Source organism: Pseudomonas paeninsulae, from assembly GCF_035621475.1.
Taxonomy (GTDB): Bacteria; Pseudomonadota; Gammaproteobacteria; order Pseudomonadales; family Pseudomonadaceae; genus Aquipseudomonas; species Aquipseudomonas paeninsulae.
The window spans coordinates 2634346-2749688 of the sequence record NZ_CP141799.1 but is presented as its reverse complement, the minus strand read 5'-3'; the positions used below and the strand labels follow the sequence as shown (position 1 = coordinate 2749688).

102 protein-coding genes, 3 tRNA genes and 4 pseudogenes (2 of these 109 only partly in view) are annotated in these 115343 nt (G+C 61.1%); 37 read left to right on the top strand and 72 right to left on the bottom strand.

Annotated elements, in window-relative coordinates:
* A protein-coding gene (locus VCJ09_RS12710; RefSeq protein WP_324730561.1) for a LysR family transcriptional regulator crosses the window boundary here: on the bottom strand, positions 1–545 show its 5' portion. 412 nt of this gene lie to the left of the window's left edge; only the first 545 of its 957 coding nucleotides appear in the window; the start codon lies at positions 543–545; its stop codon lies off the left edge, out of view.
* Positions 546–649: 104 nt separating this feature from the next.
* Between VCJ09_RS12710 and VCJ09_RS12705 the strand changes: the two genes are divergently transcribed.
* Complete coding sequence (locus tag VCJ09_RS12705; RefSeq protein WP_324730560.1) at positions 650–1405, top strand: sulfite exporter TauE/SafE family protein; 756 nt, start codon at positions 650–652, stop codon at positions 1403–1405.
* Here VCJ09_RS12705 and VCJ09_RS12700 read toward each other — a convergent pair.
* Complete coding sequence (locus VCJ09_RS12700) at positions 1395–2249, bottom strand: LysR substrate-binding domain-containing protein (RefSeq protein WP_324730559.1); 855 nt, start codon at positions 2247–2249, stop codon at positions 1395–1397. The two genes, VCJ09_RS12705 and VCJ09_RS12700, sit on opposite strands and share 11 nt — an antisense overlap.
* Between VCJ09_RS12700 and VCJ09_RS24965 the strand changes: the two are divergent.
* The 5 genes and pseudogenes from VCJ09_RS24965 to queF form a co-directional block, all read left to right on the top strand.
* Positions 2216–2296: pseudogene (locus VCJ09_RS24965) on the top strand (hypothetical protein); the annotation flags it as partial. The gene VCJ09_RS12700 and the pseudogene VCJ09_RS24965 overlap by 34 nt on opposite strands.
* Positions 2297–2345: 49 nt before the next feature.
* Positions 2346–2606: a DUF1127 domain-containing protein gene (locus VCJ09_RS12695; protein ID WP_079202109.1), complete on the top strand. Its 261-nt coding sequence runs from the start codon at positions 2346–2348 to the stop codon at positions 2604–2606.
* A 1-nt stretch (position 2607) separates the two neighbouring features.
* Positions 2608–3486: a PhzF family phenazine biosynthesis protein gene (locus VCJ09_RS12690; protein WP_324730558.1), complete on the top strand. Its 879-nt coding sequence runs from the start codon at positions 2608–2610 to the stop codon at positions 3484–3486.
* 164 nt (positions 3487–3650) lie between these two features.
* Positions 3651–4349 carry an orotidine-5'-phosphate decarboxylase gene (gene pyrF / locus VCJ09_RS12685; RefSeq protein WP_324730557.1) on the top strand — a complete coding sequence of 233 codons (699 nt, stop codon included), beginning with the start codon at positions 3651–3653 and terminating at the stop codon, positions 4347–4349.
* 102 nt (positions 4350–4451) lie between these two features.
* On the top strand, positions 4452–5282 hold the full coding sequence (gene queF / locus VCJ09_RS12680) for an NADPH-dependent 7-cyano-7-deazaguanine reductase QueF (protein WP_324730556.1): 831 nt from the start codon (positions 4452–4454) through the stop codon (positions 5280–5282).
* Between the two features lie 73 nt (positions 5283–5355).
* On the opposite strand, the gene VCJ09_RS12675 is transcribed toward queF, so the two are convergent.
* Both VCJ09_RS12675 and VCJ09_RS12670 read right to left on the bottom strand, forming a co-directional pair.
* Complete coding sequence (locus VCJ09_RS12675) at positions 5356–5622, bottom strand: DUF4404 family protein (RefSeq protein WP_324730555.1); 267 nt, start codon at positions 5620–5622, stop codon at positions 5356–5358.
* A gap of 232 nt (positions 5623–5854) precedes the next feature.
* Entirely contained in the window at positions 5855–6577 is a 723-nt protein-coding gene (locus tag VCJ09_RS12670; protein ID WP_324730554.1) for an HAD family phosphatase, read from the bottom strand.
* A 303-nt stretch (positions 6578–6880) separates the two neighbouring features.
* On the opposite strand from VCJ09_RS12670, the gene VCJ09_RS12665 reads away from it, so the two are divergent.
* Positions 6881–7582 carry an MlaA family lipoprotein gene (locus VCJ09_RS12665; protein ID WP_324730553.1) on the top strand — a complete coding sequence of 234 codons (702 nt, stop codon included), beginning with the start codon at positions 6881–6883 and terminating at the stop codon, positions 7580–7582.
* Between the two features lie 76 nt (positions 7583–7658).
* Here VCJ09_RS12665 and VCJ09_RS12660 read toward each other — a convergent pair whose 3' ends face one another.
* Positions 7659–7958, bottom strand: coding sequence for a PilZ domain-containing protein (locus VCJ09_RS12660; RefSeq protein WP_079202103.1), 300 nt, complete (start codon positions 7956–7958; stop codon positions 7659–7661).
* A 217-nt stretch (positions 7959–8175) separates the two neighbouring features.
* On the opposite strand from VCJ09_RS12660, the gene rssB reads away from it, so the two are divergent.
* Positions 8176–9360 carry a two-component system response regulator RssB gene (gene rssB / locus VCJ09_RS12655; RefSeq protein WP_324730552.1) on the top strand — a complete coding sequence of 395 codons (1185 nt, stop codon included), beginning with the start codon at positions 8176–8178 and terminating at the stop codon, positions 9358–9360.
* Positions 9361–9368: 8 nt separating this feature from the next.
* Entirely contained in the window at positions 9369–9851 is a 483-nt protein-coding gene (rssC, locus tag VCJ09_RS12650) for an anti-sigma factor antagonist RssC (RefSeq protein WP_324734657.1), read from the top strand.
* Between the two features lie 60 nt (positions 9852–9911).
* Here the strand turns inward: rssC and tal are convergent, their stop codons facing one another.
* The 3 genes from tal to VCJ09_RS12635 all read right to left on the bottom strand — a co-directional run bounded on the left by tal (position 9912) and on the right by VCJ09_RS12635 (position 13549).
* Entirely contained in the window at positions 9912–10838 is a 927-nt protein-coding gene (gene tal, locus VCJ09_RS12645) for a transaldolase (protein WP_324730551.1), read from the bottom strand.
* Positions 10839–10879: 41 nt separating this feature from the next.
* Positions 10880–11884: a tRNA dihydrouridine(20/20a) synthase DusA gene (dusA, locus tag VCJ09_RS12640; protein WP_324730550.1), complete on the bottom strand. Its 1005-nt coding sequence runs from the start codon at positions 11882–11884 to the stop codon at positions 10880–10882.
* Positions 11885–12592: 708 nt separating this feature from the next.
* On the bottom strand, positions 12593–13549 hold the full coding sequence (locus VCJ09_RS12635; protein ID WP_324730549.1) for a LysR family transcriptional regulator: 957 nt from the start codon (positions 13547–13549) through the stop codon (positions 12593–12595).
* A 151-nt stretch (positions 13550–13700) separates the two neighbouring features.
* Between VCJ09_RS12635 and VCJ09_RS12630 the strand changes: the two genes are divergently transcribed.
* The 9 genes from VCJ09_RS12630 to VCJ09_RS12590 all read left to right on the top strand — a co-directional run bounded on the left by VCJ09_RS12630 (position 13701) and on the right by VCJ09_RS12590 (position 21185).
* Positions 13701–14264 (top strand): TRAP transporter small permease, encoded by a 564-nt coding sequence (locus tag VCJ09_RS12630; protein WP_324730548.1) that lies wholly within the window; start codon positions 13701–13703, stop codon positions 14262–14264.
* Positions 14257–15555: a TRAP transporter large permease gene (locus tag VCJ09_RS12625; protein ID WP_079202097.1), complete on the top strand. Its 1299-nt coding sequence runs from the start codon at positions 14257–14259 to the stop codon at positions 15553–15555. The genes VCJ09_RS12630 and VCJ09_RS12625 overlap by 8 nt, the downstream gene beginning before the upstream one ends.
* A 44-nt stretch (positions 15556–15599) precedes the next feature.
* Positions 15600–16601 carry a TRAP transporter substrate-binding protein DctP gene (dctP, locus tag VCJ09_RS12620; protein ID WP_324730547.1) on the top strand — a complete coding sequence of 334 codons (1002 nt, stop codon included), beginning with the start codon at positions 15600–15602 and terminating at the stop codon, positions 16599–16601.
* A gap of 108 nt (positions 16602–16709) precedes the next feature.
* A complete protein-coding gene (locus VCJ09_RS12615) occupies positions 16710–17834 on the top strand; it encodes an NAD(P)/FAD-dependent oxidoreductase (protein WP_324730546.1) in 1125 nt (374 codons plus the stop codon).
* Complete coding sequence (locus VCJ09_RS12610; protein ID WP_324730545.1) at positions 17812–18144, top strand: (2Fe-2S)-binding protein; 333 nt, start codon at positions 17812–17814, stop codon at positions 18142–18144. The genes VCJ09_RS12615 and VCJ09_RS12610 overlap by 23 nt, the downstream gene beginning before the upstream one ends.
* On the top strand, positions 18141–19544 hold the full coding sequence (locus VCJ09_RS12605; protein WP_324730544.1) for an FAD/NAD(P)-dependent oxidoreductase: 1404 nt from the start codon (positions 18141–18143) through the stop codon (positions 19542–19544). The genes VCJ09_RS12610 and VCJ09_RS12605 overlap by 4 nt, the downstream gene beginning before the upstream one ends.
* A gap of 37 nt (positions 19545–19581) precedes the next feature.
* Entirely contained in the window at positions 19582–19932 is a 351-nt protein-coding gene (locus VCJ09_RS12600) for a RidA family protein (RefSeq protein ID WP_324730543.1), read from the top strand.
* Positions 19933–20224: 292 nt separating this feature from the next.
* Entirely contained in the window at positions 20225–20539 is a 315-nt protein-coding gene (locus VCJ09_RS12595) for a MerR family DNA-binding protein (protein ID WP_324730542.1), read from the top strand.
* A 67-nt stretch (positions 20540–20606) separates the two neighbouring features.
* Positions 20607–21185 (top strand): NAD(P)H-dependent oxidoreductase, encoded by a 579-nt coding sequence (locus VCJ09_RS12590; protein ID WP_324730541.1) that lies wholly within the window; start codon positions 20607–20609, stop codon positions 21183–21185.
* 228 nt (positions 21186–21413) lie between these two features.
* Here the strand turns inward: VCJ09_RS12590 and VCJ09_RS12585 are convergent.
* A pseudogene (locus VCJ09_RS12585) lies at positions 21414–22288 on the bottom strand (integrase core domain-containing protein); the annotation flags it as partial.
* 162 nt (positions 22289–22450) lie between these two features.
* Here VCJ09_RS12585 and pqqF point away from each other — a divergent pair.
* From pqqF to nahK, 4 genes are all read left to right on the top strand, one after another.
* Positions 22451–25009 carry a pyrroloquinoline quinone biosynthesis protein PqqF gene (gene pqqF, locus VCJ09_RS12580; protein ID WP_324730540.1) on the top strand — a complete coding sequence of 853 codons (2559 nt, stop codon included), beginning with the start codon at positions 22451–22453 and terminating at the stop codon, positions 25007–25009.
* A gap of 269 nt (positions 25010–25278) precedes the next feature.
* A complete protein-coding gene (locus VCJ09_RS12575; RefSeq protein ID WP_324730539.1) occupies positions 25279–26460 on the top strand; it encodes a porin in 1182 nt (393 codons plus the stop codon).
* A gap of 480 nt (positions 26461–26940) precedes the next feature.
* On the top strand, positions 26941–28095 hold the full coding sequence (nosP, locus tag VCJ09_RS12570; protein WP_324730538.1) for a nitric oxide-sensing protein NosP: 1155 nt from the start codon (positions 26941–26943) through the stop codon (positions 28093–28095).
* Positions 28034–30673: a hybrid sensor histidine kinase/response regulator NahK/ErcS' gene (gene nahK, locus VCJ09_RS12565; protein ID WP_324730537.1), complete on the top strand. Its 2640-nt coding sequence runs from the start codon at positions 28034–28036 to the stop codon at positions 30671–30673. Before nosP ends, nahK begins: the two co-directional genes overlap by 62 nt.
* Before the next feature lie 242 nt (positions 30674–30915).
* Here nahK and VCJ09_RS12560 read toward each other — a convergent pair whose 3' ends face one another.
* The 6 genes and pseudogenes from VCJ09_RS12560 to VCJ09_RS12540 form a co-directional block, all read right to left on the bottom strand.
* Entirely contained in the window at positions 30916–31581 is a 666-nt protein-coding gene (locus tag VCJ09_RS12560; RefSeq protein WP_079202085.1) for a response regulator transcription factor, read from the bottom strand.
* Between the two features lie 113 nt (positions 31582–31694).
* Positions 31695–32062, bottom strand: a pseudogene (locus tag VCJ09_RS24800) (hypothetical protein).
* 215 nt (positions 32063–32277) lie between these two features.
* The gene (locus VCJ09_RS12555; protein WP_324730536.1) at positions 32278–33069 is read right to left on the bottom strand and encodes an ABC transporter permease; all 792 of its coding nucleotides are present in this window, start codon (positions 33067–33069) and stop codon (positions 32278–32280) included.
* A 280-nt stretch (positions 33070–33349) separates the two neighbouring features.
* Positions 33350–34078, bottom strand: a complete 729-nt coding sequence (locus VCJ09_RS12550; RefSeq protein ID WP_324730535.1) for an ABC transporter ATP-binding protein — start codon at positions 34076–34078, stop codon at positions 33350–33352.
* On the bottom strand, positions 34075–35040 hold the full coding sequence (locus VCJ09_RS12545) for a YVTN family beta-propeller repeat protein (RefSeq protein ID WP_324730534.1): 966 nt from the start codon (positions 35038–35040) through the stop codon (positions 34075–34077). The genes VCJ09_RS12550 and VCJ09_RS12545 overlap by 4 nt, the downstream gene beginning before the upstream one ends.
* Before the next feature lie 19 nt (positions 35041–35059).
* Entirely contained in the window at positions 35060–36187 is a 1128-nt protein-coding gene (locus VCJ09_RS12540; RefSeq protein WP_407693041.1) for an ABC transporter substrate-binding protein, read from the bottom strand.
* Positions 36188–36404: 217 nt separating this feature from the next.
* Between VCJ09_RS12540 and VCJ09_RS12535 the strand changes: the two genes are divergently transcribed.
* From VCJ09_RS12535 to VCJ09_RS12515, 5 genes are all read left to right on the top strand, one after another.
* Entirely contained in the window at positions 36405–36842 is a 438-nt protein-coding gene (locus tag VCJ09_RS12535) for a cupredoxin domain-containing protein (protein WP_079202081.1), read from the top strand.
* Positions 36843–37238: 396 nt separating this feature from the next.
* Positions 37239–37658 (top strand): cytochrome c-550 PedF, encoded by a 420-nt coding sequence (gene pedF / locus VCJ09_RS12530; RefSeq protein WP_324730532.1) that lies wholly within the window; start codon positions 37239–37241, stop codon positions 37656–37658.
* Positions 37659–37663: 5 nt separating this feature from the next.
* Positions 37664–38566 (top strand): substrate-binding periplasmic protein, encoded by a 903-nt coding sequence (locus tag VCJ09_RS12525; RefSeq protein ID WP_324730531.1) that lies wholly within the window; start codon positions 37664–37666, stop codon positions 38564–38566.
* Positions 38567–38606: 40 nt separating this feature from the next.
* On the top strand, positions 38607–38996 hold the full coding sequence (locus tag VCJ09_RS12520; protein ID WP_324730530.1) for a hypothetical protein: 390 nt from the start codon (positions 38607–38609) through the stop codon (positions 38994–38996).
* 113 nt (positions 38997–39109) lie between these two features.
* A complete protein-coding gene (locus tag VCJ09_RS12515) occupies positions 39110–39427 on the top strand; it encodes an EthD family reductase (protein ID WP_324730528.1) in 318 nt (105 codons plus the stop codon).
* Positions 39428–39709: 282 nt separating this feature from the next.
* Here the strand turns inward: VCJ09_RS12515 and VCJ09_RS12510 are convergent, their stop codons facing one another.
* Complete coding sequence (locus tag VCJ09_RS12510; RefSeq protein WP_324730527.1) at positions 39710–40948, bottom strand: ABC transporter substrate-binding protein; 1239 nt, start codon at positions 40946–40948, stop codon at positions 39710–39712.
* 171 nt (positions 40949–41119) lie between these two features.
* A complete protein-coding gene (locus VCJ09_RS12505; protein ID WP_324730526.1) occupies positions 41120–42493 on the bottom strand; it encodes an IS1182 family transposase in 1374 nt (457 codons plus the stop codon).
* A gap of 403 nt (positions 42494–42896) precedes the next feature.
* Here VCJ09_RS12505 and VCJ09_RS12500 point away from each other — a divergent pair, with 403 nt between their 5' ends.
* The gene (locus VCJ09_RS12500; RefSeq protein WP_324730525.1) at positions 42897–44672 is read left to right on the top strand and encodes a methanol/ethanol family PQQ-dependent dehydrogenase; all 1776 of its coding nucleotides are present in this window, start codon (positions 42897–42899) and stop codon (positions 44670–44672) included.
* A 179-nt stretch (positions 44673–44851) separates the two neighbouring features.
* Here VCJ09_RS12500 and VCJ09_RS12495 read toward each other — a convergent pair whose 3' ends face one another.
* The 6 genes from VCJ09_RS12495 to pqqA all read right to left on the bottom strand — a co-directional run bounded on the left by VCJ09_RS12495 (position 44852) and on the right by pqqA (position 48927).
* Positions 44852–45706, bottom strand: coding sequence for a phosphoserine aminotransferase (locus VCJ09_RS12495; RefSeq protein ID WP_324730524.1), 855 nt, complete (start codon positions 45704–45706; stop codon positions 44852–44854).
* Complete coding sequence (gene serC / locus VCJ09_RS12490; protein ID WP_324730523.1) at positions 45699–46820, bottom strand: 3-phosphoserine/phosphohydroxythreonine transaminase; 1122 nt, start codon at positions 46818–46820, stop codon at positions 45699–45701. Before serC ends, VCJ09_RS12495 begins: the two co-directional genes overlap by 8 nt.
* Positions 46798–47298, bottom strand: coding sequence for a urate hydroxylase PuuD (locus VCJ09_RS12485; protein ID WP_324730522.1), 501 nt, complete (start codon positions 47296–47298; stop codon positions 46798–46800). The genes serC and VCJ09_RS12485 overlap by 23 nt, the downstream gene beginning before the upstream one ends.
* Before the next feature lie 88 nt (positions 47299–47386).
* The gene (pqqE, locus tag VCJ09_RS12480; RefSeq protein ID WP_456107303.1) at positions 47387–48562 is read right to left on the bottom strand and encodes a pyrroloquinoline quinone biosynthesis protein PqqE; all 1176 of its coding nucleotides are present in this window, start codon (positions 48560–48562) and stop codon (positions 47387–47389) included.
* Positions 48501–48794 carry a pyrroloquinoline quinone biosynthesis peptide chaperone PqqD gene (pqqD, locus tag VCJ09_RS12475; protein WP_324730520.1) on the bottom strand — a complete coding sequence of 98 codons (294 nt, stop codon included), beginning with the start codon at positions 48792–48794 and terminating at the stop codon, positions 48501–48503. The genes pqqE and pqqD overlap by 62 nt, the downstream gene beginning before the upstream one ends.
* A gap of 58 nt (positions 48795–48852) precedes the next feature.
* Positions 48853–48927, bottom strand: coding sequence for a pyrroloquinoline quinone precursor peptide PqqA (gene pqqA / locus VCJ09_RS24795; RefSeq protein ID WP_003282509.1), 75 nt, complete (start codon positions 48925–48927; stop codon positions 48853–48855).
* A gap of 926 nt (positions 48928–49853) precedes the next feature.
* On the opposite strand from pqqA, the gene exaC reads away from it, so the two are divergent.
* A complete protein-coding gene (gene exaC, locus VCJ09_RS12470; protein ID WP_324730519.1) occupies positions 49854–51374 on the top strand; it encodes an acetaldehyde dehydrogenase ExaC in 1521 nt (506 codons plus the stop codon).
* 263 nt (positions 51375–51637) lie between these two features.
* Here the strand turns inward: exaC and VCJ09_RS12465 are convergent.
* The 5 genes and pseudogenes from VCJ09_RS12465 to VCJ09_RS12445 all read right to left on the bottom strand — a co-directional run bounded on the left by VCJ09_RS12465 (position 51638) and on the right by VCJ09_RS12445 (position 58553).
* Positions 51638–54609 (bottom strand): annotated as a pseudogene (locus VCJ09_RS12465) (Tn3 family transposase).
* 3 nt (positions 54610–54612) lie between these two features.
* Positions 54613–55173, bottom strand: coding sequence for a recombinase family protein (locus tag VCJ09_RS12460; RefSeq protein WP_324730518.1), 561 nt, complete (start codon positions 55171–55173; stop codon positions 54613–54615).
* Positions 55174–55387: 214 nt separating this feature from the next.
* Entirely contained in the window at positions 55388–55990 is a 603-nt protein-coding gene (locus VCJ09_RS12455) for a LysE family translocator (protein WP_324730517.1), read from the bottom strand.
* A gap of 127 nt (positions 55991–56117) precedes the next feature.
* Positions 56118–57670 (bottom strand): IS3 family transposase gene (locus tag VCJ09_RS12450; protein WP_324730516.1). Its coding sequence is split into 2 segments (ribosomal slippage): positions 56118–57208 and positions 57208–57670, totalling 1554 coding nucleotides; the frame shifts between segments, so codons are not numbered across the junction.
* A 25-nt stretch (positions 57671–57695) separates the two neighbouring features.
* Positions 57696–58553 (bottom strand): TauD/TfdA family dioxygenase, encoded by an 858-nt coding sequence (locus VCJ09_RS12445; protein ID WP_324730515.1) that lies wholly within the window; start codon positions 58551–58553, stop codon positions 57696–57698.
* 178 nt (positions 58554–58731) lie between these two features.
* Between VCJ09_RS12445 and VCJ09_RS12440 the strand changes: the two genes are divergently transcribed.
* Entirely contained in the window at positions 58732–59652 is a 921-nt protein-coding gene (locus tag VCJ09_RS12440) for a LysR substrate-binding domain-containing protein (RefSeq protein WP_324730514.1), read from the top strand.
* Between the two features lie 300 nt (positions 59653–59952).
* Here VCJ09_RS12440 and VCJ09_RS12435 read toward each other — a convergent pair whose 3' ends face one another.
* From VCJ09_RS12435 to VCJ09_RS12425, 3 genes are all read right to left on the bottom strand, one after another.
* Complete coding sequence (locus tag VCJ09_RS12435) at positions 59953–61326, bottom strand: IS1182 family transposase (protein WP_324730513.1); 1374 nt, start codon at positions 61324–61326, stop codon at positions 59953–59955.
* 223 nt (positions 61327–61549) lie between these two features.
* Complete coding sequence (locus VCJ09_RS12430) at positions 61550–62047, bottom strand: DUF934 domain-containing protein (protein ID WP_324730512.1); 498 nt, start codon at positions 62045–62047, stop codon at positions 61550–61552.
* Positions 62031–63689 carry a nitrite/sulfite reductase gene (locus VCJ09_RS12425; protein ID WP_324730511.1) on the bottom strand — a complete coding sequence of 553 codons (1659 nt, stop codon included), beginning with the start codon at positions 63687–63689 and terminating at the stop codon, positions 62031–62033. The genes VCJ09_RS12430 and VCJ09_RS12425 overlap by 17 nt, the downstream gene beginning before the upstream one ends.
* A 758-nt stretch (positions 63690–64447) precedes the next feature.
* On the opposite strand from VCJ09_RS12425, the gene VCJ09_RS12420 reads away from it, so the two are divergent.
* Positions 64448–65554 (top strand): ABC transporter substrate-binding protein, encoded by a 1107-nt coding sequence (locus VCJ09_RS12420; RefSeq protein ID WP_324730510.1) that lies wholly within the window; start codon positions 64448–64450, stop codon positions 65552–65554.
* A 1-nt stretch (position 65555) separates the two neighbouring features.
* Here the strand turns inward: VCJ09_RS12420 and VCJ09_RS12415 are convergent, their stop codons facing one another.
* The 3 genes from VCJ09_RS12415 to VCJ09_RS12405 all read right to left on the bottom strand — a co-directional run bounded on the left by VCJ09_RS12415 (position 65556) and on the right by VCJ09_RS12405 (position 68553).
* Positions 65556–65780 carry a DUF2970 domain-containing protein gene (locus VCJ09_RS12415; RefSeq protein ID WP_079202073.1) on the bottom strand — a complete coding sequence of 75 codons (225 nt, stop codon included), beginning with the start codon at positions 65778–65780 and terminating at the stop codon, positions 65556–65558.
* A gap of 54 nt (positions 65781–65834) precedes the next feature.
* Positions 65835–67160, bottom strand: coding sequence for an MATE family efflux transporter (locus tag VCJ09_RS12410; RefSeq protein ID WP_324730509.1), 1326 nt, complete (start codon positions 67158–67160; stop codon positions 65835–65837).
* A 346-nt stretch (positions 67161–67506) separates the two neighbouring features.
* Positions 67507–68553, bottom strand: a complete 1047-nt coding sequence (locus VCJ09_RS12405) for an RNA methyltransferase (protein WP_324730508.1) — start codon at positions 68551–68553, stop codon at positions 67507–67509.
* Between the two features lie 153 nt (positions 68554–68706).
* Between VCJ09_RS12405 and VCJ09_RS12400 the strand changes: the two genes are divergently transcribed.
* Positions 68707–69009: a DUF1883 domain-containing protein gene (locus VCJ09_RS12400; protein ID WP_079202071.1), complete on the top strand. Its 303-nt coding sequence runs from the start codon at positions 68707–68709 to the stop codon at positions 69007–69009.
* A 407-nt stretch (positions 69010–69416) separates the two neighbouring features.
* On the opposite strand, the gene VCJ09_RS12395 is transcribed toward VCJ09_RS12400, so the two are convergent.
* Genes VCJ09_RS12395 through gorA form a run of 3 tightly spaced genes read right to left on the bottom strand, consistent with a single transcriptional unit; the run spans position 69417 to position 71600 of the window.
* On the bottom strand, positions 69417–69605 hold the full coding sequence (locus VCJ09_RS12395; protein WP_324730507.1) for a hypothetical protein: 189 nt from the start codon (positions 69603–69605) through the stop codon (positions 69417–69419).
* A gap of 2 nt (positions 69606–69607) precedes the next feature.
* Positions 69608–70231 carry a trimeric intracellular cation channel family protein gene (locus VCJ09_RS12390; protein WP_324730505.1) on the bottom strand — a complete coding sequence of 208 codons (624 nt, stop codon included), beginning with the start codon at positions 70229–70231 and terminating at the stop codon, positions 69608–69610.
* A 7-nt stretch (positions 70232–70238) separates the two neighbouring features.
* Positions 70239–71600 (bottom strand): glutathione-disulfide reductase, encoded by a 1362-nt coding sequence (gene gorA / locus VCJ09_RS12385; protein ID WP_324730504.1) that lies wholly within the window; start codon positions 71598–71600, stop codon positions 70239–70241.
* 94 nt (positions 71601–71694) lie between these two features.
* On the opposite strand from gorA, the gene VCJ09_RS12380 reads away from it, so the two are divergent.
* Positions 71695–72117 carry a VOC family protein gene (locus tag VCJ09_RS12380; protein ID WP_324730503.1) on the top strand — a complete coding sequence of 141 codons (423 nt, stop codon included), beginning with the start codon at positions 71695–71697 and terminating at the stop codon, positions 72115–72117.
* A gap of 55 nt (positions 72118–72172) precedes the next feature.
* On the opposite strand, the gene galU is transcribed toward VCJ09_RS12380, so the two are convergent.
* The 28 genes from galU to VCJ09_RS12240 form a co-directional block, all read right to left on the bottom strand.
* On the bottom strand, positions 72173–73012 hold the full coding sequence (galU, locus tag VCJ09_RS12375; RefSeq protein WP_079202066.1) for a UTP--glucose-1-phosphate uridylyltransferase GalU: 840 nt from the start codon (positions 73010–73012) through the stop codon (positions 72173–72175).
* Positions 73013–73290: 278 nt separating this feature from the next.
* Entirely contained in the window at positions 73291–76218 is a 2928-nt protein-coding gene (locus tag VCJ09_RS12370) for a sensor domain-containing protein (protein ID WP_324730502.1), read from the bottom strand.
* Positions 76219–76517: 299 nt separating this feature from the next.
* Positions 76518–76721: a hypothetical protein gene (locus VCJ09_RS12365; protein WP_324734566.1), complete on the bottom strand. Its 204-nt coding sequence runs from the start codon at positions 76719–76721 to the stop codon at positions 76518–76520.
* A gap of 168 nt (positions 76722–76889) precedes the next feature.
* Positions 76890–76976 (bottom strand) — tRNA-Leu (locus VCJ09_RS12360).
* A gap of 113 nt (positions 76977–77089) precedes the next feature.
* Positions 77090–77163 (bottom strand) — tRNA-Cys (locus tag VCJ09_RS12355).
* Between the two features lie 225 nt (positions 77164–77388).
* Positions 77389–78018 (bottom strand): RraA family protein, encoded by a 630-nt coding sequence (locus VCJ09_RS12350; RefSeq protein ID WP_324734656.1) that lies wholly within the window; start codon positions 78016–78018, stop codon positions 77389–77391.
* Positions 78015–78797, bottom strand: a complete 783-nt coding sequence (locus tag VCJ09_RS12345) for an IucA/IucC family C-terminal-domain containing protein (protein ID WP_324734565.1) — start codon at positions 78795–78797, stop codon at positions 78015–78017. Before VCJ09_RS12345 ends, VCJ09_RS12350 begins: the two co-directional genes overlap by 4 nt.
* Positions 78794–79585: an ABC transporter ATP-binding protein gene (locus VCJ09_RS12340; RefSeq protein WP_324734564.1), complete on the bottom strand. Its 792-nt coding sequence runs from the start codon at positions 79583–79585 to the stop codon at positions 78794–78796. The genes VCJ09_RS12345 and VCJ09_RS12340 overlap by 4 nt, the downstream gene beginning before the upstream one ends.
* Before the next feature lie 12 nt (positions 79586–79597).
* The gene (locus tag VCJ09_RS12335) at positions 79598–80629 is read right to left on the bottom strand and encodes a FecCD family ABC transporter permease (protein WP_324734563.1); all 1032 of its coding nucleotides are present in this window, start codon (positions 80627–80629) and stop codon (positions 79598–79600) included.
* The gene (locus VCJ09_RS12330) at positions 80622–81611 is read right to left on the bottom strand and encodes a FecCD family ABC transporter permease (RefSeq protein WP_324734562.1); all 990 of its coding nucleotides are present in this window, start codon (positions 81609–81611) and stop codon (positions 80622–80624) included. Before VCJ09_RS12330 ends, VCJ09_RS12335 begins: the two co-directional genes overlap by 8 nt.
* The gene (locus VCJ09_RS12325; RefSeq protein ID WP_324734561.1) at positions 81608–82531 is read right to left on the bottom strand and encodes an ABC transporter substrate-binding protein; all 924 of its coding nucleotides are present in this window, start codon (positions 82529–82531) and stop codon (positions 81608–81610) included. The genes VCJ09_RS12330 and VCJ09_RS12325 overlap by 4 nt, the downstream gene beginning before the upstream one ends.
* Entirely contained in the window at positions 82521–84389 is a 1869-nt protein-coding gene (locus VCJ09_RS12320; protein ID WP_324734560.1) for an IucA/IucC family protein, read from the bottom strand. The genes VCJ09_RS12325 and VCJ09_RS12320 overlap by 11 nt, the downstream gene beginning before the upstream one ends.
* Before the next feature lie 4 nt (positions 84390–84393).
* Positions 84394–85167, bottom strand: coding sequence for an HpcH/HpaI aldolase family protein (locus tag VCJ09_RS12315; protein WP_324734559.1), 774 nt, complete (start codon positions 85165–85167; stop codon positions 84394–84396).
* Entirely contained in the window at positions 85161–87011 is a 1851-nt protein-coding gene (locus VCJ09_RS12310) for an IucA/IucC family protein (protein WP_324734558.1), read from the bottom strand. The genes VCJ09_RS12315 and VCJ09_RS12310 overlap by 7 nt, the downstream gene beginning before the upstream one ends.
* 24 nt (positions 87012–87035) lie before the next feature.
* Complete coding sequence (locus VCJ09_RS12305; RefSeq protein WP_324734655.1) at positions 87036–88451, bottom strand: DHA2 family efflux MFS transporter permease subunit; 1416 nt, start codon at positions 88449–88451, stop codon at positions 87036–87038.
* On the bottom strand, positions 88448–89671 hold the full coding sequence (locus VCJ09_RS12300) for a type III PLP-dependent enzyme (protein ID WP_324734557.1): 1224 nt from the start codon (positions 89669–89671) through the stop codon (positions 88448–88450). The genes VCJ09_RS12305 and VCJ09_RS12300 overlap by 4 nt, the downstream gene beginning before the upstream one ends.
* Positions 89664–91448: an IucA/IucC family protein gene (locus tag VCJ09_RS12295; RefSeq protein WP_324734556.1), complete on the bottom strand. Its 1785-nt coding sequence runs from the start codon at positions 91446–91448 to the stop codon at positions 89664–89666. Before VCJ09_RS12295 ends, VCJ09_RS12300 begins: the two co-directional genes overlap by 8 nt.
* A gap of 289 nt (positions 91449–91737) precedes the next feature.
* The gene (locus VCJ09_RS12290; protein ID WP_407693028.1) at positions 91738–93096 is read right to left on the bottom strand and encodes a diaminobutyrate--2-oxoglutarate transaminase; all 1359 of its coding nucleotides are present in this window, start codon (positions 93094–93096) and stop codon (positions 91738–91740) included.
* A gap of 370 nt (positions 93097–93466) precedes the next feature.
* A complete protein-coding gene (locus VCJ09_RS12285; protein ID WP_324734554.1) occupies positions 93467–95881 on the bottom strand; it encodes a TonB-dependent receptor in 2415 nt (804 codons plus the stop codon).
* A gap of 66 nt (positions 95882–95947) precedes the next feature.
* On the bottom strand, positions 95948–96895 hold the full coding sequence (locus VCJ09_RS12280; RefSeq protein WP_324734553.1) for a FecR domain-containing protein: 948 nt from the start codon (positions 96893–96895) through the stop codon (positions 95948–95950).
* The gene (locus tag VCJ09_RS12275) at positions 96895–97404 is read right to left on the bottom strand and encodes a sigma-70 family RNA polymerase sigma factor (RefSeq protein ID WP_324734552.1); all 510 of its coding nucleotides are present in this window, start codon (positions 97402–97404) and stop codon (positions 96895–96897) included. The genes VCJ09_RS12280 and VCJ09_RS12275 overlap by 1 nt, the downstream gene beginning before the upstream one ends.
* Before the next feature lie 368 nt (positions 97405–97772).
* Positions 97773–97848 (bottom strand) — tRNA-Gly (locus tag VCJ09_RS12270).
* A gap of 67 nt (positions 97849–97915) precedes the next feature.
* Entirely contained in the window at positions 97916–98476 is a 561-nt protein-coding gene (gene pgsA / locus VCJ09_RS12265) for a CDP-diacylglycerol--glycerol-3-phosphate 3-phosphatidyltransferase (RefSeq protein WP_324734551.1), read from the bottom strand.
* Positions 98477–98508: 32 nt separating this feature from the next.
* Positions 98509–100332, bottom strand: coding sequence for an excinuclease ABC subunit UvrC (gene uvrC / locus VCJ09_RS12260; RefSeq protein ID WP_324734654.1), 1824 nt, complete (start codon positions 100330–100332; stop codon positions 98509–98511).
* 16 nt (positions 100333–100348) lie between these two features.
* Positions 100349–100993 (bottom strand): response regulator transcription factor GacA, encoded by a 645-nt coding sequence (gene gacA / locus VCJ09_RS12255; protein ID WP_324734550.1) that lies wholly within the window; start codon positions 100991–100993, stop codon positions 100349–100351.
* A gap of 544 nt (positions 100994–101537) precedes the next feature.
* Complete coding sequence (locus tag VCJ09_RS12250) at positions 101538–103460, bottom strand: multicopper oxidase family protein (protein WP_324734549.1); 1923 nt, start codon at positions 103458–103460, stop codon at positions 101538–101540.
* 223 nt (positions 103461–103683) lie between these two features.
* The gene (locus VCJ09_RS12245; protein ID WP_324734548.1) at positions 103684–104367 is read right to left on the bottom strand and encodes an SCO family protein; all 684 of its coding nucleotides are present in this window, start codon (positions 104365–104367) and stop codon (positions 103684–103686) included.
* A 23-nt stretch (positions 104368–104390) separates the two neighbouring features.
* Positions 104391–106298, bottom strand: coding sequence for a multicopper oxidase family protein (locus VCJ09_RS12240; protein ID WP_324734547.1), 1908 nt, complete (start codon positions 106296–106298; stop codon positions 104391–104393).
* Positions 106299–107643: 1345 nt separating this feature from the next.
* Between VCJ09_RS12240 and grxC the strand changes: the two genes are divergently transcribed.
* From grxC to VCJ09_RS12220, 4 genes are all read left to right on the top strand, one after another.
* Entirely contained in the window at positions 107644–107904 is a 261-nt protein-coding gene (grxC, locus tag VCJ09_RS12235) for a glutaredoxin 3 (RefSeq protein ID WP_324734546.1), read from the top strand.
* Between the two features lie 22 nt (positions 107905–107926).
* Positions 107927–108961: a DUF3179 domain-containing protein gene (locus VCJ09_RS12230; protein ID WP_324734545.1), complete on the top strand. Its 1035-nt coding sequence runs from the start codon at positions 107927–107929 to the stop codon at positions 108959–108961.
* Positions 108942–109472 carry a hypothetical protein gene (locus tag VCJ09_RS12225; RefSeq protein ID WP_324734544.1) on the top strand — a complete coding sequence of 177 codons (531 nt, stop codon included), beginning with the start codon at positions 108942–108944 and terminating at the stop codon, positions 109470–109472. The genes VCJ09_RS12230 and VCJ09_RS12225 overlap by 20 nt, the downstream gene beginning before the upstream one ends.
* A 122-nt stretch (positions 109473–109594) precedes the next feature.
* Positions 109595–109888 carry a hypothetical protein gene (locus tag VCJ09_RS12220; RefSeq protein WP_079202052.1) on the top strand — a complete coding sequence of 98 codons (294 nt, stop codon included), beginning with the start codon at positions 109595–109597 and terminating at the stop codon, positions 109886–109888.
* A 404-nt stretch (positions 109889–110292) separates the two neighbouring features.
* Here the strand turns inward: VCJ09_RS12220 and VCJ09_RS12215 are convergent, their stop codons facing one another.
* The 7 genes from VCJ09_RS12215 to merF form a co-directional block, all read right to left on the bottom strand.
* Positions 110293–111276, bottom strand: a complete 984-nt coding sequence (locus VCJ09_RS12215; RefSeq protein ID WP_324734543.1) for an NHL repeat-containing protein — start codon at positions 111274–111276, stop codon at positions 110293–110295.
* 11 nt (positions 111277–111287) lie between these two features.
* Positions 111288–112169 carry a transporter gene (locus VCJ09_RS12210; protein ID WP_324734542.1) on the bottom strand — a complete coding sequence of 294 codons (882 nt, stop codon included), beginning with the start codon at positions 112167–112169 and terminating at the stop codon, positions 111288–111290.
* Positions 112170–112177: 8 nt separating this feature from the next.
* Positions 112178–112519 carry a heavy-metal-associated domain-containing protein gene (locus VCJ09_RS12205; protein WP_324734541.1) on the bottom strand — a complete coding sequence of 114 codons (342 nt, stop codon included), beginning with the start codon at positions 112517–112519 and terminating at the stop codon, positions 112178–112180.
* A gap of 117 nt (positions 112520–112636) precedes the next feature.
* The gene (locus VCJ09_RS12200) at positions 112637–112900 is read right to left on the bottom strand and encodes a thioredoxin family protein (protein ID WP_324734540.1); all 264 of its coding nucleotides are present in this window, start codon (positions 112898–112900) and stop codon (positions 112637–112639) included.
* A 99-nt stretch (positions 112901–112999) separates the two neighbouring features.
* The gene (locus VCJ09_RS12195) at positions 113000–113506 is read right to left on the bottom strand and encodes a hypothetical protein (protein ID WP_324734539.1); all 507 of its coding nucleotides are present in this window, start codon (positions 113504–113506) and stop codon (positions 113000–113002) included.
* Between the two features lie 63 nt (positions 113507–113569).
* Positions 113570–115249: a mercury(II) reductase gene (merA, locus tag VCJ09_RS12190; protein ID WP_324734538.1), complete on the bottom strand. Its 1680-nt coding sequence runs from the start codon at positions 115247–115249 to the stop codon at positions 113570–113572.
* Positions 115246–115343, bottom strand: the final stretch of a protein-coding gene (gene merF, locus VCJ09_RS12185) for a mercury resistance system transport protein MerF (protein WP_324734537.1). The gene runs 151 nt beyond the window's last position; the window shows 98 of its 249 coding nt (coding positions 152–249); its start codon lies beyond the right edge, outside the window; the stop codon is at positions 115246–115248. The genes merA and merF overlap by 4 nt, the downstream gene beginning before the upstream one ends.

Sequence of the window (115343 nt, the reverse complement as noted above, 5' to 3'; positions counted from 1 at the left end):
CCGTGTCGTGCCAGGTAATCCGGGCTGGCGCAGACCACTCGCACCAGTGGCGAGAGGGCGGTTGCGACCAGGCGGGTGTCGGCCAGCGGGCCGATGCGCAGCACCAGATCGACTTCGCCGAGGTGCGCGCCGTGCAGGTCGATGAAGCTGTCGATCAGGCGCAGTTGCACATCCAGCCCCGGATAGGCGACGAGAAACTCGGCAATCGCCGGTGCCAGGTGGCGCCGGCCAAAGGGCGCTGGCGCGTCGATGCGGATCAGGCCCTCCGGCGCGCTGCTCAGCGATACGGCTTCCGCGCGGGCCTGGTGCAGTTCCGCGAGGATGCGCCTGGCGCGCTCGGCAAAGGCCAGTCCCGCCGGAGTGGCGCGTACCGCATGAGTGCTACGGCTGAACAGGCTGCTACCGAGCGAGCGTTCCAGCGTATCAATGCGCCGGGCCACGGCGGAGGGGGTGAGCGGATGGCGCCTGGCGGCGGCGGAGAAGCTGCCAGTTTCCAGCACGTCGAGAAACAGGCTGAGTTGGTCGGTAAGGGCGTCGGGATTCATGTGTGGCTCGCTTATGCGTAATCAGCACAGCGATTGTGCGCTGCTGTGCGTTTCCGGGCCAGTACTGGCTGGCTAGCATGCGCAGGACGCCAATGGAGCCACTGATGAACCTGATCGACTTTGCCCTGAATCTGCTCCTCGGTGTGCTGCTGGGTACGCTAGGCGGCCTGTTCGGCATCGGCGGTGGTTTGATCGCGATCCCCGCTTTGGGCGTGCTGTTCAGCCTGGATCAACAGTTGGCCCAGGGCACTGCCCTGGTGATGGTGGTGCCAAATGTGCTGCTGGCGCTGTGGCGCTATCACCAGCGCAACCGCATCGACCTGCGTCATGCGCTGACCCTGGCACTCAGCGGCTTCTTGTGTGCCTTGCTCGGGGCGGGTTGGGCGGTGACGCTGGATGCCGAGCGCATGCGCCTGGTCTTCGTCGGTTTTCTGTTGGCGCTGGCGCTCTACAACCTGTCGCGGGTGTATTGGCGCCCTGCCGCGGGCAACAGCGAGCTACGCCAGCCCTGGCCCTGGCTGGCGGTGCTGGGCAGTGGCGCCGGTTTGCTCGGCGGCCTGTTTGGGGTCGGTGGCGCGGTGTTGGCCACGCCGGTATTGACCAGCGTATTCGGCACCACTCAGGTCGTCGCCCAGGGTCTGGCATTGGCGCTGGCGGCGCCCAGTACCGGAGTGACCTTGGTGACCTATGCGTTGCACGACCATGTCGACTGGGCGCTGGCGCTTCCCCTGGCAATTGGCGGACTGCTCAGCATCAGTTGGGGAGTGAGGCTTGCCCACGCCTTGCCCGAACGGCTGTTGCGCGCGCTGTTCGCCGCTTTCCTGCTGCTCTGTGCGCTGCTGCTCGGTCTTAGAGCCTGAAGCCTTCGACGATGTGCTCGGCCAGGGTTTCGGTTACTGGCGACTGGCTGTGCGAGTTACGCAGCAGCACGATGCTGGCCGAGGGCATGACCGGTAGACCTTCCGCCTCACCGATGATGCGCATATCCGGGGTGATCAGGCTCTGCAACTGCGCGGTAATTGCCAGGCCGGCGCTGACTACCGCCATGATCGCCGAGAGGCTGGGGCTGGTATAGGCGATGCGGTATGGGCGCTCCATGGCGTCCAGCGCATTGCAGGCCCAGGAGCGGCAGAAGCACTGGGCATTGAACATCGCCAGCGGCAGCGGCTCCAGTTCGTGCGGGCTGAAACCCTGAGCCTCGGCCCAGACCACGCGCTCCTGGCGTAACAGTTGGCCGATTTCGGTGCCAGGCTCGCGGGTGACTATGGTCAGATCCAGATCCTGGCGTTGCAGCAACTGGAACGACGGTTCGCAGTGCAACTCCACCTGCACCAGCGGGTAAGCCTGGGCGAAGCGCGAGAGAATCCCCGGCATAAAGCGCATCACATAGTCATCCGGGGTGCCGATGCGCACCGAGCCGACCATATGTGGCTCGCGCAGGGTGTTCATCACTTCGCCGTGCAGTTTGAGGATGCGCCGGGCGTAGCCGAGCAGCACCTGGCCTTCGGCGGTCAGGCTGAGCTGGCGTCCGTCGCGCTGGAACAGCGGACGCTGCACCACGTCCTCCTCCAGGCGTTTCATCTGCATGCTGACCGCAGACTGGGTACGGTTGACCATCTCGGCTGCTCGGGTAAAGCCGCCGTTGTCGGCGATGGCGACGAAGGTACGTAGCAGCTCGCTGTCGATGCTCGGGTAGCTGGCCATTCATCAATCTCCGAGATGGAAGGCATAAGAAACATTCGTTGGATTGATCATAAGCCCAGCGCGAGACTGTCGCCAACCCCACAGGAGGGCGACGAGATGAAAGGTCAAAAAGGTTATGCGCTAGTTAATCGGGTGCCTCGCAGTGGCATCAGTCTGAGTGCTCTTGCCCGAGCTGCATGGCTGCAGCTCATGCGTTGGCAGCAATTGGCAAAACAACGTCGGCAGTTGGCTACGCTTAACGATGCGGCGCTCAAGGATATGGGGCTCAATCGCGGCGATGTGTTTCGCGAGACCGAGCGGCCGTTCTGGGATGATCCATTAGCGAAAGCAGCGGGTTGCGATAAGTCGGAGTATTGAGATGCAAGTAAAGGTGCGGATCGTCAACGCTTTTGTCGATGGCGCAACAGGCGGCAATCCTGCCGGCGTGGTGCTGCAGGCCGACGCATTGGATAGCCGGCACAAGCAGGCGATCGCTGCTCAGGTGGGGCTGTCGGAAACCGCCTTCGTTTCCAGCTCAACGAGTGCGGCGTTCAAACTGGAGTTCTTCACCCCCGCCCTGCAGATCGCGCATTGTGGCCACGCGACGGTGGCCACGTTTTCTCTGCTGCGCCAGTTGGGCATGGTCGCAGAGGGCTGGACCAGCAAGGAAACCATCGACGGCAACCGCGACATCCTGATCCAGGCGGACATGGCGTTCATGGAGCAGCGCGCGCCGGACTACCTCGACCTGAGCGATGACCCGGCCCTGCTCGCCGAGGTGCTGGCAGCCTTGGGTAGCGATCCCGCGCAGCTGCTGCCTGGCGTTTGGCCGGCGCGAGTGAGTACCGGTGGTGCTTTTGTTGTCATTGCGCTGGTGGATGAGGCGCAGGTGCATGCCCTGCATCCCGATCAGGCGGCATTGACGCGACTCAGCGAGCGACTCGATCTTATCGGCTTCTATGCCTTCTCCCGACAGACGCAGCATCCGGGCCGGGCGGCGGGTGCGCGCATGTTCGCGCCGCGCTACGGCATCGACGAAGAGTCTGCCACTGGCATGGCGGCAGGGCCGTTGGCCTGTTTCCTCCATGACCGTATGCAGCTGCCGGGGTCACGCCTGCTGATCGAGCAGGGTTACCTGATGCAACCGCCATCGCCCAGTGTGATCACCGTCGACCTGCAATTGGCGCAGGGGCGCATTGAGCGGCTGCTGGCTGGCGGCAAGGCGCAGACGATGCATGAGTTGACCCTCGAGCTATGACTTGGGGGCATTGTCCGCCGAGATGACAATGCATGGCGTCTGTGTTCATTGCGCCGCGAGTCGCGATGTACTGGGTTTAGCGAGGGTAGTGGATCGGCGGATCGGCAACCGGCTGTGGGTTCCGCTACAATGCGCGCCGAATTCGATTGCCTGAGAGCCTGCCCATGTCCGCTTGCCAGACCCCGATCATCGTTGCCTTGGATTTCCCGACCCGTGATGCCGCCCTGGCGCTGGCCGAACGGCTCGATCCCAAGCAGTGCCGGGTCAAGGTCGGCAAGGAGCTGTTCACCCGTTGTGGTCCGGAGATCGTCACGGCCCTGGGCGACAAGGGTTTCGAGGTGTTCCTCGACCTGAAATTCCACGATATTCCCAACACCACGGCGATGGCGGTCAAGGCAGCCGCCGAGCTGGGCGTGTGGATGGTCAACGTGCACTGCTCGGGTGGCCTACGCATGATGGCGGCCTGCCGTGAAACCCTGGATGCCCTGAGCGGCGCCAAGCCGCTGTTGATCGGCGTAACCGTGCTGACCAGCATGGAGCGCGAGGATCTGGCCGGCATTGGCCTGGATATCGAACCCCAGGCGCAAGTCCTGCGTCTGGCGGGTCTGGCCGCGCAAGCCGGGATGGATGGCCTGGTGTGTTCCGCCCAGGAAGCCCAAGCGCTCAAGGCTGCTTATCCGGGATTGCAGCTGGTCACGCCCGGCATTCGTCCGGCGGGCAGCGCCCAAGACGATCAACGGCGTATTCTGACTCCGCGCCAGGCGCTGGATGTCGGTTCCGATTATTTGGTCATCGGCCGGCCGATCAGTCAGGCCATCGACCCTGCGCAGGCCTTGGCTGCGGTCGTGGCCGAGCTGACCTGAGCGCGTGTGAAATAGCCCGCTTGCGGCGCTCGATATTTTCACAACCACTCAGCGCCGCCATACGCTTATGCACTGTTCTTTTTGACTAACCAGGTTTTTGCCATGCCAGCCGCCGCCGAAGATTCGCCACTGGGTAAATCCAGCGAATACATCGCAACCTACACGCCATCGTTGCTGTTCCCGATTGCGCGCGCCGCCAAGTGGGCCGAACTGGGCCTGACGGCCGAGACGCTGCCTTACCAGGGTGTGGACTTCTGGAACTGCTTCGAATTGTCCTGGCTGTTACCTTCCGGTAAGCCGGTGGTGGCCATTGGTGAGTTCGCCATACCGGCGGACTCACCGAATATCATCGAGTCGAAATCCTTCAAGCTGTACCTCAATTCGCTGAATCAGACGGTTTTCAATGATCTGAGCGAATTGCTCGCGCTGCTGCAGCAGGATTTGTCAGCTGCGGCCGGCAAGCCAGTAGGTGTGCGCGTGCGCAGTTTGGCCGAGGTGACTGCCGAAGGTGTGGCGACGTTGCCAGGGCCGTGCATCGATGAGCTGGATGTGCTCATCAGCAACTATGCGCAGCCGCAGCCGGAGTTGCTGCGTTGCGAGCCGCAGCGGCTAGTCGAGGAAAGCCTGCACAGCCATCTATTGAAATCCAACTGCCCGGTCACTGGCCAGCCGGATTGGGGTAGCGTGGTGGTGCAGTACCGCGGTGCGGCGCTGGATCACGCCAGTTTGCTGGCCTATCTGGTGAGCTTTCGCCAGCATGCAGATTTCCACGAGCAGTGCGTGGAGCGCATTTTTCTCGACTTGCAACACCTGCTCCAACCCGAGTACCTGACGGTGTATGCCCGTTACGTACGTCGCGGCGGACTGGACATCAATCCCTATCGCAGTACGGCCGCAATAGCGCCGGACAACCGGCGGTTGGTGCGGCAGTAAGCGGGGAAGGGCGGCAAGCTGGGAGGCGTCAAATAAGAGTTTTTAACGCATCAGGGCAGCTTGCCACAGTCGCTTAGATCCCCATGTTGGCCAGGCTCTGCACGATGTTGCGCAAGGTGCCGGCCAGGGTCGGATGACTGGCTTCGAAGCGTTCCACGGCCAGGTTGACGCCATCGACCAGGGTCGCATCTGGTGCCGCCGCCGCTTGGCGGGCCAGTTGGAGCTCGATTTCCTGGGTCAGGACAAATAGCGACGCCCGTTCTTCTTCAGTCAGTGGCGGATCCTGAGCCAACTGATCGCGCAGCTCTTGCAACTGTTGCTGCAGGCGGTTTGCAGGCATAAAACTCTCCCTTTATTAATAGGCAAAACATTGGCCACGCGCCTTCGCGAAGGCCCTTGCATGCTTGCTAGGGTAATCCAAGCGGCGCTGCTTTGCTTGCCCGGGATCAAATCTTCAGCGGCTGTGCGAGAGCGATCGCCAGTTCAGTTCGCGGCATTTCGCTTCGATAGATAGTCCGCCACTGACGCCTGGGCGCGCTCTGCGGACAGAAACGAGTGTTTATACCGACCACTCAGGGTTTTTCGCCTTTGTGTCGACGTGAGCCGAGCTCAGTCAGGCAGGGGCCAAGTTCGCTCAATTGATCGATTACCGCATGCACGCCGAGGCGATACAGGGTCAAGGTCGCCTGGGTGCGCAGGCGGTCGCGCTCGGCTGCTGCGAGGGCTTGCCAGTCTGCGGGCGCCTGGCTACAGAGTGGTCCGCAGGCCGCCAGGCCGATGGTCCACAGCCCGGCATTGAGGCCGGCCTGGAGCAGGCGCGGTTCGCCGCTGATCAGCACGCAGCCATCGAGTTGCGCGACCTGCAAGTCCACCAGCGCCTGCCAGCAGGCGTCCGGCGCAGGCCAGGCGCGGCCGACTCGGCTCGGGGCGGCGGGAAGCCAGTCGGGCAGTGGGGTTGCCAGGGCGATGCTGGCATCGCGCGGCAGTTCATCGAGCCAGGCACAGGGCACATTCTGCAGATGCAGTTGTTGCAACTGCTCCAGGGCGCCCGGAGTGAGTTCGGCATGCTCGCCGGCTGCTTCGCTCAACGCCTGCTCGAAGGTCTGTCGCTCGCCGGCGTTGGGCGTGCGGCCAAGCCGTTGCTCCAGGGCCGTATGGGCAGCGTTGTACTGTTCGTCGCCATGTCGTGGATACAAACGCTGCATGGCCGTGGGTAATGTGCGTGCACCAAAGTCCACCAGACAACCGGATAAACCGAAGAGCACCGCACTGAAGGCGGGTGGGGCGGTTGGCATACGGGTCATCCTTGAATTGATAAAGTCCAGTCTGCAGGCTGTTTGTGACGATGAGATGAAACTGTTGTGACGGTCACCGCCAGCGGCGCCCGATTCCTATGGCGGGTATTTGCGACCTGATAAACGGCGGCCATGACGATTATCCATGTCTCGCCTAACAAGGCTGTGAGCACTCTCGAGTAAGTGTTTTTCCTGCGCTTTGCGGGCTCCCTGCTGCCTATTTGGTTGCGTCAGGCTTTATACTGCCGACCTCAATGGCTGCCTTGGGCCGCCCTACAACTTTTTCTCAAGGAGAGACCCCTAATGCCTGTATTCGGTGCGAATTGGATCGATCGTCTGGGCCGATTGTTTGCCTGTGCCAGCCTGGTGCTGCTGCCATTGGTGGCTCAGGCCGCCGAAGAGGATCCTTGGGAAGGCGTCAATCGGGTGATCTTCCGCTTCAACGACACCCTCGATACCTATGCGCTGAAGCCTTTGGCGCAGGGCTATCAGGCTGTAACCCCGCAGTTCCTCGAGGACGGCGTGCATAACGTCTTCGGCAATATCGGTGACGTCGGCAACCTGGCCAACAACGTGCTGCAAGGCAAGCTGCACGATGCCGGTGTGGACACCAGTCGGGTGATCTTCAACACTACTTTTGGCGTGCTGGGCTTTTTCGATGTGGCCAAGAAAATGGGCCTGCAACGCAGCGACGAAGACTTCGGTCAGACGTTCGGCGCCTGGGGACTGGGCAGTGGACCCTATGTAGTGCTGCCGCTACTCGGCCCGAGTACGGTGCGTGATACTTTCAGCAAAGCGCCGGACAGCCTGCTCCAGCCATACCGCTATATGGGCCATGTGCCGACCCGTAACCTCACGCGCGGCGTGGATGTCATCGATACCCGCGCCAGTCTGCTGTCGGCTGAGCGGCTGATCAGTGGCGACAAGTACATCTTCATCCGCAACGCCTACCTGCAGAACCGTGAGTTCAAGGTGCGCGACGGTGATGTCGAGGACGACTTCTAACATTCTTGCTTTCACGCTCATGTAAAAAAGGCGGCCAACTCGGGCCGCCTTTTTTGCGTCTTGAGTCCTGCGGATTTCAACTCATCGACAGAATCGCCAGACCCAGGGTCTGGCGGCCATTGTCCAGGTCGCTGACGCGGACCACCTCGGCCTCGGCAATCAGCCCTTTGAGTTGGTTATGGTCGGAGGCGATATGCACCTTGATCTTGTCGCCCATCTTCAGCGCGCACTCGACTTCGAGCTGCATGCCGGTACTCGACAAGTCGAGGCACAGTGCGGGAATTTCCTTTCCGGCATGTTGCAGGGTGACTGGTGCTTCCAGTCGCATACGGATGTAATCGCGTTTTTCACTGTAATCGTGATTACTTTGGCTCATGGACGCTATCCTCTTTAGTTGTAGGGTTCTCCTGTGGTCCTTATAACCTTCGCCGATTTGAGGTGTAAAGTCGCGTAGTGATGGCCGGTGCGTGCTTGAATCGAGGTGCGTATGGGAGTACCGTCAGCGCCTTGAGATGAACCGAGTATGCGCGCGCAGGCTGACGGCCTGGTGCTTACGCCTAGCCTTGCCCCGGCGCAGTTTGCCTGGATACCCAATGCACAAAACCAGTGCCACGCTGCTGATTATCGATGACGACGAAGTGGTGCGTGCGAGTCTCGCGGCCTACTTGGAAGACAGCGGATTCACCGTTCTGCAAGCCTGCAATGGCCTGGAAGGCTTCGACCTCTTCCAGCGTGAACAGCCGGATGTAGTGATTTGCGATCTGCGTATGCCGCAGGTCGATGGTCTCGAGCTGATTCGCCGGATCAACCAACTGCAGGTAGAAGCCCCGGTTATCGTGGTGTCGGGCGCCGGTGTGATGAGTGACGCGGTCGAAGCCTTGCGCCTGGGTGCCGCCGATTACCTGATCAAACCCCTAGAAGATCTCGCGGTGCTCGAGCATTCGGTGCGCCGTGTGTTGGATCGTGCGCATCTGCGTCTGGAGAACCAACGCTATCGGGAACAACTGGAAGCAGCCAACCGCGAGCTGCAAGCCAGCCTGCATCTGTTGCAGGAAGACCAGAACGCCGGTCGGCAGGTACAGATGAACATGCTGCCGGTCACGCCCTGGCAAGCCGATGGCCTGCAGTTCGCCCACCAGATCATTCCGTCGCTCTACCTGTCCGGGGATTTCGTCGACTACTTCCGCGTCGATGAGCGCCGCATCGCCTTTTACCTAGCGGATGTGTCCGGGCATGGCGCTTCCTCGGCATTCGTCACTGTGCTGCTGAAGTTCATGACCACTCGTTTGCTCTATGAGTTGCGGCGCAATGGTAGCTTCCCCGAGTTCAAGCCTTCGGAAGTCCTCGGTCATATCAATCGCGGCTTGATCAATTGCAAACTGGGCAAGCATGTGACCATGCTCGGTGGGGTCATCGATGAGCAGTTGGGTCAGCTGACTTACAGCATCGGTGGTCATCTGCCGCTGCCTGTGCTGTACAGCGAAGGCGAGGCGCATTACCTGACGGGTCGTGGTTTACCGGTTGGCTTGTTCGATGAAGCGGAGTACACGGATCATGTGCTGAAGTTGCCCGAGTCGTTCAGTTTGACGCTGCTGTCCGACGGTATTCTCGACCTGCTGCCAGGCGATACCTTGCAGGAAAAAGAGCTCGCGCTACCGCAGTTAGTCAGCTCGGCAGGCGGAACCCTGGATGGGTTGCGTCAAGTACTGGGCCTGGCCAATCTGGCGGATATGCCGGATGATATTGCCTTGCTGGTGTTAAGCAGGAACCTTGCATGAATCCTGGGATGAGCCCCGGTAGAATCCAGTTCGCCGAACAAGACGGTACCTTCGTACTGAAGTTTGTCGGTGAAGTGCGCCTGACCCTGTGTTCGGCGCTGGATTCCACCATTGAAAAAATTTTTACTGCGCTGAATTTCTCTGCCATCGTCATCGACCTGACCGAGACGCGCAGCATCGACAGCACCACCTTGGGCCTGCTGGCTAAGTTGTCGATTCTCTCGCGGCAGAAGATTGGTCTGCTGCCAACCGTAGTGACCACCCACCCCGACATCACCCGATTGTTGCAGTCGATGGGCTTCGATCAGGTGTTCAACATCGTCGATACGCCGATTCCCTGTCCAGGGTGTCTGGACGATCTGCCATCGCAGGATCAATCGGAAGAAGTGGTACGGGCCAAGGTGCTGGAAGCTCACCGCATTTTGATGGACCTGAACGACTCCAATCGCGAAGCCTTCCATGACCTGGTCAGTGCGCTAGAGCATTACTGATAGATTACTGTGTTTCACACGTGCGGGGCGTTCGATGAAAATCGGCGCCCCGCATTGCATTCAGGTGATGTCGGCGAGCAGCTTTTCCAGCTTTTCCTGATCGCGAGCGAATTGACGAATGCCTTCGGCAAGTTTCTCCGTGGCCATCGGATCCTCGTTCATCGCCCAGCGGAACTGGCTTTGCTCGAGGTTTTGCCGTGCTTCGGCGGGCTGGCCGCTGCTCAGCTTGCGCTCGAGCGGGGACCGGTCATCGGCCAGTTGCTGCAACAGATCCGGGCTGATGGTCAGGCGGTCGCAACCGGCCAACTGCTCGATCTGGCCAATATTGCGGAAGCTGGCGCCCATCACTACGGTCGCGTAGCCATTGGCCTTGTAGTAGTTGTAGATGCGCGTCACCGACTGCACACCCGGATCCTCTGCGCCAACGAAATCACGCCCTTCGGCCTTCTTGTACCAGTCATAGATCCTGCCCACGAACGGTGAGATCAGGAACGCCCCGGCATCGGCGCAGGCCTGGGCCTGGGCGAAGGAGAACAGCAGCGTGAGGTTGCACTGGACACCGACTTTTTCCAGTTGCTCGGCGGCGCGGATGCCTTCCCAGGTCGCGGCTATCTTGATCAGTACCCGCTCGCGGCCAATGCCAGCCTGGTCATACAGCTCGATCAGGCGTTCGGCGCGGCGCAAGGTGGCCTGAGTATCGAAGGACAGGCGCGCATCGACTTCGGTGGAAATACGCCCCGGGATGATCTTGAGAATTTCCTGACCGACCGTCACGCCGAAGCGGTCGCAGGCCAGGCCCAGGTCACCCTGGCAGGCGCTGACTGCATTTTTCAGCAATTGAGCGTAGCCCGGCATGGCGGCGGCTTTAAGCAGCAGTGACGGATTGGTGGTGGCGTCGACCGGTTGCATGCGGGCGATGGCATCGAGGTCGCCGGTATCGGCGACCACAGTGGTGAACTGTTTGAGTTGATCCAGCTTAGAAGTCATGGCACGGCCTTGTCGTTACTGATGCCGTGACCTTACCCGAGTCAGCGCCCTTGCAGCAATTGCGCCGCCTGGTCGAATAGCGCCAGGGGCTCGGCAGTCTTGTGAATATCCACTGACAAGAGCTGGCGGAAGCGCCGGGCGCCGTTGAAGCCCTGGGCCAGGCCAAGCATGTGGCGGGTGATGTGGTGCATGCTGCCGCCATCGGCCAGGTGCTCGGCGATATAGCCACGCATCGATTGCATCGCTTCGAAGCGACTGAGTACCGCTGCCGTCGAGCCGAAAAGCTGTTGATCGACCTGGGCCAGCAGGTAGGGATTGTGGTACGCCTCGCGGCCGAGCATCACGCCATCGAAGCTCTGCAGGTGCGTCTGGCATTCCTCCAGGGTCTTGATGCCGCCGTTGAGGATGATCTGCAGATCCGGGAAGTCGCGTTTGACCAGCGCCGCCAGGTCATAGCGCAGCGGCGGAATTTCGCGGTTTTCCTTGGGTGACAGCCCGGAAAGAATGGCAATACGCGCATGCACGGTGAAGCTCTGGCAGCCGGCATCGCGCACCTGACCGATGAAATCGCACAGCTCTGCGTAGCTGTCGCGGCCGTCGATGCCGATACGGTGCTTGACCGTCACTGGAATGCTCACCGCATCGCGCATGGCCTTGACGCACTCGGCGACCAGCGCCGGGTGGGCCATCAGGCAGGCGCCGATCATATTGTTCTGCACCCGGTCGCTGGGGCAGCCCACATTCAGGTTGACCTCGGCGTAGCCCGACGCTTCAGCCAACTTGGCGCAGGCCGCCAGCTCGGCCGGCACGCTGCCGCCTAACTGCAGGGCCAGCGGGTATTCCGCTGCGCTGTGACGCAGAAAGCGCGCGCTATCGCCATGCAGCAGGGCGCCGGTAGTGACCATCTCGGTATAGAGCAGTGCCTGCCGCGACAGTTGACGCAGGAAATAACGGCAGTGCCTGTCCGTCCAATCCATCATGGGCGCAACGGAGAAGCGGCGGGACACTGTAGGCAGCGTAGTTACTGGGCTTAAGGCTTCTAGCATGGGGCTCTCTGGTGTGCGCGTTTGCAACGTATTCCGGGGCTTGCAGGGCATTTTAAAAACTTGGTTGGTACGCTGTACCACCCCAAAGCCCGCTTCTACCACCCCGTTTGAGGGTGTATCAGCATGGCAACGATCAGACCGCGAAAGAAGGCTGACGGCTCGGTTAGTTACACGGCGCCGCTTCGAATCAAAAAAGATGGGGTGCAAGTTTACACTGAGAGGCAAACCTTCGCGCAGCCAGAAGGCTGCGGAGGCCTGGGCCAAGCGTCGTGAGAACGAGCTGAGTGAGCCAGGTGCAATCGAGCGAGCGCAAAAGGATGGGTTACTGCTTAAAGACCTGATCGACCAATACCTGCAGGAAGTAGCCCATGCCACCCCCTGGGTAAAACCAATGAGGCCACCCTTGAAGCCATTTCACGCTGCTAGCTGGGCGAGTTAGGTGCACATGAACTCACCAGCTAGGTGCTGGTCGACTACACCCTGCGGCGCATGAGTGCGGAGGGCGGCAACGGACAGCCGTAATGATCTAGCGCACTTCGGGGCCATGCTGGGCGTGGCCAGGCCGCCTGGGGGTATGACGTGTGGTGCCACCTGCCAGATTACCTCGCGCCTCTCATTATCGAAGCGTTCTAACCTGCGTCAGCGAAGACTGCGCTCTCCTCGCATGCAGCAGCTTGTCGACCCGAGTCACGTCGAATCGAGTGACGCTCAAGTACGCTCAGCGTGGTCGTGTGACGGCGCTTCAAAATCCAATAAGCCGGACGAAGACACTGCCAATTGCGCCAGCTTGCGGCGCAGCGTGTCGGTAAATTCAAGGGTCAGTCGCGATTTGGTGCGTTGGGCCGGATAGAGGATGTTGTAGACGAAACTGATCCTCGGTTCGAATCGTTTCACCACCAGCCCTTGCGGCGCGAAGTGCAAGGCCGTCAGCGGGTCGACCAGGGTGACGCCGCTACCGGCCAGCACGAATGAACAGGCTACATAGCACAGCTGCGTATCGACGATCAGCTGGCGGCTGACGCCCGCCCGCTCGAAGACCTCGTCGACCTTATAGCGCACGCTCTGCTCGGTGCCGAGGGAGATAAACGACTCGCCCTTGAGATCCTCGGGCGTGATCACCGGCTTATTTGCCAGCGGATGGCCGGCAGGCAAGACACAGACCATGCGGCTGTCGGCCAACGGCTGGACATCGATGGCCGGGTCGGAGACGTTGGTGGCGACAATGCCAACATCGTAGTGCTGAGTGGCAATCCAGTCGGCGACCTGCTGCGAGCTTCTGACCTGCAAGGTCACGGAGACGCCGCGATGATCGCTGATGAAGTCCTGTACCACATTTGGCAGGAAACCGATGGACACCGCAGGCATGGTTGCGATCCGCAGCGTGCCGCGGTGATAGCCGCGCAACTCATCCGCGGTTCTGGCCAGTTTCTCGATGCCGACAAAGGATTTTTCTACCTCCTCGAACAAGATCAAGGCCTCGGGCGTCGGCGTCAGACGTTTCTTGTGACGCTCGAACAGCCTGAGTTGAACGGCATCCTCGAAGTCCGCCAGCAGTCGGCTCACTGCAGGTTGCGACACGCAGAGAATCTCCGCAGCGCCGGTAATGGTGCCGGCAATCATCACCGCACGGAAGGCCTCGGCCTGCCGATGACTTAGTTTCGCCACATGCCCTCCAGCTGGCCCTAGGCCGCAAAAATACAATGGGTGCAGAGCAAGGTCATAACATTTGGTTATCTAATGCTAACAATAAACGATTTGATGTTATCAAGTGCGCCGAGCAAAATCTGCCCCATAAACGTCAAACAAGAGAGAAAAAATGGAGACGTTCTTCAGGTATACGCTGGCTTTGTTGATCAGCATCGTGGCGGGCTTTCAGTTCGTTCAAGTGATCACTCGCTATGTCTTCGAGACCCCGGTAATGGGCCTGGAAGAGGTGTCGATCATCCCCATCATGTGGCTGTACATCCTCGGCAGCGTCAATGCGTCGCGGGAAGACACGCAGATCCGCGCCAACGTATTGGAAATTTTCCTCAGCACCGAAAAAGCCCAGCGCCTGCTGATGGTGGTCTCGGAGTCGCTCAGCATCATTATTTCGGTCTGGCTTACCTGGTGGGCATGGGACTACTTCAAGTACGCCCTAAAGGTGTGGAAGGAAACCCCGACCCTCTATCTGCCCACCTTCATCTATGAGTGCTCGCTGTTCCTCGGCCTGTCGGTGATGACGCTCTACGTCTGCTGGCACCTCTACAAAAACCTCTGCGTGCTGTTCAAGGGCGGCGCCGCGCTGAGCGCGCCCCTCGACCATGACTTTCCGGAAACGACTGAAGTCGCCGAATTCCAAGTGCTTACAGAAAAACAACAAGGAAAATCCCATGATTGAAGTCGCGCTGATGGGCTTTGCGCTGCTGATAGTCTTGCTGAGCATCGGCGTGCCGCTGCCGTACTGCTTCGGGGCCGGGCTAATGGTCATGGTGCTCGTCGGCGATGCCACCATGAAGGGCACCATGCTCTGGGGCTTCAGCCAATTGACCAACCCCATATTGCTGGCCATTCCGTTATTCGTGTTCGCCGGCACCATCATGAGTGTCAGCGGCATTGCCGCCAGCCTGCTGAAATTCGTCAACATCTTCGTTGGCCGCATTCGTGGTGGCCTGGGCGTGGTCGCCACTGTCAGCTGCGCGATTATCGGCGCGATATCCGGCAGCGGTCTCACCGGTATTGCCGCGATCGGCCCGTTGCTGATCCCGGAGATGGAGCGCAAAGGATATCCACGTGCCTATGCCACCGCCCTGATTGCCAACTCGTCGGTCCTCGGCCTGCTGATTCCGCCCAGCGTCACCATGATCGTCTACGGCTGGGTCACCGAGACCTCGATCCTCGCCAGCTTTCTGGCCACGCTGGGTCCAGGCCTGCTGATTATGTTCAATATTGCTGCGGTCAACCTGGTGATGTCGCGCAAGTTCCCATTGGTGCTGGATGAGACGCTGTCCATGCCCGAACTGTTGAAAGAGGGCATGTCACGCACGGTGAATGCCCTGCCGGCGCTGATCATGCCGGTCATCATCCTCGGCGGTATCTACGGCGGCATCATGACCCCAACCGAAGCGGCGGCCGTGGCGGTGATCTACGCCTTGCCGGTCGGCTTCATGATCTACAAGGGGCTGACCTGGCGCACCTTCCTGGAGTCGGGCAAAGAATCGGCCACCGCCGTGGGCTCGATCATGATCATGATCCTGTTCAGCCTGATGCTCAGCCAGATCTACGTAATGGAAGACATTCCCCAGGCGCTGGTGGCGGCGATTTTCGAGATCACCTCGGACAAGACTACGTTGCTGATTCTGGTGACCTTGTTCCTGTTCGTTATCGGCATGGTGGTTAACGACATCACCGCGATCATTCTGACCGCGCCCTTACTCTTGCCATTGATGTCCGCACTGGGTGTCAGCCCCATCCAATTCGCCGCAATTGTAGGTGTGAACACGGCGATGGGAGGGGTCACGCCCCCGTATGCCAGCATCCTTTATTTGGGCGCGCGCATTGGCAAGGTCAAATTCACCGAAGTCGTCAAACCGGCCATGTTGATTTTAGTGTTCGGCTACTTACCGGCAGTGGTTCTGGTGGCCGCATGGCCCGACCTCTCCGAATACATCCCGAATCTGTTCGGCTACTGATTCAACCCCCACTCTTGCCTCCAACAACAACAAGGAAACGTGCAATGAATCTGTCATTTTCCAAGCAAGCCGCCCTGGGGCTGGCCCTCGCACTCTCGACTGCCGGCTTGGCGCAAGCCGAGACCCTCAAGCTGTCCCACGTCCGCCCACAAGGCACGGCCATCGACAATGACGTTAAGTGGTTCGCCGAGCATGTGCAGAGCGCGACCGACGACAAGCTCAAGGTCAAGATCTATGCCGCCAACGCCCTGGGCGACTACACCGTGGTGCAGGAGCGCGTCGGCCTGGGCGCCATCGACATGGCCGTGCAACCGCCGGCCTCCGGCGCCGATAAACGTTTCCAGATCATCTACATGCCCTACATGGTGAAAAACTGGCAAGAGGCGCAGCGGGTGTTTGGCCCAGGCACGCCCCTGCGTAGCACCGTCGCCGGGTTGTACCAGGAGCAAGGCATCAAGGTATTGGCGGCCTGGCCAGTGTATTTCGGTGGCATCGCGCTGAATAAAGAAGTGCAGGGCGCTGGCAACCCCGATGTCGCCAAAGGCATCAAACTACGGGTACCGCCGATCAAGACCTTCCAACTGCTGGCCGATCAGATTGGCTACATCGCCTCGCCGCTGCCGTTCTCCGAAGCCTTTACCGCTGTGCAGACCGGTGTGGTCGACGGGGTCATGGGGTCAGGCGCCGAGGGTTACTACTCCTCCTTCCGCGACGTCACCAAGTTCTATGTGCCGTCCAACACTCACTTCGAGGTGTGGTACCTGCTGCTCAATCAGGAGCGCTACGACGAGCTGGAGCCTGAGCAACAAGCGGCGCTGGACACGGTTGCGCTGGAGTTCGAGAACCGTCGCTGGAAAACCGCCCAGGCTGACCAGGCCGCCAATGAGCAGCTGCTGGCCAAGGCTGGCGCCACTATCGTCGCAGTTTCCGACGCCGATATAGAAGCCACCGCGCAGAAAGTCCGTGCCAATGTCTGGCCGGAAATCATCGACGACATCGGTAAGGAGTGGGCCGAGCAGGTGCTCAAGTCCGCCTTCAAAGACTGACCCCGGACGAGTAGGGCGCCCCGGAGCGTTCGCCTCCAGGGCGGCCTTGCCGCTTTCGAATAGCAGGCGCTAAGCCTGTGTCCCGATCATTTTTAAAAGGAGTAGGCCATGTCGGTTCGCTTACGGGCAGGCTGTCGCCAGACGGATGTCACCGTGATCGGCGGCGGGCTGGTCGGCCTGGCCATTGCGTTAGGCCTTATGCGCAATGGCCTGAAGGTCACCGTCCTGGATGAGGGCGACATTGCCCTGCGCGCCTCGCGGGGTAACTTCGGCCTGGTCTGGGTGCAGGGCAAGGGTGATACCTGCCCCGAGTACGCCCAGTTATCGCGCCTGTCGGCGCGCTTGTGGGGCGACTTTGCTCAGCAGCTGCAATCGAGCACCGGCATCGATGTCCAACTCGCCCAACGAGGCGGCCTGTTTGTCTGCCTGGAGGACGCCGAACTGGAACAGCGTCAACGGCTGCTCACCAACATGCGCGAGCAGGCCGGAGGCGATTACCCGTTCGAAGTCCTCGACCATGCACAACTCAAAGCCCTGGTGCCCGAGATCGGTTCGCGAGTGGCCGGCGCCACCCTGGGCCTCGAAGATGGTCACCTGAATCCGTTGCTGCTGTTACGGGCCTTGGTCGAGGCCTTTGTCGCCCAGGGTGGTCAGTTGATCAGCAATGCCTCCATCGGCGAGATCCGCCAGCGGGACGGCGGCTTCGGCGTGGTTGCCGGCCATGACACCTGGATCTCTGCAAAGCTGGTACTGGCTGCCGGCCTCGGCAATAAGACACTGGCCCCCCAGCTGGGACTGTCGGCACCGGTTCAACCCAATCGCGGCCAGGTGTTGATTACCGAGCGCGTGCAGCCGTTTCTCCACTACCCCACCGGCCATGTGCGCCAGACCGGGGACGGCACCTTGCAGTTGGGCGACTCCAAAGAGGACGTGGGCTTCGACAGCGGCACCACCACCGAGGTGATGGCGCAGATCGCACAACGGGCGATCCGCATGTTTCCGCTGCTGGAGCACGTGCGCATGGTCCGCGCCTGGGGTGCATTGCGAGTGATGACCCCGGATGGCTACCCGATTTATGAAGAGTCCAGCGTATGCCCTGGGGCATTTCTAGTGACCTGCCACAGTGGCGTCACCCTGGGGGCCGCCCATTCGGGGCCGATTGCCGACTGGATTGCAGGGAAACCACAAGCCTTTTCTTTGGAGGTGTTTCGTGCCGCACGATTCGATGTTTAAACGCCTGGCGAGCGAAGACCGAGGGACAGTACTGGTGGAAATCGACGGCGCTGCATTCCATGCCCGAACGGGCGAGACCGTGGCCGCCGCCGTGCTAGCCGCAGGCATGATTCCGTCACGTAGCACTCCGCTGTCCGGCAGTCCGCGCGCGCCCTACTGCATGATGGGGGCCTGCTTCGAATGCCTGGTTGAGATCGATGGCGTGCCTAACGTGCAGGGCTGCATGACCCTGGTGGCGCAAGGCATGAAGATCCTCCCGCAGCTTGGCGCCAGGGCTGTCCCTACAGCTGAGCAGGAGTCGTACTCGTGAGCGAGCGGATCTATGACCTGATAGTGGTCGGCGCCGGTCCCGCCGGTATGGCCGCCGCGACTACGGCGTGCCAGCATGGCCTGGATGTCGCCTTGCTGGACGAGCAAGCCGCCCCGGGTGGGCAAATCTACCGTAGCGTGAGCAACCCGGCACCGGCGGATAGGCAAATACTGGGGCCCGACTACTACTACGGGCGCACGCTGGTAGATGCGCTGGAGCATTCGCGGGTCGATTACTTCCATTCGGCCACGGTGTGGGATATCAGCCCAGAGCGCGTACTCAGTGTGTCCGTTGGTGGGCAGAGTCGCACCCTGCGCGCAGCCAAAATACTGCTAGCGACCGGCGCGCAGGAGCGGCCAGTGCCTTTCCCTGGCTGGACCCTACCTGGGGTGATGACCTGCGGCGCGGCGCAGATCCTGTTGAAGAGTAGCGGTCTGACCCCTTCGGGCCCGCTGGTGCTGGCCGGCAGTGGCCCGCTGCTACTGCTGATTGCCTGGCAGCTACATAAGGCCGGTGTGCCGATCAGTGCGGTGCTGGATACCACTCCGCCAGGCAACTACTGCAAGGCACTGCGCCATGGGCTCGGCGCGCTGCGCGGTTGGCGCATGCTGCTCAAGGGGCTGGGCTATCTGGTCTCATTGCGCAAAGCCGGCATCAAGATGCTCGGCGGGGTGACGCAACTGCGCGCCGATGCTGCCAGCAACGGTTGTCTGGCACAGCTGCATTTTCAGCACAAAGGCCATGACCGCGTGATCGACTGCCAGACACTCCTGGTGCATCAGGGCGTCGTGCCTAATGTGCAGTTGACCCGCGCCCTGGATGCCCGGCATTTATGGCACGAGCAACAGCAGTGCTGGCATCCGCAGACCGATGCCTGGGGCGAAACGTCGATCGACGGTTTCTTCGTCGCTGGCGACTCCGCAGGGATAGGTGGTGCGCTAGCCGCGGAGCACTTCGGCCGTCTGACGGCCTGGCAAGTAGCCTGCCAGCAGGGCCGCATCGACAGCACTGCACGGGACCGGCTGGCACGGCCGGCGCATCAGGCCCTGGACCGGCTGATGGTTATCCGGCCGTTTCTGGATGTGCTCTACCAACCGGCTGCCGAGTTCCTGCTGCCGGTCGATGAAACCATCGTCTGTCGTTGCGAGGAGGTCAGCGCCGGTGATATCCGCCGCTTCGTAGGACTTGGCTGTAGCGGTCCGAATCAAGCCAAAGCCTTTAGTCGCGCTGGTATGGGCCCCTGCCAGGGCCGCATGTGCGGTCTCACCGTGGCGCAAATCATCGCCGCCGAGCGCAATGTCGCCATCGACCAGGTGGGTTATTACACCATCCGCGCGCCGATCAAGCCGCTTTCCCTGGGTGAACTGGCTTCGCTGGTGAGCCGCGGGGAAAAGCACTAGCCAGTCATTTCAACATGGAACTCCAAAAGGAAAAGCGATGAGCATTAGCCGATATGAAACCGCTGCGCGGATGAGCCGAGTTGTGGTGCATAACCAGACCGCCTATTTGTGCGGGCAGGTGGCAGAAGACCGTAGTGCGGGCATTCAGGAGCAAACCCGCACCATGCTGGCCAAGGTCGATACGCTGCTGGCGTCGGTTGGCAGCAACCGTGAACAGCTGCTGTCCGCCACTATCTACCTGAAGGATATGAGCCTGTTTGCCGAGATGAACGGTGTATGGGACAGCTGGGTTCCGCCAGGCTTCGCCCCTGCGCGAGCCTGTGTCGAGGCCAAGATGGCCAGCCCCGAGCTGCTGGTAGAAATCTCGGTGATTGCTGCCACTTCTTAGTAGTTTAATTTGCTGCGCACAGGCTCTTATTCAGTCTCTGGCCTGCTCAACTTTCAGAGTAAGGCAAGCGGCGAACAAAAGTAGAAGCACTGCTTAGCCGTAGACGAGGCGAAGCAGTGCTCCGAGTCCGCGCCTGTTTGTGTAGACAATTTCGAATGCCTACTCCGGGCCGGTACCTGCCTGTCGTCATAGGCAGCTTCGGGTCGGCAGCCGCCGGTCACGAACGTCCAGACCCGAGCCAGAGCCGACGCTGGTAACCGCCTACGAAACTAGGGGCGGTTCAGTGCCGCGCTTGGGTTCGTATAGAGTTTATGCGGCCAATGAGCTGTTGCTGATTCAGTTGATTAAGCGGACGCAAGGCCTGGGCTTTCGCTTGGCCGAACTTGCGCCGCTATTGGCCGGGCGCTCGGGTGAGCCGGACTGGCGAGCGTTCGCCGCGGCGATCGACGCTAAGCGGTTGAGTGTGAGTGCCGAGATTGCGCGCTTGCAGGCGCTGGATGGCAGATTGCAGCAGGTCGCTGGTGAGATTGTCAGTTGTTTGGCCGCTGCCGACGCAGCGCAGTCGTTAACTCAGCAGTGCGCTGTAGTGCCGGTGAGTGCCCGCTAAAGTCTGCTTGACTCTGCCATTAGGGGCAGACTTTACACTCGGGACTTGTGTTTTTGGAGTGAGCGAGATGGCTAAGCAAGTACTGGTGATTTTAGGTCATTCGGCAGCCAGCAGTTTGTGTGCAGGACTGAGTGACAGCTATGCGGCAGCGGCCACTGCAGCTGGGCATAAAGTGCGCATCTTGCGGTTAGCAGACGTGGCCTTCGAGCCAATCCTGCATGAGGGTTATCAACGTATTCAGGAGTTGGAGCCAGATTTACTGGCTGCGCAGGAGTCGATCCTGTGGGCCGAGCACTTGGTAGTGGTTTATCCGATTTGGTGGGGCAGTGTGCCGGCTCTATTGAAGGGCTTTCTCGATCGCATCCTGTTACCTGGCTTTGCGTTTAAATACCGCGCCGGTTCAGCCTTCCCTGACAAACTGCTAGTGGGCCGCACGGCGCAGTTGCTTGTCACGATGGACACGCCTCCTTGGTATTTTCGCTGGGTCTATCGGATGCCCGGTATTGTGCAAATGAAGAAGACCACATTGGAATTTTGCGGTATTAGCCCGGTTAAGGTCGCCACTTTTGGTCCGGTGATTGGTTCGACAGCGGCCGAGCAGCAACGCTGGCTGAGCAGTGCCGCCAGATTGGCGACGGCGCTTTGAAGGATGCTAGTTAGCCTGCTGTGCGCTGCGCTGCACCGGGGCACATGGCTAAAGCGAAGCCGGTCGAGCAGCAGCTAAAATGTTGGCTAGGCCTGCAGGAAAATGCGGCCTGATTTATTCCTCATGCATCTCGAAAGGCTACTGTGGATCGATTTTGTGGAAAAGTCGGCGTTGTCTTACTTGGCCTGTGCGGCGTTTTACAAGGTGGTTGTCGCGTCAGCCGTGCTTTTAAGCCGCTATTCTCAGTGCCGGTTGCAGCCGCTCTGGGTTGAGTGTGACAGCGCCGATAGGCTGCCAGTTTCGAGTGTTGCCTGACCCGCGATGCGGGTGTTGGTTACGGGCTTGCTGGTACAGCGCATGACTCTTGGTCAGCACCTCTTGATCCTCGCCGCGATGACGCGGCGCCGGGGTCACAAAGCGAATGCGACTGTGGCGATGTTCGTGGTTGTACCCGCGGATAAAATCGCGCCCCCAGCTGCGTGCTGCGTCCAAATCTGCAAAGCCGTCCCTGGGCCATTGCGGGCAGTATTTCAGGGTTCGAAACAGCGATTCCGAGTAGGGATTGTCGTTGCTTACTCGGGGTCGTCCATGCGATGGAGTGATGCCTAGGTCGTATAACTTGCTCAGCAGCGTCACCGGTTTGATTGGCGCGCCGTTGTCCGAGTGCAGCACCAAGGTGCTGACCCACGCAGTGCTAGGCCAGCCTTGGCACGATCTGGCTGGGTGGCAAGCTGGCAAAAGGCGCAAGATGGCACGGCGCTCGTCCTCACTCAGGGCATTGAGCGGTCGTGGGCGTAGCGTGGTGGTGCGCTCATTGGCTTGTATGGTCGGCGTTATTGCCCAGCGTTGCAGGCTGCGCAGCGACAGCCCGATCTCTGCGCCGGCCACCGCCTTGCGCGCACCAGAAGCGACAGCATGGTTAAGCCATTCAACAAATTGTTGCCGTTCTGGCAGCGCGGTCAAACGTCTTCGTTGTCGTTTCCCCAGAAAGCATTCATCCTTTTTCGCAGCACCAAGGTCGCAGCGGTTTCCGCCAGTGCCTTGTCTTTGCGCCGCAGCTGGCGCTCAAGTTTTGCTATGTGCTTCTTGTCGACACGCGCCTCCCATAGATCCATTCGGTGCCTGACAATTTGGCCAATCGTTGAGTTCGCGAGGTAATTCGCTTGGACTTTGTCCGGATACAGCTACTTCCAAAGCACTATTGCCCTTCAGTTAGCTAGTGTTTGATGCTGAAGTGCCGAAACCTGCCAGAGTCGAGTCTCGCTATGCCTGCCGTCTGTAACTTGCCGTCGCTCAATGTTGTCCCGCCGGAGTGTCGGCAATTGGCTAACGGGCTGCAGGTGGCCATGCTCAGTCTGCCGGGTACGGCCAAGACGGCGATCAGCGTGCGGGTTGCGGTGGGCAGCCATGATGAGCCGGCGGATTACCCCGGCATGGCGCATTTTCTCGAGCACCTGCTGTTTCTCGGCAGCAGTGCTTATGCCGTCGAGCAGAGTCTGATGGCATTCGTGCAGGCCTGCGGCGGGCAGGTCAATGCCTCGACCCAGGCGCGTCACACCGATTATTTCTGCGAGGTGCCGGCGGATCGACTCGACGAGGCCTTGGCCCGCTTGCTCGATATGCTGGCCCATCCGCTGCTGGATCAGGCGGCGCAGTTGCGCGAGCGTGAGGTGGTGCATGCCGAGTTCCTCGCCCGCGGCCAAGATCCCGACACCCTGGTGGCGGTGGCGCTGGGTCAGGCGTTGCCGGTTGGACATCGGTTCGCGGCTTTCCAGGCCGGCAACCGTGACAGCTTGGCCGTCGAACAGGCCGCCTTCCAGCAGTCGTTGCAGGCGTTTCACCAGCGTTTCTACCAGGCCGGACAACTGTCGCTGATGGTGGTTGGCCCGCAGACATTCGATGAGTTGGATGAACTGGTTCAGCGCCACGCTGCAGCCTTGCCGGGTCGGGGCCGCCAGCGGCAATCGTCCCCGGCACCGTTATTACCGCTGTGCGTGCAGCAGATGTGCATGACCCTGCCTGGCGGTGCGCCATCCCTGCAGTTGGGCTTCGTCCTCGAGTGGACAGAGCCAGACTTGGATCAAGCTCTGGATTATCTGCAGACCTGGCTGCGCTCAGAGGCGCCGGCGGGCTTGCTCGCTGGCTTGCGCGAGGCGCAACTGTGCCAAGGGCTGCAGGTTCGGCTGGTGTATCGCTACGCCGATCAGGCCATGTTGCTGCTGAGCTTTGTTGGCGTCGATGAGGCAGCCGCAACCCAGGCCGCGATTGTGGCCGCCGTGCTGGGCTGGTTGAGCTTCTTTGCCGGTGCCGATCAGCGTGGGGTTTTGTACGAGCGCTATCAGGCGATCCAGGGCCAGCGCCTGCACAGCATGCAGGCGCTGGCCCTGGCGCGTCATTGGCAGGATTGTCTGGCGGCAGGTTGGACCCCGGACGCTGGCTTGAGCGCGGCAGGGCAGGCCGCGCTGGCGGGGCTGTTGGCGCAGATGCAGGACGCCCGGCGTCTACTGCAACTGTTCGCCAGCACCCGGCCAATGCCCAGTTGGCCGGCTCCTGGCTTTGCCTTGCGGATGCAGGAAACGCCGCCGGTCAGCGCAGCGCCTTGCACCTGGCTATGGCAGTTGCCGCCGGCCAATCCATTTCTCGAACCTGCAGCTGTGGCAATGCCTGCCCTTGGCATCGCGCTCCAGATGCGCTGGTTTCCAGTTCCCGCCACGGGGGAGGGCGCACCGGGTGTTGCTGGCCAAGCCAGGCTCTATTGGTGCTGCTGGCTGGCCGAGCGGGTCGATGCCGACGAGTTGCAGGCGCTGTTGCGGGTGGCATTGCGAACCCTCGCAGCCGATGCGGCGGAGGTCGGGGTCGCAGTGCAATTGACCGCTCGGGACGATGGCTGGCAACTGTCGCTGCAGGGATCTGCCGGGTTGTTGCCTGCGGTCGTGCAGCAGGTGCTGGTAGCGCTGCTTTGTCCTGCGCCCGCTGCCTGGCAGCAAGGGCCGCGCGAGGCCCGGCAGGCTGTCATTCAGGCGCAAGCCGAGATGCCATTTAGGCAACTGCTCGGACGTTTGCCCGAGTTGTTCGCTGCGCCCAGGCGCGAGTGCACCGCGTTGACCCCGCAACGCCTGCAAGAGTGCTACCGACAGGCGCGGTTTGACGGTCTGGGCGTGGGGATGGATGCTGTCGGCCAAGCCGCGATCGAACGATTGTTCAGCTCGGTAGCGCCGCTGAGCACGCCAGAACCCTCAGCAATGGGTCCCGTTGGGCGTTACTGGCAAGACGCGGCCATCGACTGCAGTGACGCGGCGTTGCTGCTGTTCTGCCCGTTGCCGGCCCCGGATGCAGCGACCGAGGCCGCGTGGCGATTGCTCGCGCAGTTCTGCCAGGGCGCGTTTTACCAGCGTCTACGTAGCGAGTTGCAACTGGGCTATGCGGTGTACTGCGGATTCCGTCAGGTGCAGGCGCATCGCGGCATTGTGTTTGTCGTGCAGTCGCCACATGCGTCGGCTGAGCAAATCATCGGGTATATCGAGGCGTTTCTCCAGGTCCAGGGCGAGCGCCTGGCCGCCCTGGAGGATCAGGCGCTGGCGCTGACGGCCGCCGAGCTTCGTCGGCAGGCGCCCAGTAGTCCGCAGGATCTGGCCGAACAGCATTGGCAAGCGCACCTGGCCGGTTTTTCCACGGCGCACGAGACGGCCGTGTTGCAGGCCCTGGCCACGCTCGAACGGCCGCAGTTACTGGCAGCGCATCGTCAACTGAGCCAGGCCCAGGGCAGTTGGCGAGTGCTGGCCACCGCCGCCAAACCGGCGGCCGGCTGGTCATCGCCTAGCTGATCAATTGCGCCGCCTGTCCCTTCACTTCGCCACTATCAGGCCGGTCGTCGATCCGCCGGCAGGTCCGCGCGCGCCGCGGCGTAAAGGCCTACGACCTTTGGCTTGCTCCGTGGTCTGGCCAGGTCTTACGTCTAATTGTGTGCGCCGCTGCGCCCGGCCAAAGCAGCAGTTATTCAGCGCCATAGCAGCGTATGGCCGAGCGCCATGCTTTTCGATAATCGCCTCCGACACGATTGACCTCGCGGTCATCCCCCCAAGCGGAGAGCGTTATGCACAACAAGAAGATCGCCAACACCCGATTCCTGCCTCTGGCTCTGACTGCCGCCGTCGCCCTGGCAACAGCCCAGCAAGCGGCCGCGGAAATCGTCCTGTATGACCAGGACGGCACCACCTTCTCCACTGACGGTTACGTCAACGCCTTCTATGTGAACAGCGATGTCGATCGCGATGGTGAGCAGTTCGACCGCCGCCAGGCGCGGGTGAAGATGGGCTTCCTGCCTAACTGGATCGGCTTCAACTTCGGCAAGCAGATCGACGACCTCAAGCTCGGTGGCCGTTCTTCGTTCTGGGTGACGATCAACGACAGTGAAACCAATGGCACCGCCACCGCCATCGACGTACGCCAGTTCTACGGTACCGTCGCCAGTCCTGAGTGGGGCGAAGTGCTGGTGGGTAAAGACTTCGGTCTGTTCTCACGTTCGAACATCTTCCGCGACGAGATGCTGGCGGGTTACGGCAACGTCAGCGATACCCTGGGCCTGGTCGATGGCGGCGGCGTATCGTTCGGCAATATCGGCACCGGCTACCCGTACCCGTTCCCGACCGCGCAGATCACCTACCGCAACAACGGTCTGGCCGAAGGTCTGAATCTTGCCGTTGGCATCATGGACCCGGTGGATACCAGTGACGATGGCGCCGGCAAGTCCTATCAGGATCAGCCACGCTTCGAGTCGGAAGTCAGCTACCAGTTCGATCTTGCCGGCGCGACCATTTATTCCTGGCTCAACGGTGCCTACCAGTCCTCGGAAAGCACCGACAACAGCGTCGATACCGTGACTTCACAGGGCGTCGGCTACGGCATGCAGGCCAAGATGGGCGGCGTCTCCCTGACCGCTTCGGGCTTCCAGGCCGAAGGCATGAACCCCTTCTTCACCAATAACGCCGGTGAGCCGACCCTGCGTGAAATCGACAGCGACGGCTACTTGCTGCAGGGCTCCTACACCTTCGGCAAGAACCGCGTGGCGCTGTCCTATGGCAAGACCGAGGATGACGGCAACGGTCTGGGTACTGCGGCCGACTACGAAACCCGTGGCGTCGCCTACTTTCGCACCATCAATGACAACCTCATGTTGGTCGCCGAGTACAACCAGTACCAGATCGATGCCGCCACCGGCAGCGGTCTGAATGAAGACACCGACACCTTAGCCGTCGGTGCCGTGCTGAACTGGTAAGACCTGGGGACGAGCCGGGCAGGGGAGACCCTGCCCGGCTTTTTTATGGAGGTGTGCACGCTCATCTACAGCCTGGAACTGTTGCTGATCCTGCTGATCGTGACCGCGTTGTTCTTGGTGCTGCCGGTCATTCTCAGGCGCTGTATCTAGAACGCGGACCGAGCATCGTTCGCAGGCATGAGGCGTTCTCCGTCCGTAGGAGCGGGCCATGCCCGCGATGGACTATCTGTCGGACGATTTTTCCCGGACACCGCTTGCAGCGGTTCGCGGGCACGGCCCGCTCCTACGAAGGCAGCGAACGTGAGCGACGTGATCGTCACGCCTGCGATGACTTGACTGTCGAACGACTTCCCGGCACCCGTGCGCTGGGATGGACCGCTACTTTGGAAGTAGGTCGGCGCGACTCAAGTTGCATGGGGCTAAACCTGAGAGCTTCGTAGAATAACCCAATGCCAGGTGGGTTTTTTATTGGGGCAAGCTATGCAGCAGGAACGGACTGAAGGCGTCGTCACCGCTACCTCGAGTGCCACCGATGTGGAACTGGTGGCGCAGGAACTGGCACGTCAGCTGATTCACCCGCACCTGGGCTTCGTGCTGTTCTTCTGTTCGGCGCAATACGACCTGGCAAGCCTCGGTGAGGCGCTGGATCAGTACTTCGGCGGCATCAACCTGATCGGCTGCACCAGCGCCGGGGAAATCACCCCGCATGGCTACGGCCGTGGCTGTGTTAGTGCGGTCGGTTTCGATCACCGCAGCTTCTCGATTGCCAGTGCGTTGATCGACGAAATGGAGCGTTTCAGCCTGATCGACGCCCAGCAGTTGGTCGAACGTCTGGCCAAGGATTGTCGCAACAACGAGCTGGCTTCGATCAAGGGCCACAGCTTCGCCCTGACCCTGCTCGATGGTTTGTCCAGCCGCGAGGAGGTGGTGCTCGGCGCACTCAGTGCGGCGTTCGGCAGCATCCCGCATTTCGGCGGTTCGGCCGGCGACGACAACCACCTGACCCATACCCACGTCTACTACGGCGGTCAGTTCCACACCGGTGCGGCGGTGGTGGTGCTGTTCAACACCTGGCTGGATTTTGAGGTGTTCAGCACCCATCACATCCAACCCTGCGCCGAGAAACTGGTGGTGACCCGGGCCGACAGCGCCAGCCGGCGCGTATTCGAGCTGAACGCGGCGCCGGCCGCGCAGGAATACGCCGAGTTGATCGGCGTGCCGCTGGAGGCCCTCGATCACCGGGTGTTCGCCGCCAATCCCCTGGCCGTGCGCATCAGCGACCAGTACTACGTGCGCTCGATCCAGCGGGTCAATGAAGACCTCAGCTTGAGTTTCTATTGTGCGGTGGAGAACGGCATCGTCCTTACCGCCATGCGTCCCGGGCCACTATTGCCCAACCTGGAAAGCCTGTTCGACGGTCTGCGCGAGCGCCTCGGCCCCTTGCTGCTGACCATCGGCTGCGACTGTTTTCTGCGGCGCCTGGAGATCGAGGACGACGGCGGTGTCGAGCCGGTCTCGGCGTTCCTGCGCAGCCAGCAAGTCATAGGGTTCAATACCTACGGGGAGCAGTTCAATGGCATGCACATCAACCAAACCTTCACCGGAGTCGCCATTGGCCGTCCCGGTCGAGGTTGATGTCGCCGAGCTGCAAGCCCGCTGTGCGGCGCTGGAACGGGATAACCACAAGCTCAAGCGGATCAACAGCGCGCTGATCGAGCGGGTCGAGTCGGTCCATTCGCGCGGCGACGATGCCTATGCGGCCTTCCAGCACTCGGTGGTACTGGCCGAACAGGTGCGCGAGCGCACCGATGCGCTGAATCAGGCCATGGCCGAGCTGAAGTCCAGTAATCATCTGCTCAGCGATGCGCGTTTGCGTGCGGAAACTGCCCACCAGCACCTGATCGATGCCATCGAGAGTATTTCCGATGCCTTCGTGCTGTTCGACAGCGAACAACGCATCGTCCTGTTCAACAGCCGCTTCAAATCGTTATGGGCGCACAGCCGTGCGCGCATCGGTGCCGGTACCCGGTTGGCGGAGATCAAGCGCCTGAGCAAGAGTACTGGCCTGGTGGTCGAGGAGCAGCGCGGCAACCGCGACGAGCACATGCTCTACCGCCTGCGCGACGGACGCTGGGTGCAGGTCAGTGAACGGCCGACCCGTGAGGGCGGCCTGGTGATCCTCTACACCGACATTACCGAGGTCAAACTCAACGAAACCCTGCGCCGCGAGCAGGCCCTGGCGCAGAAATCGCGGCTGCTGCAGCGTGTCATGGACAACCTGTCGCAAGGCATGGCCATGGTTAATGCCGAGGGTCAGCTGGAACTGTGGAATCACCGCTTTCTCGACCTCTGCGGTCTGGCACCGATCAACGCCCATCGGCCCTTCGCCGAGGTGATGGCCGACAGCGAGTTGCAACTGCTGAGCCCCGACAGTCGCGATGCCAACGGCAAGCCTATCGAGGAACTGGAGCTGCGCCTGTACGACGGGCGCATGCTCGAGGTGCGCACCCATCCTCTGCCCACCGGCGGCTTCGTCAACACCTTCACCGACATCACCGAGCGCTATCGGCATGCCGAAGCCCTTAGCGAAAGCGAACGCTGGATCCGCCTGATCACCGACCATGTGCCGGCGCTGATTGCCTACCTTAACGCCGATCTGGTCTACGACTTCACCAACAAGGTCTACGAGGAATGGTACTGCTGGCCGCGTGGCGCGATGCTCGGCCAGAGCCTGCGCGAGGTACACAACGAAGAACATTGTCGGCGCCTGGAACCCTATATCGAGCGGGCGCTGTCCGGCGAGAGCGTGACCTTCGAAGTGGCGGAAACCAACCACCAGGGCCAGGAGCGCTACATGCTGCGCTCCTATGTGCCGAACCGCCAGGCCAGCGGCGAGGTGACCGGGATCTTCGTGTTGATCCGCGACATTACCGAGCGCCGCCGCACCGCCGAGGCGTTGCATCAGGCCTACCAGCACCTGGAGCAGCGCGTACGCGAACGCACCGCCGAACTCACCGATCTGAATGCCCAGCTACGCAGCGAAATTGACGAGCGTACGCAGATGGAAGCGCGCCTGCGCGAAGCCAAGGGCGAGGCCGAACAGGCCAACCTGTCGAAAACCAAATTCCTCGCCGCGGTCAGCCACGACCTGCTGCAACCCTTGAACGCCGCCAGGCTGTTCACCAGCGCGTTGCTGGAAAAACGCGAGCTGGTCGAAAGCGCTGCGCTGGTGCGCAACGTCAGCAACTCCCTGGAAGATGTGGAAAGCCTGCTCGGCACCCTGGTGGATATCTCCAAGCTGGATGCCGGGGTGATCAAGCCGGATATCGCCCCGTTCGCCGTCAGCGAACTGCTGGAAAACCTCGCCGCCGAATACCACCAGATTGCCGGCAGCGAAGGTCTGCGCCTGGATTTCATCGCCAGCTCGGCGCTGGTGCGCAGCGACATCCAGTTGCTTGCGCGGATCCTGCGCAACCTGCTCAGCAACGCCATCCGCTACACCACCAGCGGGCGTATTCTGCTCGGCTGCCGCCGGCACCGGCAGAGCCTGTCCATCGAAGTCTGGGACACCGGCATCGGTATCGCCGAGGACAAACTCGGCGAGATTTTCCAGGAATTCAAGCGCGGTGACGTTAGCCACCGCAAACAGGATCGCGGCCTCGGCCTGGGTCTGGCCATCGTCGACAAGATCGCGGGCATGCTCGGCCACCGTATCCGTGTGTCCTCGCAATTGGGCAAGGGCTCGATGTTCGCCATCGAAGTCCCGCTGACCACCCTCGCGCCCAGGGCTCGGGTGATGCATGACGCACCTGATCTGCTGATCGAGCGCCTGAGCGGTTCGCGCATCTGGGTGCTGGATAACGACGCGGCGATCTGCGCCGGCATGCGCACCCTGCTGGAAGCCTGGGGCTGCCAGGTGGTCACCGCGCTCTGCGAAGAAGACCTGGCGCGCCAGGTCGACAACTACCACGCCGAGGCCGACCTGCTGATCGCCGACTACCACCTCGACGACGGCCACAACGGCGTCGACGCCGTGGCCCTGATCAACTCCAGGCGCAGCACGCCGTTACCGGCGCTGATGATCACGGCCAACTACAGCAACGAGCTCAAACTGCAGATGCGCGAACTCGGCCACACCCTGATGCACAAGCCGGTACGGCCGATGAAGCTGAAGACCGCGATGAGTCATTTGCTGGAGCGCGGAGCGGGTTGACGTTTGCGTTTGCCGGCTGTGATGGCTATCGCTGCGCTCATCCTACAGGAGCCTCCGTAGTCCAACCGTAGGATGGCGTTGAGCGGAGCGATACCCATCGAACGATTTACGCCTGTACTCGATTGTCGTGGCTGACATCCATGATGGGTTACGGCGCGGTTATTCTGCTGGCAGCAGGCCAACTTGCGCGCGCCTAACCTACGCGGCCCGACCCATCCTACGGGACTCGCCTAGATCCGGGCTCAACGGCGCAGATAGGCGGCAAAATCAATATCACCGGCCGACAGGATCGCCTGCACCCGGTTGTGCACATTGAGTTTGCGCAGGATGGCGGAGACGTGAGCTTTGACCGTGGTTTCGGCGATATCCAGGTTGTAGGCGATCTGTTTGTTCGACTCGCCTTTGGTCATGCGCTCCAGCACCAGCAGTTGTTTGCGGGTCAGGGCTTGCAGCAGCTCCTGGGGGAAGCCGTGGTGGTCCGAGAACGTGCGGTGGGAGGTGGTTTTTTGCGAGCGGATGATGTCCGGCGGCAGGTAGACATTACCGTTGAGAATCTGCTGGATGGCCTCGGTCATCTGTGCGCGCGGCGAGGACTTGGTGATGAAGCCGACCGCACCATAGGTGATGGCCTGGAGCACGATCTGCTTGTCCTGCTCGGCGGATACGATCACCACCGGGATGGTCGGCGCTTCGTTGCGCAGGTTGATCAAACCGTTCAGGCCGTGCATGCCGGGCATGTTCAGGTCGAGCAGGATCAGGTCGAGGTCGTCGTTTTCCAGGGTCATGGCCAGGGCGCTGTCGAGGTCAGCGGTTTCCATGATTTCGCATCCAGGAAAGCCGTCACTGATGACGTTGTGAATGGCTTCGCGAAACAGCGGATGGTCGTCGGCAATCAGAATCTTGTACATGGCCTTTCACCTCATTGTTTTGATTATGGTGCGGCTACAGCCTTAGGGAAATGCTTGCACGGTTACGGCAGGACCAGCGGTTGGGCCGGGATCAAGGACAGGTCGGCCTGCTGTCAGCCATCGATGTCGTCGCGGTAGAGGTTGTGGTAACCCGGGGTGTGGGCGCGCTTGAGCGCGATCCAGCCAAGCCAGCAGTCGGAGCGGCAGTAGAACACCAGCCACCAGCCTTTGTCGCCAGGACTGTCAGCTCGCGGTTGCCGGTGTTGGCCAGCCACTGGTGCCGGTATACGTCGATCAACGGCGTCTGCGGGGACTCGTCGAGGGCGCGTGCGTGCTCAGTGTGTGCCGGTGTAGGGCAGCGGTGATGGCTGAGACGACAGCCTTCGGCAGCAACCCGCGCCGTAGCCGCCTGGCGCGGGGCGGCCAGCGGCAGGCTTGCGATCAGTGAAGGACCTGTGGATAAGGTTAGGCAGTGCTTCATCGCCTTAAGTCTCGGTTCTTTTTGTATGTGTATTACAGAGCAATACCCCTGCTTTGGGAATTCTACATTGGAGAGGGAAAGCAGTACCAAAGTAGTAGAAGGCTGATCGTAAGTGGTTGTTTTATCGAGGCGCAGGTGGTTGACGATGGAGTTCGCCCAAGTGCGTGTATTGGGGCGACCGGGCGGCGCTGCGCTTCAGTCGCGAGCGGGCGGGGTTAGTTGGCCCGGCGCAGGGCGGCGTGTTGCGGGTTGAAGGTGACTACGGCGAGCACGGCAAACAGCGCGGTCAGGCCCAGGCAGATCAGCAGGGCACTGAGGCTCAGGCGCTGGTAGAGGGCGAAGCGCACCAGTTCGACCGCGTGAGTGAAGGGGTTGAGCGCGCAGAGCCAGTACAGCCATTCGTTGGCTTCGCGCATCTTCCATAGCGGGTAGAGCGCCGATGAGAGAAAGAACAGCGGAAAGATCACAAAATTCATCACCCCGGCGAAGTTCTCCAGTTGACGAATGCCGTTGGACAGCAGCAAGCCCAGGGCGCTAAGCAACAGCGCCACCAGCAGCAGGGCGGGTAGGGCGCTGAGCAGGCCCCAGATGGGTGGCTGTACGCCATACAGCCAGGCGATGGCGAGGAAGGCATAGACCTGCAGCAATGAGATCAGGGCGATGGCCAGCAGTTTGCTGGCGAGCAGGAAGGCGCGCGGCAACGGACTGGTCAGCAGCACACGCATGCTGCCCATCTCCCGGTCGTAAACCATCGACAGCGAGCCCTGCATGCCGTTGAACAGCAGGACCATGCAGGCCAGCCCCGGCACGATATAGGTCTCGTAGGTGATGTAGGTGTCATAGGGGGCGATGATGGCGATGCCCAGGGCAGCACGAAAGCCGGCGGCGAAAACCAGCAGCCACAGCAGTGGGCGCACCAGGGCGCTGAAGAAGCGCGAACGCTGCAGCACAAAGCGCAGCCATTCGCGTTGCACGATACCTTGCAGGCAGTACCAGTAGGCATTCATGGGTGCGGCTCCGTTAGGTGACGAGTGTGGCGAGGGTGCGCCATGCGTACCAGGAATGCAGATGCCAGCTGGGGCTCTTGGTATGAGCAATGGAAGCGCGACGCGGTAGAGATCGCTGCCGCGTTGCGAGGCGTTTGTAGGAGCGGCCCATGGCCGCGATCCGTCCGACTATTCGATGCCCATTCGCGGGCATGGCCCGCTCCTACGTGATTGCGCTTGACCCGTGGGAGCGCTTGGGCGGCACTCCGTCGGGCGGCGCTGTGCATTGGCGGCAAAGTGTTCATGCTCCCGCCTCGCTGGTGGTCAGGCGGGCGAAAGTGACGGCCAGGCTGGCGTCGTCGGCGCCGATCTGGCTGGCCAGGCCCTGGGCGACCAGGCGCCCGCAGTTGAGGATCAGCAGCTCGTCGCTCGCTTGCACTTCATCGAGCAGGTGGGTGGTCCACAGCACTGCCAGTCCGTCGTCACGGCAGAGCTGGCGAACATACTGGTTAAGCGCCAGGCGGCTGGCCGGGTCGAGGCCGGCGCTGGCTTCGTCAAGCAACAGCAGGCGCGGCCGGTGTAGCAGGGCGCGAGCGATTTCCACGCGGCGTCGGTGGCCGCCGTTGAGGTCGCGGACCTTTTCATGACGCCGTTCAGCAAGCTGCTGGCGGGCCAGTTCCTCGTCGATCCGCGCGCACGCCAATGGCTTGGCCAGGCCATGCAGGGCGGCGTGGTAGCGCAGATTCTGCTCGACGCTAAGATCCAGATCCAGGGTGCTCTGCTGGAACACCACGCCGAGTTGGCGCAGGGCCTGACGTGGCTGCTGGCGCAGGCTGCAGGCCATCACCTGGATATCGCCCTGCTGCAGGTCATAGAGTCGGGTGAGCAGGGCGATCAGGGTCGACTTACCGGCACCGTTCGGCCCCAGCAACGCGGCGAAGGTGCCGGGCGCAACACTGAAGCCGATGCCCTGCAAGGCTTGGCGTGCGCCGTAGGCGAAGCCTAGCGCGCTGACTTCCAAGGCGTTCATGGGGTGACCACCACGCCCCAGGGATAGCGGCCGACTTTGATCGACTTGGTCACCTTGAGGGTTTTCATGTCGATTACCGAAACGTCGCCGCTGACGCCGTTGGTGGTCAGCAGTTGTTGCTGGTCCGGGGTGAATGCCATGTGCCAGACACGCCGGCCGACCAGCAGGTAATCGAGCACTGCATAGGTGTTGGCGTCGACCACTGCCACATGGTTGGCCGGGCCGAGGGCAACGAAGGCTAGTTTGCCGTCGGCGCTGAGGCGAACCCCGACTGGCTGCACCTTGTCCGGATGCACTCCCTTGATCTTGAAAGTCAGGACTTTCTCGATTTTTCGGCTGGCAACATCGATCACGCTGACCGTGCCGCCGATTTCCGCCGAAGCCCACAGGCGTTTGCCTTGCGGGTCGAATTCGACATGCCGCGGGCGCTGGTCGACCAGGGTGTTATCCACCAACTGCTGGGTGCTGGTGTCGATCCAGTGCAGCATGTTGGTGGTTTCGCTGGTATTGACCGCCCATTTGCCATCCGGGCTGACGGCCATGCCCTCGGGTTCGACGCCGACATCAATCTGCGCCAGCACTTGATCGCTTTGCACATCGACCACGGTGACCAGCGCATCGTCTTCGTTGGAGATATATAGCCAGCGGTCGTTGGGGTGCAGGGCGAACTGCTCGGGGTCGGCGCCGGAGGGCAGTTGCTTGATGATCTTACGCGTCGCCAGGTCCATCACCTGGACTCGGTCGGAGTCGCTGGCGCAGATGTACAGCAGCGTGTTGTCGCTGGACAGCAGCAGGCCACGCGGGCGCATGCCGACGTCCAGGGTGGCGCTGACCTCCATGCTGTCGAGGTCGATCACGCTGATACTGTCGTCTTTCTCGTTGGACACATAGGCGGTGGCGGCGAGGCTCGAGGTGCTGGCCAGGGCCAGGCTGATGCTCGCGGCGAGCAAGGCGAAACGCATGGGATTATTCCTCTTGTTGTCAGTTGGCGGTCAGCGTGCAGCTGACTTCGGGTGTGTCGTAGCCGAGGCTGTCCAGCTCGCTGGTGGGGTGCAGGAAGCCCTCCTGTGGCGAGTTGCTGACCAGGGCGCGGGGATGCACCAGGGGGATGGGTTGGCGCAGTTGGCCGTTCCAGCTGCGGAAACTCAGCTTGCGGCCCTTGAAGCCGTCCAGCGGTAGTTGATCGCTCAGGGCCAGCGTGCGGATCGCACGGGCGTCGGCCTGGCCCAGTTTGCTCACCGCGCTGGCGATGCTGCGCACGGCGATCCAGGCGGCGTAGTCGCGCTCGTTCATCCAGCGCTTGGCGTGGGCCTCGAAGCGCTTCTGCAATTGCGCGGCGCCGTAGGTCTCCACCGTCTTGTGCCAGCCAGTGGGGGTCAGGCCCTGAGTGCCGGCGACCGGGCGCGGGTACCAGGTCTGGTAGGGCAGGTATTCGCCGAAGTCGCCGCGTTCGTCCGCGACCAGCACCACGTCGTATTCCTTGGTCTGGGTGAACAACGGCATCTCGGCCTGGGCGCTGCGGCGCTGGTCGTTGTCGAAGTTCCAGGCCTTCTCTGCGACTATCTGCAGGCCGAAGCGCTTGGCCGCCCGGCGCAGGGCCGCAGCATAGGCCTGATCGTCCTCGGTGGGGCCGCTGATCAGCAGCCAGCGCGACCATTTGCGCACCGCCAGAAACTGCGCCAGGGCGTCGGCGAGCATGGCCCGGCTGGGCAGGGTGTGCAGCACGTTAGGCAAACACTCGCTCTGACGCAGGCTGTCGTCGCGGCTGCCGGCATTGATCAGCAAGCTGTCGGCGAGAATTTGGCTGAGCTTGCGCAGGGTCGCCGCAGGGGCGTTGACCACGAACAGCCGTACGCCTTGGCCATGCAGCGCGCTGGCGGCCTCGAGCAGGCTTGCGCTGTCGTCATGCTCGGCGACGTCGAGGCTATAGGCGTGCTTGAGAAAGCGCCCGGTACTGTTGCTGTCGGCAATCGCCAGTTCGGCGCCGCGCAGGCCGGCGTCCGCAGGTTCGCCAATTACATTGGACAGTAGCGGTCCGGTTGCCGGGGTGTAGGCCAGGTAGCCGATGCGCACCTGCAGCTCGGCTGCCGGGCTGTCGGCTTGGCTCATGGCCGCATAAGCGAGAGTGACGGCGACACAGAGCAAGAGATGACGACTGATCTGACGCATGGGCAACTCCTGAGTAGGTGTTGCCAGCATAGGAACAGTGAACGGCTGGGGAAATATGCACAAAGTACCAGGCGGCCTGTACCAAGGTAGTAAACCGGTCCGGGGCAAGGGGTTTTAGCATGGCTGCATCGACCCATAACAATAATCGGTGATGTCCATGCGTATTCTCAAAGCGCTGTTTCTCCCCGTGCTACTGATTTGCAGCCTGATCGGTTTCGACACTATCTATGCCGCCGGCGACCTGACCCGTCGCGGCACCGCGCTGGCGGACTTGCGCCTGGGCAGCGAAGAGAGCGACTACAGCATGTCGCAGAGGGAGTACCAACTGGAAACAGGCAAGGCCTACCAGTTGAAAATCATCGCCAGCGGGCAGAAGGAGTACGCGTTCCAGGCGCCGGAATTCGCCACTTCGATCTTTCTGCGCAAGGTCGAAGCCGGTGGCGTGGAGATCAAGGCGATCACCCTTACCGAACTCGAGTTCGAGGACGCCGGCGAGGCGGAAATCTTCTTCGTGCCGATCAAACCCGGCAAATTCCGCTTCTTCGCCAAGGGGCTGGAAGGCAAGGGCATGCTCGGCTACTTCGTGGTCAAGTAAGGCCGCGCGCAAATAGGCGGTCGCGGTTCAGGTTCGCCGCTCCTGGGCGTTGACGCTTTACCGGCGGACAGCGAGTTCAACCGACGGTGCTCGCGCAACGTTGTTTGCTTGGCAGCTACACCATGCGACTGGCCGGCTCCTGCACACAGCAATGCCCGGGGCTCGGTCAGGTGTTGCACGACGCCGCGCTGAAGCCCAGCTGTTTGCCGCCAGATAGCCGTCGATACCCGCAGCCTTGCTGCGCAAGCCCTGCCTGACGGCCGCCACAAGCCCTACTACCAAGGGACTAGGCACGGGCCACCAAAGCAGCATTCGGTGCGCGCCCAGGTCTTTCTAAGATGGTTACAAGCAAGCTCAATAACGCCTGTCCTGCGTGTATTCGAAGAGGTCTCGATCATGAAAATCAAACAAAAAACCGGTGCCGCCCTGCTGCTGTTGGCTTTCTCGGCCACTCTCTGGGCGCATGGCGATGTGGTGCCGCAAGACGTCAAGACCCCCGGACTGGAACCGCTGGGTGAAGAGTGGCTGGAAGAGAACCCCTACCGCGACAACCCCAAAGCGATTGAAATTGGCGCCTCGGCATACAACCAGAATTGCGCGGCCTGCCACGGCCTGGAAGCCAAGTCTGGCGGCATCGCCCCGGATCTGCGCCTGCTCGAAGTCGGCGCCATGGGCGATGAGTGGTTCAAGGAGCGGGTGATCAACGGTGCGGTGCGTGACGGCCGGGTGTATATGCCGAAGATGGCCGATTATCTTAGCCAGGAAGCACTGTGGGCTGTACGCAGCTACCTGGAGAGCGTGCACGTCGAGGAGTAATGGCCATGCGCCTGACTGTCCTGCTGTTGAGTGCGTTGCTCTGTACGTTGGGTCTGGTGGCTGCACCGGCCCAAGCCCAGGCGCCAATACGCAGCTATGACTCGATCATCGAGTCCGGTGTGCTCAAGGTCGCCCTCTATAAGGATTTCCCGCCTTACAGCTTCCAGCAGGATGGTCAGCCGCGCGGCGTCGATTACGAGTTAGCCCAGGCTTTGGCCACGGGCCTGGGGCTCAAGCTGCAGCTGATCTGGGCGCCACCGGGGGAAAAGCTCGACGACGATCTGCGTGACTATATCTGGCGCGGGCATTACCTGCGCCCGGATGTGCTGGCCGACGTGATGCTGCGCGTGCCTTACGATCGCGAGTTTTCCAACATGAGCAACGAGTTCGGCGAACTGGTCAACGAACAGGTGGTGATGTTCGGCCCCTATCAGCGCGAGCGCTGGCAGGTCGCCTACGACCAGCGCCGGCTCAAGTCTGTGCCCAGCGTGGCGGTGTTCCAGCAACACCCGATTGGCGTCGAGGTCGACAGCGTACCGTCTTTCTACCTGTCCTCGGTGTTCGACGGCATGCTCAGTGGCAAGACCCATCACTTCAGCAATCCCCAGGCCGCCTTTGCCGGGATGAAGAAGGGCGAGGTCGATGCGGTGATGGCCATGCGCGGCGAGATCGACTGGCAGGTAAAGCAGGCCGCAGACAGTCATCTCGCCTTGGCCGAGAACGCCTACCCCAAGATGGGCAAGCAGGTCTGGGATATCGGCATGGCGGTGCACGAAAGCAACCGGCAGCTGGCCTACGCCCTGGAGGAAAAGCTCGAAGAGCTGATTCTCGATGGCCAGGTGAAGGCCCTCTACGGGCAGTACGGCCTGCAATACGAGTTGCCGGGGTTGTATCAGGACGTCGACTAACGCATTGCTCGCGGTTGCGGGTCATGACGGGAGGTGGGTGATGGCGCAGGACTGGCGTTCGTTCGGGCTGTTGGCGTTGTCCACCCTGGGTCTTCGAGCAGCGGGTCAGGCTGCTCACGCTGCCTTCGTCAAGGATGCCCGACAGCTGCCGATCCAGGTCGATGCCAGTGTCTTCGACGGCCAGGTGGTGCAGATTCTCGCCTGGGCCGAGCTCAACCCGCTTCCGCGTCTCTTCGATTTTACCCCGGCGAGTAGGTGCTGCCGCCAGCCCTTGCAGATCGCGCACCCGATGGACTACGGGCCGGTCGGCGGCATCCCCGAATTCTTCCCCAGCCAGACCGAGCTGTGCGATACCAGCGCTGCGCTACCGGTCCGGCTCGAACGGTTTTACGCTCTCGACCCTCAGCCGGACCGAACTGTGGCTGCGTGACAACAACGGTAATGAGTTCAAGGCGGCGCTGTAGAGCACTTGGGTGCGTTTTGCGCCATTCTGTAGCAGCGGCCGCAGCCGCAAATGGGTCTATCACCACAAGGACAACCAGCATGATCAAAGTCAGTGTGCTCTACCCCAACAACCCCGGCGTGCATTTCGACTTCGGCTACTACTGCAGCCAGCACATGGACATAGTGCGCAAGTGCCTGGGCGATGCCTGTAAGGAAATCACCGTGGACCAGGGCTTGAGCAGCGCCGGGCCCAATACCCCGGCACCTTTCGTCGCCATGGGCCATCTGTATTTCGACAGTGTGGAGAGCTTCCAGAAGAGCTTTGCACCTCATGCAGAGCGGATCATGGCCGATCTGTCTAACTTCACCGATAGCCAGCCAATGATCCAGATCAGCGAGGTCAAGTTGGCACCCTGAGCCCTCACGCAGCACGCCTTGCCACGAACGCCTGGAGATGATCTCGCGAAGGCGTTCGCTGTTTTCACAGCCGCGGAGCCCTGCTACTGGCGTTACGAGCCTGCGTGTTGATGACGTGGGCCAACTTCGCCGAAGGCTTGCCCTTCAAGGCCTGGATCAGCCGCTAACAGGCACCGCGTTCAGCCAGGGGTAGCAAATATATCCGCCAGCAACACTTCGATGGAGTGTCGCTCTGCTTGTGCCAGCCGCAGGGGGAGGCGTCCACCGGCCTGGGCAATGCTGCTACTGCAGCTCCAGCTCTTCTCCGCGTTCCTGCTGCCAGTCGTCGTGATTTAGTGCGGCGGCCTCGCCGGACATCTGGTGGATGATCTCGAAGTAATCCTGTTTGAGCGGATCCTGCATGATCTGATCGCGGCTCTTGACCCTGACGGCATAGATGCTCTGCACATTCTGGTGGTCGAAGGCGCGCCATTGTTGTGGGCCTTTGAGCAGGCTGTAGCGGTGGTCTTCAAGGGCACGGATCAACTTTTCGTTATTCAGGCTAGCGCTGCGACGCACGGCATCGGCCCATTGCTGGACGATGCCGTAGGCCGAGGCGGCGGCGCTGTCGGGATATTCCTGATACAGGCGAATGTAGTCGTCGACGAACGCTTGCCCAGCCGGACTGTCCTCCTGGGTAGGTACTTTCCAGGTCCAGGACTCGGTGCCGATCACCCCTTGCATGACCTTGGGGCCGGCCTGTTGCACGATGCTCTTGCTCAGGTGCGGGACGATGATCTGCATGCGTTTATGCAGTCCCAGGCTGTGCGCCAGACGCATGCTATGCAGCAGGTCTTCACCGAGTAAGGCCAGTACCAGAATCTCGGCATCGCTGGCGGCGGCCTTGTTCAGAGCCTCCAGATAATGTCGACGCAATGCGACCGGTGAGGGTAGGGCGCTGCGCCCGTGGCGGGCACGATCCTGGCTGCCGGTGGTGACGCGCAATTCGCTCTCAATGCTGCGGCCCCAGGTGTCGTCGACAATGATGTAGTGGTAGCGCTGGCGCGGCATGTTCCAGCCGAGGTATTCGCCGAGTACGCGGGCGCTCATCAAGGCGCTGTTGGACTCGCGAAACAGGTAGCGATGGCCCTCACGACCAGTCACTTCGTTGGCATAGCTGAGCGTGGCGAAATACACCAGGCCGAGTTCCCGGGCGCGTTTGCCGGAGGCGATAGCCTCTTCGCTGGTGGCGCCGCCGAAGACCATCTGTGCGTCCTGACGGGCGAAGCGTTCGATATTGCTCCGCGCGGTCTGCGCACGCGAGGCACTGTTGCGTGTCAGTAGCTGCACGGGGCGTCCGAGCAGGCCGCCGCTGTTGTTGATGGCCGCTACCGCCATCAAGGCGCCGCGATGCAACTCCAGGCCTTCGGCTTTGTAGTTGCCAGTGCGTGGGTAGCTGAGGCCAATTTTGATCGGTTCGGCCAGCAGGCTGTTGCCCAGGCAGTTGAGTAACAGACAGCACAATGCGATGACGCGGCCCATGGGGCTTTCTCCTTGCGTGGGGGTGTCACTTTCTAAACGCTAGCAGCCTGTCGGACTTGAGTTCATGAACGGGGATATCAATAGTGAGGCGAAGCGACTCGCCCCACTATTGAGGTATTTCCAGGCTTTTTTGCCCCGAATTTCCTGAGAACGAGCGGGTTTAGTTCATTTCTACCCACACTGGACGGATTTGTGGCGCAAAACGGCCATGCGTTTCAAATTCCAGGCCAGACATACCAGGCGCCATTCGCCGCTCACCTTGTCCTTGCCTCGCAGCAGAAACTGGCGAAAACCCATGACCGACTTGATGATGCCGAACACCGGTTCCACCGTCTGTTTGCGCAGCGCATAGAGGCGGCGCCCCGGCTGGCTCTTGAGTTTGTGCGCCATGCGTTGTTGCACTGTGGCATCAGCGTCGAGCGCTGCCAGCTCCTCGAAGCGCGCCTTCCAGTGCGGGTGATGATCTTCGCGTGCCACCGCCAGGTAGGGCTCGATTCCCGCCGCCTCGCAGGCGGCGATGTTGCTTTCGCTGTTGTAGCCACAGTCCCCGAGCACCACGTTCACCTGACCCAATGACTCCGGTAGCGCCTTAAGCTCGGCCAGCATGGGGACGACTTGTTGCTTGTCGTTGCCCGCCTGAGTGAGGCCTGGCGCCACCACCAACAGGGTGTCGGTATCCACTGCGGCCTGGGCGTTGTAGCACTGTTCGAAGCCGCCGCCAGCCACCCGCATGATGCGCGAGTCTTCGTCGGTGAGGTTGATTTGGTCGTGTTCGGTAGGCCCTTCCACTGGGGCTTTGGGCGGCTTGCCGCCGGGCTTCTTGCCCGTTTCTGCCGTGCGCGCCGCACGCTTGACAAGCTTCTCTTGGTAGGCGGCCTGATCCTGCTCGAAACGCGCACGGGCGCGCACCTCGATCTTGGCCTTCGCCGCGTCCATGGCGAGCAAGCGATCTTGCCGGCGTTTGATCTCGTCCGGCAGATCGATGCCGACGGGGAGCTCTGCCTGGTCGGCCCGTTCAGCCAGCGCCAGGAGCTCCTGCACTTCGGCCTTGAGCTGGCGTTCGAGTGTCTGGATATGGCCATAGGACAGTGCACTGTGGCGTGAGGCGTTGGCATGCAGCTTGGTGCCGTCGAGGCTGATGGTGCCGAGCTTGAGCAGCTTCATCTCGCCCGCCAGCTCCAGCACCTGAAGGAAGATGCCGGCCAACTCGTCGAGGAAGCGGCGGCGGAAGCTGGCCAGGGTGTCGTGATCGGGGTGACTGCCTGAGGCCAGGTAGCGAAAGGCGAGCGAGTCGTAAGTGGCGCGTTCGATCATACGGCTGGAAAAGGTGCCGGTGGCATAGCCATAGACCAGCAGACTAAGCAGCACCTCGGGGTGATAGGCGGCGCTGCCGCGTCCGCCATAACGCCGGGTGAGCGCACTCAAGTCGAGCCGTTCGATGGCTTCGAGAATGAAACGGGCCAGGTGGGCTTCTGGCAGCCAGTCATCCATCGATGGCGGGAGCAGGTAGTCAGTCTTGCGGTCGATCGGACGAAAGCGGCTCATGCGGAGGCATCGGCTGGGCGGTGTCGGGATTATCCTGGAATCCAGTGATTAAGTCCGACAGGCTGCTAGGAGGCGTGCTGGGTATGCTCTTTTTAGGGGGTCAGGGTGGCACTTAAGTCGGGTTAGCGAGTGGTTTCGGCGGTTGTAGCGGCGTTGAATGCGATCGCTGTGTTGCCGGCAACCAGATCGGTGCGCTTAAAACGGATCACTTGCGGCTGGAATCTTGGACTGACGGGCACCGCTAGAGCGATGGTTGTGGCCGGGTGGTCGGCGAGTATTGCTACCAAGGGAGTAGTTAAATCGGTACTGCGTGCAATTGTTGTGTGAGGCCCTGCGGCGAAGAATTAGCGGCAGACCGGGAAAACATCCCGGGGATAACAATTAACCCGCAGAGGTAACCGCAATGAAACACTCCGGTCTACGCAAGCCCTTCGTGCTGAGTGCACTGTGCGCCGCCATGCTCCTCCCCGCCGTGTCGGCGTGGGCGGTCACCGATCAGGAAATTCTCGACGATGTGAATTCCACTAACCAGATCGTCACCAACGGCATGGGCCTGCAAGGCCAGCGCTACAGCACCCTGGATATCCTCAATACCGACAATATCAAGGACCTGCGTCCAGTCTGGGCGATGTCCTTCGGTGGTGAAAAGCAGCGCGGCCAGCAAGCCCAGCCGATGATCAAGGACGGCGTGATGTACGTCACTGCCTCCTACTCGCGGGTGTTTGCGGTGGATGCGCGCACCGGCAAGGAACTCTGGCAATACGATGCGCGCCTGCCGGATGACATCCGTCCGTGCTGCGACGTGATCAACCGGGGTGTGGCGTTGTATGGCGATCTGGTGATCTTCGGCACCCTGGACGCCAAGCTGGTGGCCTTGAACAAGGACACCGGCAAAGTGGTGTGGCGCAAGAGCGTCGCCGATCACAAGGCCGGGTACTCGATCACCGCGGCGCCGCTGGTAATCAATGGCAAGCTGATTACCGGCGTGTCCGGTGGCGAATTCGGCATCGTCGGCAAGATCGAAGCCTATGACCCGAAAAACGGCGAACTGTTGTGGACCCGGCCGACCGTCGAAGGTCACATGGGCTACATCTACAAGGACGGCAAGAAGATCGAGAACGGCATCTCCGGCGGCGAAGCCGGCAAGACCTGGCCGGGCGACCTGTGGAAAACCGGCGGCGCGGCGCCTTGGCTAGGCGGCCTGTACGACCCGGAAACCAACCTGTTGCTGTTCGGTACCGGTAACCCGGCGCCGTGGAACTCGCACCTGCGTCCTGGCGACAACCTCTATTCGTCCTCGCGTCTGGCCCTGAACCCGGACGACGGCACCATCAAGTGGCACTTCCAGACCACCCCGCACGACGGCTGGGACTTCGATGGGGTCAACGAGCTGGTGTCCTTCAACTACCAGGAAGGCGGCAAGACCGTCCAAGCCGCGGCTACCGCCGACCGTAACGGCTTCTTCTACGTGCTCGATCGCACCAATGGCAAGTTCATCCGCGGCTTCCCCTTCGTCGACAAGATCACCTGGGCCAAGGGTCTGGACAAGAACGGCCGGCCGATTTATGACGACAGCAACCGTCCAGGCGCACCGGGCAGTGCCGACAAGGGCAGCAGCGTGTTCTCCGTACCGGCCTTCCTCGGCGCGAAGAACTGGATGCCAATGGCCTACAGCAAGGACACCGGGCTGTTCTACGTGCCGTCCAACGAGTGGGGCATGGATATCTGGAACGAGGAGATCGCCTACAAGAAGGGCGCGGCTTACCTCGGCGCCGGTTTCACCATCCGTCCGCTGAACGAGGATTACATCGGCGTGCTGCGCGCCATCGACCCAAAAACCGGCAAGGAAGTCTGGCGCCAGGAGAACTACGCGCCACTGTGGGGCGGGGTGATGACCACCAAGGGCAACCTGGTGTTTACCGGCACGCCTGAAGGCTTCCTCAAGGCCTTCAACGCCAAGACCGGCGAGAATGTCTGGGAATTCCAGACCGGTTCCGGCGTGCTTGGCTCCCCGGTTACCTGGGAAATGGATGGTGAGCAATATGTCTCCGTACTCTCCGGTTGGGGTGGCGCGGTGCCGCTGTGGGGCGGCGAAGTGGCCAAGCGGGTGAAGAACTTCAACCAGGGCGGCATGCTCTGGACCTTCAAGCTGCCGAAGGACTTGGTGGCCAAGCACTGATGGTTTATCGCTGAGGCACAAATGAGGCACAAGGCCGGCGTATTAGTCGGCCTTGTGCTTTCTGACGTTCAGGTTTTCGCGCTTGCGTTGCCCTGATGAAATTCTGGTGCCGATCTGCAGAGTTCCCCGGATTGCATCAAGGCTACGCGCTGCGCCACGGGGAGGGTGCGGCTCGGCGGTTACGCAGGCCTGCCGCCAGTGAGCAGGCGCTGCACATTCCAGGGCCAGCCATGCAGCAGGACGCTGTGCACCTGCACCAGTTCGGCTCCGGCGGCGAGCCGGGCCTGGAGGTGGTCGGCGGTCTGGATACCGCCGACCGACATCAGGGCGAGTTGTCCGCCGCCCAAGCGCCGCAATTGCTCGATCTGCGCGCAGGCCTGCGCCTGACGGACGTCGTTCTGCCAGGCGTGGTAGCGCTGGCGGGTAGCCGGTGGGCCGGGATCATGGGCGACGAGCAGGCCGTCGTAACCCAATTCCAACAGCAGTTCGGCCAGCTCCAGCGGCACCTCGCCGGGCAGGCAGCGCAGTTTGACCACCAGCGGCACGCGGCGCGTGGGCCGGTCCAGACGCTGCTGCTCGGTGCGCGCCGCCGCCAGCAGCTGGCGCAGCAGCGGGCGCTGCTCGATGCCGAGCAGCGCCGCACTGCTCGGACCGATCAGGTTGAGCGTCAGGTAGTCGGCCAGCGGCCAGGCGCGGGCCAGGCTGGCACGTAGCGTCGTGAGGGTAATGTCCGGGGCCAGGCTGAGGTTGATCCCCAGTCGCGCGGTTCCACGCGTGAGCGCCCGCGCCGACAGCCGGGCCGTCGCGGCGAGATCAAGGCTGCCGATTTCATTGAAGCCGAAACCCAATGCTCCGGCTTGGCGGGCGAGCCGGCCAAAGCGGTCGAAGCCGGCGGCAATGCCCAACGGTGCCGCGAAATGCAGGCCCATCACCTCGACGGGGCGCTCGAAGGCGGGCGCCGTCAGGCAGCGGGCGCTGAGGCAGGCCAGATGCAGGGCCAGCTTGTGGGCGATGCGCTGCGTGGCATCAGCCATGACGGCGCTCGAAGTCGCCCATGAATGCCAGCAGGTGCTCGACGCCCGCCAACGGCATGGCGTTATACAGACTGGCTCGTACGCCACCGACGGCCGCGTGGCCCTGCAGGTTGAGCAGGCCTGCCAGTTCGGCCTCCCTGAGAAAAACCGGCAGCAGGCGTTCATCATGCAAATGGAAGCAGGCATTGATCGCTGAGCGATCCGCCGGTCGCTGGCGGCAGTGGTAGAGGTCGCTGGCGTCGATGTGCTGATAGAGCAACCGGCTCTTGTGCAGACTGGCGCGGGCCATGGCCTTGAGTCCGCCCTGCTGGCCGGTCCAGCGCAGCATCAAGGCGGCGCAGTAGAGGGCGAAGGTCGGCGGGGTGCACAGGCGACTCTGTTGTTCGGCCTGCAGGGCGTAGCTGAACGGCGACGGCAGCCCGGCGCGTGGCGCCTTGAGCAGGTCGTCGCGCACGATCAGCAAACACAGGCCGGCCACGCCGAGGTTCTTCTGCGCGCTGGCATAGATCAGGCCGAAGCGCTCGATCGGCAGCGGGCGGGTGAGGAAGTCCGAGCTCATGTCCGCCACCAGCGGTACCGATAATTCGGGGAAGTGCTGCAGTTGCAGGCCGTTGGCGGTCTCGTTGCTGGTGATGTGGCAGTAGCCGGCCTGTGGGTCGAGGCGCCATTGCTCGAGTGGCGGAGTCGCGCGGAAGCCGTGCCCGGCACCGCTGGCGACTATATTCAGCGGTGCATGGCGGCGGGCTTCGGCGATCGCCTTGGTTGCCCAATAACCGCTTTCCAGATAATCGGCCGACTGGCCGGGAGCGAGCAGGTTCAACGGCAGCAGGCCGAATTGGCAGGTGGCGCCGCCATGCATGAACAGCACGCGGTAATTCGGCGGGATCCCCAGCAGTTCACGCAAGCCCTGTTCGGCCTGGTGCATCAAACCTTTGAAGGGCGAGCCGGTGAACGGCTGTTCCAGCACGGACAGGCCGCTGGCTTGCCAGTCCGGCAGCTCTTCGCGGATCTGCGCGAGCACCGCTGACGGCAACATTGCCGGCCCGGCGGCGAAGTTGTAGCGCTCGCCGCTGCAGGCCGCGGCCGCGCCGTCAGGAAAACAGCTGGAGGCCATGACCACCAGCCGCCATCAGGAACAACAGGGGCATCGACAGAATGGTGTTGCTGCGCGAGGACAGGAAGGTGATCCGCGAGCAGCGCACCCGCTCCTCCAGGCTGGCCGGGACGAAACCCAGTAGCTTCTGCTGCTGCGGCCAGAGCACCAGCCACAGATTGAGCAGCATCAGGGTGCCGATCCAGGCGCCGAGGCCGATCACCGCCAGCGGGCCTTGCAGCAGCAGGGCGTCTGCCAGCCAGCCGCGCTGCCAGAGCATCAGCAGGCCGGAGAGCCAGACCACCAGTGAGGCGTAGCGGAAGATCCCGTGCTCGCGCTTCATCCGTTGTTCCAGGTCGCGATTCAGGGTCAGGGTGTCGATGCCGTTCTGCAGCGCCACGAACCTGGGGTTTTGGATGAAGCTGGCATAATTGTGGCCGACCCAGACCAGGGCGAACAGCAGGTGGGCGTAGCGAGCCAGCAGGTCGATAACGGTCATGGGTAGTTCCTATATCAGCCAGAACCTGAGCAGCAGATAACAGCCCAGGGTCAGCGCGAGGCCGGCGCCGAGGGTGCCGGCGAAGGAATCATGGGGCAGTTTCAAGGTTCACCCCCTGGCTGGCGTGGCGCGCAATTAGCGGGCCCGCAGGGCGCGGAGCCTGCTGCGCCAGGGCCACCGCCTGACGCACCAGGTGGTGATACGGCGACTTGCTGCACGCCGGATCGGTATTGGCGCCGGAGCCGGTGAGCAACAGCGCCTGGCAGCGGCAGCCGCCGAAGTCCTGTTCCTTCTCGTCGCAGCTGCGGCACGGCTGCGGCATCCAGGCATCGCCGCGGTACAGGTTGAACACTGGCGAGTCGTGCCAGATTTCGCCCAGGCGCTGCTGGCGCACGTTGGGAAAATCCAGGTGTTTGAAGCTGCTGGCCTGGGAGCAGGGCAGCACGTCGCCGTTAGGCGCGATGGTCAGGTGGATGGCGCCCCAGCCGTTCATGCAGGCCTTGGGTCGGCCTTCGTGATAATCGGGGATGACGAAGAAGATGGTCAGGCGATCACCCAGACGCTCGCGGGCCTCTTGCACCTGGGCTTCGGCGCGTTGCAGCTCCTCACGGGTCGGCATTAACTGCTCTCGATTGAGCAGTGCCCAGTTGTAGTACTGCACGTTGGCCAGTTCCATGTAGTCCACCCCGAGCTCGGCGGCGAAGTCGATGATTTCTGGGATCTGGCTGATGTTCTGCCGGGTGATGGGCACGTTGAGCACCATCGAGAAACCATGGGCCTTGATGGCGCGGGCCATGCCGAGCTTGCGCTCCAGACAATCGACGCCGGCCAGTTGTTGCGCCGTAGCCCGGTCGGTGGACTGGAAGCCGAGCTGGATATGCCGCAGGCCGGCGTCCTTGAGTGCTCGCAGGCGGGCCTCGGTGAGGCCGATGCCGGAGGTGATCAGGTTGGTGTAGTAGCCCAGGCGATCGGCTTCGGCCACCAGGGTTTCCAGATCCTTGCGTAGCGTCGGTTCACCGCCGGAGAAACCGATCTGCATGGCGCCGAGCGCGCGGGCCTGGCGCATCACGTCGATCCACGCGGCCGTGCTCAACTCATTGCGGCGATAATCGGCAAAGTTGCGCGGATTACTGCAGAACACGCACTGCAACGGGCACTGGTAGGTTAATTCAAGTAACAACCAGACCGGATTGCCATTGCCATCAAGTCTTAATTCGGATCCAACCTTTGCCACGGGACACCTCCAGAAAACGCAGGACGCCATTGCTGATTACATTCGCGTCGGCTACTTCATACAGTGCGCCAAGTTTCTCGATCAATTCGGCTACGTTAGTCTGGCCATCGCAGCAGTTGAGAATATCGCCGCCAGTTTTATTCAATTTGACGATGCCTTCCGGATACAGAAGAACATGGGCGTGTTGCGAGTGTTCCCAGCGGAACATGAAGGGTGGGCGGATTTCGAAACGGTCTGCCGGGTCTATCGGAACAGTTGTCATGGCGCCTCGCGGCTGGTGCGGCGAGGCGCCATCGCAGGCGCTCCGCCGGGTTAACGGCTTAGCGCACGTAAACGTACGCGGTGACTTCGAAGCCCAGACGCAGGTCGCAAAAGTCCGGATCTATCCACTGCATGGCCTATCTCCTGTTATGGGGTAAGTTCACTGTTTGCGGTGTTGCAAATCGAGGCTACAGGCAAGTACTGGCGAATATTAATAAGACTTTGGAATTAACTGCCCGGTTAATTGGTAGTAAATTTGCTACGTGTTTTGAATAGTTACAGTAAGCTGCCCTGTTGTTGATTTTAATCAATGGTGAATGCGTAGTTGGCCAGTAAGGTAAGTGCCTTTTGTCTCTCGGGTGATGTGTCTGATTGCCATCCGAATGAAAATTGAAACTTGGTTGGCAAGTTTTCTGCTGATGTGAACTCTTCGCCGAACATAAGCTGTCGGCTCTGCCGAGGCTCAGAGGTTCTGAGCCTAGCGAGCGCCGTCGCGAGGCAGTCTCCTACGTGCGCAGCAGGGCGCAGCAACGTACAGCGCAGCATTTCGCTCGGAGCGCAGCGATATCTCGGCTGATTTGTGTCGTACCTGTGATCAATGGTGCACTGCCTGCGGCGAGTGACACCCTGCGAATCGCGGATCGCACGAAGTAATTGTTCGGGGCGTAGGGCGTTTGCAGGCTACCGCAGTAGGTGAGAGTTGTTCCCAAGCTCTCAGGCGCAGCGGGGTAGAGCATCCATGCCGGATCGAACCTTATGCAGCTTTGGCTGCCAACTCCATACAGGTGTGTATTGCCGCTCTTGCTTGGCGCGCCTCTGCATCTGCTTTGCCCGGATGTCGACGGCATGCGCTAGCAGAAGCAGCTACGCTGAATTTTCCAGCGGCAGTGCCGACTGGGCGGGCAAACGCTTGGCATAGACAACCTGCGCATCTACTACCAAATGAGGAGAGGTTCTGTGCCATGGACGCATACCGGCCGAGCCGGCGACTTTCTAATATCGAACCATGACCTGTTTCACGTCCACGGACAGGCTCCGACAAACAAGAGAGGGCACCACCATGATTTACGCTAAACCCGGAACACCAGGCGCAGTTATCAACCTCAAGCCGCGCTACGGCAACTTCATCGGTGGCGAGTTTGTCGCACCGCTCAAGGGGCAGTACTTCAACAACACCAGCCCGGTCGATGCCTCACTGATCGGTGAGTTCCCCCGCTCCAGCGCCGAAGATATCGAGCTGGCCCTGGACGCCGCCCATGCCGCCGCCGATGCCTGGGGCAAGACCTCAGTGCAGAACCGTTCGCTGGTGTTGCTGAAAATCGCCGACCGCATCGAAGCCAACCTCGAACTGCTGGCCGTGGCCGAAACCTGGGACAACGGCAAGGCCGTGCGCGAAACCCTCAACGCCGACGTACCGCTGGCCGCTGACCACTTCCGCTACTACGCCGGTTGCATCCGTGCCCAGGAAGGCAGCGCCGCCGAAATCGACGAACACACCGCCGCCTATCACTTCCACGAGCCGCTGGGCGTGGTCGGGCAGATCATCCCGTGGAACTTTCCGCTGCTGATGGCCGCCTGGAAACTCGCTCCGGCCCTGGCTGCCGGCAACTGCGTGATCTTGAAGCCAGCCGAGCAGACGCCGCTGTCGATCACCGTGCTAATGGAGCTGATCGGCGACCTGCTGCCGCCGGGCGTGCTCAACGTGGTCCAGGGCTTTGGCCGCGAAGCCGGTGAGGCCCTGGCCACCAGCAAGCGCATCGCCAAGATCGCCTTCACCGGCTCCACCCCGGTCGGTTCGCACATTCTCAAGTGCGCCGCCGAGAACATCATTCCGAGCACCGTGGAGCTGGGCGGCAAGTCGCCGAACATCTTCTTCGAAGACATCATGAACGCCGAGCCGGCCTTTATCGAAAAAGCCGCCGAAGGTCTGGTGTTGGCGTTCTTCAACCAGGGCGAGGTGTGCACCTGCCCATCCCGCGCGCTGGTGCAGGAGTCGATCTACGACGCCTTCATGGTCGAGGTGATGAAGAAGATCAAGCTGATCAAGCGGGGCGACCCGCTGGACACCGAGACCATGGTCGGCGCCCAGGCCTCCGAGCAGCAGTACGACAAGATCCTCAGCTACCTGCAGATCGCCCAGGAAGAAGGCGCCGAGCTGCTCACCGGCGGCGCGGCCGAGCGCCTGGAAGGCGACCTGGCCAGCGGTTACTACATTCAGCCGACCCTGCTCAAGGGCAACAACAAGATGCGCGTGTTCCAGGAAGAGATCTTCGGCCCGGTGGTGGGCATCACCACCTTCAAGGACGAAGCCGAAGCCCTGGCGATTGCCAACGACACCGAGTTCGGCCTGGGCGCCGGTCTGTGGACCCGCGATATCAACCGCGCCTACCGCATGGGTCGGGCGATCAAAGCCGGTCGCGTATGGACCAACTGCTACCACCTGTACCCGGCGCACGCCGCGTTCGGTGGCTACAAGAAGTCCGGCGTCGGCCGCGAGACCCACAAGATGATGCTCGACCACTATCAGCAGACCAAGAACCTGCTGATCAGCTACGACATCAACCCGCTGGGCTTCTTCTGAGCCTGATGTTGCTCCCCGGCGCACGTGCTCCCGTGCGCCGGGTTACCCTGCGATATGCCTTCGGGCGAGATTTGCAACAGGCTGCAGCGGCCTGATATTGACGGCAGCAAATCACTCTCGCAACGCGGCCTCGGCCGCGTTTTTTCATGGGGGCGTCAGACATGGCGCGTTGCTCGTAGGCGCCCCCAGATACGCCTGGAGTTAGACGCGGTGCGCGCCTGGATATCAGTGGGGAGCTCGCAGAATTCGGAAAAAATCGTATGCTAAGGTTTTCCGGGCATCCGTAGCGGCCGGAACTTCCCGTCTTCCAGTTTGCGGCTTTGCCGCCAGACGTAATCGCCGGTCAGGTTGATGTGTTCCCAGCCCAACGGCGAAAGGTATTGCAGCAGCTCGCTGTTCACCGGCTTGCCAGTTCCGCCCATCGCCTGAGTGGCACGCTCCAGGTACACCGTGTTCCACAGTACGATGGCTGCGGTCACCAGGTTGAGGCCGCTGGCCCGGTAGCGCTGCTGCTCGAAACTCCGATCCCTGATTTCGCCGAGGCGGTTGAAAAACACCGCCCTGGCCAGAGAGTTGCGCGCCTCGCCCTTGTTCAGCCCGGCATGGACGCGGCGGCGCAGTTCAACGCTTTGCAGCCAGTCCAGGATGAACAGCGTGCGCTCGATCCGGCCCAGCTCGCGCAGGGCCACGGCCAAGCCATTCTGGCGCGGGTAGCTGCCAAGCTTGCGCAGCATCAGCGAAGCGGTGACGGTGCCCTGCTTGATCGAGCTGGCCAAGCGCAAGATGTCGTCCCAGTGGGCGCGGACATGCTTGATGTTCAGCGTGCCACCGATCATCGGACGAAGGACTGGGTAGTCTTGGACGCTGTTCGGCACATACAGCCTGGTTTCGCCCAGGTCGCGGATGCGCGGCGCGAAGCGGAAACCCAGCAGGTGCATCAGGGCGAAAACGTGATCGGTGAAGCCGGCCGTGTCGGTGTAGTGCTCTTCGATCCGCAAGTCGGATTCGTGGTACAGCAGGCCGTCGAGCACGTAGGTGGAGTCGCGCACGCCGACATTCACCACGCGGGTACTGAAGGGCGCGTACTGGTCAGAGATGTGGGTGTAGAACAGCCGGCCGGGCTCGGTGCCGTACTTGGGATTGACGTGGCCGGTGCTCTCGCCCCTGCCGCCTGCACGGAAGCGTTGGCCATCGGAAGATGAAGTGGTGCCGTCGCCCCAGTTGGCGGCGAAGGCATGGCGGAACTGACTATTAACCAACTCGGCCAGGGCCGCCGAATAGGTTTCGTCGCGGATATGCCAGGCTTGCAGCCAAGACAGCTTGGCATAGGTCAGGCCAGGGCTCGACTCGGCCATCTTGGTCAGGCCGAGGTTGATCGCATCGCCCAGGATCGCCGACAGCAGTAACGTCCGGTCTTTGGCTTGGGCACCGTCCTTCAGGTGGACGAAGTGGCGGGTGAAGCCTGTCCAGTCGTCCACGTCCATCAGCAGTTCGGTGATCTTGATGCGCGGCAGCAGTTGGCTTGTTTGGTCGATTAGCGCTTGTGCCGTGTCGGGCACTGCGGAATCCAGCGGGGTGATTTTCAGCCCAGACTCGGTGAGGATGGCGTCGGGCAGTTCGTTGTCCTTGGCCAGCCGGGTGACGGTGGCCAGCTGCTCGTCCAGCAGCTGCAAGCGCTCTTCCAGGTACTGGTCGCTGTTCGGGTTGATCGCCAGCGGCAACGCATGGTTCTGCTTGAGAGCGGCGAACTTTTCAGCCGGCAGCAGGTAGTCGTCGAAGTCGCGGAACTGCCGGGAACCCTTGACCCAGATGTCGCCGGAGCGCAGCGCATTCTTCAGCTCGGACAGCGCGCAGATTTCGTAGAAACGCCGGTCGATGCCTTCAGGGGTAATCACGAGCGGTTTCCAGCGTGGCTTGATAAAGGCGGTCGGCGCATCGGCTGGAACCTTGCGCAGGTTGTCGGCGTTCATTTCGCGCAGGGTCTGGACGGCATCCATGACACCTTGCGCTGCCGGTGCGGCACGGAGCTGAAGCACCTCCAGGAAGGCCGGGGTGTAGCGGCGCAGGGTGCTGTAATTCTCGCTGACCAGGTGAAGGTGGTCGAAGCCATTCGGGCGGGCCAACAGCTCGGCTTCGCTGACGCTTTGGGTGAACTCGTCCCAGGAAATCACCGCCTCGATGGCGGCGAACGGATCGCTGCCGGTTTCTTTTGCGTCCAGCAGGGCCTGGCCGATCTTCGAGTACAGGCGCACCTTGTCGTTGATTGCCTTGCCTTGCCCTGCTTCTGGAACTGCTGCTGATGCTTGTGCTTTGCGCTGCTGAATAGCTTGATCATGATGCGGTCGTGCAGATCGACCAGTTCGTCGGTCACGGTCGCCGTGCTTTCCAGCACCATGGCAACCATGGTCGCATAGCGCCGCTCCGGCTCGAACTTGCCAAGGTCTTGGGCCGTCATCTGCCCGCCCTCGCGGGCCAGCTTGAGCAGCCGGTTCTGGTGGATATGCCGGTCGAGTCCTTCGGGCAGAGCCACCAACTGGAATATCTTCAAGCGCTCGATGTGTTCCATCATGTGCCGCGAATTCGGTTTCAGCGGCGATTGTCGCAACCAGGTCAACCAGGTGTTGTTGCTGCCTTTCTTGATAGTGAGCAGTACATCGAGCTTGTTTCGATGCTCCTGGCTCAGCGGCTCGATCAGTGCTCGATAGACCCTGCGGTTGGCTCGCGCAATGGCTTCTGCGCAGGCCCGATCAATCACGCTCAGGGTCGGCAGTATCCGCCGTTGACGACGCAGGCTTTCGAGGGCCTGCCCGGCCAGCAGCAAACCCTTGTCGGTCTGCTGGGCCAGGTCGGTCAACTCGCGCACCAGGGCGCGAAAGTCGGAAAGCCCGAATGGCGATATGCCGAGGTAGGTGCGCAGTTCCTGTGCATGCTCGCGGCGGGTAACGTCACGCTCGCCGTACTTCGCCCATGCCTCTGGCTCTGTCTGGACTTGTCGGGCTACCCATTGAATGACCGGCTCGGACAGCACGGTGTCGCTGCACAGCGCGTAACCGGGATAGCGCAGCAGGCAGAGTTGCACAGCGAAGCCGAGGCGGTTGGGGTCGCCCCGGCGCTGACGGATCAGCGACAGGTCGGATTCATTGAAGGTGTAGTAGCGGATGAGGTCATCCTGGCTGTCCGGCAGCGCAAGCAGTGTGTCCCGTTCCGTAGCCGAGAGGATCGAGCGACGCGGCATATATCAGTCGTCCGTGCGAAGGTACTGGTAGAGGGTTTCCCGGCTGATATTGAACTCGCGGGCGAGTTGCGCTTTCGCCTCGCCGGCAGCGGCTCGCTGCCGCAGCGTGATGGCTTGTTCGTCGGACAAGGCTTTCTTACGCCCACGGTAAGCGCCGCGCTGCTTGGCCAGGGCAATGCCCTCGCGCTGCCGCTCGCGGATCAGGGCGCGCTCGAACTCAGCGAAGGCCCCCATCACCGACAGCATGAGGTTAGCCATCGGCGAGTCCTCGCCGGTGAAGACCAGTCCCTCCTTCAAGAACTCGATGCGCACGCCGCGCTGGGTCAGCGTCTGCACTAGGCGGCGCAGGTCGTCGAGGTTGCGCGCCAGGCGATCCATGCTGTGCACCACCACTGTGTCACCCTCACGAATAAAGCCGAGCATGGCTTCCAGCTGGGGACGCTGGGTGTCCTTGCCCGAGGCCTTGTCGGTGAACAACTTGCTCACCTCGGTCTGTTCCAGCTGCCGTTCCGGGTTCTGGTCGAAACTGCTCACCCGGACATAGCCGATACGGTGTCCCTGCAAGATGCCTCCATGAACGAAATCGGTGGAAAGGCCTAAGTGCACTTTCTGTTCCAGTGCTCCCTAAACCCTGAATCTGTCAGGGTGGAATCTATGACCTTGGCAAGCAGGTGTCAAAAAATGCTAAACATGACTCTATTCTGACGGAGTGGCGCGGACTTGCCTGACATCCGGTTAGGGTATAGCTCAATCTGATGCTGTCCCGGTCAGCCCTCAATTACCACGGCAGAATGCGACCAAGTCCAAGCGTGAACGAAAGTAAACCGATGGCTAACAGGAAGTACCCAGGGGCCAAATCTAGTAGCCGTTGTGCCTTCCTGATGGTCACCATTCGCCTCGACAACAGGCTGTAAGTGATCAGGATCGAAATGTCGATCACGGCCCAAATCACGATCAAGGCCACTGCCTGTGGAGTGAAAGGCTCGGAAGGTAAAATAAAGCCAGGAAGGAATGCCAGGAAGAACAGAATGTCCTTGGGGTTTGACAGGCCTACGCCCATGGCTCGCCAGAAGCAGTGAGCATCGCGAGGTGGGACAGCTCTCGATTCAGAGCTGCTGCCAAGAGTCTTAACGCCCAGCCAGGCAAGGTACATCCCACCCAGGACCTGCCCCCAGTCTAGGACGGCGGGGTTGATGTCCAGCGTCAGATAGATAGCGATTAACGCCGATACCAGCAACAGCTGAGCGGAGATGACACCTCCAACGATCGTCCACGCAGGCCAAGCTCGTCTGGCATCGGCGATCACCAGGGCCACGATTGGACCAGGTGACGCAATCAATAGGACTACCGCGACCGCAAAGGAAAGATAAGTGGCACTCATAGCTCCGCCACCAAGTCGAAAACACGCACCTTCTTACCCAATTTTTCGGTGTAGTAGCGATGATTGGATATGGCGAACGCCCGCTGTATCGGCGTTTTGCAAGGTAGTTGTCGCGTCAGCCGTGTTTTTAAGCTGCTATTTTCAGTGCCGGTTGCTCTCTGTCTGGATTGAGTGTGACAGCGCCGATAGGTTGCCAATTTCGAGTCGCGCCCGACCAGCGATGCGGGTGTTGATTGCGAGCATGCTGGTACAGCGCATGACGCTTGGCCAGCACCTCTTGATCCTCGCCACGATGCCGCTGCGCCGGGGTCACGAAGCGGATGCGGCTATGCCGGTGTTCGTGGTTGTACCAGCGCATAAAGTCGCGCACCCAGCTGCGTGCTGCGTCCAGATCGGCAAAACCATCCTGCGGCCATTGCGGGCAGTATTTCAGGGTTCTAAACAGCGACTCTGAGTACGGATTGTCGTTGCTCACCCGCGGCCTCCCGCGCGATGGGGTGATGCCTAAATCGTACAATTTGCTCAGCAGCGTCACTGATTTCATCGGCGCGCCGTTATCCGAGTGCAACACCAAGGGCCGGCCGGCGCAGCGCTCAGTCAGTACGGTGCGCTGCATCAGTTCGGCCGCCAGTTCGCCGCTTTCTTGTTCGTAGACTTCCCAGCCCACGCCCTTGCGGCTGTAGATATCCTCGATCAAATACAGGTAGTAATACTTCCCGCGCACCTTTGAAGCCAGGTAGGTGATGTCCCACGACCAGACCTGGTTGGCCTTCGTAGCGTTGTGCGTGGTCGGCGCGGCATGCTTGTGCGGTGTATGACTGCGGCCACGTCGATGCTGCTGATCGGCTGCTTTAAGGACGCGATAAAAGGTCGCCTCCGAGGCCAGGTAGCGGCCTTGATCGGCCAACCTTGGCACGACCTGGCTGGGCGGCAGGCTGGCGAATTCCGGGCTGTTGCAGGCAGCCAAGATCGCGCTGCGCTCGCACTCACTCAGGGCGTTCAACGGTCGTGGGCGTAGCGTGGTGGTACGCACATCAGCCTGCACCACCGGCGTAGACGCCCAGCGTTGCAGGCTGCGTAGCGACAGCCCGATCTCAGCGCAGGCAACCGCCTTGCGCGCACCCGAAACCACCGCATGGTTAAAACGCTCAACGAGTTGTTGCCGTTCTGGCAACGAGGTCAGACGTCCTCGCTGTCGTTTCCCCAGAAGGCATTCATCTTTTTTCGTAGCACCAAGATGGCGGCGGTTTCTGCCAGCGCCTTGTCCTTGCGCCGCAGTTCGCGCTCTAGCTCTGCGATGCGCTTCTTGTCGGCACGCGCTTGTTCGCGCTCGGCTTGACGCTGAGCCTGGGCCGACTGCTGGCCGCTGATGCACGCTTGGCGCCATGCGCTGATTTGCTCAGGGTACAAACCCTTGCTGCGGCAGTACTCACTGAGCTCAATCTCACTCAAGGACGCCGCGTGCAGCACCGCTGCAAACTTGGCTTCAGCCGGCCAATTATCGGTTTGTTTCTTGTCTCCAGGCACCACCGCACCTCCTGCTTTGAGCTTGGTGCGCCAAGCATACAGCGTCGCTTCGGGGATGCCTTCTTGGCGCGACAACGCCGCCACAGACATGTTTTGTGGCGGGAGTAATTTGTTCAGCAGGGCAGCTTTACGTTCAGGTGAATAACTCGACATATCAGCTCTCTTTGACGCCCCCGATCTACCGTTTTGATAAATCAGCCGAAGCGACAACTAGCCTGACACCGGGGGGTATCCAGCGGTCACTACCATCAAAAAGGGCTGTAAACTGGCTGCGGGCATGTGCGGTTTTGCGATTATCGATGATCAACAGATCTCCAGCTTGGAGCGTTACCGAATGCTTAACCTCCCAGGCGATCTCGCGTAACCGCTGCAGCTGGGCTTGAGCCAGGTGGCTGCGTGCGACCATGAAGTGCGGGTCGAAGCGGAAAAGGGGAGTCCTGACGTCCCCATAAAACACCGTCTGCTTTTTCCCAATGTCGATGCGGCAATTTTTTTCGCTGAAACAGTAGTCTGAAAGAAAGTTGTAGGGTTCCGTAAAGAAGAACGAAATATCTTCGCTGCTTAGGTGATCAAGAATCGCGTCAATCGATGTCACGTAGGTGACCGCTTCCGCCAGAGGGTCTTGTCTCAAGCAAAGCAAAATCAGGAAGTCAGGCTGGATGGCGTGGAAAGCATTTTCTGTGTGTAAATCTAGCTCGGTATCGTAGCTGTCTGACGTAGTCGCACGAGAAAGCGACTGATGTGGAAAGAAATTATTAATAATGCTGCCGTTCGATTCTTGTGCATAGCCGATCGGCTCACCCAGTATCGCTGTCGCCTGCAGAAGACATTTTTCGCTGACATCGTCCGGCTTGTTCAGGGTATTTCTACTCGCCGGGGTCAAGGGTACGTTTCCGATCGGCATGTTTTCCAAGCGTAGGAAACCTAACTTGTTTCCAAAAAGCCTAAAACTAAGAATTTGTACCATTTGCTCTTGGCTCAATCCGCCACCGCCAATGCTGGCGACCAAGAGTTCGTCGATTTTGCTATTGGGCATTTCCGTATTTCCCCTAGTTCTGTTCTGGAAGCTCGGAGGCATTACGCCGACCAGTCATGTTTTGGCTGGCTGACGGTGACCTCTTGAAGGGGCGCAGTATTTGTCCAATCGGTACGGGTTTTAAAATGGAAAAAATGGTTAGGCAGCATGAGTAATACTCATAGGATGGAGAGGTAACATGACCCTGCAGCTACCCCCGCTATACGCATTGCGGGCATTTGAAGTGGCGGCTCGGCATGGGTCGTTCACCCTTGCGGCACAAACCTTGTGCATTACGCAAAGTGCCATCAGTCGTCACGTGAAGACCCTGGAAGAGCGACTTGGCTGTCAGCTATTCGAGCGCAAGGGCTCAAAGCTAATGCTCACGGATACGGGCCGCTTGTTGGCCCAAGAGCTTGAACGCAGTTTCAGTGCGATCGAGAACGCCTGTGCAGCAGTCAATCGCCAGAAGGGAGCGCTTCGGCTAAAAGCGCCTACCACATTGACGATGCGTTGGCTCATGCAAGCCTTGGAAGGCTTTCAGGCCAGTGATCCGCGCAACAGAGTTCAGTTGACCAGCGCTTGGATGGATCTGGATACCGTTGATTTTCGAAACGAGCCTTTCGATTGCGCTGTACTGCTCGGCCGGGGGGACTTTCCGGGAGATTGGCATTCCATCAAATTGTTTGACGAATGGCTTGTTCCCGTATGCTCGCCGGCAGTGTACGGCGATATGCCTTGGACGATAGACAACCTGGAGAGCGTCGAGCTGGTTCACCCATCTCGCGATTGTAGGGATTGGCGGCGCTGGCTTGAGCGCCAAGGTCTGGCCGACACTATTCCGTGGCGCGACGGAAAGCGCTTCGATACGTTGGAGTTAGGTATCTCGGCTGCAACCCAAGGGCATGGTGTGTCGATCGGCGATCTCGCCCTGGTGGATGCAGAGTTGCAGAAGGGGTCATTGGCAATACCGATCAACACCGCTGTGAGGTCGGGCGACAGCTATTATCTGGTCTGGCCAGAGCGTGGTGTTGAGCAAAGTCTGCTGAGCCGCATGAAAGATTACCTCATGAAAAACTTGCCCGTCATAAACGTGCGAGGCGTTCTATTGCTCGATTGAGGGGCGCGACTTGACATTGATACCGTCATGGCTGCCTTCGGAATGGCCATAGCTACCGTAGCCTCTCAGGCTTAGCGTACGATTTTTTCCGAATTCTGTGGGCTCCCCTCAGTGGTCAGTGGTCGAGATCCATGCTGGCACTCGGGGCATGCCAGATGAATCAGGCCACTAGCAGCCTGTCGGACTTGAGTTCATGAACGGGGATATCAATAGTGAGGCGAAGCGATTCGCCCCACTATTGAGGTATTTCCAGGCTTTTTTGCCCCGAATTTCCTGAGAACGAGCGGGTTTAGTTCATTTCTACCCACACTGGACGGATTTGTGGCACAAAACGGCCATGCGTTTCAAATTCCAGGCCAGACATACCAGGCGCCATTCGCCGCTCACCTTGTCCTTGCCTCGCAGCAGAAACTGGCGAAAACCCATGACCGACTTGATGATGCCGAACACCGGTTCCACCGTCTGTTTGCGCAGCGCATAGAGGCGGCGCCCCGGCTGGCTCTTGAGTTTGTGCGCCATGCGTTGTTGCACTGTGGCATCAGCGTCGAGCGCTGCCAGCTCCTCGAAGCGCGCCTTCCAGTGCGGGTGATGATCTTCGCGTGCCACCGCCAGGTAGGGCTCGATTCCCGCCGCCTCGCAGGCGGCGATGTTGCTTTCGCTGTTGTAGCCACAGTCCCCGAGCACCACGTTCACCTGACCCAATGACTCCGGTAGCGCCTTGAGCTCGGCCAGCATGGGGACGACTTGTTGCTTGTCGTTGCCCGCCTGAGTGAGGCCTGGCGCCACCACCAACAGGGTGTCGGTATCCACTGCGGCCTGGGCGTTGTAGCACTGCTCGAAGCCGCCGCCAGCCACCCGCATGATGCGCGAGCCTTCGTCGGTGAGGTTGATTTGGTCGTGTTCGGTAGGCCCTTCCACGGGGGCTTTGGGCGGCTTGCCGCCGGGCTTCTTGCCCGTTTCTGCCGTGCGCGCCGCACGCTTGGCAAGCTTCTCTTGGTAGGCGGCCTGATCCTGCTCGAAACGCGCACGGGCGCGCACCTCGATCGTGGCCTTCGCCGCGTCCATGGCGAGCAAGCGATCTTGCCGGCGTTTGATCTCGTCCGGCAGATCGATGCCGACGGGGAGCTCTGCCTGGTCGGCCCGTTCAGCCAGCGCCAGGAGCTCCTGCACTTCGGCCTTGAGCTGGCGTTCGAGTGTCTGGATATGGCCATAGGACAGTGCACTGTGGCGTGAGGCGTTGGCATGCAGCTTGGTGCCGTCGAGGCTGATGGTGCCGAGCTTGAGCAGCTTCATCTCGCCCGCCAGCTCCAGCACCTGAAGGAAGATGCCGGCCAACTCGTCGAGGAAGCGGCGGCGGAAGCTGGCCAGGGTGTCGTGATCGGGGTGACTGCCTGAGGCCAGGTAGCGAAAGGCGAGCGAGTCGTAAGTGGCGCGTTCGATCATACGGCTGGAAAAGGTGCCGGTGGCATAGCCATAGACCAGCAGACTAAGCAGCACCTCGGGGTGATAGGCGGCGCTGCCGCGTCCGCCATAACGCCGGGTGAGCGCACTCAAGTCGAGCCGTTCGATGGCTTCGAGAATGAAACGGGCCAGGTGGGCTTCTGGCAGCCAGTCATCCATCGATGGCGGGAGCAGGTAGTCAGTCTTGCGGTCGATCGGACGAAAGCGGCTCATGCGGAGGCATCGGCTGGGCGGTGTCGGGATTATCCTGGAATCCAGTGATTAAGTCCGACAGGCTGCTAGCGAAGCAGCTGTGGGATCGACCTGGGTTGGTCTCGATAGCGGATACGATCAATCAACTTAATCGTATGGCCTGAGCCGGCGTATAGCGAATCGTACAGGCGGGGGGAGGGTGAGGGCAGCGGGAGTCATCCCGCCGCCTACTCGACTTCGCGGATCAGGCGCGGCGGCGAAACAGCGGTTGTGGCTGGTCGCTGGAGGCCTGATAAACCTCCGAGAACTCCTCGAACGCCTTCAGTGCGTCCTGCGGATCCTTGTCTTCGCGCAGGGCGAAGGCATCGAACCCGCAGCGCTGTAAAGCGAACAGCTGATCACGCAGCACATCGCCGATGGCGCGCACTTCACCCTTGTAGCCATAGCGGGTGCGCAGCAGATAAGCACTAGAACAGTGGCGCCCGTCGGTGAATGCAGGAAAGTTAAGGGCGATCACCTGGAAGTTATCCAGCTGGTCGGCGATTTCCTCAATCTCCTCACCGGCTTCCAGCCAAACGCCCAAGCCGCCGTCGCGGGCCTTGAGTGCGCGCGAGTGCTCGACCCACAACGCCAGGGGCACGATCAGGTCATCACAGTTGCTCAGGCCATCGAGGGTCGTGTCCTTGGGCAGTAGATGCCAGGACTCGTCGACCACCTGGCCATTCTTAATGATTCGCTGCATATACGCGCTCCTTGAACGGGGCGACACCGATACGGCGGAAGGTGTCGAGGAAACTTTCTTCATCGGTGCGTTGCTCGATGTAGACCTTGATGATCTTGTCGATCACATCCGGCATGTCGTCCTGGGCAAAGGATGGGCCGAGAATTTGCGCCAGGCTGGCGTCGCGGCCGGAGTTGCCGCCGATCGATACCTGATAGAACTCCTGGCCCTTCTTGTCCACGCCGAGGATGCCAATGTGGCCGACGTGGTGATGGCCGCAGGCGTTCATGCACCCGGAAATGTTCAGCTCGATGTCGCCGATGTCGAACAGGTAATCCAGATCATCGAAACGGCGCTGGATGGCTTCGGCTACCGGGATCGATTTGGCGTTGGCCAACGAGCAGAAGTCGCCACCTGGGCAGCAGATGATATCGGTCAGCAGGCCCACGTTCGGTGTGGCAAAGCCGTGTTCGCGCAGTTCGCCCCAGAGGCTGAACAGCTGAGTCTGCTCGACGTCGGCGAGGATGATGTTCTGGTTATGACTGTTGCGCACCTCGCCAAAGCAGTAGCGATCAGCCAGCTCGGCGATGGCGTCGAGTTGCTTGTCGGTGACATCCCCCGGCGCGACGCCAGTTGGCTTGAGCGACAAGGTGACAGCGACATAGCCAGCTTGCTTGTGGGCGAAGGTGTTGCGCTGACGCCAGCGGGCGAAGCCCGGGTGCTCGGCGTCCAGTTGTGCCAGGACGGCGTCCTGGTCGTGCAGGGGCTGATAAGCCGGGTCGACGAAATGCGTGGCGACGCGCGCCACTTCGGCTTCGGTCAGGGTGGTCGAGCCATCCTTCAGGTGTGCCCACTCGGCGTTGACGCGCTCGGCGAACACCGCAGGAGTCAGCGCCTTGACCAGGATCTTGATGCGCGCCTTGTACTTGTTGTCGCGACGGCCATAGCGGTTATACACACGCAGGATGGCGTCGAGGTAGCTGATCAAATGCTGCCAGGGCAGGAACTCATTGATGAAGCTGCCAACCACCGGGGTACGACCCAAACCGCCACCGACGGAGACACGGAAACCCAGTTCGCCGGCGGCGTTGTTCACTGCCTCAAGGCCGATGTCATGCACTTCGATGGCTGCGCGGTCGCTGGTAGCGCCATTGACGGCGATCTTGAACTTGCGCGGCAGGTGGGTGAACTCGGGGTGGAAGGTCGACCACTGGCGGATGATTTCGCACCAGGGGCGCGGATCGACGATCTCGTCCTTGGCCACGCCAGCGAACTGGTCGGTGGTGGTATTGCGAATGCAGTTGCCGCTGGTCTGGATCGCGTGCATCTGCACGGTAGCCAATTCGGCGAGGATCTCAGGCACGTCTTCCAGATCAGGCCAGTTGAACTGTACGTTCTGCCGGGTGCTGATGTGGGCGTAACCCTTGTCGTAGTCGCGGGCAATCTTGGCCAGCATGCGCACCTGCTTGGAGGACAGCAGGCCATAGGGCACGGCGATCCGCAACATGGGCGCAAAGCGCTGAATGTACAGGCCATTTTGCAGGCGCAGTGGGCGAAATTCTTCGCCACTCAGCTCACCAGCCAGGAAACGGCGGGTCTGATCACGGAACTGCTGGACGCGGTCCTCGATGATTTGTTGATCGTACTGGTCGTATACGTACATGAAGGGTCCTGTTTTCAGGCTGCTTACAGCAATTCTGCGCGCACGGCCGCGCACCCCTTAGCGGAGCTGAGGGAAGATACCAGCTCAGGGTTATGCGCAAAAGTGATGTTTTAGTATATGGTTAGAACTTTTAGTGCTAGGTATGGACGAGAACATAACCTCAGCGGTTGTGAATATATCGAACACCTTGGCGAGGCCGCTCCAGGCGTTCGTGGTAAGGCGCAGTACCTTACCGTCCTTCAGGTGTGTGCAGAATCATTAGGCCACTTCAGTAGACTGCCTGCGGGTAGGGCAGCCCGGGCGGCGATCCGTTCGGAGCGAAGCAACAGCCCTCCAGCGTTTATGTCGCGCCGATGATAGTCGCGGATTGCTCAAGGTAATTGGTCGGAGCGTAGGGCGTTTGAAGGCTACTGCAGTAGGCGGGGGAGCTTTTCACCGCCTCTCAATGCTTGAGCAAGTGCGCGACCTAGGCTTAACTGCATAAGCGAACCACTCATAAGCACAATAAAAAGGGTAGTCCATGACCGACCATACCGAATATGACAGCCGAGATAGCATTGTCGACGCCAGAGCGATCTTCTTCCTGATTCTATTAGTTGTAGCCACAGCGGTATTCTGGGTCAGCCAGCAATAACTCAGGCTGCTTGAGAAGCCGATTGCAGCCAGCTGCAGTCGGCTTTTTTATGTTTGCGGATAAGTGGCGGCAAAGAGCCACTGCCTGACGCTTATACTGCGCACGTATTTTTGGAGGTGTGTGCGTGATCTGGTCAGGTGTAGGTGTGATTTTTGTGCTGTGTCTCTCGATGCTGAGTGGCTTGGCGTCGGCGGCCAGTGTCGGTAAGCCCGCCACGGCCAAGGTGCCCGTGCCCGTGTCCGTGGTGTTTCTCAATCCTGGCTATTCCGATGAGCCGTTCTGGGTCGCTTATATCGAGTACATGCACGACGCCGCGAATGATCTCGGGATGCAGTTGCGTGTGCTCGATGGTGAGCGTGACTCGCTCAGGGTGTTGCAACATGCGCGTGAGGTGTTGCAAGCACGGGAGCAGCCGACCTATCTGGTCTTCGTCAATGAATACTATGTCGGCCCGGAGATACTTCGCCTGTTTGCCGACAGCAAGATCAAGCTGTTCGCCCTGCACAGCACCCTGACGCCAGATCAACAGGCAATTGTCGGTGGTAGTCGGGAGAATTACAGCAACTGGATCGGCAGTCTGGTGCCCAACGATGAAGAAGCTGGTTATCTGATGGCCAAGGCGCTGATTGCCATGGCACCGGCTGGCGCTGGCGAAATGGTCGCCTTCTCGGGCGTCAAACAGACGCCATCTGCCACATTGCGCGAGGCCGGTCTGCATCGTGCGCTGGCCGAGCATCCGCAGGTGCGCTTGAAGCAGCTGCTGTATGGCGAGTGGTCGGAGCAACGCGCGTATGAGCAGGCTAGTGCCCTGCTTGGGCGTTATCCCGATGTCAGCCTGGTGTGGGCGGCGAATGACGAGATGGCGTTTGGCGTGATGCGCGCGGCGGCGGAGCAGGGGCGGCAACTGCGTTATTCGGGGCTGAACAATTCAAAGAAGGTACTGCAGGCACGAATTGACGAGCGCATCAGTGTATTGGTCAGCGGCCATTTCATTCTTGGCGGCTGCGCCATGGTCATGCTCCACGATCACGCCGCCGGCCTGGACTTTGCTGCGCGCGGTGGCAAGGATCAGCAGGCCGATTTGTTCCGCATGCTGAACAAGCAGGAGTCGATACGTTTGCTGCAGCGCATCAACAAGCATGATGCCAACCTGGATTTTCGTCGTTTCAGTGCCGCGCTCAACCCGCGCCTGCAAGGCTATGACTGCTCTATTGAAGCCTTGTTGCGCTAGTTCAAACGCCGGCGAAATACAGCACCAGTTTGACCACGGTAAAGATCACCAGCACAAACAGCAGGGTGAACAGCAGCCCGAGGATGATGAAGTGGCTGGGTTTACCCCGGCTGAAGTCACGGCTGCGCTTCTTGCCGCTCTGTACGCCGATGGCCGCCGCCAGCACGCTCTGCAGCATTTCCCATAAAGTCAGCGGCTTGTCGTCTGGATCATCCTGCTTGCTCATGGTGCCCCCTGAATTACGGCTTGTCAGGCCTGTCGAACATCCTTCGATAGTTGCTCAAAGTTGAATCTGGGTCCAGCCGCGCCGTTGCCACATCACGGCGAAAATCATCGAGGCGAGACCGCGCTGGAGAATCTGCAGGCTCCAGATGGCCAGCAAACCATAGCCCAATATGGGGCCGAGCAGATAAGCCAGTGGTAGAAAGAACAGCCACTGGTTGCCCAGGCTGACCAGCATCACCGTGCGGCTGGCGCCGGCACCTAGCAGTGCCTGGGTGAGCACCAGGGCGGTGGCATCCAGCACCATGCCCATGCCGGTCAGGCGCAACGGCCAACTGCCCAGTTCGATCAACGCCGGATCGCTGACGAATAGCCGCAAGATCAGTTCCGGGTACAGCCAGAAGGGTGTGCCCAGCAGCATCAGGCCGACTGCCGCGACCTTGACCACCTCCCAGCCCCAGCGATGGGCAGCGTCGAAGTCCTTTTCGCCCAAGCTGTGGCTGACCAGGGTGGTGGCCGCCATGCCCAGGCCGATGGCCGGCAGGATCAGCAGCAGCGCCAGGTTGATCAGCACGTGGGCCACCGCTAACTCGGCGGTGCCGACCTGACCGATGATCCAGAACAGCGCGGTAATGCCGGTGGCGAAGAAGAATTGCTGGGCCGAATTGGGCAGCGACAGACGCAGCATGCTGCGCAGGTCGATGACACTGGGCAAGCGGGTCAGAAAACCCTGCTGGCGAGCGCTGTGCCAGGTCTGCACGGCATAGATCAGTGAGCCCAGGTACAGGGCCAGAGTGGTGCCCAGCCCTGAGCCGGGTGCGCCCATTTGCGGTAAGCCGAAGAGGCCGTGGATCAGTGAGTAGCTGATCAACACATTGGCCAGGTGCATGATCACCAGGGTGCGCATATACACGCCGGAGCGGTGGCTGCCATTCCAGTAGCCGCGGAAGGAGAAGTTCAGGCCGACGGCGAAAATCGCCAGCACCCGCCACTCGAAGTAGGCGGTGCCGATGCCCAGTACTTCGGGGTCGCCTGACAGCAATCGAATGATCGGCTGGGCGTTCAACCAGCAGAACACCGTCAGTGGCAGGGCGAGGCACAGCGCGATCAGCATGCCGACATTCAACGGTGCCGCCAGCTCATCCAGGCGACCTGCGCCTCGTCGCCGCGCGACCTGGGCTTGCACGCCAGCACCCAGGCCCATGACCAGGGCGATGGCCATAAAGTTGGCATAACTGCCGATGCCGACTCCGGCCAATGCCTTCTCGCCGAGGTGGCCGACCATGGCCGCATCCACCAGGTTGAGCAGGCTCTGGCTGAGCATGCCGCCGATAATCGGTAGGCCGAGAGTAAGGATGTGCCGTAGGCGTTGACGCTCGATCATGCAGGGTTCGCTGTGAGCCAATAAAACCGGCATGCAAGATGCTCAACGCCGGAGGTGGCGGGCATCTTAACCCGCGGCCAGATGCCGACGCATGACGTAGAACAGTTCCGCGTCCGGCAAGCGTCTATGTCAGTAGCGGCTCGCAGCGCACTTCGCTGATTACCGAGTTGGCGATGAAACACGCTTCATGGGCCTGGTGATGCTGGCCGTGTAGTTGCTCGGTGCTGGGGTGCGCGCACCGCCAGCATCCGACCAGGGCAGCAGCACCACCTGGGGCGAGGAGGGCAGCGAGCACTTCCAGGCCACCGTCGAAGCGCCAGCTATGGGCGCGACCGTATCGGTTTGATCAACGTTGCTGCAGCGGCCGATGCACCGTCCGCTTGTTCAGCAGATCGGTCGCCCGGGCGCGCAACTGGCCGCACCCGCCGTCGATATCCTGGCCGGCGGAGTTGCGCACCTTGGTCAGTACGCCGCGACTGTGCAGGTAGCGCACGATCTGCACGATACGGTCGCCATCCGGGCGTTGGTAGTCGTCGGCTTCCAGGCTGTTGTAGGGGATCAGGTTCATGATTGCGTACTTGCCCTTGAGCAGGCGCAGGATGCCGTCCATTTCGACCTGGCTGTCGTTGATGCCCTTGAGCAGTGTCCACTGGTACTGGATTGGATAATCGATCTGCCGAGCGTAGGTTTCACCCAGTTCGACCAGCTCCTCGGGGTCGATACGGGGTGCGCGCGGCAACAACTGTTGGCGCAGTTCCGCATCTGTGGTGTGCAGCGACAGGGCCAGCGCCGGTTTGATTCGCTGTTGCGGCAGACGCTCGAAGACCCGTGGATCGCCTACGGTGGAGAACACCAAATTACGCTGGCCAATACCACCATCGGTGCCGAGCAGGTCGATGGCCTGCAGTACGTTGTCGAGATTGTGCGCCGGCTCGCCCATGCCCATGAACACCACCTTCTTCACCGGGCGAAAGCGTCGGGCCAGGGCCACCTGGGCGACAATCTCGGCCGTACTCAACTGACGCAGCAAGCCGCTCTTGCCGGTCATGCAGAACACGCAACCCACCGCGCAACCGACCTGGCTCGACACACACAGGCCATCACGCGGCAGCAGCACGCTTTCCACCATCTGCTTGTCGGCCAATTCCACCAGCAAACGCGCCGAGCCGTCCGCCGCCGGGTGCTCGGAGCTGAGGCGGGCGAGGGCGTTGAGCTCTTCCGTCAACTGCGGCAGGGCATTACGCACCGCAAGCGGCAGAAAATTCTCGGTCTTCTGGTTGCGTGTCCCGGTATCCAGCGGCTTGCCTTGCAGCCAGGCACGGCTGATCCGTCCGATATGTATGGGCTTGGCGCCGAGATCGGCGAGGCGTTGGTGGAAATCTTCGATTTGCATGGCGCGCGCATGCTATCACCAGGCGGGTGGCGGCGGTATCCGTCGTCCGAGAAGGTTAGCGCATGGCGGCGAACGACTGAATGCTTTGCTCAAGCCTTCCGGGCACTCATACTAGCGCCTTGATTGGCCTGACCCAGCTGTGCGGAGCGGTAGATGAAATACATACACCAACGCGAACACCTCAATGAAGACGACGAAGTCGTGATCGAGTGCTCGCAGACCTGCAATATCCGTCTAATGAGCGACGCGAATTTCCGCAGCTTCAAGAATGGCGGCCGACACACCTACCACGGCGGTGCTTTCGATACCTTCCCGGCAAAAATCACCGTACCGAGCAGCGGCTTTTGGAATATCACCATCGATACCGTGAGCCGCAAGGCTGTCAGCGTAACCCGCAAGCCGACGCTCAAGCACTCGATCAAAATCATCCGCAAGTCGGCTTCGCGGCTGAGTTGAACTGCGGATAACACTGCGCTTGAATGCGTCGGTAGTAAGGCCGGCAGGGTAGAAACCACCAAGCTTTGTCCACCAATAGCCTTAGTTGTCCCACAATTCGATGCCAGTCAGCGCTGTTGTGTGTCTGCTGTTGGCGTGGGCCTGTGTGTTCTCAGGTCGACTCAAGTATTGCTGCACCCGCCAGTCGGCCTGGATGCATCGCAGTGGCTGTCTGCTGGCTAGTTCTCCCGGTTGATGACAGCGACGGGCGTTGAAGGGGGATTGCACAGGAGTGAGGCATGCGGCGGCCAACGCGATGATGGCGAGTAGGGAGGATCGAGAACTGTCCATGGTCGAATCCTGTTGAGCTGTAGTTCGCATGCCTAAGAGACTTTTCAGGAAACGCCAATGATTTAACATAATATACATTATGCGAAGCCATAGGCGATTAGCACCACGGCGAACACCGCCAGAATTGTCAGGACGCTTTTAGCGCTGGTAAGGCTTGGTGGAGCTGCTGGCAACGTCGCGGGCTGATGCTGAGATGCCCAAGGCGCTGCCATCCTGTTGATGATGTTGGCTACGGTCAGCACCAGGTGATCCAGGCGTTCGATCATGCTCAGTCCCGATCCAATAGATGGAAGCGTGGCAACGAGAAATGCCAGCGGATTGCGGCCAGACGAATAAGCAACACAGTCAGCATGGCAACGCCGGTATCGAACCAGTGCGGAGTGTCCAGTGCGCGGAGTCCGATAAACATCAGGGCGCCGGCAATACAGGCGGTGGCGTAGATTTCTTTCTTGAATATAAGCGGGATTTCATTACAGATCACATCGCGCATGACGCCACCGGCGACACCGGTCATGACCCCCATGATTACGGCAGTACTCAGCGGCACGTTGTGCTGCAAGGCCACTTCGGTGCCGATCACGGTGAATACGGCCAAGCCAAAGGCATCGGCGATCAGCAGTCCCTTCTCGTGGATCGGCTGGGTGAACCGTACCCACACCACGGTGCCCACCGCCGCCAGGGAGGCGATGACGATATAGGTGTCGTCACGTATCCAGCTGACCGGATGATTGTCGAGAATCACATCACGCAAGGTTCCGCCGCCCAGCGCAGTGATGACGGCAATCACCAGTACGCCGAACAGATCCATGGATTTGCGCCCAGCCATCAAGGCGCCGGTGATGGCAAATACGGCTACGCCGAACAGGTCAGCCAGGTAAAAAAGCTGTGGCATGTGGTTTTCAGGTGGTCACGGGTGCGCGCATGGTAACAAACTCTTCGGCAGCCGTAGGATGCACACCAATGGTCTCGTCGAATATCTGCTTGGTCGCCCCAGCCTTCAATGCCACGGCAAGGCCCTGGATGATGTCGCCGGCTTCCGGCCCAACCATGTGGCAACCCAATACGCGGTCGCTGTCGGCATCGACCACCAGTTTCATCAAGGTACGTTCCTGGCATTCGGTGAGGGTCAGTTTCATCGGCCGGAAACGACTTTCGTAGACTTCCACCCGGTAGCCCTCCTCTTTCGCCTGCTCTTCGCTAAGGCCGACGGTACCGATATTGGGCAGGCTGAAGACGGCGGTAGGGATCGTCTGGTAGTCGACCGGGCGATATTCCTCCGGCTTGAACAGTCGCCGCGCCACCGCCATGCCCTCGGCCAATGCCACCGGGGTCAGTTGCACCCGGCCGATCACATCGCCCAGGGCCAGAATCGAAGGCGCAGTGGTCTGGAACTGTTCATCGACCTTGATATAACCGCGCTCATCAAGCTCTACAGAGGTGTTTTCCAAGCCCAGGTTATCTAGCATTGGCCGGCGGCCGGTGGCATAGAAAATACAGTCTGCCTGCAGCTCGCGGCCATCTTTTAGCGTCGCGAGCAGGCTGCCGTCGGCCTGTTTGTCGATGCGTTCGATATCGCTATTGAACTGCAGATCCAGGCCGCGTTTGCACAGTTCTTCTTGCAGATGTTTACGCACGGCGCCGTCGAAGCCACGCAGGAACAACTCGCCGCGATACAGCAGCGAGGTCTGAGCGCCAAGGCCATTGAAAATCGAGGCGAACTCCACGGCGATATAGCCACCGCCGACCACCAGCACGCGCTTGGGTAATTGTTCGAGGAAGAAGGCTTCATTCGAGCCGATGGCATGTTCGTGCCCGGGGATTTTCGGGATATGCGGCCAGCCACCGGTGGCGATGAGGATGTGCTTGGCGCTGTAACGCTGGCCGCCCAACTCCACGCTATGCTCATCCAGCAGGCGCGCATGACCCTCGAGCAGGGTTACGCCACTGTTGACCAGCAAATTGCGGTAGATTTCATTGAGGCGTCCGATCTCTCGATTCTTGTTGGCGATCAGGGTCGGCCAATCGAACTTCGCTTCACCGGAAAACGACCAACCAAAACCTTGGGCCTGCTCGAAATCTTCAGCGAAGTGCGCGCCATACACCAGCAGCTTTTTTGGCACACAGCCAACGTTGACGCAGGTGCCGCCCAGATAACGGCTCTCGGCTACGGCCACGCGGGCACCATAACCGGCGGCAAACCGCGCAGCACGTACACCACCGGAACCGGCGCCGATTACAAACAGGTCGAAATCATAGGTCATGGTCAGCCTCCTTAGCAGGCCGCCAGCATAACCTAATCGCACTTGAATCCTGCGCCCGGCCTAAACTTGCTGGGTCACCCAGAGGAGAAACGCTATGCGCCCTACCCTCACCCATTTGGCTTTGCATGTGCCGGATCTGGATGCCTGTGTGGCGTTCTATGCGGAGTTCTGCGGCATGACCGTGATCCACCAACGTGTGGGTAAAGGTTCGCGTATCGTCTGGATGGCCGAACCCGGCAAAGAGCACACATTCATCTTCGTGATCATGCCAGGTGGTCAGGATCGGCAGCTGGCAGCGGACGATTACAGCCATTTCGGTTTTGCCGTGGACAGCCGCGAGCAGGTCGACAGGGTAGCCGCCAGAGCGCAAAAGGCTGGCTGCCTGATCTGGGCACCGCGTGATGAGCCCTACCCTGTTGGTTATTATTGTGGGCTGCGTGACCCTGCGGGCAACTACGTCGAGTTCAGCTATGGCCAGCCACTTGGTCCGGGCTCGGAGGCGCTGCTAATTCCCTGACCACTCACAGCACAAAGCCACCCGCAGGTGGCTTTGTGCTCAGATCCGACTCGACTCAGAAAGCCTTGCCCGGCTTGTAGAGGTTCTCGAAGCAGAAGTTGGTGGCCTCGATATAGCCCTCTGCGCCGCCACAGTCGAAGCGTTGGCCCTTGAACTTGTAGGCCAGTACGCAGCCATCCTGGGCCTGCTTCATCAGTGCATCGGTGATCTGGATTTCGCCACCCTTGCCTGGGGGGGTGTTTTTGATGATGTCGAAAATATCCGGAGTAAGAATGTAACGACCGATGATCGCCAGGTTGGATGGCGCATCTTCCGGCTTGGGCTTCTCGACCATGCTGTTGACCCGGTAAATGTCGTCGCGGATCATCTCGCCGGCGATCACGCCATACTTGTGAGTCTCCTCCGGCGGTACTTCCTGAATGGCGACGATCGAGCAGCGGAACTGGTTGTACAGCTTGATCATCTGGGTCAATACACCGTCACCGTCCAGGTTCAGGCACAAGTCATCGGCCAGCACCACGGCAAAGGCCTCGTCACCGATCAGCGGACGAGCACAGAGAATCGCGTGACCGAGGCCTTTCATTTCGACCTGACGGGTGTAGGAAAAGCTGCACTCATCGATCAGGCGGCGGATGCCTACCAGGTATTTTTCCTTGTCGGTGTCGCGGATCTGCTGTTCCAGCTCGTAACTGATGTCGAAGTGATCTTCCAGCGAGCGCTTGCCACGACCGGTGACCATGGCGATCTCGGTCAGCCCAGCTTCAAGCGCCTCTTCGACGCCATACTGGATCAGTGGCTTGTTCACTATCGGCAACATTTCCTTGGGCATGGCCTTGGTTGCAGGTAGAAAGCGTGTGCCGTAACCGGCGGCTGGGAACAAGCATTTCTTGATCATGAGACTCCTTGAAGTTGGCAAATACCCATGCAGTCTATCAGGCTGCACCGGCCATACAATGTTAGAGGGCCGCCCGGCCCCATGCCGCGCTAGAGCAATACCTGCTCGATGAGCTGCTTTGGATCGTAAATATAGCGATTAGTGCAACATTGCAGGTTGGCGCACAGGGGCAAAGCCCAGCACCACCCTGCGCAGTTCAGCCGGCACTAGAAGTGCCTATTCAACCCGACCTACACGGCCCGACCCAAACTGCAAGATTCGTATTCATGGAGCGCTTCCTAGGTCAGCGCTTGCAACTGTTCAAGCATGGTGTTCTGCAGGTCATGAAGTTCGCCGAGCCTTGCCTGTACCTGCGCGTCACGACCCTTGATATGCAGGGCGCAGACTTCACTCGTGAGCACATTAATCTGCGTATGCAACTCGTTGACGACAGCAAAAGATGGATAAGTGGCACGTTGATCCAGGCCGGCACTTTTCAGCCATTGAGCGAAGTAACTCTGCTGCCGATCCAGGGGCGGCGGGGTCGTACGCTCGCCCCTGAGGTAGTTGTCCATGGCCTTGATCCAGGCGCGCAGTTCGACGCTAGCCATCAGGCGCACCAAGTCTGCTTTGCTCGCCGATGGCAAGTTGCACCAATCCGAACTCTGCCACCAAGTCGCAACCCAGTGGGGTAGTTCGTCTGCAGCCATTGGCGCGGCGATACCAAACCCCTGAGCCTGCTCGCAACCCAGTTGCAGTAATAGAGCGCCGTGCTCCAGGCTTTCGACGCCTTCGGCAATGACTTCAAGGCGGAATGCGCTGGCCAGGCCAACTACACCCTTGAGAATGGACAGGTCATCCGGGTCATCGAGCATGCCGAAGACGAAGCTCTGGTCGATTTTGAGCAAGGCTACCGGTAGATGTTTCAGATAGGTAAGTGAGGAATAACCCGTACCAAAATCATCCAGTGCGAACATCACACCGATTTCCCGGCAGGCCTCGATTACCTGGAACACATGTGCGACGTCCTCCAGCGCGCTGGTTTCCAGAATCTCCAGTTGCAAGCGCGAGGGTTTGACTTGCGGATGGGCGTTGAGAATGACCTGCAGGCGCTCAACGAAGTTCTTCTGCTGCAACTGGCGAGCACCGATGTTGACACTGACTTCGATGTCCAGCCCGAGTTTGAGCCACTCTTCCATCTGGGCCAGGGCTCGATTTATTGCCCACTCACCGATTTCAATCGCCAGCAGATGATCCTCGATCACCGGTAGAAATATTGCCGGAGCCAAAAGCCCTCGCTGTGGGTGTAGCCAGCGGATCAGGGCCTCGACCCCGATGACCTCGCCAGTGCGCATATTCACCTTGGGCTGGTAGTAGAGGACGAACTCGCGCTCTGCCAGTGCCAGGCGAATGTGTTCCAGGCTTTCGTGATGGCCACGCACGCTGCGATCGTGCTCGACATCGAAGAAATGTAGACGATTCTTGCCGGACAATTTGGCCTGATACATGGCCTGATCGGCCTGACGCATCAGTTGATCCGCGTCCACCTCATCCTGCTGCGGGCAGAAGGTCACCCCCATGCTGGCCGACACTTGCAGCGCCAGGTCGCCCACATGCACCACTTGCGCCGCGGCGGCGAGCAGCCGGCTGAGCATTGGCATGCTGGTGGCTACATCCGGCAGGTCGACCAGCACCGCAACGAACTCATCGCCACCAATACGGGCCAGGGTGTCGCACTCGCGCAGCGCCTGTTTCATGATGGCAGACAGAGCAATCAGCAGTTTGTCCCCGGCCTCATGCCCGTGCTTGTCGTTGATCGCCTTGAAACCGTCCAAATCCAGGTAGACGACTTCCAGCAGTTGTCCGCGCCGTTGCGCCTGAGCGATGGCATGCTGCAGGCGATCGGCCAAGAGCACGCGGTTGGGCAGCGAGGTCAGGGCGTCGTAGTGCGCGATATGTTCGAGCTTGCTCTGGTGCGCCTTGATTTCGGTGATATCCGAGAACAGCGCAACGTACTGGACGACGTCACCGTTGGAGTCACGCACGCTACTGATGGTTTGCATCTCGGCATAAATTTCGCCGTTTTTGCGCCTGTTCCAGATCTCACCGTACCAATGGCCTTTTTGGCTCAGGCTGTGCCACATGGACTCGTAAAACTCGCTGGTATGGCGGCCCGAACTGAGAAATCGCGGGGTTTGTCCGATGGCGTCGTCGCGACTGTAGCCAGTGATGTAGGTAAATGCGGCATTGACATTGATTATGCTGCCATCGGCCGCGGTAATCATGATGCCTTCACGGGAATGGGAGAACACGTTGGCCGCGAGCTGGAGTTTTTCTTCGGCTTGTTTGCGCTTGGAAATATCACGCAGGAACACGAAAAACTGGCCCCCGGCCGCAGCACGATAAGTACTGCTGACTTCGACCTGCCAGAGGGATCCGTTCTTGCGCCGATGGATAGACTCGAACTGCCCATGACCGGTTTCGATCAGGGTGAGGGTCTGTTTCGCTGTGGCGGCGGCGCACTCCTCTGCCTCCAGGTCGAGGACGTTCATCCTCAGCAGTTCTTCACGGCGGTAACCCGACTGCTCGCAGTAGGTCGGGTTTACATCGAGAATGTTGCCGTGAACATCAACGCGCCAAAAGCCGTCGAGGGTCGCGTCCAGGATGCTGTGCAGGGCCTGGTAGCTTTCCTGCAGTGCGTCTTCAGCGCGCTTGCGTGCATTGAAATCGCTCAGCACGATACGCAATGCCGGTGCGCCGCTTTCGTCTTCAGCCTTGGTTGCGTCCAAGTGTGCCCACAGTACCGCCCCGCCACTTTTGACCATGCGCAGCTCGCACGTCTGTGGCTCACTTGTGGTGATCAGCCGTTTACACAGCTGGTAGAAAATATCCTGATCGTCGCGATGGATGAAGCGCGTGATCGGCTGCTTGATCAACTCGGTGCGAACCACTTCAAGTAGATGGGTCGACGTCAGGTTGGCCTGGAGGATCGAGCCCTGCACGCTGAGCGTCAGGTAGCCAATCGGGGCCAGGTCATAGAGATCGAAATAGCGTTCTTTCGCATCTTCGATCTCGGTCTGCGCCTGACGCAGCTCCTCGTTCTGCATCTCCAGTTCGATCTGATGCACGCGCAGCTCGTGCAAAGCCTGCTGCATCGCAGTTGGCGTCAGGAGCGGCAGATTTTTGCGCGAGTCCAGCGCATCATCGCCAATTATGTCTTCCGCCATCTGGCGCAACCCCTCCCCCGAGCTCGCCGACGGGGGGACGCACTGTTGTAGAGCATCCTTATCTTTCATTGGCAGCCCTTATTCACCCAGGGGGTGTGGATTCGGCCTTGCGTGCACTACATCCTGATGCTGCTGATCGGTGACCTAAATTGATATGCCGGTCATATCGATGATGCTGCCTGAATCATCACGCAGCGCTTCCAAGGTCAAAGCACAAGGGGCCGGTTTGCCATAGAAATCGCCATGAACTCGCCGCCGCGTTCCCTCCCCGCTCTCCAGTACTTACCCTTTGATTGCGGTCAAGCTGGCATCAGATCGACATCGGACTTACCGATAAACTGCTTGGCAGGTACTGCCAATTTAGAATTGTAGATCCATGTGTAGCGTAATTCCTTGTCCTGGTTGAATACCGCGACAGGCGTAGCATCAAGGGCCACCCGCAGACCCTCCTCGTTAACCCGCAGCGCATCTTCAGCCTGTCTGCGCTCAGTGATATTGAGCATTGTCCCGATCATGCGAATGGCCTGTCCGCGCGCGATGGGTCGGTCAAGGCGGCGTGGATCGATTACGGAGGCTTGACCAGGACAAACCTGAGAATCAGGCCCAGGCGTGGGACACGCAAAACAAAAAGGCCAACCTCATGGAGGTTAGCCTTTTTGCTTGACTGCAGATGGTGCCCGAAGCCGGAATCGAACCGGCACGAGGTTACCCTCGAGGGATTTTAAGTCCCTTGCGTCTACCGATTTCGCCATTCGGGCGGTAGCGCTTTTAAAGCAAGGCTTTGGACTATATAGAGCCCCTGCGTGGCTCGCAAGGTTTCCAGTACTCAATAAAAAAGCCTCGTAAATCATTGATCTACGAGGCTTTGAATTGGAGGCTGAGGTCGGAATCGAACCGGCGTTCACGGATTTGCAATCCGGTGCATAACCACTCTGCTACTCAGCCTTGAAACTAAACGGGCCGTTCTAAACGGCCCGTGGTACAGCAGTTACAGCGTTAAACAAGACTCTGATCCAGCTTACAACTCTTTGATATATAAAGAGTTTTATCACTCCCGAATCAGGAATGGACGCAATTCTGGACTGCTTCGCCGGTCATGTCAATAACGGGCTAAAAATAATTCGCCGCAGCTCCATCGATAATGCGTAAGACGCGGCATGCGCGCGCTGATTACCAAAGCCGGCGAGCCTTGAGCTTCTGCATGAATTCGTCCCGGCGTGCCTGGTCCATTTGCTCCTTCGCCAACAACCCAGAAAGCAGTTCATGGGCCCGCTGGGCCGTGAGGATAAAGACACCGTCATCATCGCCGATGGCTAAATCCCCAGGCTGCACACGGATCTCACCTACCTTGATCGGCTGGTTGACCTCCCCCGCCTCCCCCATGCTGCGCGTGGTGAACGCGCTGACGCCGCGGCAAAAGATCGGTAGACGATGCAGACGCAAAGCACTGACATCGGTGACGGCTCCCGCTACGACCACCCCGGCCAGCCCCTTGATCAGTCCGGCCAAGGTGCGCAGTTCTCCCCAGCAGGCACACTCATCATCGCCAACGCACTCGATCACCAGCACGTCGCCCGGCTCGCTCAATAACAGGGCTTCGCGGATAACACTGCCCGCGGGGCTGAATACTTTGACGGTGACCACGTTGCCGACCATGCGGATGTCGTTGAACAGCGGCCTGATGCCGCGCAGGTAACCCTGCTCGCCCAGGTGCCCGATGGTCGAGGCGGCTATGCCGCGATAGGCGTCCAGCATCTCGTTGCTCAAGACCTGCCGACGTGCTGCGATCTGATAGCTCAGTGTTTTTTCCTCGGGCGTAACAAGGGACAGGTCGAGCAGTACTCAACGGGATTGCAGGCTTGGTAGTAAAAACAGCAGGTGCGGCGGAAACGCACGCTGCGCTGCCCGTCGTCAACCAGAGTGAGTGGCCGACGGAAGTGCCGCAGCGGGTTGTAGTCGAGGCCGAACAGGTGCGGCTGCGCTGTCTGCAGAAGCCAGGCGAAATCCGCTGCGCAGCGCTCGCGCAGCTCTACCGCCTCAAGTTTGGCCATGCGTTTCTCGTACAGTGAATAGACCCGCACGGCGGTGTTGTCCCACAGGATGCGCACGGAAACGCCGCTGACCCGGGCTAAGGTTTGCCACAGCGGTTTGAGCAAGCTCGCGAACAGCGTTTCGACGATCATGGCCCGCCAGGCCTCGCGTTCACCCGCCTCATAGACACTGGGCTGGAGCTGCTGCAGGGGTAGCGAGGATGTCCACAGCCCCTCGTCGTGGCCGTATTCGATCACGGCGTTATCCAGTGACAGCAACAACCCTTTGTCATACACCGACATGGCATACAGGCACGCCCCGGTAGCCAGGAAGGCCAGCCGCTTGCCCAGCAGCGAGGCGGTGACCGCTATCGACGGCGAGCCGATGATGGGTGTCAGGCTGAGCAGCAATTGTTCGCAGACCGCCTCGTCCAGCAGGGCCGCTGCCGCCAGCGAACGCTGTGGGTCACGTTGCGCGCAGGGCTTCAGTCGCAGTTCGCCGGCCAGTACTGCCCATTCCTGCTCGCTGAACGCGCAGGCCAGGTTCATTGCGGATGCTCCCGACCAAAGGGGATGCACAGTGGCGTACCGAAGAAGGGGTCGGGGATGATCCGGCAGTTGAGGTTGAACACCTTTTTGACCAGGGCTTCGGTCAGAACTTCTTCGGGTTTGCCCTGGGCAAAGGCGCCCCGTTGATGCACCGCGACTATGTGATCGGCATAGCGGCAGGCCAGGTTAAGGTCGTGCAACACGATGATGATGGTCTTGTTCTCGCGCCGGTTGAGTTCACGCAGCAGGTCGAGAATCTCGATCTGATGGGCCAGGTCGAGGAAGGTAGTCGGCTCATCCAGCAGTACGACCTCGGTGTCCTGCGCCAGGGTCATGGCGATCCACGCCCGTTGTCGCTGCCCACCGGACAGTGTGTCCACTGGGCGATCCGCCAGCGCCTGTACCCCGGTTTGCAGGAGTGCACGTTCGACCATGGCCTCATCCTGGGCAGACCATTGCTGCATCCAGTTCTGGTAGGGATAACGGCCCAGGCCCACCAACTGGCGCACGCTAATGCCCTCTGGCGCGGTGGGCATCTGCGGCAGGATCGCCAGTTCCCGAGCGACAACCGCGGTGGGTTTGCGCTGAATATCGCTGCCGTTGAGCAGCACCGCACCCTGTTGCGGCTTGAGCAGACGGGCGAAGGCTTTCAGCAGCGTGCTCTTGCCGCAGCCGTTGCTGCCGATCAGTACCGATACCTTGCCCTGCGGCAGTTGCATGTCCAGCCCGTCGATAATCACCTGGCGCTGGTAGCCCAGGGTCAGGTTGCGTGTGGCAATGGAGGCCATGAATAGGGTTCCTCAGTGACGCTGTTTGATCAAAAGGTAGAGAAAGAACGGCGTGCCCAAGACCGCGACAAAGATGCCAGCCGGTAAATCCAGCGGCAGGAACAGCGTGCGCCCGGCCAAATCCGCCAGCATCAGCAGATTCGCCCCGACCAGGGCACTCATCGCCGCCTGGCCGGCGAAACCGGGAGCTACCAGGCGCTTGGCAATGTGTGGCGCGATCAGGCCGACAAAGGCCATGGCGCCGCCCCAGGCGACCGCTGCGCCGGCCAGGGCCACGCTGACCAGCAGCAGGCCGACCCGCAACCACTGGACGCGCACGCCAATCCCTTGCGCCAGGCTGTCATCCAATTGCTGCACCCGCACATGCCGGGCCACCAGCAGCAAGCCGGGCAGGATCACCAACAACCAGCCCGCCAGCGCACGGGGTTGCGCCCAACTCGCGCCATAGACACTGCCCGTCAGCCAGACATACGCCGACAAGGTCGTGGTCAGCGGGCTGAACACCAGGATGAAGGTGGTCACCGCAGCCAGCAGCGCCGAGACTCCCACGCCGATCAGGACCAGGCGCAGCGGTGATGCGCCCTGCTTCCAGGCCAGCAGGTAGATGGCCAGGACCGCTAATCCGGCACCGAGCATCGCCGCCATGGGTAGCCAGTGCTGGCCCAGCGCGCTGGCGTAAAACGACAGGTAGAACACGGCAGCGGCACTGGCGCCGCTGGTGATACCGAGCAAATCCGGCGAGGCCAGCGGATTGCGGATGATGCTTTGCAGGATCACCCCGGATACCGCCAAGGCGGCACCGACCAACGCCGCCAGCGACATACGCGGCAGACGCAGTTGCTCGACGATGAATGCCAGGCTGGTGTCCTCGCTGGAGAACAGTATGTGCACCACCTCCAGGGGTGACAGGAGCACTTTGCCCAGGGACAGCGAGCACAACATCAGCACCAGGCTGAGCAGCACTGCCAGTGCCAGCCGCAACAATGTGGCGGGGTTGATCTGTCGGGAAAAGCCGAGCGTGCGCAGGGTCAGCAGCTTACTCATGGCGACCTCCACGGCGCGCCAACAGGATGAAGAACGGCGCACCGAACAGCGCCGTCATCACCCCCACCGGCACCTCCTGCGGGAGTATCACCACCCGCGCGAGCATGTCGGCCAGCAGCAGGAGAATCGCCCCCGCCAGCGCACACCCTGGCAGCAGCCAGCGGTGGTCGATGGACAGGCCTTTGCGCACCATATGCGGCACCAGCAGACCGATGAAGCCAATGCTGCCGGCCAAGGCCACGGCGCTGCCGGCTAGGCAGATGATCAGCACGCTGAGCAACAGGCGTATCAGCCCCGTGCGCTGGCCTAGGCCGGTGGCAATCGCCTCCCCCGCGTTCAGCACATTGACCTGCCCGGCCAGCAGCAGGGCGCCGAGCAGCGCCAGCAGCGCGCACAGCAACAGCGGTGCGGCGGCGTCCAGGCTGCGTTCGGTGAGTGAGCCGGCCAGCCAGAACAGCACGCTATCCAGCCCTTCCTGATTGACCACCAGCAACGCCTGGCTGAAGGCAGAGAACAAGGCTGCCATCGCCGCGCCCGCCAGCACCATGCGCAGCGGGTTGAGGCTGCCCTGGCCCATGTTGCCGATCAACCACACCAGGCAGCCGGCCAGCGCGGCGCCGGCAAAGGCGCACCACAGCCACTGTTCGGGCGAAGACAGGGAAAACAGCGAGGACGCCAGGATAATGAAGAAGGTCGCCCCGGCATTGATGCCGAACAGCCCCGGAGACGCCAGCGGATTGCGCGTTAGCGCCTGCATCAGGGCGCCGGCTACCGCCAGGCTGGCGCCCACCGCGACAGCTATCAAGGTGCGTGACAGGCGGGTACTACTCACCAGGGTCTGCTCGACACTCGCGGGATCGGGCTGCACGAAAGCCGCCACTACCTGGCCGAACGGAATCGACATAGCGCCGACCGCCAGGCTGGCGACACCGCAAAACAGCAACAGCAGCAGCGCCAGAGATAATTTCAACGACGCACTCATGGGCTGGCATCCGCCCTGGCCAAGCGGGCGATGTCGTCGAGCATCAGATTGGCGCCCAGAATTCCGCCCGACATGCTCCAGGGCACAGCGTCGACCAGCCACACCTGTTGCCGCCGCGGCGCCCGCATCTGCTGCCACAGGGGGTGGCGCATCAGGCTGGCGTAATGCTGCTGCACCGCCTGGCTATCGGCGCGCATAAAGACAAAAAAGATATCGGCATTGACCACTGGAAGGCTTTCTTTACTGGTGAGTTTGAGGGACGCGCCACTCGCCGCCTGGCTGGCCTCGCTCCAATTGAAGCCCAACTCGTTGAGCACCGAGCCGGCGAAGCTGGCGGGCAGATGACTGCGGACATGGTCTTCACGAATTTCCAGCACCGCCACCGTGGGCGGCCAGTGCCCGGCAAACGCCCGTTGCAGTTGCGCGCGCAGCTGTGCCACGCGGCGCTGCCATTGCTGCAGAAGCGCCACGGCCATCTGCTGCCGGTGCAGGGCAACGCCCATTTGCAGCAGGGTCTGCTTGAACGCGGAGACCTCATCGAGCATCACCACTGGGGCGATTCGTTCGAGCAAGGGCGCAATGCGCTGATGGCGAAAGCGTGAGGCGACGATCAAGTCGGGCTTGAGCAGGACGATATCTTCCAGGCTCGGCTGGGTCTCCAGCCCGACATGGGGCGCTGCCGCCAGGGCCGTGCGCAAATAGCGATAGGTCGGTTTTTCGCTCCAGGAATCGACGATGCCACAAGGTGTCACGCCAAGGGCTACGGCGCTGTCGGTGGCGCCCTGAAACAGGGTCACCAGCCGCGCCGGGGTTGCCAACGCTTGCGCCGTCGCCGGGGTGAATGGCCTGAGCGCCAGCAGGCCGAGGGACAGGCGCAACAGCGTGCGCCTGGACACCGGCTTGAGAGACTCAGGCTTCACGCTGCAACCTGTGGAAGGGGTTGACCACCTGGCCCTTACCGAACGGCATACTGCCCGGGCCGCCCGCCCGCGCGATCATGGGGGTCAGCAGCAGTTTCTGCGGCCAGTGCGGCAATTCGAAAAGCTGGTGTTTCAGCATGGCGCGGGTGTCATCGTCGAATTCAATGGTCTCGATCAGCTCATCCAGCACCTCGCGCAGACTGCCCCACAAGGTCGTGACTGGGAGTGAATAGACCTGCGCGAGGGTGTCGATGATCGCCCGGATATTGACCTGGATGGCCAGCGTCTGCAGCCAGAACAACAGGTCTTCGGGGCGTTCGTGATAGAGCGTGTTAGCGTGGCCTTTTTTCAGCCGATACAGCGGGTCGGCCATGCCGTTGCGCTCCAGCCAGGGCACCAAGATGCGCAAAGAATCGTGATCGCGCAGCAGCAAACCTTGCACATGGCCGGCTTGCCACACCAGCACTGCATTCTGCCCGTGTACTTCACCGAGCATACCGAGGCGGAACAGACGCAGATTGATGTCGAAGAAGCTGTAGCACAGCTCGCGGAACAGCAGCAGCACCGAGCTCGCATCCGCGGTCAGGTGGCGGTAGCGCAGCCAGTCATCGAAGAAATGCCGGTCGCTTGCCGGCAGCGGCGTGCCCAGGGCGGCCATGGGCAGCAGGCGGCATTCCGCATCGGCGAGCAGTTCCGCCGGGTAGCTGCGCACCATCGCCGCCAGGTGGCGCGGCGCCTCATCGAACAGCGTGGCCTCCGCCGGCATGAAGGCCCACCATTTGCCTTCATCGCACAGGTGCAGGGACTGTCGCAGTCGCGCATCCTTGTCCCGCGCCTGGCGCAACAGGGTTTCGCTCAGGCCGCCGTTGATCATTTTCACCGCCGGCAAGTAACGCGAGGCGCCCAGGGAGTAAATCGCCATCGGCAGCTTGAGGTAATCGGCACTGTCAAAGCACGGCGTCATAGAGCGCAGCGACGAGGTGGCGAAAAATTGCCCGGCGTTGAACTCCAGGCGCTGGCAGTCGCCGCTGGCGAAGGCATCGCCAAGCTGGGCCGGCAAGACGTGCTCGAGCTGCCAAGGATGAACCGGCAAGGCGACATGGCTGTCGGCAAGGCCCCGCGCCTGCATCTCCCGTTGCAGATCGGCTTGAAGCGCTGGCGGCAGCAGGTAGTGCGCCGGGCAAGACTGGCGCGGATCGGCGACCCCCTCGCCGCATTGCAGCAGCGGCGCCGCCACCGCGACCCAGTTGAGCGCCACCGGCTGGGCGAACTCTGCCTGGTACTGCTGATACTCGGCGTCATTCAGGCCCTGCTTGGCCTTGCCCAGTGGGTGATAAGGCCGGTCGCGCAATGACGCCCACTGCTCCATGGTCAGGAAAAACGCCGCATTATCCTTTTCCAGCAGATTCTGCTGATCGACCCGGTGCGCCAGCGACAGTGCGGTCTGCCTGACGCTGATGCCCAGTACATCCTGGAACAGCGCCAGGCCTTTTTCATTGCCCTGGTGCTGCTCGGCGGTGCCCTTGAACACCAGCGCCATGAAGTCCTGGGGCGCCAGTTTGCTCCAGTGATCGTCCTGACGGGCCAGCACCGGCGTCCCTGGCACCTTCTCCCATTGCTGGGTGATGCCGGGGCGTAGCGCGACCACAATGAAGCGCTGCTCTAGCGGCTCGCAGCACCACTGCCAGATGCGCTGCCCGGCGTTCAACTCGCCGAAGGAAGGCGCCTGTGGATGCAGCGATTGCCAATGCGTGGCCTCAACCAGTTGCAGGGCCGCGCTGCCGAAGAAGTCTTCGGCCAGCAAGCAGTCGAGCAGATCCTGCAGCACTGTATCGGCGGCCAGGGTGGTGATGTTCATCGGGTTATTGTCCTTCAGTTGAAGTGGCGGCCAATCTGGCCTGAAGGGCGCGAAAGGCGATGCCGCGTTCGTCCCCCAAAACAAAGCTGTTCACGCCGCGTGCCTGCCAGCGGGCCTGATCGCCCGGCTGCCGTGGGATGGCGCAGTACGCCACCCCCGCCGCGCTGGCCGCCTGCCAGGTAGCGAGCAGCGCCTGTTGCACCGCGGGCTGATCGATGCGCCAGGGCATGCCCAGCGACTGCGACAGATCGGCCGCGCCTTCGAGGATCATGTCCAGGCCGGGCACCGCGGCTATCTCGGCGGCGCGGCGTACGCCTGCGGCGCTTTCGATCATCGCCACGACCATGATCTGCGCGTTGGCCTGACCGATGTACTCGGCCAGGCTGTGCTTGCCGAATGCGCCGGGGCGCCCGGCATTCAGGCTGCGCGTGCCCAGCGGGTGGTACTTGCAGGCGGCAATCGCCGCCGCGAGCTGTTCGGGGTTTTCGATCATCGGCAGAACGATGCCCTGGGCGCCGCCATCGAGCAGGCGCAGCAGGGTTTTCGGGTTGAGATCGGCGACCCGCACCAGCGGCGTGATGGCGTAGCTTTCCGCCGTGCGAATCATGTTCTCCACGGTTTGCGGGTTGATCAGCACATGCTCCATGTCGATGATCACGAAATCGAAACCGGCTTCGGCGATCAGCTCGATGGCGACCGGCGACGGAATCGAACTGATCAGGCCATACGCGGCTGCGCCCGCGCCGAGCTTGGCCTTGAGCTGGTTGCTTCTCAGCATGCTTGCCGCCGGTACGGATGGAGCGGATTGGCCACGGACTTGAAGCGGCGCTCGCCATCGCCCAGCAGGCGGCGCTTGGTCAGCTCCTCCACTTCATAGGTGGGCGCGAACACATCGAACAGCGCATAGCGCTCGCGGTGCTGTGGATGGGCCTGCTGGTAGGCGTGGATGACCTCGGCGGTCATCTGCCAGAAGCGGCTTTCGTCCAGGCGGTACTGCTGGCTGAGGAAGATCGCCAGTTCAGCCAGGGCGATAAAGAAGAAACAGTCGCAGGTGAAGTCGCGCACCGCGTCGACGTCATCGGTGAGGATGAAGGAATTGCGGTTGAGCTTGGCGTGGCTGTCTGGCAGCGGTACCAGGGTCGGGCACAACTCGGGACGCGCCAGATGGGCCGGCGAATAGCGCACGCCATCGTGGAAATCCTTGAGGGCGATGCGCTGCGGCCAGCCCTGCTTGACGATCAGCACGATGTTCTGGCCGTGGGACTCCATGCCGATGCCTTCGGCATAGAGCATATGTATGACGGGCACTACGGCGACGCGCAGCAGCTGCTCGGTCCAGGCCTCCACGCCGAACTGGCCGATCCAGGCGTCGATGAAGGGTGTTTGCTCACCTGGCGTATAGCGGTTCTCGACATGGCTCAAGCCGTTGAAGGGCACCGCCTGTTCATCTTCGCGCAGGTAGCCGTGGAGGCTCTCGCGCCAGATCGCACCGAGAGTGCCGTACAGCTGCGGCATACGCGTCGCGGGCACATGCTGGTAGTCGAAGCTGACGCCGGCCACCTCGCCAAGAATGACGAAGTCCAGGCTGCGCGCCGTGCTGTCGGTGGCGATCAGCTGTTGCAGCCAGTCGCTGATGATTGGCCCGTTCATTACCGTGTGCCGGGCCAGGATGCGGGTGCTGGAGGTGTTGGTCATGCTCATGGCCAGCTTGACGTAGGGCCGCCGCTTGTCGCTGGCGTTGGCCAGGGTGCGAATCGACTGCTGCGCCAGGTAGTGATCCGTCGAGGTGCCCAGGTAGATCAGCTCGCCCCGGCTGAGTTCCGGGTAGAAGTTCGACAAGATGACGTTCTGCCACTGCCACGGATGCACAGGGATCAGCCAGTAGTCCTGCGCCGTCCTGCCCTGGCGCGTCAACTCCTCGGCCAGCTCGCCAGCTTCCTGGGCGATGAAAGTCGCGAAATCCAGCTGGCGTGAATGGTTCAGCGCCCCGCAGGACTTGGCCAGCGCCAGCCAGACCACAGCGATGGGCGTGGCGAACTCCGGGCCGAAGCGCGCATTGTCCGCCAGGGAAAAACCGATGCGCGACTTGTAGCAAGGGTGGTAGCTGTGGGCGTCCATGAAGTGCTGCTCCAGGGCATCCACATCCAGCTCATAGGCCGGTTTCGCGGGCCGGTAAGCCTGGCTACGCGCCTGCAGATCCTTGAGCAGAGTCTGCTCCAGCTCATTGATAAAGCGCGGCAGGTGCGGGCTGTCCTGATACTCGCCCAAGAGTTCCGACAGCGCCTGGTGCAGTTGCGGCTGGCTGCGCTCGCCACGGCTAGTGACCCGCTCCAGGCTGGCATGATCGAGGCGGATCAGCGCGAAGCTGAGGCTGAGCACGCCGTTGCACTGATACTCCACCCACTCCTGTTGCGCATCGACGCCGCGCACGATGAACCGATGCTGATGCTCATTCAGCGCCTGCTGACGGTAAGGCAGCACCTGTTCGTACAACAGCGTCTGCAGCAGTTGCCCGACCACGCGCTGCTGGACCTGCTGGTAACACTGGGCGTCGACACGCGCCAGCCAGGCGCCAGATGTGGCATCTGGCGCCGGTGGCGTTGCCTGTAAGGAAGTGGCCATGTTGATACCTCGTCAGTTAAAAAATTAATGCGGCTCGATGGCGGCTGCTAGCGCCTCTGCCGGCTCCTCGGCTGCGCCGGCGGGAAAACGCCAGGCACAGGGCAAGGCCAGCAGGATCAGGATGCCGGTGACCATGAAGACCTCGTTGATTGCGGCAAGCGTGCCGGCCCCTCCCGACTCGGCGCTAAAGCGCCATTCCAACCAGAGCGCGGCAATCACGATCGCCAGGGACGACACCAGGCGCCGCGCAATGTTGTTCATCGCCGCGCCCTGGGTGACCATCGCCTCGGGCAGGGCATTGAGCCCGGCGGTGGTCACCGGCATGTACGAAAGCCCCAGCCCTGCGCCGCGTACCATCATCAGGACGAATACCAGCCCGATCGAGGCCTGGGTGCCGAGCAGGCCCAGGGCCAGGGTAGCGACGCCGGTCAGCAACAGGCCGCAGGACACCACGCCGCGTGGCCCGTGACGGTCCAGCCACTTGCCGCCAATGTGGCCGAACAGGCTGGCGAACACCGCCGTGGCGAGCAGCACCAGGCCGGTCCAGATGGCGCTATGACCCAATACCATCTGCACCAGCAACGGCAGCAATACCAGGCTCTCGAACATACCGACCGACTGCACCACGGCGATGATCACGCTCAGGCGGTAACCGCGCAGGGCGAACAGGCGCAGGTCGAGCAGCGGCGCCGAGCGGCGTAGTTCCAGGCGCACGAAGGCAAGCAGGCAGAGGATCGCCACCAGCAACATGCCCAGGTTGAGCGGATCGAGCAGGGTCTGCGCGTCCTGTAGCCGGCCGATGCCGATCATCAACAGGCCGATGCCCGTGGCGATCAGCAGGTAGCCCGCCAGGTCGAAGGGTTTGCGCTCTGCCGCCTCGCCAGTGGGCAATACGCCGATGCCGAGCAGCAGCGCCAACACGCCGATGGGCACGTTCATCAGGAACAGTGAACGCCAACCAAAACCCTCCAGCAGCAAGCTGCCGCACAAGGGCCCCAGCGCTGGCGCCAGCATCACCGCCGCGCCCCACAAACCGGTGACCCTGCCCCGCTCGCCCTTGGCGTAGACCGAGAAGATGATCGCCAGCGACAGCGGGATCATCAGCCCGCTGGCAATCCCCTGCACCACCCGGGCGGCAATCACCAGGGCGATGGAGTTGGCCAGCGCGCCCAGCAGTGAGCCGCCGATGAACAGTCCCACACCGCAGAGATAGAGGCGCTTGCGTCCCAGGCGCTGGCTGAGAAAGCTGGTCAGCGGCATGGTCATGCCCATGCTCACCATGAACGCCGCGACTATCCAGGTCGCCAGCAGCGGGCCGATGGCGAAGGCCTCCATGAACGCCGGCAGCGCCGGATTCAGCGAACTGTTGTTGAGGCTGACGGTCAGGGTGCCGAGCAGCACATTGACCACCACCAGCCAGCGCGGCGCGATAACGGTCAATCGCACGGAGTGACTCCGCTGGCTGGCATCGAACCTTGCAGGAACAGCTGTGGCGGCCGCGGATGACAGAGGAAGTCGGCATGCGAGATGTTGTAGCCATAGGCCCCAGCCAACGGCAACACCAGGATGTCGCCGATACTGACGCCCCTGAGCGGGCAATCGCGGCTCAGCACATCCTTGGGCGTACACAGCTGGCCGACGATGGTCCAGGCTTGCGCCACCATGGCCGTCGCCCGGGCCTGCCTGGGCAGATGAATGATCGGATGATCATGGCCTTGCGCCACTGGCAGACGAAACTGGTGGGTACCGCCACGGCACACCAGGAAGTGCTTGCCGTGGCTGACTTTCATATCCAGTACTTGGATGGCGTAGTAACCGCAGAAGGCGCTAATGAAGCGACCGGGTTCAAAGCGCACGATCGGCGCATCGACACTCGCCGCCAGGCGCTGTCCCAGATGCCTACACAAGCGCTGCCAATCGAACTGCTGCGCGCCGAGGTAATTGACCCCGATGCCACCGCCCACATTGAGATGGGTGATCTGTTCAGGCTTTGCCGATAACGCCTTCCAGTGCGGCCAGCGCTGCAGGTAGAGATCGAGCAACTGCTCGTGGCGTTCCACCAGCGGCTGATGGGACATCGCATGCACATGGAAACCCTTGAGCCGCAGATGACTGGCCTGGTCGACTTGCTGTACCGCCAGTTTCAGCTCCGATTCATCGATGCCGAACGGCGTGGCCACGCCAGCCATCGCCAGCTTGCTGGAGAGCGGCGACGGCAGTTCAGGGTTGATCCGCAGATAGACCGCCTGCACTCGCCCCGCCTGTTGTGCCAGGCGCTGCAGACGCGCGATTTCATTCAGGCTTTCGATGTGAATAGCTTCGACCTGCTGCTGCAGTGCTGCACGCAGGTCGGAATCCAGCTTGCCAGGGCCGGAGAAGACAAACGGCTTGGCCACCGCGCAGGTCTTGAGGCGATCGATTTCACCGCCGGACGAGATCTCGAAGCCATCCACCAGCGGCGCCAGCGCGGAGAGGATCTGCGCTTCGCTGTTGGCCTTGATCGCGTAATACAACTCGACGCCAACCGGCAATGCGGCCATCACCTGCGTGACGTGCTGTTTCAGTGCATCCAGATCGTAGATGAACAGCGCCAGCGGATCTGCATGTTGCACCCGCGCCTGCTCAATGGCGACCAACACCGCGGCGGGTAACTTATCCATGCCTGGCCGCCTTGGCCCACGGCGAGACCAGCTTGACGTAGCTGGCCTGGCGATCGGCCTTGGCCGCCAGACGCACCTTCAGGTTGGTTTTGCAGGCAATCGGCTGGCCGGCAATCAGTGCGTCCAGCTCTGGCGCGGCATCCGTCAGCTCGGCGCGAATGCTGACCAATTGCTCCTCGACGCGCTGCCACATCAATGCTGCCAGGTGCGGGCGTTCCCAGCTCAGGGCCAGCACAGCTTCGGAAAGGTTGTTGACCAACAGGCAATAGACGATGCGGTTCCAGCCCTGCTCACGGGAATAGAGCAGCGATTGGCGAACCCGCGGGTGAATGTCAGCAGCAATCCGCGTGATGCCCAGTTCATCGGTGAGCTTGACCCCCTCGAAATCGCGCAGCAGCAGCTGTTGCGGTTGACCGTTGTCATGGGTCAGCACACTGTTCTGCAAATGCGGCTCCATGACGATGCCGTGATTGAAGAACAGCGCCAGCACTGGGCGCAGCAGTAACGCCTGGTAGTCGCTGAACCAACTCAGCAGCTGTTTATCGCTGATCTCGTCACCCTTGAATCGACGCAGAAACTCATGCACCAGCGGCCTTAAATGAAGGTCGCGAGCGAACAAGGTGCCGGCCATGATGCTGCAGTCGGTCCCCGTATAGAGGCAGAAATTTTCCCGCAGGATCGCCCCGGTTTGCTCGCGGAACCAGTTGCCATCGGCTTCGCTGGCATCCTGCGGAGCCCAGCTCAACAGGCCCGGTTCGGCCACCACCGAAAGCCCGCCCAAGGTGGCGGGCTGGGAGAGCTGCAGCTGGCGGAACAGGCGGTCGATAAGCAGTGCGCTTTCCAGTTCGTACCAGGCGTTTTTCCTGACGCAGTTGGTGATCCGGACATTCAGCGAACCCTTGATGAAGTAAGCGTGGCCTTCGATATACCAGGTGCGGATCGACGCGGTGGGGTTGGCCATCAATCCCGTGGCGCCGCGATCGACAATGGCGCCGGACTCCAACAGACGCTGCACGCGGCCATCCTGCATGAACAGCTGCGCCTGTACCGGATGCATGCAGATAATGGCCTGCCCTGCCCGCGCCTGCTGCTGATCGGCAAAACCGGCCAGCACTTGCGCTTCGCTCAGGCCATTGGCGCCGACGCTCAGCCCTTCCCGCGGCACCTCGAACAGGTGTAATGGGGTGCGGGACTGGAACTCCGGGGCATAGGTTTCCTGCGCCAGCTGCTCCGGCCACAGGCGGGCCTTGGGTGCCGGGTGGTTCGGGTGGCCAAACCACAGACCCTGTTCACTGGCCAGGTAGCTGCCGAGCGGATCCGGGTACTGCGCGGCCAGGTTGTGGCGGACTATGGCGGCGGTCAGGCCCTGGCTCTGCAGGATCTGATTCATCAGTTCATCGTTAGAGGCGCTGGTCATGTGCTCGCAGGCTGTCAGTAGCTGCACAGCAAACGCCGGGAAATCCGGACACCGCCATGGGGTGTTTGCCTGCCGGGCATAGACATCGGACAGGTAACGATGACTGCCGAGCAGGTCACGGCGATCGACCAGGACGAAGAACTGCTGCTGGTTGGGCAGGCTGATGGTCAGCGGTATGCCCTTCCAGTCGGCGCCATCGAAATAACTGCCTGGCGCAATGCCATTCATGTCTTGCGGCCAGGCATAGCGCAGGCAGTTTTCCGGGAGTGCGAACTCTTTTATCAGGCAATTAAGCAAGGCATGGGCTGTCGCCGACTCACTGACTAGCCTGGATAAAACTGTGCCATCGGGATTATTCATATCTGCTCCGCAGTAGCGCTTGAGGACACCGACAGGCTATTTAGCGGCTAAGACTAAGTGGCCTTTTAATACCATCGAAAAACAATCTGCCATCCCAGCGCCAACTTCTATCTCGCCAGGAAAAATACAACTTTGGCTCGAGCCGCGCACACTGGAAACACAACGCCAGGTAGTGTTTAGCGAACAAAATCGATACGCAGAAAGATGCCAGCCCAGCAACCAGGCTTTACTGGATATAAGCGGCTCGTTCGACTACCCGTTAGTTAAACTCGCTGTGCAGCAATAATTATTACGCCCGCAGTTGCGCCAGTGCCGAAGTCAGGCCTTTCTCGAATCGGGCGATAATCAATCCACACTGTTCGTCATCAATAATCAGTGGCGGCAGCAGGCGCACCACGTTGCCGTTGCGTCCGCCACGCTCGAGCAACAAGCCGTGCTTGAAACAGTGTTGTTGAATGGCAGCAGCCAGCTCAGCATCCATAGGCAGGCTGTTCAGCGCATCTGGCGCCTGACGCTCGTCGACAATCTCTATCCCCAGCATCAACCCGCGACCACGTACCTGCCCGAGTGACGGATAACGCTGCTGCAACAGACTCAGTTGCTGTTTCAGCCAGCCGCCGCGTTGCTGGGCCTGCGCCGCCAGATCCTGTTGCTGAAGGACTTTCAGGGTCGCCAGGCCTGTGGCCATGGCCATCTGGTTGCCACGAAAAGTGCCGCTATGGGCGCCCGGCGCCCAAGCGTCGAACTGACGCTTGATGCCCAGTAGCGCCAAGGGCAATCCGCCGCCAATCGCCTTCGACATCACGATGATATCGGGCTCGATGCCGGCCTGTTCGCAAGCAAACATGTCGCCGGTACGGGCAAAGCCGGTTTGTACCTCATCGACGATTAGGACAATGCCGTGCTTGCGAGTCACCTCGCGAATCTTGCGCAACCAGCTGATGGGGGCGGGATTCACGCCGCCCTCGCCCTGTATGGCCTCGAGGATCACTGCGGCCGGCAAGGAGACACCACTTTCGACGTCTTCGATAAACTGGCTGAAGTAGTAAGTGAGGGCCTGGATTCCGGCGTCCCCGCCAATGCCCAGCGGGCAACGGTATTCGTGGGGATACGGCAGGAACTGTACGCCCGCCATCAGTGTGTGGATGCTGTTCTTCGGTCCGCTATTGCCGGTCACCGCTAGCGCACCATGGGTCATGCCATGGTAACCACCCGAGAAGCTGATGATGTTGCTGCGCCCGGTGGCGGTTTTCGCCAACTTGAGCGCCGCTTCCACTGCATCGGCGCCGGAGGGCCCGCAGAATTGCAGGCAGTAGTCGCGGCCATTACCCGGCAACACTGCCAGCAGTGCTTCACTGAAGGCGTCTTTCAGCGGCGTCGTGAGGTCGAGAGTATGCATGGGCATTCCCGAGGCCAGGAAGTTGGTGATGCTGGTAACAATTTCATCGTGGTTGTGGCCCAAGGCCAACGTGCCGGCGCCAGCCAGGCAATCAAGGTAGGTTTTTCCATCGACATCCGTCACCCAGACGCCCTGTGCCTTGGCAATAGCCAATGGCAGTTTGCGCGGATAACTGCGGACATTGGATTCGAACTTTGCTTGGCGAGTCAGATAGTCGGCGTTAGTTCGATGAAGCTGAGCAGCGCGCATTAAGTCCTCACTAAACATATGTCGAGTCCCGATAATATTCCATGTGGGAATTATTATCATTATCAGTTACGGACAGCAAGGTATTTCTAAAAAACAGCTTTCAATACAATGACGAGGATCTTATAAATACTCCGGGCACAGATAAACCCAAATCGACGACTTGGTGCCTGGGTCAACGTTCATGAATAAACAGAAAAAATACAGGTAGTAATAATTCTGTATTTAACAACTCTCATTACAATTTAAACAATTAGACTTATTGCAAAACTCCACCATGCAAATCTGTCGGTTATTCCTGCGCTACGGATCGCCATAAGGCGACCCGCTGGCAGCCAATACCAGTACTCTCACTTACCCGTTCGCGGCACCATTAGAATCCGATTGTCGTCGACAACAGCCAGGTTCTCGGCGTCGACAGGGTCAGCCCCGCCGCGCTGTCAGCCGAAGTCGCCGCAGAGGCCCAGTAGGTTTTGTCCAGCACGTTCTCCACCGTGGCGCGCACGGTGACTGGGCTATCGCCTACCTTGAATGCATAGCGCGCCCCAAGGTCATAACGCTCCCAGCCGTCGATTTTCTGCTCGTTGGCCGCATCGAGGTACTGCGAGCTGGTGTGGATGGCGCGGGCGGTCAGGGTCAAGCCGTGCAGGCTGTCGATGTCCCATTCGGCGCCGAGGTTGGCATTGACCACCGGCGCGCCGGTGCCGCGCTTGCCGTCGAATTCCTCAGCGGTAGTTTTCGTCTGCTCGCTGTCGAGCAGCATCACCCCGCCCAGCAGGCGCACGCCGCGGGCCGGCTCGCCGAATACGCTCAGCTCCAAGCCTTGGTTACGCAGTTCGCCATCGGGCTTGAAGTTGTTTTGCGCATCGAAGAGGTAAGACGGTTGCTCAATGCGAAACACGCTGGTGGTCACCGCGAAGGTGCCCAGGTCATATTTCGCCCCGGCCTCCACTTGCTTGCTGCGCACCGGCGCGAATATCTGGTTGGCGTTGGCCGCGCTGGTCGGTGCCGTCTGACCCTCGCTCAGGCCTTCCATGTAGTTGCTGTACAACGACAGGCGGTCGGTGACCTTGACCACCAGCCCCACTGCCGGCGAGGTGGCCTGCTCGTCATAGACCGGTTCATCGCGAACACCGTTGCTCCAGGATTCCACCTCGACCCGCTGCAAGCGCGCGCCGAGGGTCAGCAGCACGCGGTCATCGGCAAAGCTCAAGGTGTCGGCCAGGGCCAGACTGGTGAAGCGGTTTTCGGTGTGAGTGCTGGTGTCGAAGCGATTCGGTTGCCCCGGCTCCGGCAGCACGATGGGCTGGTAGATGTTGCTGTTGCCCTTGGCGAATCGTTCGCCGGCGTTGTCGAAATCCATCTCGAAGCGGTTCAGGCTAAGGTTCAGCGTGTGGCCGACCGACCCGGTATTGAACCAGCTGCGCAGGCCGACGGTGGCGGTCTTGACCTCTTCGTCGCGGCGAAAATCCCGCGGCGTTATGGTGAAATCGCCCGCGTCATTGGTGACCTTTACCTCATGGCGGCGGAAGTCGTAGTTGCCCTTGCGCGCGCCGGCAGCGGCGTAGACCATCAGCGAATCGCTGAGGTCGAACTCGCCGCGCACGGCGCCGAAGGTGTCCTTGGTATTGGTGACGGTCCAGGGTTGAGCGAAGTTGCGACTGATGTCTTCGGCCTTGGGCATCTTCACCCCGGCAGCGACGCCAACCCGCTCCAACGGCGCATCGGTCTGCCGTTCCGAGCGGCCGAGATCCAGGGACAGGCGTACCCGCTCCTCGCGCAGATCCAGGCCGATCACGCTGGCCTCGCGCTCGACCTGCTGACGATCCCATTCGGTATCGCCGGACTGGCGCACGCCATTGAAACGCACCCCAAAACGCTGGACTTCGCCGAAACGTCGGCCGATGTCCACCGCTCCGCCAAATTGCCCGGCGGACGCATAGCTGCCGGTCAGCTCGGTGAGCGGCTGATCACCCGCGCGCTTGGGCTCGAGGTTGATATTGCCGCCCACGCTGCCGCGCGGAACGATACCCCCCAGCAACGCACCGGGGCCCTTGATAATGTCCACCCGTTCGACCATTTCCATGTCGATCGAATAGGTCGGCAAAATGCCATACAGGCCGCCGAGCGCTACATCGCTGTTGAACAGGCTGAAGCCGCGGATGGAGAACTGTTCGAAACGCCCGCCGGCCGGGTTGGTGGTGCGCACCGATGGATCGCTGGCGACCAGGTCGCCCAGGGTGCGTACCTGCTGGTTCTTCACGGTATCGCTGGTATAGGAGGTCAGGCTGAACGGGGCCTCCATGAAGTCCCCATCGCCCAGCATGCCCAGCGAGCTTCGGCGGCTCACCTGACCGCCGGCATACTCCTGCTCGATGGCCTCGCTGCTGCCACCGAGGACCACCGTCGCAGGCAGTTGATGCGTGCTGCCGTCCTGCTCCGGGGCGGGCGTCACTGTGTAGGCCTGCTCATCGACGGCCTGCAACTGCAGGCCAGAATCCTGCAGTAGCTGGGCGAACCCCTCTTCTACCGCGAATTCGCCGGACAGTCCGGCGCTGTCGCGACCGTTGACCAATGCCGGGTCCACCGACAGATCGACCCCGGCCAACCCGGCGAAACGGGTCAGCGCGGCGCCCAGGCTACTGGCCGGCACCTGATAACTGCGCCGGGCGACGTCCTCGGCCCAACTGGTAGAGGTAAGCAAAGGACTGGCGCTCAGGCTCAGTAGCAGGCTCAGGCGCAACAACGGGCGCGTTGAGCGCAGACGGTAAGGCAGGACTACGGACATTGAAGAGGTTCTCTTTTTCGTTCACTTACTTGGAATGACAGGCGACGCGAAAAAAAGGGACAGGCTTCAGGCAACTTTTTTACGTGGCAGCAGCGTGACCCAGAAACGCGTACGCGCATGCACCTCCAGCGGCAGGCTGGCGGCCAGCAGCGCCAGCACACGATCAGTGTCCTCTAGGCGAAAACTACCAGTGACGCGCAGCGACTCGAGTTCCGGCGCCCAGCGCAGCACGCCCGGCCGGTGGTTGCTCAGCTCCTGCAGGAATTCTCCCAGCGGCTGGTTGTGCGCCAGTAGCACGCCCTCGCGCCAGCCTGGCGCAAGCACATCGAAGGGCTCCACCGCGCCTACACCCGCAGCCTGCAGATCGACCTGCTGACCGCCGCGCAACGTCAATGCCGGCCCCTGCAAGGGCTGCAATCGCGCCGTGCCGGCATACACCGACACCCGGCAGCCGCGCTGCTCCTGGCGAACACAGAGCTCGCCAGCGCTGACGCTGACCTGTCCATGGCGGGTGTGAATCGTCAACTGCGAAACCCCTGGCACCTTCAGCGCCATCTCGCCTTCCACCAAGGTCAAGCGCCGCCCCTGCAGATCCACATCGACGGCACTGCCGGTATTCAGCTGCAGAGCGCTGCCATCGGCCAGTTGCACCAGCTTGCGCTCCCCGGTGGCGGTGTGCAGGTCGGCCCGCCAGGTAGCCAAGGGCAGTTGCCGACTGATCAGCCAGGCAGTAGGTGCCAGCGCCGCCACGCCCAAGGCCTGTTTAAGTAGCGTGCGGCGTCTGCCATCCGGGCGATCCAGGCTGGCCAAGGCCAGCACCGAAGGGAGTTCGGCAAAGCGCTGGCGTAGGATTTGCGCCTTTTGCCAAGCCTGTTCATGACTGGCATTGCTGTCGCGCCAGCGCTGCAACTCCGCTCGGTCCTGCTCAGCGGCCGTCCCCGACTCCAGCAGCGCCAACCATTGCGCAGCCGCTCTTGCTACCTGACGGGCCTCAGCCGAGGGCGCGGGACGCATCACAGTACGAGCAACAGGCAATGCTCGTAGGCTTGCGCCATATAACGCTTGATGGTGCGCTCCGACACCCGCAGGCGCTCGGCGATTTGTTGATAGCCCAGGCCTTCCAGTTGACTCCAGAGAAACGCCCGGCGCACAGCGCTAGGCAGCCCATCAAGCAATTCGTCCAGCGCTTGCAGGGCTTCCAGCAACAGCCAGCGCTGCTCGGGTGACGGCGCGCAGTCCTCTGGCAGCGCTGCCAGGGCATTCAGGTAGGCCTGCTCCAGGCTGCGGCGCTTGTACAAGTTGGCCAGTAGGCGCGTGCCAACTGTCGCCAGGTAAGCCCGCGGCTCACGCAAATCGGCAACCTGCTGGGAGCTGGCAAGCAAACGCAAGAACGTGTCCTGGCTCAGGTCTGCCGCATCGCAAGCATTACCGATACGGCGTCTCAACCAACCTTCTAACCAGCCGCTATGGTCGCGGTACAGGTCGTGGAGGGTTTGCTCCGTCGCCATTACTGCATTACTCATGTCAAAAGAGCCTGTGCCAAGGAATCGTTCAAATGAGATTGATTATGATTCATGCCGGTACTACAGGCCAAGCCATTTATGCCTTCATTGGCCAGGAACACACCGGAGACGTGTCACGACGCCAGATGTCCTGAAGCTGCAGGCAGCGGTTTCGGCGGCACGGAGCTGACTGCACTAGCCCAGCGACTCGGCGCATTCGATAGCGCAGTGGACCACGGGCTGACATTGAGGGCATTGAGGGCGTTGAATTTTTCTAGCGCAGGGATCAGGGCCTGAATGAAGATTGGCGAAAGCCATAACGAAAAAAAGCGACCCTAAGGTCGCTTTTCTGTACCGCGCAGCTTCGATGAAGCTTGCGAAGTAAATTTTGGAGCGGGAAACGAGACTCGAACTCGCGACCCCGACCTTGGCAAGGTCGTGCTCTACCAACTGAGCTATTCCCGCTTGTCTTGTAGACGAGCGCCATTGTATATCCTCAGAACGCCCCGTCAACCCCTTGATTCAAAAAAGTTTATTTCTTTTCAACGGAAGTACTGAGGTGCGGCCAAGCAGCCAGCAGATACTGCAGCATCGACCACAAGGTCAGGATGGCGGCGACGATCAGAAGTCCGTAGCCGAGCAGAACCCAGAATGTGAACAAGGGCGGGTTCGCCAGCAGCATGATCAAGGCAACCATTTGTGCTGCGGTTTTCCATTTGGCCAACTCGGACACGGCGACATGCGCGCGCGCACCGAGTTCGGCCATCCATTCACGCAAGGCCGAGACGACAATTTCGCGGCCAATGATGATCGCCGCGGGCAACGTCAGCCATAGGTTGGCATGCTCGGCCACCAACAAGACCAGTGCGACCGCGACCATCAACTTATCGGCGACCGGATCGAGAAAGGCACCGAAGGGCGTGCTCTGCTCCCAGCGACGCGCCAGGAAACCATCAAGCCAGTCGGTAATTGCGGCAATTGTGAACACTGCACTAGCGGCCCAATAACTCCAGCTGAATGGCAGGTAGAACAGCAGAATGAAGATTGGGATCAGTGCAACGCGGAGCACGGTAAGCAGGTTAGGGATATTCATCGGCACAACTGGCTGCAAGGTGAGCCGGCATTCTACTCGCTGTGCAGTGCGGCATAAATCAGCTCTGCAAGCTTTTTACTGATCCCCGGCGCCTTGGCGATTTCTTCGCTGCTGGCCCGAGACAATTCCTGCAGACCGCCGAAGTGATTGAGTAGCTCGCGGCGCCGCTTCGGCCCTACCCCGGCGACCTCCTCCAAGCTTGAAGTGCGCCGGGTCTTGCCGCGCCGGGCACGGTGCCCGGTAATGGCAAAGCGGTGCGATTCGTCACGAATCTGCTGGATCAGATGCAAGGCCGGCGAGTTGCCGGGCAGGGTGAAATCATGGGCGGCATCATTGAGGTAGAGGGTTTCCAGGCCCGGTTTGCGCGTCGCGCCCTTGGCCACACCAAGCAGAATCAACTCAGGGACGGCCAATTCATTCAGCACGTCTCGGGCCATGGCCAGTTGCCCCTTGCCGCCGTCGACCAGCAGGACATCCGGCAGCTTGCCCTCGCCGTCCTTGATCTTGCTGAAGCGCCGAGTCAAGGCCTGGTGCATCGCAGCGTAATCATCGCCTGCGGTGACACCTTCGATGTTGTAGCGCCGGTAATCGGACTTCAGCGGTCCTTCCGGGCCGAATACCACACAGGACGCCACCGTGGCCTCGCCGCTGGAGTGGCTGATATCGAAACATTCGAGGCGCTGCGGTACCTCGTCCATGCCCAGCGCCTCGGCAAGGGCTTCGAAGCGGGCGGCCACATGCTGGCGACTGGCAAGGCGAGCGCCGAGCGCCTGTTCGGCGTTGGTCACCGCCAACTGCTGCCATCGCGCGCGGGTTCCGCGTACCCGATAACTGATACTCAACTCAACGCCACGCGACTCGCCGAGCGCCGCGATAAGCGTGGGAAAGTCGTCATGTTGCGCGTTGACGATCAGTTCGGCAGGCAACTCTCGCTCCTGATTGCCCAGGTAGTACTGAGCCAGGAAGGCCAGCAATACCGCGCTGACATCCTCCTCAATCGCCACTTGCGGGAAGAAATTCTTGCTGCCGAGCACGCGGCCGCCACGCACGCTGATCAGGTGCACGCAGGCGCCACCCGGATTGACCATGGCCGCGACTACATCGACATCGCCGCTGCCGCCCTCCATGCTCTGCTGGTCTTGCACGCGGCGCAGCAGGGCCATCTTGTCGCGCAACTCGGCTGCTCGCTCGAAATCCAGGGTCGCCGCGGCTTGCTGCATGGCGCTGGACAGCTCATCGCCAAGTGCATTGCTGCGCCCTTCGAGGAACATCACCGAATGCCGCACATCCTCGGCATATTCCCCTGGATCGACCAGACCAACACACGGTCCCTTGCAGCGCTTGATCTGGTACTGCAGGCACGGCCGCGTACGATTCTTGAAGTAACTGTCTTCGCACTGGCGTACCAGGAAGGCTTTTTGCAGCAGGCTGAGGCTTTCACGGATCGCCCCAGCGCTGGGGTATGGGCCAAAATAACGGCCCTTCTGCTTCTTCGCCCCGCGATGGATACTCAGCCGCGGGTAATCACCATCCGATAAAAATACGTAGGGATAGGATTTGTCGTCGCGCAGCAGGATGTTGTAAGGCGGCCGCCATTGCTTGATCAGCGTCTGTTCGAGCAGCAAGGCTTCGGTTTCATTGGCGGTAATGGTGGTTTCGACCTGAGCGATCCGGCCGACCAGTGCTGCAGTCTTCGGCGCCAGACCGTTCTTGCGAAAGTAGCTGGCCAGGCGCTTTTTCAGGTTTTTCGCTTTGCCGACATAGAGCAGCTTGGCGTCCACATCGAACATGCGGTACACACCTGGGCGGCCGCTGCAGGTGGAGAGAAAGGCGCTGGGGTCGAACGGAGCGCGCACTTCAATCGAGGGTATCTCAGCTGTTGGCATCGACCATGCCATGGCGTACGGCGAGCAAGGCAAGCTCCACATCGCTGGTGATCGACAGCTTCTCAAAGATCCGATAACGATAGGTATTGACCGTTTTCGGCGACAGGCAGAGCTTGTCGGAGATGCTCTGCACCTTCTGGCAGCCGGCGATCATCAGGGCGATCTGAATCTCGCGCTCGGACAGCAGGTCGAAGGGCGAGTTATTGGTTTGCGGCTGAAACGACTTGAGCGCCAATTGCTGGGCGATTTGCGGGCTGATGTAACGCTGCCCGGCGAACACCTGACGAATGGCCTGCACCATCTCGGCCAGGGCGGCGCCCTTGGTCAGATAACCAGCGGCGCCTGCCTGCAGCAAACGCGTGGGGAAAGGGTCCTCTTCGCAGGCAGTCACCGCGAGGACTTTCAGGTCGGGGTGGCTGCGGAGGAGTTTGCGGGTCGCTTCGAGGCCGCCGATACCGGGCATCCTGATGTCCATCAGAACCACGTCGGGCTTCAATTCGCGGGCTTTCTTCAGCGACTCTTCACCTGAGTCGGCTTGCCCTACGACCTGCAGACCTTCGATATCGGCCAGCATGCGTGAGATACCTGTACGGACCAGATCGTGGTCATCAACCACCAGCACCCTAATCAAGCGGAACCTCGTTCTGCGTCAGCCGCTCAATGCAGCGCTCTGGATCGGTTGCCGCTGTCATAGCAAAAAGCCTCCAGCCGGCTCTACATTGGCGGATTATCGCCAAAAACCAAGCGTCAAAAATACTACAAAATATTGATTCGACAACAGCTTTGCGCAAGCCTGGAGACACGACGCCCGAACCATATTTAAGAATAAATCATTTAATTTCAATGAGTTATAAATAAAAATAATACCGGAAAGCTTTCCGGATTTTTCGAATCGACATGACTTTTTGACTGCCGCGAGTATACACAAGGAATTTGCATCATGGGTGCAGGAGCTTCGGCAGAGCCAAGCAGTCGATTGAATCGCCGCAATAGACAGCCCATACAGTCGCAATGGCTAAGCCATTACGACTGTATGGGCTGAGTGCATCAGGGGCGCGGCGCACTCCCTGGATTGTTGAATATCACCGGCTAGTCGGCGCCGGCGGTTGAAGGCGGTTGTCGTGAGGGATCACGTCATCGTAAACACGCCCCCTGCTCGTGATATCCGCAGGCCCTCAACTACTACCACTGTCATCCTTCTCGATGTCCCAGCGCACCATCATCGCGTGGTCCTCGTGGATCAGGTTGTGGCAGTGCATCGGGTACTTGCCGAGGAAGTCGCGAAAACGTATCAGCACCCTGATAGTCGAGTCTTCCTCAAGCACGAAAACGTCTTTACGCCCCTGTTCATGAGGCGGCACCGGCACCTCTTTGCCTTCTCGGGTTTTGCTGAGGATGCGCCCTTCCTCGAAGTGAATATGGATCGGGTGGCTCCAGCCATCATCGACGTTTACCAACTCCCAGACCTCAACAGCGCCTTGCTTGATCTTGGCATTAGAGACAGCAGGGTCAAAGAACTTGCCATTGACTGCCCACATGCCGTTGCGCCGGTCGAAGTCCCAGCGACGCACCTTGGCGTCATCGATTTCCTCTTGGTCGAACGGACGCAACTCGCGTAATGCACTGGGTACCTGGCTGACGTCCTGCTCCGGTGGGTAACGATCAACGATGATCTTCAGCACCCGGGAGCCAGGCGCTTTCACATCCTTGGGTCGCCGGGTCTCGAACTGCTCGAGGCGGTTGACCAGATACAGCTCGGTGCCGATGGGATACCTGGCAAAGTCCACGACGATATCGGCACGCTCGGTCACAGCCAGCCGCACTCTGTATTGGTTAAACAGTGGCGCCGGCAGCAAGTTGCCGTCGTTGCCTATGTACGTGAAGGTCTGCACCACGTTGTTGGGTTTGACCAGATAGAACTCATAGAAGCGGCTCGGCCCGCCGTTGAGCAGACGCAGGCGGTACTTGCGCGCGGCCACTCTCAACACTGGCTCGATATAGCCGTTGACTATCACCTTGTCGCCGAGCACCCCTTCGGGATTAACCTGATCCCAGAACATGATCCCATTCTGGTTAAATACTCGGTCGGAAAAGTCCAATGGGTAGTCGTAGGGGTAGCTGGGTAAGCGCAGGGCGCTTGGGCTGGGGTCGTGTTCATCACCCGAGTCGATATGATCGAACAGCAGATAAAAACCCATCAGGCCACGCACTACATTTGGCGCGGTAAAGTCCAGCGTGTGGTCGTGGTAGAACAGCGTGCCCAGGGCCTCGCGCGGGTCGCCGATACCATTTTGCTGCTCATCGTAGCCAGCGTAGATATTGGTGTAACAGTGGTCCTTGAACTCCCCGGGCGAGGCTAGGGTCGGGCCGGCCTTGTTGGCGCTGTAGTAGTCGCCGGGGTAGCCATCGCTCTCCGAGGCGCTGTGCATGTTGTGCAGGTGGGTGGAGATCTCTGGCGTGCCGAAACCGACGTGGTCCTGCGGCAGACGGTTATGCATGCGCACGATGGTCGGCTGACCGTAGTAGGCGAAGATGGTCGGTCCAGGTGTAGTCGCCCCTGGCACGTTGCCTTCATAACCCCAGATGCGCTGTGGCGGGTAGGCGGGATTAAAGACCCAAGCAGGATTTTCCTTGGCGCTCAATTGGTAATGGATCGGCGGGTACTGCCGCGCGCTTACGTACAGCTCATTCCAGCGCTGATGCGGGGCACGCCCTGCCTCACCAGCGGCTGTATTGGCGGCTTCCATAGGCGGTGGATCGAGGGTGACGGGTTGCAGCTGATCGACCACCACAGGCAAGTCAATTTGCCAGGGGATGGTCGGCGGGCTGCTCAACTGTGGTGCCGGGGCACCGTCATTCTTGTCATCTTCGTCGTCATCTTTACGCCGACGGCTCTTGGCGCCGCTGCCGGATGAACTCAGTAACAGGGGGGCAGCCAATGCCGCGCCCGTCAGTTTAAGGAAGCTGCGCCGAGCGGCGCCTTGCTCCGAGTCCTCCGCGCTGGGCGTCGGCGCTGCCTCATCGGCTGATATGTGCGTGACCTCCTGTTCACTCACTTGCAGCTTTTTCTGTTCGTCTACCAAGGATCGGGATTTCATGGGTATAACCCTCTTACTCACCCCAAGCTGTTTATCCTCCCTGCTAAACCTGCCCAGCCCCTGGCCAGAAGAAATTATCTCAGTGCCAGAATGGAGCCGAACCGCCTAGAGACATACTCCAAGGTCCTGGCGGACGCGGAGCACATCGCCCGACGCGTCTAGCCAAAACCAGAGCATGCAGCGCCCTGGCCAGGCCCGTGCGTTGCACAAACACCGGCGGTGCCTAACCGAGACCGCTAGCAGCGCCCTCGGGCCGGTACGCCGTGTGCACCATGGCGGAATCGACATGGTTGATGGTGGCCAAAATCCGCTCAGGGTCGGCCAGTGCCGGCGCCATGGTCCAGCGTTCGCTGCGGTCGTTACCGATGCGCAACATGCCGGTGTGGGTGCCGAGGTTTCTATCCACTTCCTCGACCGGGTCATAGAAGCCCAGCCCATAACGCAGGCGTTTGATGTCGACCTCCGTACCGGTGAGGAACTGCCAGCCCGGCTGCACGCGATGCATCTCGGCGTAGGCCTTGAGCACTTCCGGCGTATCCATCAACGGTTGCAGGCTGATCGAGTACATGAAAATGTCTTGCCCCATGCGCTCGCCCAGCAGCGTTTGCACCTTGCGCAGGTTGGCAGTCATGGTCGGGCAGATGTCGCCGCACTGCACGAACATGAAGTTGATGACGGCTATCTTGCCGCGCACCAGGTCGTCATAGAAACGAACTCTTTTGCCATCGTGGCTGTCGAGCCAGACGTTGGGAAAATAGCTGCTCTGCGCGGCGTCCAGATTGGCGTCGGCCATGTCGATATCGGCCGACTCGAATACCTCATGCGCCTGCAGCGCAGCGCTATTCCACAACAGTCCGCCCAGTGCCGCCGTGCCTATTCCGGCCAGGAGCTTTCTTCGAGTGTTCATAGAAATTCCTCCAGTCTCAGCGACTAGTCGTCTTCTTTAATGTCCCAGCGCAACATCATTGCGTGGTCTTCGTGGATCAGGTTATGGCAGTGCATGACGTACTTGCCGACGTAATCGCGAAAGCGCAGGAACACCCGGATGGTCGATGCGCCCTGGAGCATGTACACGTCCTTGCGCCCTTGCAGGTGCGGCGGCACCGGCACCGCGACCCCGTCCTTGGTCATGCTGAGGATGCGCCCCTCCTCGAAGTGGATATGAATCGGGTGGCTCCAACCGTTATCGATATTCACCAGCTCCCAGACCTCGGCGCCGCCCTTGGGAATTACGGCACGCGCGCTGTTGGGGTTGAAGAACTGCCCGTTGATTGCCCACATGCCGTTCTTGCGTTCGAACACCCAGCGGCGTATCGGCGCGGCGGCGATTTCCGCCGGGTCGAGCGGCGGTTGCTCGCGCAATACATTCGGCACCTGGCTCAGGTCCTGCTCCGGCGGATAGCGGTCGACGACAAACTTCAACAGCTGAGTAGCCGCGCCCACACTATCGGCCATGCGGCTCTTGGTCTGCACCAGGCGATTGACCAGGTACAGTTCGGTGCCAATCGGGTACTGGGAGAAGTCGATGACGATGTCGGCACGCTCGGCCACGGCGATGCGCACACTGACCTGATTCTTCAGCGGAGCGGCGAACAGATTGCCGTCGTTGCCAATGTGGGTGAAGGTCTGCGACACGCCGTTGGCTTTCTGCAGGTAGAACTCGTAGATCCGGCTGGGCCCTATATCGAGCAGGCGGAAGCGGTACTTACGCGCAGCCACCTTGAGCACCGGCTCGATCTTGCCGTTGACCGCAATCTTGTCGCCGAGCGTGCCATCCGGCTCGACCTGATCGTAGATCAGTCGTCCACCGGCATCGAAGCGCCGATCGCCAAAGCTCAGCGGGTAATCGTAGGGATGGCTCGGCAGGCGCAAGGCGCGCGGATCTGAATCGCGCTCATTGCCCGAGTCGATGTGGTCATACAGCAGGTAAAACCCGGCCATGCCGAGGTACAGGTTGGGCGCGGTGAAGTCGAAGGTGTGGTCGTGGTACCAGAGCGTGCCCAGGGCTTCACGGTAGTCGCCGATACCGTTCTGCATCTGGTCATAGCCGGCATAGATGTTCGAGTAGAAGTGGTCCTTCCACTGCCCCGGCCCCGCCAGGGTTGGCCCGGACTTGACCGGGCTGAAGTAATCGCCGGGGAAGCCATCGCTTTCCGAGCCGACGTGCGCATTGTGCAAATGCATCGAGATCTCCGGCGAGCCGAAGCCGACGTGGTTCTGTGGCAGGCGATTCTTGAAGCGTACGATCACCGGCTGGCCATAACGGGTCATGATGGTCGGCCCCGGGGTTGTCGCCGCACCTTCGCCTATGGCGTAACCCCAGATGCGCTGCGGCGGATAGGCTGGATTGAACACCCAGGCCGGGTTTTCCTTGGCGCTCAGCTCATAGTGGGCCGGTGGATATTGCCGTGGCGTGGCGTACAGCTCAGCCCAGCGCTGATGCAAATTGCGGCCGCATTCGCCATCTGCGGGGCGCGGATCACCGGTGGGTTCAGGGCTCAGGGTGACCGGTTGCAGCGGTGTGATGGCCACAGGCAGAAACTGCACCCAGGGTGTGGTTGGCGGGCTGGGCGGCAATACCGCCGGGCCGGGTTCTGGAACCGGGTCTGGCTCTGGATCGGGTGCGCGCCGCCGCCTGGCACTGCTATCGGGCGATGCAAACAGCAGTGGCGCCGCCATGGCCGCTGCGGTGAACTTGAGAAATGAGCGCCGTCCCTCGCCTCCTGTCAGTAACGCATGACCGCTTGTTGGTCGCGGCTCCCAGCCACCGGCTTTAATGGAGACTTGCCAGGTGCCTAGCTCAAGCTTGTCCACGGTTGCCAAAAATTTTGAATTCATGACCCTACCCTCCCAACGTTGTTCTTACGCGACCATGCCTCTGGTATGGCCAGGTAAAAATCGTGCTCCGCTCGCGGCGAAGAAAACTGGGTGGCACCCATGGCATTAAATAGCGGGCATGCGCGCCAGCGCTGAATCGCGTCTGCTCGTCAGTGCTCTGTGTTGTCTGCTGGGAGAGGGAGGTCAAGCTAATGGCAGCACTGCGGTACGTTACCCGGGCTACCACTCATAGAAAGGCGGCCCACGCAGGTGAGCGGAAAAAACCAGATCAAACACAGACTCCATCACGACTCGAATGAGTCTTGCCCTGTCCATGACGCACTCCTGTTGTGTTGGTGCTGACACCTACTGTCATGCCCGCCCTGCGCAAAAACTTGCAAAGTCGTCCCTCTCCCACCGTTAACTAAAGGATCGACCTTGTCTCTTGTCAAGGATTCGTCGGGATCAATACAAACTCGACATTAGATTGTCTATCAGATTGTTTTTACTATATTTATTAATACAAAATGGCATTTTGCCGTCATCACCCACAGCGTTTGAGCTATAACAGCGTTCACAGGTGATCGCTGCGTACTGCCGGAGGAGCACGGCGATACCTATAAGAACGGCAGAGTGTCGAGACGAGCGCTTCACCCGCTTGGGGCGTTTAGCGCCAAAGCAGCGCCTACAGTCAAGATGCACCGAAGCGCGCCACCGGGGCGGGGCATAGAAGATCAACCAGATGCTCACCAACAGCCCGGCAGGCAGCGCCAGCAACAGCGCTAACGCGCTGCTAAGCAGTGACGCGGCAAGCATGGCTTGCAACCCAAGCTGACCATTTGCAGGTTGCCAAGTGCTGCCCAATAGACCTGTTCCACACCCGCGGTCTGCCCTCGAGTAAAGCAATCGAAACTTTCCTCGCGCGCCGGTTACAGCGAACGCCAACTATTGGAAATCGTGCGGGCACTTGCCGTCAAAACTTGAGCAGCTACGCCAATCACCTGCTCCACAGCCCTCTGAACACGATGCTCGCGGGGCGCACCTGGGTGCAGAAGTGACCGAGCGCACCACCTGCTGATCAGATGGCACGCTCGTGCGGGACGTGGCAGTGATCGACCGAACGTCCCGCTGATTGGCGCTCGAAATCTATCTCATGCGCAGCAGACAGGTCCCGGCCACACGCGCGCAACAATAGCCAGCAATTGCCTACCCTTTTGCGGCATGGATTGACACCTGGCGTACCTGCCGATGCTGTCGCGGAGCGGCCTGAATCTACGCCCACTCTGCGGCCTGTAACAAAGTCCCTGCTGGTGTATCTCAATCAAACCGGAGCGACCTCTTCGCCCCGTCATAGCGAGATAGCGCCATGAGTAACGTTACCCTCTACACCAGCCAACACTGCCCTTATTGCCGCATGGCCGAGCAGTTGCTGGCGCGCCGTGATGCCGGCCCGCTGAGCAGAATCAGGGTCGATGTGGATCCCCAGGCCCTGCGCGCGATGATCGAAAAGACTGGAAGACGCACGGTGCCACAGATATTCATCGGCGCACGGCATGTTGGCGGCTACGACGACTTGGCCAGACTCGATAGCGCGGGCGAATTGAAGACATTGCTGGCTGATTGCTAACTGATCGCAGACGGAGAAAGCCATGCGAAGCGGCCAACGCACACTTTTCCAAGCCCTGGCGCTGTGCCTGTGCATCAGCGGTTCGGCCCTGGCCGTGCCGCCGGAAGGGCCGACCCGCCTGCTGTCGGCCAGTCACGAGAAGTACGCGAGCGCCATGCTGTCCGGCGGCCCCGGCAAGGACGGTATTCCAGCCATCGACAGCCCACGCTTCACCGACGCGGCAAGCGCGAATGATTTTCTCGATCCCCAGGACATCGTCTTCGGCATCTTCCATCTGGGGCAGGCGCGCGCCTATCCGCAGCGCATCCTGGTCTGGCACGAGATCGTCAATGACAGCCTGGGCGAGGATGGCCTGAGCATCACCTACTGCCCGCTCACCGCCACCGCCGTCGGCTTCAAGCGCGGTGCCACCAGCCTCGGCGTTTCCGGCAAGCTGCTCAACAGCAACGTGGTGATGTACGACCGCGCCAGCGACAGCCATTGGTCGCAGATTGCCGGTGTGGCCATCGACGGTCCGGCCAAGGGCCGCAGCCTGGAGGAAGTGCGGGTGGTCTGGACCACCTGGGCCAGGTGGCAGGCACGCCATCCGCAGACCCAGGTGCTGTCCCGCACAACCGGCACCCTGCGCAACTACAGCCGTGATCCCTACGGCAGCTACCTGCCGCTGCAGGGTTACTATGCCGACCCCGGCATGATGTTCCCGGTCATGCACCAGGATTCGCGCCTGCCAGACAAGCAGATGATCCTCGGCTTTCGCACCGAGCAGGTGGCCATCGCCGTCGACAAGATGCACCTGAGCAAACAAGCGGTACTGCACTACCAGCATGGCGACGAGCACTTCCTGATCATAGCGGACCAGCAACTGGATACTGGCTGGGTCTACCGATCCGATAAGCCGATCGAGCTGGACCCGGCCAATCTGCGTTTTACCGCCGAAGGCCCGCAATCGTCTGTGCTTGAGGGGTTGCAGGCGGTCAACGCCTTCGACGCCATGTGGTTCGCCTGGTACGCCTTCTACCCACAAACGGTACTGATCGATGGCTCGCCCCAGCCCTGACAGACGACTAATCGGCTGCCTGGCCGTGCTCTATGCCCTGCTCTACCTATATGCCATCGGCGACCTGGACATTGGTCAAGCCGGCTGGAGCTGGCAGGCCCTGGACTGGCAATGGCAGCGCCTCTTGGCACGCCGTGGGCCTTGGCATTTCGAGGCCGTGGCCATGCTGGAACTGGGCGTTATGGTGCTGCTGATCAGCCCGGCCAATCTGGCCTTGGCCGGGTTACTGGCACTCTTGCTGGCGATCAATCTACACGGCGCCCTGACGTTGCGCCGCAACGCCCGGTGCTCGTTGCCCCAGGGCGCCGCGTCGAGCGCAGGGTTGTGGCCGGCGCTGCTCGCCGGCGGCGCCTGTTGCGCCCCCAGCCTGCTGCTGGTGTTGGGCATTCCGGGGCTCGGCGCCTTCGTCGGCCTGTTCGCCTGGCTGCTGCCGCTGTCCCTGGTGCTGCTGGTGTTGAGCCGCTGTTGGCAACGGCAGCGTGGCGCTCCCCGGGTGCTGTGGCTGCTCTAATTGCTAGCGAAGCGCTTCGACCAACGGCTGCTAGCAACGCATTCCGGTCGGCACGGCACCTGTAACAAAGCGCCTCGCCAGTCATCCTAAATGTACATAACGTATCTTTGGAGGATGACACCATGAAAACGATACTGAGTATGACGGCACTGGCCGCACTGATGATGGGCGCTGCCGTGACTACGGTACAGGCCGAAGGTGGCAGTGGCCGGCTGATGGACTACCGCCTGGAGCAACAGGCAGTGGTGAATAACCGCACCAGCCAGGACTCCACTGAGCGCTTTGCTCAGATGATCAAGGAACAGCCCACTGCCGCGGGTAGTGCGCGCGAGCAGCAGGAGCGCATCGAACAGTCGGAGCCCAGCTTCAAGTCGCCTATCCATAGGGACAGAGCGCTCTACGGCAGCCCCCATTGAGGGCATGTACTTTGCCGTCTGAAACAGGGGGGTGATGCCAACAAAGCCGGCATTACCCATCCCTCGGCACAGGGATGTGCCAACCAATCGCCGGGACGTAAATCCGTTGAAAAGCCCCTACTACCTTGCCGCGTACTCTTGCCCCTGGCGCTGGAGGCCCACCCCACGCGGTCTTTTCTCCCAGGTTGATTGAGCAAGGCTGCGCAGGTGACGACCCGTCGAAAGCGCTGGCCAGTAGCCTGCTGCTGATGGCGTGGCTCGTCGAAGCCGGGGGGCCTTATAACCGGTGTCATCTGTGGCGGGGGTCACGTTATGCCAGGTTACGCGGCGCCTGACTCGACTACGGCTGCTGGGTCGCCCATAGCAGGCCTCAGCCTCCACTCCGCCAGATGTGGACACCACGCTCAAGACTTTGCCGGCCGCCATCTGTGGATGCGGCTATTGCCAAAATCGACCGCGAATAGCGTGCCATCACCCCCTACGGCAACCGCGATGGCATGTTCGAACTGGCCCGGGCCATGGCCTTTGCTGCCGAAGCTGGTGAGAAAGCTGCCGTCAGCGGAAAACTTCTGAATCCGATGGTTGTAGAAGTCGGCGGCGAACAGATTTCCCTGTCGATCGACGGCCACACCGGTCACGGTCGCGAACCAGCCGTTGAAGGGCCCGAAGATGTTGCTGGCAAAAGGGCCACCCCACTTGCGCATGAAGCCCCCCTGGCGGTCGAATTGCTGTATTCGGTCGTTGTAGCCGTCGGCGACGTACAGTGCTCCCTCGGCGCCGATCGCCACATCAGTGGGATAGTTGAACTTACCGGCGCCGATGCCGATCTTGCCGGTCGCGCCTTGCTGCCGGACAAAGCGGCCATCGGCCTCCAGTTGCTGAATGCGCTGGTTGTAGACGTCGGCGACCCACAGTTTGCCATCGGCCGCGACTGTCACGCCCCCGGGAGAATCAAACTCGCCGGGGCCGCTGCCCGTGCGGCCGATGATGCGCCTGGACGTGCCGTCCAGGCCGAACACCTGGATGCGGTCGTTGAAGTATTCGGCCACATAGAGTTCGCCGGCATGCACCGTCAGGTTCATCGGTCGGCCGAGTTGTCCGGCTCCACTGCCGGGAGTGCCGAACTGGCGTTTGAAGTTGCCGTCGAAATCGAAGACCTGGATACGCCCGTTGCGCGAGTCGGCGACGAACACCTCGTCGCCGGCCACAGCGATGCCAGTGGGGTCGTTGAACTGCCCGGGCGCGCTGCCCTGTTCACCCCAGGCGCCGACGAACTCATAGGAAGGCTCCTGGGCCGACGGCACAAACGCCAGCCAGCCGGACAGGCCGACGAGTGCCAGGATGATCACGGCATTGCGGCCCAGCTTGAGAACAGCAGCGCGCTGCATGGCAGTTCCCTTTAGAAGTTGACGCGAAAGCCGGTGGTGAAGAGGTAGTCGGTCTCCAGCGCGCTGCCGTTGAGTTGCTGATGCACGGGGACCTGCACGCCGGCCTCAAGGATCCATTTTTTTGTCACGTATTGCAGTCCGGGGGTGATGAACAGCCTGGTGCCTCCCGAATTCGCATCGGCGCTCCCGCCGCTGCGATCCTTGTCCGCGTGCAGCAGGTTGGCTTCGAGCACGCCATAGAGGAAGGCCGGCACGCCGGCACCCAGGCGACGAGGCAATAGGCGGTACTGCAGCGAGCCGTCGGCTTGCCAGCGGTTGCCAGCCTGAAAGCCGTTGGCTTCGCGGTTGGCCCTGTAGCTCAGCTGGCTGTCGATCTGGAAATCCAGGGTCTGGTAGGTGAGCACCGCGCCGCCGAGCACATCCCAGGAGCCGGAACCCGGCTGCAGCGGCGGCGGCAGGCGTCCCAGACGGTCACGGGCGTCATCCTCGCCGGTCGGCGCCTTCACACCGAGGAAGGGTGCGATACGCAAGGTGCGAGCGGGTGCGTCGTACTGGTAGGCGGTATAGCGGCCCAGCACGGTGAGATCGCCGACACCCGCTTGACTGCGGCTGAGCGTCTGCCCATCCAGGCGCCTATCCAGGCGCTTGTCGAACCAGGGCAGCATGCCGAACAGCGCGAAATCCCGGGTCACGCCATAGCCCAGCACCGAGACCAGACTGGTCACCTGCAGATCGCGCTTGGCGGGCGAGGGATCGTCGGCGCTCTGCATGAAGATCAACTGCTCGCGCCACACGTAGCCGCCCTCGTGCACCGGCAGCGCCGTATTGAAGGTAAGGGGCGCACTCCAGGCGGTGCCGACCGCCAGGCACAGGCCGCTTACGGCTAGCGGCATGACGGTCTTCATTTCGCGTCCCCCTCCGGCCCGCCAGGCGCGGCGGACTGCAGCCGCTCGAACCTGCGCAGGCTGAAACCGGCGGCTGTTACGGCCTCTCGCGCCGCGGCCTCATCGAGGCTCATGCCGTCCTCCATGGTGACCTGCACGCTGCCGTCCTCGATGCGTGTCTCGAGGTGCTCGACGCCGGCGATGGCGTTCAGCTTCTTCTCGATGCCATAGGCGCAGAACGGACAGGCCAGGCCGTCGACTTCGATCCGGTAGCTGGGGCCGGCGGCAAGCGCGGCTGCCGCCACCAGGAGCAGACCCAGTGCCAAGCCTGCCCCCTGGATACATGTGCTTAACTTCATCGGTAGCTCCCCTGCGGAGCGGGCCCTGTGGTGATCTTGCCAAGATAGACCTTGGCGCTAACGCCAAGGTCAAACACTGAACCCGCGAATTCGCCGGGGCCAGCTCCGGAGCTTGATCTAGACCTGGCCGGGCCCTGCGGCGCGCAACGCCTGTTCCTCGACGCTGGCGGCCGCACAGCACGAAGCCAGTTGACCGTTGATCGCGACTGTCGGTACCGAGCGCACGCCCAGACCCTGGGCGCGTTTCGCCACGCCGAGGTCGTTCATGTCGAGGATGGAGACCTCGCACGAACTGCAGACGAGGTGCTTGACCAGTTCGATGGCAGCTTGGTGCGAGGGGCATCCTGCGCTGAACACTTCGATTTTGCGTATGGCGGTCATCGGCTTTCTCCTGCGAAAAAACTGTGCGGCCAAGGCGGCCGTCCGAATGCTGAGCTGTCCCCTGCACGGACAGCGTAGTCCATGGAGCCGACTCCAGGGTCAGGCCCCGCTTGCGCTACGCGCCAAATCACGCGCGCCGAGGTGCCGGGCCCAGGCCAGAGCGATAGCCGGCACCAGCAACCATTGCAGCAGTGGCGAGACTCCGAGCGGAAGAAAGGGCGTCAGCGGCATCCATTCGGAATAGGCCCAGCTCATCTGCACGGCCGTATTGAACCACTCGCTGAACGCCGTATAGGCGAGGCCGAAGCTGACCGAGACAGCCCCAAGCCGTCGCCAGCGCCAACGCTCGAGCGGACCGGCACGCGTGGCGACCAGCGCGGCCAACAGGGCCAGGATACCGATCAGCATGTCCCCCAGCGTGCAGTGGATGAGGGCATAGGCGATGGATGCCGGCGGCGCCTGCAGCCACAGGGTGTACAGCGGCAGTTGGGCGATTTCCCAGAGCAGGCTCAGGGGCGTGAAAAGCACCAGGTAACGCGCGAACAGGAAACGCCAGACTTGCGGATCGTCATGCCAGATGTGCGCCCTGCCTGTGTCGCTCGTCATCAATCGATTTCCTTGCGCAAAGAGGGTACCGCCAGATTTCGACCGCACCGTGCATTGTGGCAGCTACCCGGCACAGCAGGAAAGCTGCGTCACATCCTTGAAGAAGGTCTGCGCGCAGAGCTTGAGCCCCTCCACCATGGTCAGGTAGGGGAATAACTGGTCGGCCAGTTCCTGTACCGTCATTCGCGCCCGAATGGCAATGGCGGCAGTCTGGATCAGCTCTCCCGCCTCGGCAGACACCGCCTGAACTCCCAGCAATCTACCGCTGCCCGCTTCGGCGACCAGTTTAATAAACCCTCGGGTGTCGAAGTTGACCAGCGCGCGCGGCACATTGCCCAGGCTCAAGGTGCGGCTGTCTGTTTCGAGCCCTGCCTCGTACGCCTGCACCTCGTTGTAGCCGACGGTGGCCACCTGTGGGTCCGTGAAGACCACCGCGGGCATGGCGTCGAGATTGAGCGTCGCCTCGCCGCCGGTCATGTTGATCGCCGCACGGCTGCCGGCCGCCGCCGCCACATAGACGAACTGCGGCTGGTCGGTGCAGTCACCCGCCGCATAGATATCCGCTGCACTGGTGCGCATGCCCTGGTCGATCTGGATGCCACCGCGTTCGTCCAGCTTGACGCCGGCATCTTGCAGATTCATGCCCTGGGTATTGGGCGTGCGGCCGGTGGCGACCAGCAGTTGATCGACCCGCAGTTCGCCGTGGTTGGTGCTCAGTACGAATTCGCCGTCGGCGTGGGACACCCGGCTGGCCTGGGTGTGTTCCAGCACCTCGATGCCCTCCATACGCAAGGCCGCCGTCAGCGCTTCGCCAATGGCCGGGTCTTCGCGGAAGAACAGGGTGTGGCGCGCCAGGATGCTGACCTTGCTACCCAATCTGGCAAAAGCCTGGGCCAGTTCAAGTGCGACCACCGAGGAACCGATCACGGCCAGGCGTTTGGGAATCGAGTCGCTCACCAAGGCCTCGTTGGAGGTCCAGTACGCTGTGTCCTTCAGCCCTGGAATCGGCGGAACGGCCGGACTCGCGCCAGTGGCAACCAGGCAGCGGTCGAAGGTTACGATGCGCTCGCCACCCTCGGCCAATTCCACGCTGAGCGTGTGACCATCCTGGAAACGGGCGGTGCCGTGCAGCACGCTGATGGCCGGGGTGCGCTGCAGAATGCCTTCGTACTTGGCGTGGCGCAGTTCGTCCACACGACCTTGCTGCTGCGCGAGCAGGCGGTCGCGCAGGACGATTGGCGTCATGGCAGGCAATCCAGCATCGAACGGACTCTCGCGACGCAGGTGGGCCACATGCGCGGCGCGAATCATGATCTTCGACGGCACGCAGCCAACGTTGACGCAAGTGCCGCCGATGATGCCGCGCTCAATCAGGGTCACCCGCGCGCCGCGCTCGACGGCCTTCTGCGCCGCCGCCATGGCCGCCCCGCCGCTGCCGATGACGGCGATGTGCAACGGGTGCTCGCCGCCCGCCTGCCTCGCTGCAACACCTGGCCCATCCAGCGCCTGGCCGACCAGTCCGGCAGAATTGCCTGGACCGGCGATAACCTGCGCGCGATAGCCGAGCGCGGTGACTGCCGCGACAAGCGCCTCCACGCTTATCTGCCCAGCGGGCGCAACCGCTGCCACTCCTTGCGGATAGGACACGCTCGCCGAACGCACGCCCGCAACCTTCTCCAATGCCTGCCTGATGTGCTCGGTGCACGACCGGCAGGTCATTTCCTGCATCTGGAGTTCGATCATCGCTTTTCTCCCGTCTTCAAATCCGCCGTGCAGCACGCATCGGCTTTACGCTTCTTGTGCACGGCGTACAGGGTCAGCGCAATGAAGGCGGCCA

Coding starts and splice junctions, on each gene's coding strand:
- VCJ09_RS12705 (WP_324730560.1), top strand. CDS start 650: ATGAACCTGATCGACTTTGCCCTGAATCTGCTCCTCGGTGTGCTGCTG.
- VCJ09_RS12700 (WP_324730559.1), bottom strand. CDS start 2,249: ATGGCCAGCTACCCGAGCATCGACAGCGAGCTGCTACGTACCTTCGTC.
- VCJ09_RS12695 (WP_079202109.1), top strand. CDS start 2,346: ATGAAAGGTCAAAAAGGTTATGCGCTAGTTAATCGGGTGCCTCGCAGT.
- VCJ09_RS12690 (WP_324730558.1), top strand. CDS start 2,608: ATGCAAGTAAAGGTGCGGATCGTCAACGCTTTTGTCGATGGCGCAACA.
- pyrF (WP_324730557.1), top strand. CDS start 3,651: ATGTCCGCTTGCCAGACCCCGATCATCGTTGCCTTGGATTTCCCGACC.
- queF (WP_324730556.1), top strand. CDS start 4,452: ATGCCAGCCGCCGCCGAAGATTCGCCACTGGGTAAATCCAGCGAATAC.
- VCJ09_RS12675 (WP_324730555.1), bottom strand. CDS start 5,622: ATGCCTGCAAACCGCCTGCAGCAACAGTTGCAAGAGCTGCGCGATCAG.
- VCJ09_RS12670 (WP_324730554.1), bottom strand. CDS start 6,577: ATGCCAACCGCCCCACCCGCCTTCAGTGCGGTGCTCTTCGGTTTATCC.
- VCJ09_RS12665 (WP_324730553.1), top strand. CDS start 6,881: ATGCCTGTATTCGGTGCGAATTGGATCGATCGTCTGGGCCGATTGTTT.
- VCJ09_RS12660 (WP_079202103.1), bottom strand. CDS start 7,958: ATGAGCCAAAGTAATCACGATTACAGTGAAAAACGCGATTACATCCGT.
- rssB (WP_324730552.1), top strand. CDS start 8,176: ATGCACAAAACCAGTGCCACGCTGCTGATTATCGATGACGACGAAGTG.
- rssC (WP_324734657.1), top strand. CDS start 9,369: ATGAGCCCCGGTAGAATCCAGTTCGCCGAACAAGACGGTACCTTCGTA.
- tal (WP_324730551.1), bottom strand. CDS start 10,838: ATGACTTCTAAGCTGGATCAACTCAAACAGTTCACCACTGTGGTCGCC.
- dusA (WP_324730550.1), bottom strand. CDS start 11,884: ATGCTAGAAGCCTTAAGCCCAGTAACTACGCTGCCTACAGTGTCCCGC.
- VCJ09_RS12630 (WP_324730548.1), top strand. CDS start 13,701: ATGGAGACGTTCTTCAGGTATACGCTGGCTTTGTTGATCAGCATCGTG.
- VCJ09_RS12625 (WP_079202097.1), top strand. CDS start 14,257: ATGATTGAAGTCGCGCTGATGGGCTTTGCGCTGCTGATAGTCTTGCTG.
- dctP (WP_324730547.1), top strand. CDS start 15,600: ATGAATCTGTCATTTTCCAAGCAAGCCGCCCTGGGGCTGGCCCTCGCA.
- VCJ09_RS12615 (WP_324730546.1), top strand. CDS start 16,710: ATGTCGGTTCGCTTACGGGCAGGCTGTCGCCAGACGGATGTCACCGTG.
- VCJ09_RS12600 (WP_324730543.1), top strand. CDS start 19,582: ATGAGCATTAGCCGATATGAAACCGCTGCGCGGATGAGCCGAGTTGTG.
- VCJ09_RS12590 (WP_324730541.1), top strand. CDS start 20,607: ATGGCTAAGCAAGTACTGGTGATTTTAGGTCATTCGGCAGCCAGCAGT.
- pqqF (WP_324730540.1), top strand. CDS start 22,451: ATGCCTGCCGTCTGTAACTTGCCGTCGCTCAATGTTGTCCCGCCGGAG.
- VCJ09_RS12575 (WP_324730539.1), top strand. CDS start 25,279: ATGCACAACAAGAAGATCGCCAACACCCGATTCCTGCCTCTGGCTCTG.
- nosP (WP_324730538.1), top strand. CDS start 26,941: ATGCAGCAGGAACGGACTGAAGGCGTCGTCACCGCTACCTCGAGTGCC.
- nahK (WP_324730537.1), top strand. CDS start 28,034: ATGGCATGCACATCAACCAAACCTTCACCGGAGTCGCCATTGGCCGTC.
- VCJ09_RS12560 (WP_079202085.1), bottom strand. CDS start 31,581: ATGTACAAGATTCTGATTGCCGACGACCATCCGCTGTTTCGCGAAGCC.
- VCJ09_RS12555 (WP_324730536.1), bottom strand. CDS start 33,069: ATGAATGCCTACTGGTACTGCCTGCAAGGTATCGTGCAACGCGAATGG.
- VCJ09_RS12550 (WP_324730535.1), bottom strand. CDS start 34,078: ATGAACGCCTTGGAAGTCAGCGCGCTAGGCTTCGCCTACGGCGCACGC.
- VCJ09_RS12545 (WP_324730534.1), bottom strand. CDS start 35,040: ATGCGTTTCGCCTTGCTCGCCGCGAGCATCAGCCTGGCCCTGGCCAGC.
- VCJ09_RS12540 (WP_407693041.1), bottom strand. CDS start 36,187: ATGAGCCAAGCCGACAGCCCGGCAGCCGAGCTGCAGGTGCGCATCGGC.
- VCJ09_RS12535 (WP_079202081.1), top strand. CDS start 36,405: ATGCGTATTCTCAAAGCGCTGTTTCTCCCCGTGCTACTGATTTGCAGC.
- pedF (WP_324730532.1), top strand. CDS start 37,239: ATGAAAATCAAACAAAAAACCGGTGCCGCCCTGCTGCTGTTGGCTTTC.
- VCJ09_RS12525 (WP_324730531.1), top strand. CDS start 37,664: ATGCGCCTGACTGTCCTGCTGTTGAGTGCGTTGCTCTGTACGTTGGGT.
- VCJ09_RS12520 (WP_324730530.1), top strand. CDS start 38,607: ATGGCGCAGGACTGGCGTTCGTTCGGGCTGTTGGCGTTGTCCACCCTG.
- VCJ09_RS12515 (WP_324730528.1), top strand. CDS start 39,110: ATGATCAAAGTCAGTGTGCTCTACCCCAACAACCCCGGCGTGCATTTC.
- VCJ09_RS12510 (WP_324730527.1), bottom strand. CDS start 40,948: ATGGGCCGCGTCATCGCATTGTGCTGTCTGTTACTCAACTGCCTGGGC.
- VCJ09_RS12505 (WP_324730526.1), bottom strand. CDS start 42,493: ATGAGCCGCTTTCGTCCGATCGACCGCAAGACTGACTACCTGCTCCCG.
- VCJ09_RS12500 (WP_324730525.1), top strand. CDS start 42,897: ATGAAACACTCCGGTCTACGCAAGCCCTTCGTGCTGAGTGCACTGTGC.
- VCJ09_RS12495 (WP_324730524.1), bottom strand. CDS start 45,706: ATGGCTGATGCCACGCAGCGCATCGCCCACAAGCTGGCCCTGCATCTG.
- serC (WP_324730523.1), bottom strand. CDS start 46,820: ATGGCCTCCAGCTGTTTTCCTGACGGCGCGGCCGCGGCCTGCAGCGGC.
- VCJ09_RS12485 (WP_324730522.1), bottom strand. CDS start 47,298: ATGACCGTTATCGACCTGCTGGCTCGCTACGCCCACCTGCTGTTCGCC.
- pqqE (WP_456107303.1), bottom strand. CDS start 48,562: ATGGCGTCCTGCGTTTTCTGGAGGTGTCCCGTGGCAAAGGTTGGATCC.
- pqqD (WP_324730520.1), bottom strand. CDS start 48,794: ATGACAACTGTTCCGATAGACCCGGCAGACCGTTTCGAAATCCGCCCA.
- exaC (WP_324730519.1), top strand. CDS start 49,854: ATGATTTACGCTAAACCCGGAACACCAGGCGCAGTTATCAACCTCAAG.
- VCJ09_RS12455 (WP_324730517.1), bottom strand. CDS start 55,990: ATGAGTGCCACTTATCTTTCCTTTGCGGTCGCGGTAGTCCTATTGATT.
- VCJ09_RS12445 (WP_324730515.1), bottom strand. CDS start 58,553: ATGCCCAATAGCAAAATCGACGAACTCTTGGTCGCCAGCATTGGCGGT.
- VCJ09_RS12440 (WP_324730514.1), top strand. CDS start 58,732: ATGACCCTGCAGCTACCCCCGCTATACGCATTGCGGGCATTTGAAGTG.
- VCJ09_RS12435 (WP_324730513.1), bottom strand. CDS start 61,326: ATGAGCCGCTTTCGTCCGATCGACCGCAAGACTGACTACCTGCTCCCG.
- VCJ09_RS12430 (WP_324730512.1), bottom strand. CDS start 62,047: ATGCAGCGAATCATTAAGAATGGCCAGGTGGTCGACGAGTCCTGGCAT.
- VCJ09_RS12425 (WP_324730511.1), bottom strand. CDS start 63,689: ATGTACGTATACGACCAGTACGATCAACAAATCATCGAGGACCGCGTC.
- VCJ09_RS12415 (WP_079202073.1), bottom strand. CDS start 65,780: ATGAGCAAGCAGGATGATCCAGACGACAAGCCGCTGACTTTATGGGAA.
- VCJ09_RS12410 (WP_324730509.1), bottom strand. CDS start 67,160: ATGATCGAGCGTCAACGCCTACGGCACATCCTTACTCTCGGCCTACCG.
- VCJ09_RS12405 (WP_324730508.1), bottom strand. CDS start 68,553: ATGCAAATCGAAGATTTCCACCAACGCCTCGCCGATCTCGGCGCCAAG.
- VCJ09_RS12400 (WP_079202071.1), top strand. CDS start 68,707: ATGAAATACATACACCAACGCGAACACCTCAATGAAGACGACGAAGTC.
- VCJ09_RS12395 (WP_324730507.1), bottom strand. CDS start 69,605: ATGATCGAACGCCTGGATCACCTGGTGCTGACCGTAGCCAACATCATC.
- VCJ09_RS12390 (WP_324730505.1), bottom strand. CDS start 70,231: ATGCCACAGCTTTTTTACCTGGCTGACCTGTTCGGCGTAGCCGTATTT.
- gorA (WP_324730504.1), bottom strand. CDS start 71,600: ATGACCTATGATTTCGACCTGTTTGTAATCGGCGCCGGTTCCGGTGGT.
- VCJ09_RS12380 (WP_324730503.1), top strand. CDS start 71,695: ATGCGCCCTACCCTCACCCATTTGGCTTTGCATGTGCCGGATCTGGAT.
- galU (WP_079202066.1), bottom strand. CDS start 73,012: ATGATCAAGAAATGCTTGTTCCCAGCCGCCGGTTACGGCACACGCTTT.
- VCJ09_RS12370 (WP_324730502.1), bottom strand. CDS start 76,218: ATGGCGGAAGACATAATTGGCGATGATGCGCTGGACTCGCGCAAAAAT.
- VCJ09_RS12365 (WP_324734566.1), bottom strand. CDS start 76,721: ATGCTCAATATCACTGAGCGCAGACAGGCTGAAGATGCGCTGCGGGTT.
- VCJ09_RS12345 (WP_324734565.1), bottom strand. CDS start 78,797: ATGAACCTGGCCTGCGCGTTCAGCGAGCAGGAATGGGCAGTACTGGCC.
- VCJ09_RS12340 (WP_324734564.1), bottom strand. CDS start 79,585: ATGGCCTCCATTGCCACACGCAACCTGACCCTGGGCTACCAGCGCCAG.
- VCJ09_RS12335 (WP_324734563.1), bottom strand. CDS start 80,629: ATGAGTAAGCTGCTGACCCTGCGCACGCTCGGCTTTTCCCGACAGATC.
- VCJ09_RS12330 (WP_324734562.1), bottom strand. CDS start 81,611: ATGAGTGCGTCGTTGAAATTATCTCTGGCGCTGCTGCTGTTGCTGTTT.
- VCJ09_RS12320 (WP_324734560.1), bottom strand. CDS start 84,389: ATGAACATCACCACCCTGGCCGCCGATACAGTGCTGCAGGATCTGCTC.
- VCJ09_RS12315 (WP_324734559.1), bottom strand. CDS start 85,167: ATGCTGAGAAGCAACCAGCTCAAGGCCAAGCTCGGCGCGGGCGCAGCC.
- VCJ09_RS12310 (WP_324734558.1), bottom strand. CDS start 87,011: ATGGCCACTTCCTTACAGGCAACGCCACCGGCGCCAGATGCCACATCT.
- VCJ09_RS12300 (WP_324734557.1), bottom strand. CDS start 89,671: ATGGATAAGTTACCCGCCGCGGTGTTGGTCGCCATTGAGCAGGCGCGG.
- VCJ09_RS12295 (WP_324734556.1), bottom strand. CDS start 91,448: ATGAATAATCCCGATGGCACAGTTTTATCCAGGCTAGTCAGTGAGTCG.
- VCJ09_RS12290 (WP_407693028.1), bottom strand. CDS start 93,096: ATGCGCGCTGCTCAGCTTCATCGAACTAACGCCGACTATCTGACTCGC.
- VCJ09_RS12285 (WP_324734554.1), bottom strand. CDS start 95,881: ATGTCCGTAGTCCTGCCTTACCGTCTGCGCTCAACGCGCCCGTTGTTG.
- VCJ09_RS12280 (WP_324734553.1), bottom strand. CDS start 96,895: ATGCGTCCCGCGCCCTCGGCTGAGGCCCGTCAGGTAGCAAGAGCGGCT.
- VCJ09_RS12275 (WP_324734552.1), bottom strand. CDS start 97,404: ATGAGTAATGCAGTAATGGCGACGGAGCAAACCCTCCACGACCTGTAC.
- pgsA (WP_324734551.1), bottom strand. CDS start 98,476: ATGAATATCCCTAACCTGCTTACCGTGCTCCGCGTTGCACTGATCCCA.
- VCJ09_RS12250 (WP_324734549.1), bottom strand. CDS start 103,460: ATGAAATCCCGATCCTTGGTAGACGAACAGAAAAAGCTGCAAGTGAGT.
- VCJ09_RS12245 (WP_324734548.1), bottom strand. CDS start 104,367: ATGAACACTCGAAGAAAGCTCCTGGCCGGAATAGGCACGGCGGCACTG.
- VCJ09_RS12240 (WP_324734547.1), bottom strand. CDS start 106,298: ATGAATTCAAAATTTTTGGCAACCGTGGACAAGCTTGAGCTAGGCACC.
- grxC (WP_324734546.1), top strand. CDS start 107,644: ATGAGTAACGTTACCCTCTACACCAGCCAACACTGCCCTTATTGCCGC.
- VCJ09_RS12230 (WP_324734545.1), top strand. CDS start 107,927: ATGCGAAGCGGCCAACGCACACTTTTCCAAGCCCTGGCGCTGTGCCTG.
- VCJ09_RS12225 (WP_324734544.1), top strand. CDS start 108,942: ATGGCTCGCCCCAGCCCTGACAGACGACTAATCGGCTGCCTGGCCGTG.
- VCJ09_RS12220 (WP_079202052.1), top strand. CDS start 109,595: ATGAAAACGATACTGAGTATGACGGCACTGGCCGCACTGATGATGGGC.
- VCJ09_RS12215 (WP_324734543.1), bottom strand. CDS start 111,276: ATGCAGCGCGCTGCTGTTCTCAAGCTGGGCCGCAATGCCGTGATCATC.
- VCJ09_RS12210 (WP_324734542.1), bottom strand. CDS start 112,169: ATGCCGCTAGCCGTAAGCGGCCTGTGCCTGGCGGTCGGCACCGCCTGG.
- VCJ09_RS12205 (WP_324734541.1), bottom strand. CDS start 112,519: ATGAAGTTAAGCACATGTATCCAGGGGGCAGGCTTGGCACTGGGTCTG.
- VCJ09_RS12200 (WP_324734540.1), bottom strand. CDS start 112,900: ATGACCGCCATACGCAAAATCGAAGTGTTCAGCGCAGGATGCCCCTCG.
- VCJ09_RS12195 (WP_324734539.1), bottom strand. CDS start 113,506: ATGACGAGCGACACAGGCAGGGCGCACATCTGGCATGACGATCCGCAA.
- merA (WP_324734538.1), bottom strand. CDS start 115,249: ATGATCGAACTCCAGATGCAGGAAATGACCTGCCGGTCGTGCACCGAG.